Raw genomic sequence first — 113512 nt, 5'->3', positions numbered from 1 at the left:
CGACGACTGAGACGGTCCGTCGTGACTGTCGTACCGTTCGATTCACGGCGGCGTGCGGTCGGTGCCGGAACGACCGACAGCGCGTTCCCGTGACGCCCGGGCGGACCGTCGACCGTGCGTCGTGACTAATGCATATAATCGAATTAGAGGACGGTTATCGACATTATAACAACAGCTATTATTCTGGGTAGCAGCATCAGAGCAAGCGCGGAACCGGGCCACGAACGATGGACGAAGAGAACGACGAACGAGCGTGGCGGAAGCCACCGTTCGAAGACGAGAATGACTGACTGGAAACCAACGACGTGTATGCGGTGTGCGGTCGGCTGTGGCTATCTCCAGCGAGGGGCGGCCGAAGAGCGCGGCGTCGCGGACGTGTGTGGCAACGCCGAACACCCGACGAACGAGGGGCTCAAGTGTCGACGCGGCGTCCGAGAGACGGTCGCTCCCGACGGCAATCGCCTGACCGAACCGCTGATACGCCGTGGAGAGACGCTCCAGCCGACGGACTGGGACACGGCACTCGGCGTCGTGACCACGCGGCTCATCGAGGCGCTCCGCAAGGGAAACGACAGCGTCGCGGTGCTGGGAAGCGGCCAGCAGACGAACGAGGCCGCTTACGCCCTCGGCAAGGTCGCTCGCGGCGGGTTCGGCACCCGCTACTACGACGCGAACACGACGCTGTGTATGGCGTCGGCAGTCACCGCCTACTACCAGGCGTTCGGCAGCGACGCGCCCCCGCCGACGTACGACGACATCCCCGGCGCCGACACCCACGTCGTGTGGGGCGCGAACCCGGCGGCCGCCCACCCCGTGATGCACCGATGGATCACGGACAGCGCGGGCGACGAGAGCGGTCGACTGGTGGTCGTCGACCCCGTCGAGACCATGACGGCCTCGGCCGCCGACTGTCACGTCCAGCCCGAACCCGGCACCGACCTCGCGCTGGCGCGGGCCGTCCTCGCGGCGGTCGTCGACGCCGGAGCCGTCGACGAGGCGTTCGTCGACGCACACACCGACGGTTTCGAGGAGATGGTCGAGTCCCTGCCGTCGATGGAGGCGGCGGCCGCGACGGCGGGGGTACCTGTCGAGCAGGTCGAAGAACTGGCCGCGGCGCTCGCCGACCCGACGATACTGTACTGGGGGATGGGCGTCAACCAGAGCATTCAGGGCACTGCAACGGCGCGTGCGCTCATCGACCTCTGTCTGGCGACGGGCAATCTCGGACCCGGCACCGGCCCGTTCTCGCTGACGGGGCAGGCCAACTCGATGGGGAACCGCGTGTGCGCCTCGAAAGGGACCTGGCCCGGTCACCGGGAGTTCACCGAGATGGCGAACCGGGAGGCGGTCGCGGCGGCGTGGGACGTGCCACTGGGTCGCCTCCCGGAGTCTCCGGGACCCGGCTTCGTCCGCATCGTCGACGAACTCGCCCGGGGCAACATCGACGTCTGTTGGACGGTCGCAACGAACCCCGTCGCCGGGATGCCCGACGCCAGTCACGTCAAGAGCGCGCTCGACGACACGTTCCTCGTCGTCCAGGACGCGTTCCACTCGGACACCGTCGCGTCCGCCGACGTCGTCCTCCCGGCGGCGACCTGGGGTGAGTCTGAGGGCACAGCGACGAACATGGAGCGCCGGGTCTCCCGGGTCACGGCTGCGACGGACCCGCCCGCGGCCGTCCGGCAGGACGTCGATATCATCGCGGCCATCGGGAACCGGATCGACCCCGGCCTGTTCGACGCGCCGCCCGTGTCTCCCGAATCGATCTTCGACGAGATACGCGAACTCACCGCCGGGACGACGGCGGACCTCTCCGGCATCACGTACGACCGACTGGCCGACGAACTCGCAGTCCGCTGGCCGGCACCGGACGCGGAGAGCGAGGGCGGCTACCGGTACTACGACGACGGGGAGTGGTCGTTCTCCACCGACTCGGGGCGGGCACGGTTCTCCACAGTCACCCACAGCAGCGTCCCCGAACCGATCGACGACGAGTACCCGCTCACGCTGACGACCGGTCGACTCTCCAACGTGTACAACACGGGCGTCCGGACACGCGACAGCGAGGACGGGGACGAACACCCACCGACCGCGCGGATGCATCCGGAGACCATCGCGAACCACCTGGACGTGCTCGACCGCGGCCAGACCGTGATCGAGTCCCGCCGATCCAGCGTGACGGTCGACGTCGCACCCAACGACGGCGTTCCGCCCGGCGTCATCTGGCTGCCGATTCACAACGCGGCGGCCAACGAACTGACGCTCGCGGAGGTCGACCCCGAGTCGGCCGAACCGAACCTCAAACAGTGCGCCGTCGGACTCCGGGCGCCGAAGGAGTCACGCACAGAAACCGAGCGACTCGTTCTGTCGAAATCGTAAGCCCGGACGGAGACGTTCGCGCGGACCGTCCGCTCGCACGAACCGCCCCGGAACCGTTCGATGACCGAGCGATGGCCGCTTCAGTCCGCGAAATCGTAATAATTGTTAGTTAGAGAGAACGACCGAACGTGTTCGTCCACCACGAACATGAAATGCACCGTGATATTTTATTTCTCCTACCAAACAAAGAAACTAACCGCGTCAAACCGGACTCTGCACACAAGACAAGTAATACGCCCAAATCTACATATTTGTCAATCGTATATCTTATTAACTACCCATCTATATCTCAGAACCGTGTTGAAGTGCAAAAACGGAATAATCGAAGCGCGCATCGTGCAGGAAACGAAACGTCGGCCGGCCGGCGGCCGTTCGAACCGGAACTTCTCGGCCGGTTCGGACGACGATCACGACGTCGCGGCCCGTCCACAGGATGAGAGCCGACGGGCGGGGGGTGTCCAGGGATGAAGAGCCCCATCGAGATGACGAAGTATCGGACGCTGCTGCTCGCGACGGTCGGGTTCAACTTCTCGTTCCTGATCTGGTTCTCCTTCGCTCCCTTCACCGGGCCGATGGCCGAGGAGTTCGGCCTCTCGCTCGCGGAGATCGGGATTCTGGCGAGCGCGGCCATCTGGCTCGCGCCGTTCGGTCGCATCCTGACCGGGTGGCTCTCCGACAAGTTCGGCGCGCCGGTGGTCTTCGCCATCGTGCTCACGTACGTCGGCGTCTTCTCCATCTGGAGCGCCTTCGCCGAGTCGTACACCGTCTTCTTCGTGACGCGGCTCATCGTCGCCACGGCGGGCATCACGTTCGTCATCGGCATCCAGCACGTCTCCGAGTGGTTCGAGGAGGAGGAACTCGGGACCGCCGAGGGCATCTACGCCGGCATCGGGAACGCGGGCGCGGCGGGCGGCGCGCTCATCCTGCCCCGGGTGTTCGGCACGGGGTGGAGCGGGCCGCTGTTCGAGACGAACTGGCGGGCCGCCTTCTTCTACACCGGCGTCGTCGCCATCGGCCTGGCGGTCGTCTACTACGTCTTCGGCGAGGCGGCCAAAGACGAGAAGAAACGCCAGGCGACCGCGGACAACGCGAGCCTCTCGGACTGGCTCCACACCGCGACGAGATACGGCACGGTCGTCCTCGCGTTGGCGTACGTGATGACCTTCGGGCTGGAACTGTCGATGAACGGCTGGCTCGCGACCTACTACCGCGAAGGGTTCAACACGCAGAACCTCGTGTTGGCCTCGACGTTCGCGGCGACGTTCTCGGTGGCCGCCGGCCTCCTGCGGCCGATCGGCGGCTACATGAGCGACCGACTCGCGCGGAAGGAGAAGGACATTCTACCCTTCTTCACCGGCCGGTACCGCGAGCAGTGGACGTTCGTCTCGCTGTGCTTCGTCGTCCTGACGATGTTCGGGATGACTCTCGCGGGACTGAGCGGTCAGGTGATGCTCGCGGTCGCCGCTGGATTCCTCGTCGGGATGGGCTGTGCGTTCGCCGAGGGGGCGATTTTCGCGCAGGTGCCCGCGATGTTCCCGAACAGTTCCGGGGCGGTCGCCGGCGTCGTCGGCGGTATCGGAACCGTCGGGGGCATCGTCTACCCGCTCGTGTACGCCGCGCCGTTTCTGGCGAACCTCCACATCGGCTACTCGGTGGTCGCCGCCTCGATGATTCCCATCCTCGTCTTAGCCGCGTGGGTGTTCCAGCCACACATCGCCGAACGGGCGACCGACGACGGGTTCGTCTCGGGGACGAACACGGCGGTGGTCACCGACGACTGAGGCTCGCTCCGCGAGAGAGCGACGCGCGACGGACCTTTCCGTTCTCCCGACCGTCGTCGACCCCTGACCGGGTCGACGGCCCCAACCTATATCTTTACTCTCGTTCGAGTGAATAGCATGGCCACCACTCGAACCCGCGGAAAGGTCGCCGTCGTCGGCGTCGGAAGCGTCGGGGCCGCGACGGCGTTCTCGTTGATGAGCAGCGGGGTTGCGAGCGAACTCGTCCTCGTCGACATCGACGAGGAGAAGGCGGAGGGCGAGCGGATGGACCTCAGCCACGGGGCGTACTTCACGCCGCCCGTCGACATCTCGACCGGCGGGTACGAGGACTGCTGGGACGCCGACGTCGTCGTCGTCACGGCGGGGACGAACCAGCGCCCCGGCGAGTCCCGACTCGACCTGCTGGAGCGGAACGCGGGCATCTTCGAGGAGATGATTCCCCAGATAACGGAGGGACTCGCGGACGACAGCGTCCTCCTCGTCGTCACCAACCCGGTGGACGTCCTCTCGTACGTCTCCTGGGAGGTGTCTGACCTGCCCGAAGAGCGGGTCATCGGGTCGGGAACCGTCCTCGACACGTCGCGGTTCAGACACGTCCTGAGCAGGGAGTGCGACGTCGACCCGAAGAACGTCCACGGCTACGTCGTCGGCGAACACGGCGACAGCGAGGTGATGCTGTGGAGTTCGACGAACGTCGCCGGCGTCCCCTACGAGACCTACGCCGCCAGACACTGTGGGGGAGTCTCCGAGGAGGCGAAAGAAGAGGTCGAACGCGAGGTCCGCGAGGCCGCCTACGAGATTATCGAGCGGAAGGGCGCGACGAACTACGCCATCGCGCTGGCCACCACCGAAATCGTCGAGGCCGTCCTCCGCGACGAGAACTCCATCCTCACCGTCTCCACCCTCCTCGGAGGGGAGTACGGCATCGACGACGTGTACGCGAGCGTCCCGTGCGTGGTCAACCGCGACGGGGTCCGGAACGTCGTCGAACACGACCTCCCTGCGGAGGAACGGGAGGCGCTCGAAGACTCCGCGGGCGTCCTCGCCGAGAGCCTCGCTGACCTCGACTACCGCTGAGATCGACTCCCGTTCAGAGACTCACTCCGCGCGGAGGACGAGGACGTGCTGGTGGACCATCGAGGGGACGAACGCGAAGGGGTAGCCGTAGACGTGCAACGACTTCGTCGGGTCGTACCAGATGAGGTCGGCCTTCAGGGTGAGCCCCGTCGACTGGAGCGCCCGGGCGAGGTCCGCCGAGAGGAAGTGAAACGACGACTCGCGGTACATGTCGCCGATGAACACGAGGACGTACGCCCCCGCACGGAGCACCCGCGAGAACGAGTCGAACGACGCGGCCATCTCGGAGAGCCACTCCGCTTTCGACTGTGGGGCGTCGTCGCCGTCGAGGTCGAACCGACCGAGTTTACTCGCTCTCGTTCGGTCGGGGTTGCGCGTCTGTGAGACGGCGTCCATCGACCAGTACGGGACGTCGGTGAGGAGGAGGTCGACGCTCTCGGAGGAGAGGTCACGGACGAGTCGCGAGCAGTCGCCGTGGCGCATCTCCCCCGCCGCTAACGGTCCCTCCCCGCGCGCCGCGCGGTCGGCGTTCTCCCGGTCGAGGACCGTGTGATAGAGGTCGACCCACCGCTGTACCCGCTCGAACCCGACCGCCTCCCGACGGCCGGTGCCCTCGTACTCGGCGAGGCTCGCCCCGAAGAGCGTGCCGCCGACGCCGGCGAAGGGGTCGAACACCAGGTCGCCGGCCTTGCTGAACCGTTCGACGAGGTCCAGGCAGAGCCGAGGCGGCTTCTGTCCCCCGTGTTCGGAACGCAAGTCGTGCTGGAAGTCCGGAGGGTACGACTCGGTGATGACCGACTTGGTGGCGAACTTCCACTCGCGGCCGGTGAGGTCGTTGAGGCGGTTGCGCTCGTCGTAGACGCCGCGGCCGTCGACGACCCGCTGGTGTGGCTTCAGGTCGTCCCGCTCGGCCGGGTCGTCCGTCATTCGCTAGCCTACGACGTGAGGGGGATTAAGCACCACGGGCGGGCCGTTCCTTCGAAGGAACACTTACCGTCTCCGACTCGGAACGGGAGGTATGAGTGATGTGGGAGCGGGGGTGTATCGGTGCCTCCAGCGACACCCGGGAGAGCCGATGACGGCGACCGAGGTGGCGACGACCGTCGGCTGTGTGCGCCGAACGGCACACAAACACCTCTCCCGGTTGGCCGACGAGGCCGACGTCGAGACCAAGAAGGTCGGGTCGCGCGCCCGCGTCTGGTGGCTGTCGCCACCGGACGCCGAGGTGTACGAGCGAATCACGGACGCGTTCTTCGCCGTCGACACCGACTGGCGGTTCACCCACCTCAACGACCAGGCGGAGCGTCTCCTCGGCCGGACGGCGGACGAACTCCGCGGGCGACCCATCTGGGAGACGTTCCCCGAGGCGGTCGGGTCCACCTTCGAGAGAGAGTACCGTCGAGCGATGGAGACGCAGGAGTCGGTGTCCTTCGAAGAGCACTACCCGCCGTTGGACACCACCTTCGCCGTCGAGGCGTACCCCTCGGAGACGGGGCTGTCGGTCTACTTCCGGGACGTCACCGAACGCGTCCGCCGCGAGCGGGAGGTCCGCGCGCACGTCCGTCAACAGCACGTCGTCGCGCGACTCGGACAGCGTGCGCTGGCCGCCACCGACATCGACGAGTTCATGCACCACGTCTGTGAGACGGTCGTGGACACGCTCGACGTCGCCTGCTGCAAGGTGCTCGACCTGCACGACGAGGAGAGCGAACTGCACCTCCGGTCGGGCGTCGGGTGGGACCCCGGTGTCGTCGGCACGGCGACCGTCCCGGCGGACACGAACTCGCAGGCCGGCTACACGCTCCAGCAGCGCGAACCGGTTCGCGTCGAGGAACTGTCGACCGAGACCCGGTTCACCGATCCGCCGCTCCTCGCCGACCACGGCGTCGAGAGCGGGATCAGCGCCGTCATCGGCTCGCTGGAGGAGCCGTGGGGGATACTGGGAGCGCACGACACCACGAGCCGGTCGTTCTCCGGACAGGACGCCGACTTCGTCAGGAGCGTCGCCGCCCTGCTCGCGAGCGCGGTCGACCGCCACGAGCGCGAGCGCGAACTCGAACGGTACGAGACGGTGTTCGAGACGCTGAGCGACGGCGTGTACACCGTCGACCCGGAGGGACGGTTCACGCTCGTGAACGAGGCGTACGTCGAGATGACGGGGTGGCCACGCGCGGAGCTGCTCGGGTCGCACGCGTCCACAGTCGTCGACGACGACGTCCGCACGACGGCGAAGGAACTGGAGAGCGCACTCGTCGAGGGACGACGCCAGCAGGCCACGCTGGAGGCGAGGCTCGAAACCAGAGCGGGCGAGTCGTTTCCGGCGGAAGCGACGTTCTCGCTGCTCGAAACGAGCGACGGATACGAGCGAATCGGCGTCGTCCGGGACATCTCGGCCCGCAAGCGGCGTGAGAACGCCCTCAGAGAGCACCGCGAGCGGGTCGAACGGCTCAACCGTCTCGCGCTCCGCGTCTTCGACGCCATCCACGGCGCGATGCGCGCGGAGACACGCGACGGCATCTACCGACTGGTCTGCGAGCGGCTCGTCGACGACGACACGTACCAAGAAGCGGCCATCGGCACCCAGCGCTGGACGGGCGACCCGATCACGACGGGCAGCGGCGAACCGTGGCACGAGACGGGATGGCGGGCGGCGGTTCCGTCGCTGGTCGCCGAGGCGACGGACGCGGCCGGGCGCGTGGTGACCGACGGCGACGCCGCCGCGCTCTCGCTTCGGTACGACGACCGGACGTTCGGCGTGCTCGCCCTCCGGTCCGGCCGGGAGGGGTTCGACCCGAACGAGCGCGCGTTGCTCGCCGAACTCGGCACGGCGGTCGGGCTCGCGGTCAGCGCGCTCGAACGGAAGAACGTCCTGGTCAACGACAGCGTCGCCAGCCTCGAGTTCACCTCGAACGCCCTCGCGACGCCGTTCACCGAACGGCTCGGCCCCGAAGCCTCGTTCGAGTTCGTCGTCGACCGAATCGTCCCGGTCGGCGACGACACCTACGTCGCGCACTACAGCGTCAGCGGTGTCGAACCGACACAGTTCGCCGCCGCCTGCGAGGCGTTCGAGACCGTCAGGGGGACGAGGGTTATCGACACCGACGGGACGGGACCGCGCGTCCAACTCCGGACCACGGGTGCGGCGCTCGTCTCGCAGTTCAGGCGGTTCGACAGCCGGATGCGTTCGGCGCGCGTCGAGGGGGGTGAGTTGTCGCTGACGGTCGAGGTACCCGCCACGAACGTCCGCGAGGCGGTCGACGTGATCACCGAGACGTACCCCGACCTCGATCTGCAAGCGCAGCGGACGACGACCCGGTCGGCGCGGACGCCCGCGGCGTTCCGATCGGTCGTGAACGACCGACTCACGGAGCGGCAGTCGACCGCACTCGAACTCGCGTGTTTCAGCGGCTACTTCGACTGGCCTCGAACGACCGACGGCGCGGCGCTCGCGGAGACGATGGACATCACCCCGCCGACGTTCCACAAGCACCTCCGACTCGCACAGCGTCGCGTGTTCGAAGCGCTCTACGAGTCGAAGAACCTAATCAGTTAGCCCAATTTCTCATACCGGTTGAGGAGAGAACGTAGACGAGGTGATCGTACCGACATGCCCTCCCCACCCACGACAGTAGACGCCCATCTACCCACGGCAGAGACCGGACTCACCGCTGACGAACTGTTCGGTGTGATCACCACAGAGCGGCGGCGACACGTGCTCTCCGTCCTTCGTCGTCACGGCGGGAGCGTGCCGTTCGACTCGCTCTCGGCGATGCTCGAAGACGACGACACGAACCAGTGGAGCACACCGTCCGTCACGCTACACCACCTCGTCCTCCCGGAACTCGAACGAACCGACCTCGTCGACCGCGACGGCGACGCAGTCGTCCTCACGGACAGCGGCACGTCCGTCGCGGCGTGGCTCGAACTCGTCGCGACCTGCTGACGCGCTCTTCTGTCGCCCCGTCGCTGGCGTCCCCGCTGGCGTCCTCGGTTCCCGCGAACGGAACGTGACCCGGAGCCGTGCCGATTCGAAGTCCTTAACAGCGCGACGGGGAAAGTTCGGGTAACTCGCTGGCCCGCGGGCACGCCAGTGGGCACCCGTGAGCCCCTCCGGGGATACGGGACGAAATGTGACACGGGAGACACGACGTCTCCGGGAGGCGAGAGCCGACGTTGAATCGCAAGCGCCCGCGGTGTAAATCATGGCACGAAGCTTCTACTCACACATCAAGGAAGCCTGGCGAAACCCCAAGGAGGGGAAACTCGCCGAGCTGCAGTGGCAACGAAAGCAGGAGTGGCGCGACCAGGGCGCTATCGTCCGCATCGACCGACCCACGCGGCTGGACAAGGCGCGCGAACTCGGCTACAAGGCCAAGCAGGGCATTACGGTCGTTCGCGTCTCCGTCCGCAAGGGGAACGCCCGCAAGCAGCGGCACAAGGCCGGTCGCCGCTCGAAGCGTCAGGGCGTCAACCGCATCGGTCGTCGCAAGAACATCCAGCGCATCGCCGAGGAGCGCGCCGCACGGAAGCACCCGAACATGCGCGTGCTCAACTCCTACTGGGTCGGCGAGGACGGCTCCCAGAAGTGGCACGAGGTCATCCTCGTGGACCCCGTCCATCCCGCCATCCAGAGCGACTCGGAGCTCAACTGGATCTGTGACGACAACCACACCGGGCGCGCGTTCCGCGGACTGACCAACGCCGGCAAGGCGAACCGCGGTCTCAACAACCGTGGCAAGGGGACGGAACACATCCGCCCGAGCCAGGGTTCGAGCCGCCGCCGCGGCAAGTAGAACCCCCTCCGTTCTCACGCCGTTCGCTCGTCACGCGGAGTCGTGGCTCCGTCGCGTCTCGAACCGAGACACGGCTCCGACGACGGCCGCGTGTACGTGCCTTCTTAACCGACGACGACTTGCACACCGATATGGCACTGGAGACACGGCTCGTGAGCCCACGGCGGGTCGGCCCGCCGTTCGCGGTCGGGGTGTTAGCCGTGCTCGGAACCATCCCGTTCGTCACGGCGCTGGAGCCGCTGGCGGACGTCCCGCGGTGGCTGGCGCTGGTCGTCATCATCGTCAGCGGCGTCGGGGGCGTCGGCCTCGCGGCGTTCGTCGGTGCCGCGCTCGCCCCGGACGTGGGGCTGCGGACCCTCGCTCCCGACCGTCTCCCCGGCGACGGCGTCCGCGCCTACCGGCTCCCGGCGCTGGTCGGCGTGGGGGTGACGCTCCTCACGCTCGGCCTCCACGGTGTCGTGGCCGCGGCGGGTGGTGACCCGGCCCTCCTCGACCGGTGGGTCGACGGCGGGGCGCTCGCCGTCCTCGCGAGCGTCGCGGGCGGCGTCGTCACCGAACTCGTCCTCCGGTTCGGCGTCATGACGTTCGTCGTCTGGGTCGCGTGGACGACGCGCCCGGCCACCGACGGCGGGGTGACGCGGACGAGCGTGTGGGCGGGCATCCTCGCGGCGGCGACACTGGGCGGCGCCGCGGCGGTTCCTGCCGCGGCAGTCGGCGGTGTCGACCTCCTCGCAATCGGGGCCGCTGCCGTCGGCCCGTTCGTCGGCGGCGTCGTGTTCGGCTCCCTCTACTGGCGGTACGACCTCGCCGCGGCCGTCGTGGCCCACGCCGTCGCGAGTCTGGTCCGGGCACTCCTGGCCGCGGCGTTGTTCTGAGGCCAGTGAGCAGCGGGGACTGGCGAAGGAACGAGAGGGGGGACGGAGCTTATACGCGCGCGTCTCGAATCCGGGGGTATGAGCCTCTCTCTGGACGCGACACAGCTGGACAGATACTCGCGGCACATCATCATGGACGAGGTCGGACCGGAGGGACAGAAGCGCCTGCTCGACGGGAGCGCCCTCGTCGTCGGTGCCGGTGGGCTGGGCTCGCCGGTCATCCAGTACCTCGCCGCGGCCGGCGTCGGCCGCCTCGGCGTCGTCGACGACGACGTGGTCGAGCGGTCGAACCTCCAGCGGCAGGTCATCCACGCCGACGCCGACGTCGGCGTCCCGAAGACCGAGAGCGCGCGGTCGTTCGTCGAGCGGCTCAACCCCGACGTCGAGGTGGAGACGTACGAGACCCGGCTCGACCGGTCCGGGGTGGACGTCGTCGACGACTACGCGGTCGTCGTCGACGCCTCGGACAACTTCCCGACGCGCTACCTCCTGAACGACTACTGCCAGCTCACAGACACGCCGCTGGCACACGGCGCCATCTACAAGTTCGAGGGACAGGTGACGACCATCCACCCCGGTGGCCCGTGCTACCGGTGTCTGTTCCCCGAAGCGCCCGAACCGGGAACGGTCCCCGACTGCGCGACGACCGGAGTGCTGGGGGTACTCCCCGGCACGGTCGGGTGTATCCAGGCGACCGAGGCGGTGAAGCTCCTTTTGGACGCCGGTGAGACGCTGGCGGGGAGGCTCCTCTTCTACGACGCGATGGACATGACGTTCGAGACCGTCCCCTACCGGCAGAACCCCGACTGTCCCGTCTGCGGCGACGACCCGATCGAGAGCGTGGCGAACGTCGAGTACAGCGGCGGCTGTACGGTGAGTCACTGATACGCGCGAGCAGCCCCGGCGAGTCCCCGTGGACGGGACAGAATCGGACGCCGAGAGCGGGTGAACGACTGAGCGAGCGGGTGTGAGTCGTGCAGCGCCGTGGGAGTGGCGGAGGCGACAGCGGTCCCGCGAGACACGGGCGCGGTGAGGCCACGTCCGCTGTCTGCCCCGAGGAGAGGAGTCGAGAACGTCGACGAACCGGTCGGAACGGAGCAGCGGACGAACCCAGAAGAAGCCGTGTCAGCGGTCGAAGTCGAACCCGGACTGCTCGGGGCGACCACCGTCGGAGCGCGCCATTTGGGCGTCCTCGGAGACGTCCATCGTCGAGTCGGTTCGGCCGCAGAGTTCGTCGACCTGCGCCTGGAGGTCGTCGATAGCGACGGACTGGTGGCTCGTCGCGTCGGTGATGTCGTTGCTGGCGTCCTCCGTCTCGTGGGCGCGCTCGCGGATCGTCTGGATGGTCGTCGTCACCTCCTCGATGTTCGTCGCCTGGCCGTCGGTCGCGCGGGCGACCTCCTGAACGCCGTTCGCCGCGGCGTCGGCGGCCTCGGCGATGTCCTCGAGCGAGTCGAGAACGTCCTCGATCTCCCCGGAGGCGACCTCGACCTGTTCGTGGGAGGCCTCGCTCGCCTCGACCGTCTTGTCGGCCTGCGACTGGAGCTTCTCGATGCTCGTCGCGATCTCCTCGGTGTGTTCGTGCGTCTGATTCGCCAACTGTTTGACCTCGTCGGCGACGACGGAGAAGCCGTCACCGGCCTCGCCCGCCCGCGCGGCCTCGATGTTGGCGTTCAGCGCGAGGAGGTTGGTCCGGTCCGCGACCTCGGCGATGACCTCGACGACCTCCTCGATGGCGCCCATCCGCTTTTGCAGTTCGGTGACGCTCGCGAGGAGTTCGTCGGAGATGCCGATGACGTTGTCGGTGGCCGCCCGGACGCTCTCGCCGGCGTGCTGTCCGTCCTCTGCCGCCGTCTGAACCTGCTCGGCCGCCGAGGCGACCTCGTCGGAGGTGGCGGCGATCTCCTCCATCGACGCCGAGAGGTCCTGCATCTCGTCGGCACCCTTCTCGAGGAGTTCGTTCTGGTCGTGGACCTGCGACTCGATTTCGCTCGCGGCGTCGGCCGCGCGGTGAATCGCGTCGCTCAGTGTGTGTGTCGTCCCGTCGACCTCGGCGGTGAGCGTCTCGAACCGCTCGGCCATCTCGTTGAACTCGTCGAGCACGACGAGCAGGTCGTCGGAGAGGACGCCCTTGTCGTCGACGAACGACGCACGGGCGTCGAGGTTTCCGTCGCCGACCGAGCGGATAGTCCGGCCGAGTTCGTCGACGAGCGCCTGCGTCTGCTGGCTCTTTTCGACCTCGTCGGTCCGGTCGTGGACCACCTCGACCACGCCGGTCAGTTCGTCCCCGTCGTAGATCGGCATCGCGTTGAAGCTGATGTGGCGGTCGACGCCGTGGCGGTCGGTCATGACGCTGGAGTCGGTGTACAGGCGCGTGTCCGCCTCCATCCGGTCGAGACCGAACTCGCGGTCGGCGTCCTCGGGGTGTTCGAGGACCTTGTCGGCGAGCGTCTGCGCGCGGCGACCGTCGGGGTAGAACGCCTCACTCACGTGGCTGATGCCGAGGGCGTCCTCGGCGGGAACGCCGGTGAGATCCTCGATTCCCGAGTTCCAGATGACGACGCGCCCCTCCGCGTCGAGTGCGAACAGGGGGGCCCCCACCCCGTCGAGTAGCTGGTCGAGTTCGAACTCGCGTGCGCTCGCGGCGAGCGTCCCCGTCTCGTTCAGTCGTATGCCGCCGTCCGCCTCGGCGTCGGGCTGGCGTTCCCCCAGAGACGCGAGCCAGCCTCGCAATGCGTCGAACATACAGTGGCTCACCGTCGAGAGTCTGATAAGTCCTCGCCACTGGTTTTCAAAATTGAGATTCGAATCCCGTGAGAACGGTTCGCCGAGGAGACGAGCGCGAGCACGCGAGTGCGATTATCGAGAGCGACGCTGGCTTCCGTTCCAACAGACATATACCGGAGAGCCGCTTGTGTTGTCGAGGTCACAGATGGATGTCAGAGAGGGACTCTCGTACGGCGACGTACTGGTCGTACCGAAGCGGTCGCCGGTCGACAGCCGGAGCGACGTCGACCTGACGACGAGCCTCACCCCGAACGTCGAACTGACCGCGCCGGTGCTGTCGGCGCCGATGGACACGGTCACCGAGACGGAAACGGCAGTCGCCCTCGACGCCGTCGGTGGACTCGGCGTCGTCCACCGCTTTTTGACCGTCGACGAGCAGGCCGACGCGGTGCGTCGGGCGAGCGACGCGGGCGCACAGGTCGGCGCGGCGGTCGGCATCGACGAGAACTACCGCGCCCGAGCGGCAGCGGTGGTCGACGCCGGTGTCGACGTGGTCGTCGTCGACGTCGCCCACGGACACATGGAGCGCTGTCTCGACGCCGTCGCCGAACTCGACGAGGCGTTCGACGTCGACCTCGTCGCCGGTAACGTCGTCACGGCCGCGGGCGTCGAGGACCTCGCCGCCGCGGGCGCGGACGCCGTGAAGGTCGGCGTCGGCCCGGGGTCACACTGCACCACGCGACAGGTGACGGGCGCGGGGATGCCCCAGTTGACAGCGGTCGACGACTGCGCCGAGGCCGCGGCCGACCTCGACGTCGGTATCGTCGCCGACGGCGGCATCCGCACCTCGGGCGACGCGGTGAAGGCGCTCGTGGCCGGGGCCGACGCCGTGATGCTGGGGAGCTTCTTCGCCGGCACCGACGAGGCACCCGGCGAGGTCGTCACGGCCGACGGCCAGCGGTTCAAACGGACGCGCGGCATGTCGACGACCGCCGCGAACGAGGCCCGCAGCGACAAGACGGACAACGGCCCGGGCGTCGACGAGGGCGTCGAGGGACTGACGCCGTACGCGGGGGCGCTCGAACCGAAGACGACCGAGTTCCTCTGGGGGTCCGTTCGGGGGTGTCGTACTGCGGCGGTCACACGCTGGCGGAGGCGCGCGCGAACGCCGAGTTCGTCCGCGTCTCCCCCAGTGCCGCCGAACGCGAGGGAGCACACGGCGTCCGCCTGACGTCCGGGGCCGCGAACCGAGGCCGCGAACACGACGGGGGTCACGGGTCGGCGGAGAACGCGCCGGTCGGCGCTGACGACGACACCGCCGGACGGACCAACGGCCGGCAGACACCCCCCCAGTAGCCGAAACCGGCGCGGCCAGCGGCGTCCGTTCGGAGACCGGGACGGAGCCCCCACACGTAATGTCTCTGCACCCATAGCCCGGCGCATGCAGTCGAGATTCGCGGGCGCGCTCGTCGACATGGACGGTACGCTGTACCGTGGTGACACACCCATCGAGGGAGCCAGAGAAGCCATCGACACGCTCCGTGAGGCCGGCGTCGCCGTCCAGTTTCTCACCAACAACCCGACGAAGTCGCCCGAGAACTACGTGAAGAAGTTGGCCGGGATGGGCATCGACGCCTCCCCCGCGGACATCGTCACCGCGGGCGTCGTCACCGCCGACTACCTTCGACGCGAACACCGAGAGGAGAACCTGTTCGTCGTCGGCGAACCCGACCTGAAGCAGGTGCTCTCGGAGGCGGGGCTCTCTCTCACCGACGACCCCGCGGCGACGGACGTGGTCGTCCTCTCGCTCGACACCGGCCTCGACCACGACCTCTTCACCCGGGTGCTCCGCGCCGTCACGCCCGGGACACCCATCGTCGCGACGAACCCCGACCGGACCAAGCCCGGCACGGACGGCATCCTCCCCAGCGCGGGGGTCGTCATCGGGGCCGTCGAGGGGATGACCGGCCGCGGACCCGACGTCGTCGCGGGCAAACCGAGCGAGGTGGCCGCCCGGTTCGCGCTCGACCGACTCGGCGTCCCGAGCGAGCGGTGTCTCCTCGTCGGCGACCGCCTCGACACGGACATCGAGATGGGTTCGAAGACGGGGATGACGACCGTCCTCGTCCGAACCGGCGTGACGGACGACGCGGCGCTCTCCGGGTCGGAGGTCGATCCGGACTACGTCCTCGACTCCATCGCCGACATCGAACGGGTACTCGACGACGCGAGCGGGTGAGTCGGGCGCGCGGACGGGCGCGCGAGCGACCCGACCATCGGTGGGTATTTACTCGAACGTGCTGGACGAGAACACATGACAGGGATCACCTACGAGGACTTCCTCGACCTCTCGTACGAGCCGTCGGACGCCGACCTCGTCTGTGAGTTCCACGTCGAGCCGGCGGCCGACATGGAGATAGAGGCCGCCGCCTCCCGAGTCGCGTCCGAGAGTTCGAACGGGACGTGGGCCGAACTCCAGGTCGAGGAATGCGTCGACCTGAGCGCGACGGCCTGCGACATCGACGGCTCCCGGGTGACCGTCGCCTACCCCGACGCGCTGTTCGAGCCGGGGAACATGCCGCAGGTGCTCTCTTGCATCGCGGGGAACATCATGGGGATGAAGGCAGTCGAGCGAATCCGGTTGCTCGACTGTCGGTGGCCCGAAGGGCTCGCCACCTCGTTCCCGGGGCCGCAGTTCGGGTCGCGCGTGCGGGACGAAATCTTCGACGCGGGCGACCGGCCCATCCTCGCGACGGTGCCGAAGCCGAAGGTCGGCCTGCCCACGAAGGAACACGTCCGCGTCGGCCGCGAGGCGTGGCTGGGCGGTATCGACCTGCTGAAGGACGACGAGAACCTCACCGACCAGTCGTTCAACCCCTACGAAGACCGCCTGACGGAGTCGCTGGCGGCGCGCGACGAGGCAGAAGAAGCGACGGGCGAGTCGAAGTCCTATCTGGTCAACGTCACGGGACCGACCCACGACATGCTCGAACGGGTCGACAGGGCGGCCGAGGAGGGCTGTGAGTACGTGATGGTCGACGTGGTGACGACGGGGTGGGGCGCGGTCCAGACGGTTCGGGACGCCTGCGAGAGCCACGGGGTCGCCATCCACGCCCACCGCGCGATGCACGCCGCGTTCGACCGAATCGAGACTCACGGGGTGTCGATGCGCGTCATCGCCCAGCTAGCACGGTTGTGCGGTGTCGACCAGATCCACACCGGTACCGCCGACTTAGGCAAACTGGCGAACGAGGACACCGTCGGCATCAACGAGTGGCTGTACTCCGACCTGTACGGGCTACGCGACGTGCTCCCCGTGGCCTCCGGCGGGTTGCATCCGGGGCTCGTCCCCGAACTCGTCTCCCGGGTGGGGACGAACGTCTGTATCCAGGCCGGCGGCGGCATCCACGGCCACCCCGGCGGGACTCACGACGGCGCGAAGGCGCTCCGGCAGGCGACGGACGCGACGGTCGCCGGGGTGTCGCTCGAAGAGTATGCGACGGACTACCCTGAACTCGCCGTCGCGATGGAGAAGTGGGGGACGGAGACGCCGCGATAAGCCCGTGTCGTCGCGACTGCCACTCCGTCGGTCGGGAGATCAGGCCGCTCAGCGGAGCCTCAGAAGCTCGTTCGCCCCCCTCTGGAACTCGAACGAAGTAGGCTCGATGGTTACGGAGCGCCCCTCGTCTCGGAACGTCTCGGCCACCGTCTCGACGACCGACGAGCGCGAGCCGTCGAGGTTGTGGAGGGGAAAGACGCGGAGTTCGCGGCCGACGCGGAGCAGTTCCCGAACCGAATCGACGTGAAACGTCGTCGACAGCCGGTCGTCGTACAGGAACAGGAAGTGCGCGGAGAGGACCACGTCGAACGCGTCGTCGGCGAACGGGAGGTGCGGAAGCGACGCCTCGACGTATCGCTCACCGTGGTGGGCGTAGTCGTGCAGGAACGCCGAGGCGGCCGCCTCGCGGTACGTCCGGAGGTCCGACACGTCGTCGTAAAATTCCCAGACGAACCGGTCTTCGACGCCGGCGAACGCCGCACTCGTCCGCGCGATGTCCCGAGCGGCCGTCCGGGCTAACGACGCGGGAGTGCGGTCGTACAGTCGGTCGACGCCGGTGACGTCCACCCCACGCGCACACGCCTCGGCGACGAACGAACACGTGCCCGACGGACAGTCCAGAACGGTCTGCCCGCGGAGCGACTTCGGATCCAGATTCAGCATCCGCCGGTACTCGGGGAGCGTCCGCCCGATGAACGCGAAGTCCTCGATTTCGTAGGAAGAATCAGAGACCATTTATATTCATTAATAACCAAAACGGTGCATCAATGAATATAGTTATTCATCGAGTCGATGGCGACCGAAGAGAGGCAGGCCGGCGAGTTCGCGCTCCACCCCGTGTCGCAAGTAGGCTCAGACGCCTTCGACCAGTCGTTCGAGGTGCTCGGGCGGGACGGCACCGCGGGCGGCGTAGCCGTCGTACGCGAACGTCGGGACGCCGGTGACGCCCACCTGCTGGGCCTCGGTGAACCGCTCGCGGACCTCCGCTCTCAACGCGTCGTCCGCGAGCGCCGACCGGACCTCGTCGCCGTCGACTCCCGCCTCCTCGGCGAGTTCGACGAGCACCTCGGTGTCGCCGATGTCTCTTCCCTCTCGCCACAGCGCCGCGAAGACCGACTCGTCGAAGTCGAGCCACGTCTCGTACGGGTAGTGTTCTTTCACGTAGTACGAGGCGACCTGTGCCGGGAGTGAATCGATATCGGTCGCCAGTTCGAGGTTCATCTCGACGTCGTACTTCTCCTGCAGTCGACGAACGTTCTGTTTCGCCTGTTCGTAGTACGCGTCGTCCTTCCCGTCGTCGACCGAGTGGTCGATGCTGCCGTCAGGGTTGCGCTTCCCACTCCGGAGGTCGAACGGGTGCCAGTCGATTTCCAACTCGTCCTCGCGCGTATCCTGGTACCGACTGAGGGATTCGCGACCGAGATAGCAAAACGGACAGACGTAGTCCGAGTAGACGGTGATGGTCGGCGTCTCGGCGTCCGCGTCGGCGTCGACGTCAGTGCTCATACACGGCTGTGAGGGACGCACCCGCAAGAGCGTTGTCCGTTCGGACGGCGGGCGCACAGCAGCCCCGAGCCACGGGCCGTTCCGACCAGAACCGAGAGACTACAGTCGGTTGAGGGGAAATGCGCGAGGCGGTGTGTTTATTCCATCCGCCAAGAATCGGGCACACGTCCCCGATGAGCGTCACCCGGTCGAGTTCAAAACTGTTCGTCGTCAACGTGGCGAACGCGGGTATCGGCTTCCTCGCCGTCACCGTGTTCGCCCGCGAACTCGGCCCGGCGGGCATCGGCGCGTTCTTCCTCTTCCAGGCGCTCTTTCGCGTGCTCGAGTCCGGCATCGACCTCGGACTGAACACCGCCATCGAGAAACGGCTCAGCGAGGGAGCGTCCCGGGAGACGATACTCGGCAGCGGTATCGTCCTGAAGTTCGCCGGCTTCCTGGGCGTCGTGGCGCTCCTCCTCGCGTTCCGCGGGCCCGTGAACAGCTACGTGGGCGAACCCGTCGCGGGCCTGTTGATACTCACCGTCGGGGCCTCACAGCTGGCGACCATCGCGACGACCACCCTGCGCGGGGAGCTTCGCGTCGGCGAGACGGCCGTGTTGTTCCTCGCGAACCAGGTCGTCTACGCCCTGCTCGGCGCGGTCTTCGTCCTCGGCTTCGGGATGGGACCGATCGGCCTCATCTACGGCGTCATCGTCGGGAGTGTCGTCTCGTTCCTCTGGGGAATCGCCAAACTCGACACCCGACCGGCGCGGCCGTCGATGGCGTCGGTTCGCTCGCTGCTGTCGTACACGAAGTACAACATCATCCCGGCGCTCGGCGTTCAGGTACACAGCTGGACGGACGTCCTCATCATCGGGCTCATCCTCACACAGGCCGACGTCGGCGCCTACGAGGTCGCCTGGCGGGTCGCGGCCATCACCCTCCTGTTTCCGAACGCGCTCGGCGTCTCGCTCCTCCCACAGGCGAGCGCGTTCAGCACCAGCGGGAACCGCGAGCGCGTCGGTCGGCTCATCAGCAACGCCCTCCTGCCGTCGGTCGCGCTCGTCATCCCGGCCGTGTTCGGGACGCTCGTCTTCGCAAGGGAGATTCTCGGTCTCCTGTTCGGTCCGGAGTACGCCGCGGCGAGCCTCGTTCTGGTCGTTCTCATCGCGGGGAAGGTCCCCGAGGCAGTCCAGACCGTCGTCGGGCGCGTCCTCCTCGGCATCGACCGCCCGGACCTCGTCGCCCGCGCGACGGTCGTCTCGACGGTCCTCAACATCGTGCTCAACGTGGCACTCATCCCTCGCTACGGTCTCATCGGGGCCGCGGTGGCGACGACGTTCGCCTTCACCGTCGGGATGGTCCAGCGGGCGTGGTACCTCCGGACCGAGATTGCCTACCGACTCCCCGTCGGGAACGTCCTGCGCGTGACTGCCGTCTCCGCCGTCATGGGCGGCGTCCTCGTCGGCGTCCAGTCGGTCGTCACCGTTTCCGACGTTCCGGGCCTCGTCGGCGTCGTTCTCGTCGGGGTGGTGACGTTCGTCGCGGGCATCCTCGCCGTGCCGACCCTCCGGGCGCTGGCGCTCGACTACGTCCGGACGTACCGACGCGGCTGAACGCGTCCGCGGTCACACCGACGCGGACCGTGGACGAGAGCAGCGGTCGACCCACAGTGTTTTACCAGCCGAGCGCCGGAGGTATCCACAATGCCGCAAGGGATCGTCGGCGAGTTTCTCTCGCTGAAGGAGGAGACGGACGCGGACCTGTTGGCGATGCAGTGCGGCGACTTCTACGAGTTCTTCGCCGACGACGCCGAGACCGTGGGTCGGGAACTGGATCTGAAGGTCTCACAGAAGTCCTCTCACGGGTCGTCGTATCCGATGGCCGGCGTCCCGCTCGACGACCTCACGCCCTACCTGAAGGCGCTCGTCGAGCGCGGGTACCGGGTCGCCGTCGCGGAGCAGTACGAGACCGACGGCGGTCACGCCCGCGAGGTGACGCGCGTCGTCACGCCCGGGACCCTGCTGGAAACCTCTCGGGAGGACGCCCAGTACCTCGCGAGCGTCGTCCGCGAGGGCGACCGCTACGGGCTGGCGTTCGCGGACGTCACGACCGGCCAGTTCCTCGTGACGAGCGTCGAGGGTGCCGACGCGGCGGGGTCGGAGCTGTACCGCTTCGACCCCGTCGAACTCCTCCCCGGACCCGAGGTCAGAAGCGACGACGCGTTCCTCCGGCGCGTCCGCGACCAGGGAGTGAAGCTCACCACGTTCGAGACGGAGGCGTTCGCCCCCGGGCGGGCGCGACACGCCCTCCGCGAACAGTTCGGCGACGCCGCCGAGAGCGTCGGTCTCGGCGAGGGGGTGACCGTGAGGGCCGCCGGGGCCGTGCTCGCGTACGTCACCGAGACGAACGCGGGCGTGACGGCGTCGATGACGCGCCTTCGAACCTACGAACCGACCGACCACCTGACGCTCGACGCGACGACGCAGCGGAACCTCGAACTCACGGAGACGATGCACGGCGACCGCTCGGGGTCGCTCGTCGACGCCATCGACCACACCGTGACGAGCGCCGGGGGTCGCCTCCTGCGAGAGTGGGTGACGCGCCCGCGGCGGGACAGAGACGAAATCGAGCGACGGCTGGACTGCGTCGAGGCGCTCGCCACCCACGCGCTGGCCCGCGAGCGTCTCAGAGACACGCTCGACGGCGCCTACGACCTCGAACGGCTGGCCTCCCGTGCCGCGGGCGGGCGAGCCGACGCGTCGGACCTCCTCTCGATCCGCGACACGCTCGCGTTGCTCCCCTCGCTCGCGGAGGCCATCGAGGAGTCGGCGCTCGCGAACTCCCCGCTCGCCGAGGTCGTCGGGCGTCCCGACCGCGAGGCCGCCCGCGACCTCCACGGCGAGTTGGACGCGGCGCTCGCCGACGACCCGCCGAAGACGGTGACGCAGGGTGAACTCCTCCGGAAGGGGTACGACGACGAACTGGACGAACTCATCGAGCGGCACGCCGAGATCCGAGAGTGGCTCGACTCGCTCGCCGCCCGGGAGAAACGCGAACACGGCCTCAGTCACGTCACCGTCGACCGGAACCGCACCGACGGGTACTACATCCAGGTCGGGAAGTCGGTGGCCGACCAGGTGCCGGAGCACTACCGGGAGATCAAGACGCTGAAGAACTCGAAGCGGTTCGTCACCGACGAGCTAGAGGAGAGAGAGCGGGAGGTCCTCCGAATCGAGGAGGCTCGCGCCGACCTGGAGTACGAACTGTTCTGCGAGCTTCGAACCCGCATCGGGGAGCGCGCCGAGTTGCTGCAGGACGTCGGGCGCGTGCTGGCGGAGGTGGACGCGCTCGTCTCGCTGGCGACTCACGCCGCCGGACAGGACTGGACGCGACCGACCCTCACCGAGCCTGGGCCCATCGAAATCGAGGCGGGACGACACCCGGTCGTCGAGCAGACGACGGAGTTCGTCCCGAACGACCTCTACATGGGCGGAGGGGTCGCCGCCAGCCGAGAGCGGGCGGGCGGGCACGCGAACGAGGAACGGGACTTCCTCATCGTCACCGGCCCGAACATGTCGGGCAAGTCGACGTACATGCGGCAGGCGGCGCTCATCACGCTGCTCGCACAGGTCGGGAGTTTCGTTCCGGCCCGGTCGGCACGGGTCGGCGTCGTCGACGGCATCTTCACCAGAGTGGGCGCGCTCGACGAACTCGCGCAGGGCCGGTCGACGTTCATGGTGGAGATGCAGGAGCTCTCGAACATCCTACACTCCGCGACCGACGAGTCGCTCGTCATCCTCGACGAGGTGGGGAGGGGGACGGCGACGTACGACGGTATCTCCATCGCCTGGGCCGCCACCGAGTACCTCCACAACGAGATCAGGTGTAAAACGCTGTTCGCGACCCACTACCACGAACTCACTTCTCTAGCTGAGCACCTCCCGCGGGTGGCGAACGTCCACGTCGCCGCCGAGGAGCGCGACGGCGACGTGACGTTCCTCCGAACCGTCGAGGAGGGTGCGACCGACCGCTCGTACGGGATTCACGTCGCCGACCTCGCCGGTGTCCCGCAGCCAGTGGTCGCCAGAGCGTCGGAGGTACTCGACCGTCTCCGCGAGGAGAAAGCCATCGAGGCGAAGGGCGGGTCGAGTGGAGCGCCGGTCCAGGCGGTGTTCGACCTCGGGAGCGGCCAGTTCGCCGCCGAAGGCGGGTCGGGGAGGACGACGGAGACGACAGAGGCGACGGCGACGGAGGAAGCCGCCAGCGACGGCGGGGGGCTCGACCCCGAACTCGAGGCCGTGCTCGACGAGTTGCGCGGAACGGACGTGAACGACACGTCACCGCTGGAACTCATGGGGAGAGTACAGGAGTGGCAGCGGCGGCTCGACACCGAGTGAGGTCCGACGCCTGCCGCCACTCGATACCCGGTGGCTGCGACGTCCGGGTCGTCGTCCCTACGTGGGTGACGGTTGCCCCCGGTCGGACCGGTCGGGGTCCCCCCGTCCGTCGAGCGGGTCCTCCAGTTCTCCCATCACCGCCTCGAAGGCGTCGGTCGCCGTGAGGAGTCCGACGACCTCCCCCTCCGAGAGAACCACCGCCAGTTCCTGCCGTTCGGCCTGGAACCGGTCGATAGCGTCGCTGATCGTCGTGTCCGCCGAAACCGTCATCGGCGGCGCCGCGAGTTCTTCGAACGTCACCGTCCCGGCTTTCAGGTCCTCGGTCCGGTCGACGACGCTCGGGATGTAGACGATTCCTTCGACCTCCTCGACGCTCGAACCGATGAGCGGGTAGCGAGTGTGCGGCGTCTGTGAGATCCGTCGGAGGTTCTCTTCGACCGACGACTCGGTCGAGAGGAAGACGATGTCCCGCTCGTCGACCATCACCTCTCTGACTTCGGTGGTGCCGGCTTCGAGCGCGCCCACCACCTCGTCGTGCCGTTCGTCGGATATCTCCCCCCGCTCCAGCAGAGAGCTCAGTCGATTGCGGAGTTGCGCTCGGGACTCGATGGCGTCCTCCTCGGCTTCGAGCCACGCCCCGGTCATCTCGACGCCGAACAGTCGGAGCGTCCACTTCGCCACCCAGTCACCGAGCGTGATCAGCGGCGAGATGACGACGTAGAACCAGTGAAGCGGTGCCGCGCCGTACCGACACACCATCCGCGAACGCTCGACGCCCAGATAGGTCGGGGTCTGCTCGCCGTGGGTGAGGTGGACGAGATTGATGATCAGATACGCGATGAGGGCACCGGCACCGACCGTCGCGAGCGTCGTTCCGGCGAAGAAAGGCTCGAAGAGCGCCGCCAGCGCCGGTTCGGCGACGATACCCACCGCGATACTCGACGCGGTGATACCGACCTGACAGGTCGTGAGGTAGAGCTCTAGCTCCTGTGTCATCTTCCACGCGCGTTCGAGTTTGGGGTTGCCGTCCACGAACTCGTCCTCGGTGAACTGCCGGGCGCGCGTCAACGCGAACTCGATGGCGACGAAGAAGCCGTTCGTCAGAATGAGCGCGAGGCCGGCGACGAGACGCAGACTAATCTCTACTGGGTTCATCGATTATCGGTACCCATGCGTTCCCGCTCGACGCGTTATAATGCTGTGGTTGTTTTTGCAAGTATATACCCTGTTGCGAATCTGATTACGAAACCCGCCTCAGCTGAGAAACCGACAATATCACACCCAAAGTTAACCGTGGGCACGGCACGGTATGAGGTGTGCCGACTCTGGAACTGGACCATCTCGACAAACAGATACTGTACAGACTGCAGCAGGACGCGCGCCGCACGTCGTCGAACGACATCTCGGAGACGCTCGACGTGTCGGCGAGCACCGTTCGGAACCGAACCCGGCGGCTGGAGGCGAACGGGATACTACGTGGCTACCACGCGGACGTCGACTACGAAGCGGCGGGGTATCAGCTGTTCACGCTCATCGTCTGTACGGCCCCGATCCCCGAGCGTGAGAACCTCGCCGAGGCGGCCGCAGACGTCCCCGGTGTCGTGGAAGTACTGGAGGTGATGACCGGGGAAGGGAACGTCCTGGTTCAGGCGGTCGGGGCCGACGGCGACGACCTGAGCAGAATCGGTGAAGAGTTGGACGACCTGGGGCTTCGCGTCTCGGACGAGGACCTGATTCGGAACACACACCGCCGACCGTACGCTCGATTCGAGCGTGCCGACGGAGCGTAGCTGCGACGGCGGGAGACGTCGGCTCTCGAAGGCCGCGTCCCTCGCTGGGTCGTCACGTCGACAGTCGGCACGGCCCGGGTGCCCGTCGAGTCCCCTCGCCGTCGTGCTCGTCTTGTTCCAGAGGAACCCGTCTCCTCGGCGCGACGAGGTTGCTGGGACGGGTCGCTCGACGCCGGACGACCGACGCGTGGCGATTGCAGGCCCAACGTCTTTTTGAAGGGTGTTCGTAGAATTGTGTATGTCAAACAACAGTGCTGTCGACGCGCCGGCCAAGATCAGTCCGGAGACCGTCGCGGAGCGTCGGGAGGACCTGTTCGTCCTCGACGTTCGGAACGAGGACGAGTACGAGGAGTGGTCGATAGAGGGCAGTCACAACGTGCCCATCTACGACGAACTCCTGGATCATGAGTTCGCGGAACTGGACGACGCGACGGACGAACTGCCGATGGACGAGGAGTTCGCCGTCGTCTGTGTCGCCGGTATCACGTCGGCCCGGGCGGCGCAGTTCCTCCGCGACCGTGGCTACGAGGCGCGGACGGTGACGGACGGAATGGAGGGGTGGGGATCGGTTCACCGCCGGTTCGACGTCGACGGTGCCGACGGCGTCACACAGGTGATCCGACCGGGGACGGGGTGTGTCTCCTACCTGGTCCACGACCGAGGTGAGGCGGTCGCGGTCGACCCCAGCCTCTACGCCGACGAGTACGTCGACCTGGCCGACGACCTGGGCGTCGAAATCGTCGGGGCCATCGATACGCACGCCCACGCGGACCACGTGAGCGGCGCGCCGGTCCTCGCCGACCGACTCGACGTCCCCTACTACCTTCACGAGGCCGACAGCGGTGAACTGACCGAGTACACCCCGCTGTCCGACGGCGAGACGGTGTCCGTCGGCGGCCGCGAGGTCGAGGTGCTCCACACGCCCGGTCACACGCCGGGGAGCGTCGCGCTCCACGTGGGCACCGCGCTGCTGTCGGGTGACACGCTCTTCCACCGCAGCGTCGGTCGACCGGACCTCGAAGGAGACGACGAGGACGCCGTCCGCGACGCCGCGCGTGAACTCTACGAGAGCGTCCAGCGACTCCGCGAACTCCCCGACGACACGCTCGTCCTGCCCGGACACATGAGCGACGAGGAACTCCGACCGCTCGCGACGACCCTCTACGGCCTCGTGCGGAACACCGACGTCGTCGCCATCGACGACGAGAGCGACTTCGTCGACGCCATCGTCGACAGCCTCGGCTCGACCCCCTCGAACTACGAGGAGATCAAGGCGATCAACTGGGGCGAGGAACCGCTCACCGACGAGGCCGCGGAACTGGAACTCGGCCCGAACAACTGTTCGGCAAGTTGAACTGTTCGAGGACGAGAGTTCACGCGGACGGGTGGGGTAGGGCCTTCGGTCGGGGTGAGAGAGCCACGGGATTGATACGTGACTCGCCCGTCCCATCGGGCAATGAACGCGACTCGGTCCTCATCCCGGCTCCAGTTTCCGCCTCGGTCCCGGTCGGCGGCGCAGTCCCCACGGCCCCGGGAGGGTCGATGATGGGCAAGAACATGTGGGCGCGGGTCGTCCAGCGCGGCATCCTCACGCGGGCGCGGGACGGGGAGGAACACCGGGAGGCGCTCGTCCTCCGCAACCCCGACGGGACGTGGGAACTCCCCGGGGGGAAGGTCGAGTACAGCGAGACGGCGTTCGAGAGCCTCGAACGGGAGGTTCTCGAAGAGACGGGGCTCTCGATTACGACGGCCGATCCGGTCGAAACCGCGGTTCGGAAGCTGAAGCCGAAGAAGAAACGCGGCAAGTTCGCCGTCGTCTACCGGTGTGCGTTCGAGGGCGACGGAGTCGAACTCAGCGACGAACACGTCGCGTTCGCGTGGCGGGACTTCTCTGAAGTCGGGGCGACCACCCTCAAACAGGTCGACGAGTACCGGAGCCTCCGCCGGGTGCTCGCGGAGTCGGTCGACGAACCCCGGTGGGAGCGGACGGCCGTTCACGCGACTGGAACCGACAGGAGCAGCGAGTCGCTGACGAACGGAGAGGGCGCGAGAGGCGGAGACGGGGACGACGAGCGATGAGCGACGGGGGAGACGCTGGCGGGGATGAGCAAGCGCCCGACCACGACATCCGCGCGCTCGACGCGGGGACGGTCCAGCGCATCGCCGCCGGTGAGGTGGTCGAGCGACCCGCCTCGGTCGTGAAAGAACTCGTCGAGAACAGCCTCGACGCCGACGCCTCGCGCGTCTCGGTCGCCGTCGAGGGCGACGGGACGCGCGAGTTGCGGGTCAGAGACGACGGCGTCGGGATGACGGAGTCGGCGCTTCGAACCGCGGTCGAGGAGCACACCACCTCCAAGATACGAGACATCGACGACCTGGAGGCCGGCGTCGGCACGCTGGGGTTCCGCGGCGAGGCGCTCCACACCATCGGCGCCGTCTCGCGGATGACCATCCGTTCGAAGCCGCGCGGCGGCGCTCGGGGAACCGAACTCGTCTACGAGGGCGGCGCGGTCGAGTCGGTGAGCCCCGCCGGTTGTCCGGAGGGCACCGTCGTCGAGGTGCGCGACCTCTTCTTCAACACGCCCGCCCGGCGCAAGTTCCTGAAGACCGAGGCGACCGAGTTCGACCACATAAACACCGTCGTCACGCAGTACGCGCTCGCCAACCCCGACGTCGCGGTGTCGCTCGAACACGACGACCGCGAGGTGTTCGCCACCGAGGGTCGGGGGAGCCGCGAGGCGGCGGTGCTCTCGGTGTACGGGAGGGAAGTCGCCGAGTCGATGACGCGCGTCGACGGCGGGACCGACGGGGTGAGCGTCGAGGGCCTCGTCTCCGACCCCGAGACCACACGAAGCACGCGGGAGTACCTCTCGACGTTCGTCAACGGGCGGTACGTGACGAGCCCGGTCCTCAGAGAAGCGGTGTTGGACGCCTACGGCGGGCAGTTGGCCCCGGACCGCTACCCCTTCGCGGTGCTCTTCGTCGAGGTTCCACCCGAAACGGTCGACGTGAACGTCCACCCCCGGAAGATGGAGGTGCGGTTCGACGACGAACAGGGCGTACGGCGCGCCGTTCGCGAGGGCGTCGAGTCCGCGCTCATCGAATCGGGGTTGATCCGTTCGGCGGCGCCGCGCGGTCGGTCGAAGGCCGCAGAGACCGAGATCAGACCCGAGCCACCGGATTCGGAAGCCGTCGGGGAACCGGAACGCCGCGGCGGACGGACGGACGGCCGCCGCCCGGAACGGGCGTCACGGGCCGATTCGCGACCGGCGTCGACGGGAACTGAACGCGAGGAGTCGACGTCGGAGGGGACGTCGTCGACAGCCGACGAGGAGGAGTCGACATCGTCGACCGCAACCGACGCGACGCCACCGGAACCCGAAGCGGAAGCCGCTGGCGCCGACGGCGAACGGGAGGTCGAACCGGCCGACGACGGCGGCGACGCCGACGAGCAGTCGGGGACGGGAGCGTGGCACCGCCGGGAACCGGTGACAGACCCCCACGCGCCGGACGACGCGGAGGAAACAGCCGACGCAACCGACGAGAGGGAACAGACGGCTCTGTCCGCGTCGGCCCACTCGGCGGGGACGCCGGCGGGGGACGCGAGGGACGCAGCGGACGGCGTCGACAGCGACCGTGACAGCGACAGCGACGACGAGGCAACGGCGCAAGCAGCGTCGCCGTCGGCAGACGCACAGGCGGGGCCCGTCGTCGGGCCCGCGACACAGCGGACGCTCGCGGGAAGCGCGGTCGACCTCGACCGGACGTTCGACCGACTGCCGCGCCTTCGGGTCCTCGGTCAGCTACACGAGACGTACATCGTCGCCGCGAGCGAGGAGGGACTCGTGCTCGTCGACCAGCACGCGGCGGACGAGCGGGTGAACTACGAGCGGCTGAAAGCCGAGTTGGAAGGCGAGACGCCGACGCAGGCGCTGGCGACGCCGGTCGAACTCGAACTCACCGCGCGGGAGGCGGCGCTGTTCGACCGGTACCAGGAGGCGCTCGCGCGGGTCGGCTTCCACGCCGGACGCGTCGACGAGCGGGTCGTGGAGGTGCGGACGGTGCCGGCGGTCTTCGACGCGACGCTGGACCCCGACCGGCTTCGAGACGCCCTCACCGGGTTCGTGACCGACGAGGACGGCGGGGGGCGAGAGACGGTCGACGCGGCCGCCGAGGAACTCATCGCCGACCTCGCGTGCTATCCCTCCGTCACCGGCAACACCTCGCTCACCGAGGGGAGCGTCGTCGACCTCCTGGAGGCGCTCGACGCCTGCGACAACCCCTACGCCTGCCCGCACGGCCGGCCGACGATCATCAGAGTCGACCGCGACGAGATCGAAGACCGGTTCGAGCGGGACTACCCGGGACACGCGGGACGGCGGCGCGAGGAGTAGCGACGGCGCACGGGAGCCAGTATCAGCGGGGCGCGGTGTCGGCGTGAGACGCGGCGGGTAAGCGCGTCTGGCATCTGAACAGTTAAGCCCCCGAGTTCGCTAGAGCGCGTGTGGACACCCCCTTCGACGTTCTCCAGGTCGATCCGGACGCGAGCGACGAGGTGATCGACAGGGCGTATCGGCGACGAGTGCTGGAGACGCATCCCGACCAGGGCGGGTCCGCGGAGGAGTTTCAACGCGTCAGGCGGGCGTACGAACGGATCAAGTCGGGCGAGAAGCGCGCGATGCTCGAAGAGGGGTGGGAGTCGCCGACGCCCGACCCGGAGGCGGCCACGAACGGCGAGGCGAAGACGGAGAGCGCCGACACGGACGACGGCGACGAGGACAACGGCGATGACGAGCGCGACGAGCCCGAAGCGGGAGTGGACGGCAAGCGGGTCGAGTTCCTCAACTACGACGTGCTGTCGGACCACGGCTGGTCGCTCGACGACGACGACCTCTTCGAGAAGGCGTCGGAGGCCGACCTCGCGCCCGAGGACTACGGGCGCGTCCTGGTCAAGCCCCGGGAATCGCTGCTCGAAGCCGCAGAGGAACGCGGCTTCACGTGGCCGTACTCGTGTCGCGGCGGGGCCTGCGCGAACTGCGCCGTCGCGGTCGTCGAAGGCGAGATGGAGATGCCGGCGGGACAGATTCTCACGCCCGAATTCATCGACCAGGGTATCCGCCTGTCGTGTATCAGCGCGCCGACCACCGACGAGGCAAAGGTCGTCTTCAACGTCAAGCACCTGCCCGGCCTCGACGAACTTCGGCTCCCGCCGCGGCAGTTCGACGGGCCGCAGGCGAACGACTGAACGGGGGCGAACCGGAGCGAACCGGACCGTAATCGCCCGAATTTTTGTACGGGAGCGTCGAATCCGGGGGTATGACAGACCTCGTGACCTTCGGCGAGACGATGTTGCGGCTCTCGCCCCCGCGCGGCGACCGACTCGAACGGACCCGTTCGTTCGACGTGCAGGCGGGCGGGGCCGAGAGCAACGTCGCCGTCGCGGCCTCCCTCCTCGGCCTCGACGCCGTGTGGCTCTCGAAGCTCCCCGACTCCCCGCTCGGACGGCGAATCGTCCGCGAACTCCGCGGACACGGCGTCCGGACGGGCGTCGCGTGGGACACGTCCGACGAGAAGCGTCTCGGCACGTACTACCTCGAACACGGCGGTGCCCCGCGTGGGGTCGAGGTCGTCTACGACCGGGCCGACTCGTCCGTGACGACCGTCACGCCCGAGGAACTGGCGACGGGGGTCGTCGCGGACGCCGACACGTTCTACACGAGCGGCATCACCCCGGCGCTCTCGGAGACCGTCCGGAAGACGACGGGCACGCTGTTCGAGGTAGCGAAACAAAGCGGGACGACGACGACGTTCGACCTGAACTACCGGTCGAAGCTCTGGTCGCCCGCCGAGGCGAGAGAGACGTACGAGGCGCTCTTGCCCCACGTCGACCTGCTGTTCGCCGCCGAGCGCGACGTCCGCGAGGTGCTCGACCGCGACGGCGACGCGGTCCAACTCGCTCACGGGTTGGCGACCGACTTCGACTCCGACACCGTGGTCCTCACCCGCGGGGACAAGGGAGCAGTGGGCATCCGCGAGGGCGAGGTGTTCGAGCGGCCGGTGTTCGAGGCCGACACCTTCGACGCCATCGGGACGGGCGACGCGTTCGTCGGCGGCTTCCTCACCGCCCGCGCCGACGGCGGCGACATCGAGCGGTGTCTCACCTACGGGGCGGCGACGGCCTCGCTCAAGCGGACCATCGACGGCGACCTCGCCGTGGTGACGCCCGCGGAGGTCGAAGCCGTCATCGCCGAAGAGAGCGGCGAGATTTCGCGGTGACGACGGCTCGCATCGGGAGACGCGGCGAGCGGTCGCGGGGCGGCACGTGTGACCGAAGCGCACGACCGCCGTAACCGCTTTCGTGTTCCCCGGAGGAGGCCGGGTATGCACGTCGCGCTCATCGGTGCGTACGGGAGTGCCGGAACCGCCGTCGCCGGTCGCCTCGTCGAGCACCTCGGCGAGGAACTCACGCAGTTGACGCTCATCGACGACGGCGAGCCCGGCGGGGGGCTCTGCATCCTCAGAGGGTGTATGCCGTCGAAAGAGGTCATCTCGGCGGCGGGCCACCGCTACCAGACCCGTCACGACGACCGACTGATCGGCACGCCCGAGATGGACCTCGACCGAGTGGTCGAAACGAAGGACGGTCACATCGAGAACTTCGCGCGCCACCGCCGAGCGGCGGTCCACGACATGGCCGAGCGCGAGGGGGCGGAGTTCCGCCACGAGCGGGCGACGTTCGTCGACGACCACACCCTGCGACTCCACCCGAGCGGCGACGAACTCACGGCCGACTACGTCGTCGTCGCCACCGGTTCGGTGGTGAACGTTCCCGACCTTCCAGGAATCGACGCGGTCGAACCGGTCACGAGCGCGGACGTCCTCGACGCGACGGACCTCCCCGAGTCGGGCATCGTGATGGGGTTCGGCTACGTCGGACTCGAACTCGTGCCGTATCTCGCGGAGGCCGGCGTCGACCTCACGGTGGTCGAACACGACGCGCGCCCGCTGGACGAGGCCGACCCGGACTTCGGCGACGAACTCCTGGACATCTACCGCGAGGAGTTCGGCGTCGAGATTCTCACCAACACGTACGAGAAGCGGGTGGAACCGGCAGGGGAGGGTGTCCGAATGCACCTCGACCACGACGGGGAGGCGGTGACGAGAGAGGCCGAGGCGCTCTTTCTGTTCACGGGCCGACGGCCGGACCTCGCGGGGCTCGGCATAGAGAACACCGCCCTCGACACCGATGGCGAGTGGGTCCACGACACGATGCAGGCCCGCGACCTCGCACACACGTTCGTCGTCGGCGACGTCAACGGGAAGGAGCCAATCCTCCACGTCGCAAAGGAACAGGGGTTCGTCGCCGCCGACAACATCCTCGCGCACGCGGCGGGCGAGAAGCTGGTGGAGTACGAGAACGTCCACCACCACGTCGTCTTCTCGGCGGGGGGCGTCTACCCCTACGCCCGGGTGGGCCACTCGGTGGCGTCGGCCGTCGAGGCGGGACTCGACCACGTCGCGGTCACCCGGCGCGCCAGCGACGACGGGGTGTTCAAGACGAAGGCGACTCCGAGAGGGCTGGCGACGCTCGTCGTGGGGACGGACGGGACCGTCCTGGGGTATCAGGGGCTGCACTACCACGCGGACGTGATGGCGAAGACGATGCAGATGGCGGTGGAGATGGAACTGGACGTCCACGAGATACCCGACCGGGCGTACCACCCGACGACGCCGGAGATTCTGGACGGGCTGTTTCGGCAGGCGAAGGCTGAACTGCGAGAGTCGTGATGGGTCGACTCGTCGGGGCGTGAGCGTCGAGGCCAAGTGTGTGCAGCGGCGAACGCGTGAGGAGTCGTCGCCCAGACGGTCGATGAGTTCTGGAAGGCGGTATGGCACACGGACGCGGTGGAGCCCAGCCTCACCCACCGAAGCGACTTCGTCGCTTCGAGCCTGCACTTGGTCCCCTCGATGAAGACCTCGTGCGTTCACTCGCTCGCTCTTTCCGCGTGTCTCGACGTCAGTCCAGTCACGTCCCCCTCGTTCGAGCCGTCCGCACACCGAACGCGCAATCCGGGCTCAATCGACCTCGGGTTCGAGGGGGTCGAGGTCGACGCGGCGGACGACGAGGAACGCCGCGATGAGGACGGCGAGCAGGAGCGCGAACGACCCCGCCGCGACGAACGCGTCGTCGACGGAGGCGTACTCGTCGGGGCGGTAGCTGATGACCTTCCGCGCGATGGCGATGAGCGCGGCGTTGATGACGATCCGAATCACCGGTTCGTTCCGGCTGAACGCGACGACCGTCTGGAACACCTCGACGATGATGAGCAAGAGGAGGACGGTGTCGATGAGGTCGATGACGGCGTTGGGGTCGGTGAATCGTCCCGAGACGAGCAGTTCGTACAGCGACAGTCCCAGGTCGAAGACGCCGATGGCGAAGAGCGCCACGAGGAAGTACGCGGCACCCATCTCCAGCCACCGCATCACGCGCTCCGAGTGGGCGGCGAGCGACTCGATTTCGAGCGACACGAGGTGAGCGAAGGACCGAACCGTCAAACGGGTTGTGGCAGCCCGGGCCCCGACCCGCGTGTCGTTAGCGCTCGTCGGACTCGGGGTCCGTCTCCGCGTCCACGTCCGTGGTGGAGTCCACGTGAGCGTCGTCACCGTCGTCGTCAGCTCTCGAACTGTGGTCGTCGTCGGCTCCCGAGCCCGAGCCGTGGTCGGGCTCTCCGGGTGCGTCCTCGTCGACAGCCATCGCCTCCGCTTCGCCCTCGGACGACTCCCCGACCATCGGACGGACGCGAACCCGTCGGATGCGGTGGCCGTCGACGCGCTCGACGTCGAGGGCGACGTCGGCGACGACGACGCGGTCGCCCACGTCGCCGATGCGACCGAGTTCGGCGTTGATGAGGCCGGCGACGGTCTCGAACTCCCCTTCGGTGGTGAGGTCGACGCCGAGCGCGTCGTTCACCTCCCCCACAGTCACCTCGCCTTTGACCACGAGGCCGTCGGTCGTGGGACGGATGAACCGTTCCTCGCCGACCTCGAATATCTCGCCGACGATCTCTTCGAGGATGTCCTCGACGGTGAGGATGCCCTCGGTCTCGCCGAACTCGTCGCGGACGATGACCATCGTGACGCGCTCGGCTTGCATCTCGGCGAGGAGGTCGTCGATCTCTCTCCCCTCGGGGACCTGAAGGCTGGGGAGGAGGACGTCGTCGAGCGTCTTCCCCTCGCGGATGGCGCGTTCGACGTCGCGGATGTCGGCGATGCCGACGACGTGGTCGAGCGTGCCCTGGTAGACGGGGACGCGGGTGAGCCGGTTCGTCGCACACACTTCGATGACCTCGTCGAGGGGGTCTCGACGTCGACCGCGATGAGGTTGACGCGCGGGACCATCACCTCCCGTGCCGTGGTCGAACTGAGTTCGAAGACGCCCTCGACCATCTCGTGTTCGGCCTCGTCGATGGCGCCGACGCGTTCGCCGGTCTTGAGGAGCGCCTCGATCTCCTCGCGGGTGACGTAGGGGCGTTCGATGTCGTTTCCCCCTCCGGTGAGTCGATTGAGACCGCGGGAGGCGACCTCGAAGCAGAAGACGAGCGGGAAGAGCACGCGCTCGACGATTCGGATGGGACCAGCCACCCGCAGCGCGAGGCGTTCGGCGTTGGCGACACCGTACGATTTGGGCGTTATCTCGCCGAAGAGGAGGACGAGCGCGCTCATGCCGAGCGTCGTCGCGACGATGGCTAACTCGGGTGAGAGCGTCGCCGCCAGGAGGACGGAGGCGATGCTCGCCATCGCGATGTTCACCATGTTGTTCCCGACGAGGATAGTGACGAGAAGGCGGTGGGGGTCCTCGCGGAGGCGCTGGAGCACCACGGCGCGCGGGTCGACGTCCTCGTCGGTCTCTAAGAGAGCCGAGAGCTGGTGGCGCTCCAGCGAGAAGATGGCGATTTCGCTCCCGGAGAAGAAGGCGCTCACGCCGAGCAGGACGACGATGACGACGGCACCGAGGACGACCGTGAGAGGGGTGATGACGCTGTCGTTCGCCGTCTGTGCGGGGAACGCCGCTCGTGTGATCAGGCTCGCCGCCCGTGTCAGCGAGGTCATCGTCAACAGACCGGCCATCGCCGCGGGGACGACGCCCGTCATCGGCAGATCACCCGATCAGGTGGTCGGAGCGGTCGGTGGCGCCGGAGCGTCGCGGGGGGCCGAGTGAACTCCGACGAGCGGTCGTGTGGTCCGAGGAGAGTCATAGCCGTGGATGGTCGGACGAGCGGTTAGTTCCTGTGGATGGAGACGGTCGAACCGCGGCACGACGGGCGGGGAACGGTCGATAGAATGCTAATCCTTAATATTCACAAGGGACTGGTTTAATACATGACCGTTGTCAGCGTCTCGATGCCCGAGGAGCTACTCGAACGAATCGACAGCTTCGCCGACGAACACGGCTACACCGGGCGGAGCGAGGTCATCCGCGAGGCGTCACGGAACCTGCTCGGCGAGTTCGAGGACCGACGACTCGAGGACCGCGAACTGATGGCCGTCGTGACGGTCATCTTCGACTACGAGACGACGAGCGTCGAAGAGCGGATGATGCACATCCGCCACGAGTACGAGGGACTGGTCGCCTCGAACATCCACAGCCACGTCGGTGGCCACTTCTGTATGGAACTGTTCGTCCTCGAAGGGCGGTTGGACGAGATCTCGACGTTCGTCGGCCGTATCCGGGCGACGAAGGACACCCTAAGCGTCGACTACTCGGTGATGCCCGTCGACGAGTTCGTCTCGGTTCCCGACCCTGACCACGACCACTGAGCGCGGCTCACCGGTACTCGTCGAGTGAGAGGTACGACCCTTCCTGTGCGGTCAGCCATGCCGTCGTCCGCGGGAGTTCCTCGGAGGCGACCCGCGGGAAGATAGTGTACTCGTCCGGGGCGTCGTCGTACTCTTCGAGGTGCCCACAGACGTGTGTCTCGGCGTCCGCGTCGGGTTCGGGCCCGAGATCGAGACCGAACGGGGCTGCGTCCCGACCTTTCCCCACGGCGTCGGTGTCGCAGTCGTTCGTGTCAGTCATGTGTAGATTCCTCGGGTCGGATGTTACTCATGGTCGTTGATGTACTTTTCTATCGACGGACCGAATCCCGGACGGGAGCACGTGACGGAGTACCAGCGCACACGGGCGCGACGGGGGTCGAGGGAGGCAGGGAGGCAGCGCCCGCACGGCGAAACGGATTAAGTGAGCCCGTGTGGAAGAGAGAGTCATGCCGTCAGACGCTGACGACCCCGCGGGGACCGGACGGCCGACCCTGTTCGACGTCACCGTGCGCGAAGTGATGCGGCGGGACGTCGAAACCGTCACACCGTCGGCGTCGGCGCGGACGGTGGTCCGCCGTCTCCACGAGGCCGACGTCGGCTCGGTTCTCGTCGTCGACGAGGCGGGGACGCCGGTCGGTATCGTCACGGACTCGGACGTCCTCGCGCTGGTCGTCGCCGGCCGATCGCTGGAGGGGACGACGGTTGCCGACTGCCTGTCCGCGCCGGTCGTCACTGTGGACGCCGATGACGGCATCGAGACGGCCGCGAAAGCGCTCCGCGAACAGGGCATCGACCAGGCACCCGTCCTCGACGACGGCGCGCTGGTCGGCGTCGTCTCCGTGCGCGAACTGTCGTACTACCTGCCGGGGCTGTCGCTGTCGGACGTGACGACGCGGAGCAGCGGGGAGTACGCGTACGAGGACCGCGCCACGCCCGGCATCGACGTCGGCGACGTCGTTCGGTTCTCGAAGCGACTCGACGACGGTGACGTCCGGGCCTTCGCCCGCGCATCGGGCGACGAGAACCCGCTGCACCTCGACGACGACTACGCGGGAACGACGCGGTTCGGCACCCGTATCGCCCACGGCGTCCTCACGCTCGGCGTCGTGAGCGCGGCGCTCGCTCGTCTCCCCGGCCTCGTCATCTATCTCTCACAGAGCGTCCGGTTCGTCGGTCCCGTGGAGGTCGGCGAGCGCGTGACTGCCGTCTGTGAAGTCGTCGACGCGCTCGGCGGCGGCCGGTTCCGCCTCCGGACGGTCGTGAACGGGGACGACGGCGAACCCGTCGTCGAGGGCGAAGCCGTCGTGCTGGTCGACGGGAGCGACGAGACCGAGCGGGAGTGACAGGGTCCGGTCGCACACGGCCCAACCATTTATCCCGTCCCCTCCCTCTCCTGGATGTATGTCAGTCACGTATGACTTCGAGGGGCAGGCAGTACTGGTGACCGGCGCGGGCGGGGCGCTCGGTGGCGGCGTCGTCGAGGCGTTCGTCGACGGCGGAGCGACCGTCGCCGCCGCGGACATCGTAGACCCCGACGACGTCGACCTGCCCGACGGGGTGACGTACTACCAGGGGGACTTCACCGACGAGGACGACGTCGCCGAAACGGTCGAGGCGGTCGTCGAAACCCACGGCGGCGTCGACGCGCTCGTCAACATCGCCGGGACCTGGCAGGGCGGGACGCCGGTCGACGAGACCGACGTCGAGACGTTCGACTTCCTCTTCGACGTCAACCTCAAGACGATGTTCCTCGCGTCGAAGCACGCGCTCCCGCACCTGCGAGAGTCGGCAGCGGGCGCGGTCGTCTCCGTCTCCGCGCGGTCGTCGCTCGAAGGAGGAGAGGGCGACAGCGTCTACCGCGCGTCGAAGGCGGGCGTCCGCCTCATCACCGAGAGCATCGCCGAGGAGAATCGTGGTGAGGTCCGTGCGAACGCGATCATGCCGAGCGTCATCGACACGCCGGCGAACCGCGAGATGATGCCCGACGCCGACCACGACTCGTGGCCGACGCCACAGGAAATCGCCGAAGTCATCTGCTTCCTCTGTAGCGACGCCTCGGGGGTAACGAGCGGGGCGGCGGTGCCGGTGTACGGCGAGGCCTGAACGGACGAGGGGTTCCGACCCACGAGTTCTTGGTCCCCGCCGCACTCACATCGGTCATGACACTCGACCGTCAGAGCGGCGTCTTCTGTCACGTCGCCTCGCTTCCGGGACCGCAGGGCATCGGGAGCCTCGGGGCGCCCGCGAGACGGTTCGTCGACTTCCTCGCTCGCGCCGACCAGTCGCTGTGGCAGTTCTGTCCCATCGGGCCCACGACCGTCGACTACGGCAACTCGCCGTACTCGGCGCTGTCGGCCGTCGCGGGTAACCCGCTGTTCGTCGACCTCGCTGACCTCCGCGAGCGGGGGTGGCTCGAGAGGGTAGAAGGAGAACCGTTCGACGACGAATGCGTCGAGTACGAACGGGTCACGGACCACGTCGAGACGCACCTCCGTCGTGCCCACGACGGCTTCGAGGAGCGGGCGACGGCCGTGGAACGGAAGGCGTTCACGACCTTCCGCGAGTCGAACGACTGGCTGGACGACTACGCACTGTTCCGGGCGCTCAAACGCGACCACGACAGCGCTGCATGGACCGAGTGGCCACGGGGCGAGCGGGACCGCGATCCGGACGCGCTCGGGGCGGCCCGCGGACGACTGTCCGGCGAAATCGCCTTCCGCGAGTTCTGTCAGTTCTGTTTCGACCAGCAGTGGTCGGCGCTCCGATCCTACGCAACCCAGCACGACGTGTCTCTCGTCGGCGACGTTCCCATCTACGTCGCGGGAGACAGCGCGGACGTGTGGGCCAACCGGGACGTGTTCCAACTCGACGAGGAGGGACAGCCGACGGCGGTCGCCGGGGTCCCCGACGCGCCCGACGAGGTGTTCTCGGCTCAGCGGTGGGGGATGCCGTTGTTCGACTGGGAAGCGCTAGAGCGGACGGGGTTCGCGTGGTGGCGCTCGCGACTCGAACGGCTGTTCGCGCAGTGTGACATCGTCCGAATCGACCACTTCCGGGGATTAGAGCGGTACTGGGCGATTCCCGCCGACGAGTCGGACCCGAACGTGGGCGAGTGGCGCGACGTGCCGAGCGAGGCGTTCTTCGATGCGCTCAGCCGCGAGTTCGGCGACCTCTCGGCGCGCGCGTTCGCCGAGGACATCGGCCACCCGACCGACGCGGTCGACGACCTTCGAACCCGGTACGGACTGGCGTCGCTGAAGCTCCTCCCGTTCGTCGACTGGTGCGAGGAGGACCACCCGCACAAGCCGCACCGGTACACGGCGGACACCGTCGCCTACACCTCGACGCACGACTCCGAGACCGCCCGTGGAGCGTACGAGTCGCTGTCCGACGAGCAGCGGGCGTGCTTCGAGGCGTACTTCGATGGGCCCGTCGCTGCCGAGACGGTCCACGAGACGTGTATCGAGGCGGTGTGGGGTTCGGAGGCGAACCTCGCGCTGGCGCAGATACAGGACGTGCTCGGACGCGGGAACGAGGCGCGGTTCAACGTTCCCGGGACGACGGCGGGCAACTGGGCGTGGCGCGTCCGGGAGGAGCAGTTGACCGACGCTGCCGCCGGCTGGCTGGCCGAGGCGACACGCGACGCGAACCGCTGACAGCAGAAACCCGGGAAGGACCGAAAGGGGCGAACAGCCGGCACGCTCGCGCCACACGGCGTCGTGCCGGACGGCCGCGTCCCACCGTGTGCTGGCGGTCAGGTCACGCCGCGGAGTGGCATCCTGTTCGTATTTGAGCGTTCGCCCGAGACCGAGCTATGAGAGTGTGTGTACGGAGCGGCAGTTCGGTGCGTCCTCATCCGCGAGACGGCCGGATTCCACGGCCGCGCGAGACGCGACGCGGTCGCGGTCTGATTCTCACTCGATGGCCGCCCCTTTACACACATCCCATCGCTCGGTACGGCCACGCGTCGAACGCGAAACGGAGAACCCACAACCGTTTTGTCACGTCTGGGTAACGTAGGGGCTATGAGCGAACTCACCGACGTGGAGGCAACGACGCTCACACACCGCGTGGTCCTGCTCGGGGTCGCCGAACTGGGTGGCCGCGACGAGGTGCCCGCACACGCGGGCGAGATCGTGAGCGTCTGTATCGACAACCTCGCGGACGTCGACGGCGACGTCGTCGGGAGTCTCTCGGAGGCCGACGTCGCCCGCGCGCTCAACGAACTCGAGGACGCCGGCCTCGTCGAACGGGGCGACGTCGGCGACACCTCCGCGGTCGGGAAGGGCCGCCCCGCGTACGTCCTCCCGATGGGGGGCGACGCGCTGTGTGAGACGCTCGAAGACGACGACCGGCTGACGACGCTCGTCGAGCGCGTCGAGGCCACCCACGGCTAACCGATACGGCGTCGGGACACACCGACCCGTCGGACGAACGTCACGGTTTTTAGGCTCACCGAAAAACCGAAAGGGGTTTCAACGTTTAGGCGAGCCAAAAAGGCATGACGAACGGTTCGAACCCTCCACGTCCGACACGCCGAACGCTTCTCACGACCGGTGCGGCGCTCGTCACCGGCGCGCTCGCCGGCTGTAGCGGGGACACCGGAACGAACACGTCGTCGACGGACGCGCAGTCGACCGCGACCGCGACCGCGACGTCGACGGCAACGACGACCGCTCAGTCCACGACCGAGAACACCACGTACGCGGTGGAGATGGCGCCCGTCGGCCGCGTCGAGTTCGAGGCCGTTCCCGAGACGTGGGTCGCGAACAACGGGAGCTGGGCGGACATGGGTGTCGCGCTGGGTCTCGAACCGCCGAAGGGCGTCTGGCTCCCGAGCCGGTACCACACGCGGTACTACGACGAGATACCGGGCGTGAGCGTCGACGCGAGCGGGATTCGCGAGCTGTGGGGTGAGGGTGGCGTCGGCAAGGAACAGTTCTACGAACTCGACGCCGACGTCCACGTGGCGGACCCGAACTTCCTCCTGAACCGAGGACAGTGGGCGGAGTCGGACATCGACGAGATCGCCGAGCAGGTCGGGCCGTTCTTCGGGAACAGCATCTTCTCGCGCGGCTACGCCTGGCACGACTACGAGTACTACACGCTGTACGAGGCGTTCGGGAAGCTCGCACAGGTGTTCCAGCGGGAGGACAGATACGAGGCGTTCGCGTCGCTCCACGAGGAGTTCCAGACCAGCCTCGCGTCCGCCGTTCCCGCCGAGGGCGAGCGCCCGTCGGCGGCGGTCGTCTGGGCCGGCGGCGACGAGCCCGAGGAGTTCTACCCGTACGTCATCGACGAGGGAACGAGCTTCAAGCACCTCCGGGACCTGAAGGTGAACGACGCGCTCGCGGCGACCGACGTCAAGGACTTCTACAGCAACCGCGGCGCCATCGACTACGAGACGCTCCTGGAGGTCGACCCCGAGACGCTGCTCATCCGCGGCCAGGAGGCGAAGACGCGGGCCGAGTTCGAGGAAACGGTCGTCGCGTACATGGAGGACCACGGCGTCGCGAGCGAACTCACCGCCGTCCAGAACGGGGACGTCTACCGCGCCGGCCCGCTGTACCAGGGTCCGATCACGAACCTCGTCGGCACGGAGCGACTCGCCCGAGAACTGTACGACGTCGAGGAGGACCTGTTCGACCGCGAACGCGTCGCGGCCGTCGTCGCCGGGGAGGTCTGAGGATGAGAGACGGGGCCACGTCCGACGTCCGGACCGAAACCGAGTACGACGTGGTCGTCGTCGGTGGTGGCCCGGCGGGCTGTTCTACCGCCGTCTTCACCGCCCGGTACGGACTCGACACCGTCGTCTTCGACCGGGGACGCTCGTCCATCCAGCGGTGTGCCCACCTGGAGAACTACCTCGGGTTCCCCGCCGGCATCGACGTCGAGACGCTGTACGGCCTGATGCACGACCACGTCCGGGAAGCCGGCGGCGAACTCGTTTCAGACCTCGTCGACGCGGTGTCGCGCTCGGACAGGGGGTTCGTCGTCGAAACCGAGGAAGGGAGGCGCGTCACGACCCGCCGCGTCGTCGCGGCGACCCGGTACGACGGCGAGTACCTCCGACCGCTCGGCGACGAGGAGATGTTCGAGACGAGCGGCGGCGGGACGAACGAACGGTTCGACCGCACCTATCCCGAGTCAGACGGGACGACGCCGTTCGAGGGGCTGTACGTCGCCTCTCCGTCCGAGGAGACCGACCGACAGGCCATCGTGGCCGCCGGCCGCGGGGCGCGCGTCGGCCTCGCCGTCGTCCGCGACGTCCGTCGCACACGGGGCGTCCCCGACGCCGTCGCGCCCCACTACGACTGGCTGCGTCGGGAGGCCACGCTCGACAGCGAGTGGGACGACCGCGACCGGTGGCGCGAGTGGTACGACGCCAAGCGACCGGACGGCGTCGACGACGACCGGTGGGAGGCGGTCCGCGAGCGCGACATCGACCGACGACGCGGGATGTACCTCTCGAGCGCCCGGATCGACCGACGACGAGAGCGCGGTCAGCGCCGACTGCTCGACCACGTCGACGACGACCTCGTCGTTCAGCGGGCACGGGAAATCGAGTCCGGCGGCGGAGACGAGAACGCGAGCGGCGGGGTCGAAAGCGGCGTACCGGCCAACGGGACGAGCGAACACGCGGACGGACACACGGGAGCGAGCCGCTGACATGGCCGGCGAGCCCACGACGGGGACGGCGACGGGGTCGTCTCGCGAAGGCTGGTTCGGCTGGCTCGACGGCTCGCTTCTCACGCTGTGCGTCGGGAGCCTCGCCGTCGTCGTTCTCGGCGGACTCGTACAGGTGAGCTTCGGCGCGTTCTCCATGACGGTCGTCGAGGCGTGGCAGGCGGTGGTGAACCCGGAGGTCGTCCTGAACCCGCAGGCGTGGGAGGCGTTCCTGTTCGGCGGGGGAGTTCCGGAAATGAACAGACGGAGCCTCATCGTCTGGAACATCCGCCTCCCGCGCGTGCTCGTCGCCGTGCTCGTGGGGATGAACCTCGCTGTTTCGGGAGCGATCTTCCAAGCCGTCACGCGGAACGAACTCGCCAGCCCGTTCATCCTCGGCGTCTCGTCGGGTGCCGGGTTGATGATTCTCCTCACGCTCGTGGTGTTCTCGGGGCTGTCGGCGTTCCTCCCGCTGATCGCCTCCATCGGTGGGGCCATCGCCTTCCTGGTCGTCTACGCCATCGCCTGGAAGAACGGCACCTCGCCCGTCAGACTCGTCCTCGCCGGCGTGATCGTCGGGACCGTCTTCGGCAGCCTCCAGACGGCGCTGTTCTTCTTCGCCGACGACATCGGCGTCGTCCAGAGCGCCATCGCGTGGACGACCGGATCGCTGACGGGGACCGACTGGGAGCAGGTCCGGATGGCGCTCCCGTGGACGGCCGTCGCGATGCTGCTCGCGCTCGTCAGTTCGCGGCAGTTGAACGTGCTTCTGCTCGGTGAGAACACGGCGAAGTCGCTCGGGATGAGCGTCGAGAAGGTCCGGTTCGCCCTCTCGGGCGTGGCGGTCCTCGCCGCGGCCGCGAGTATCGCCGTCGCGGGCATCGTCGGTTTCGTCGGCCTCATCGTCCCGCACATGGTCCGCAACATCGTCGGCAGCGACTACAGAAAGCTCGTCGTCGGCTGCGTGTTCGCCGGGCCGGCGCTCATGGTCGCCGCCGACGTCGGCGCCCGCCTCGCGTTGAGTCCCGTCCAGATTCCGGTCGGCATCGTCACCGGGCTCGTGGGGGGGCCGTACTTCCTCTACCTGATGCGCAAGCAGGACAAGATGGGTGAGATCTGATGACCGACGAGCGGACGACACGACCGGACGGCGGAGCCGGGTCGGCGGTCGAACGGGAGCGGGCGGCCCGAGACGACCGTCGGCCGACCGAGGACACCGACAGCTCCGCGAGCGAGTTCGTGGGCGAGGAGCTCGTCATCAGCTACCCGTCGACGTCCGCGCCGGTGATCGACGGCGAGTCGCTCCGGGTGCCGCCGGGGGCGGTGACCGCGCTCGTCGGGCCCAACGGGAGCGGGAAGAGCACGCTGTTGAAGGGACTCGCCGACCAGCTCGGACTCGACGCGGGGACGGTCCGCCTCGACGGCACGGACATCAGTACGCTCGGAGCGAAGAAAATCGCCCGAAAGCTCGGGCTCCTCTCCCAGGAGAACACCTCCCCCGGGAGTATCTCCGTCGAGAAACTGGTCGAACACGGCCGCTACCCCCACCGCGGGTTCTTCGACGGGCTCTCCGAGACCGACCGCGAGGCCATCGACCGGGCGATATCGCTCGCGGGCGTCGAGCACCTCCGTGACCGCGAAGTCGGGAGTCTCAGCGGGGGACAGAAACAGCTGGTGTGGATCGCGATGGCACTGGCACAGGAGACCGACGTTCTGCTGCTCGACGAACCGACGACGTTCCTCGACCTCCATCACCAGCTCGAAGTGATGGACATCGTCGAGACGCTGCGCGACGAGAGCGACATCACGGTCGTCCTCGTCCTGCACGACATCGACCAGGCCGCACGGTACGCCGACCACATGGTCGCACTCAAGGACGGGACGATTCACGCCCGGGGGGCGCCGGAGGAGGTCGTGACCCAGGAGTTGCTCGCGGAGGTGTTCGAGATCGACGCCGAGGTGGAACACACCGACCGGGGGCCGCGGATCGAACCGCTCCGCGCCCGACACGACGACGATTCCAGGGGAGCCGGAGACGAGGAGTGACCGACACCGACGAGTTCGAGACGGCGCTGGACGTCTACCGCGACCGCGTCTCACACCCGCTGTTCCGGCTTTTTCGCGCGTACGGTCGCGGTGAGTGGAAGTGGCTCGTCGTCGGTCTCGTGACGAGCGTGCTCGCGTACGGGACGGTTCTCGTGACGCCAATCGTGCTCGGAACGACCATCGACGCCCTGTTCACGGGTGAAGGTGCGTACGCGCTGCCGCTCGTTCCGACCGCGTGGCTGCCGACCGGACCGACCGCACAGTTCTGGTTCTCGGCAGCGGTCGTCGGTGGGGCACTCCTCGGCGGGGCACTCCTGCAGTGGATCCGTGGGGTGTCGATGAACTTCTTCGCTCACGGCGTGATGTACACGATCCGGGTCGACGCCTACGAGAAGATGCAGCGTCTGGACATGACCTTCTTCGACAACAAGGAGACGGGCGAGATCATCTCCATCCTGAACAACGACACGGGAAATCTCGAAGTCCTCTTCGACAACGCGCTGGGCGACAGCGTCCGTATCGGCGTCATCCTCTTCGGTGTCACGGGTGCGCTGTTGTACACGAACCGGCAACTCGCGCTGGTGACGCTCGGGGCAGTGCCACTGTTGGTCGGGTTCACGTGGTGGTTCATGCGGGTGATCGAACCCCGCTACACGCATCAGCGCGAGACGGTCGGCGACCTGAACACCCGGATCGAGAACGGGCTGAGCGGCATCGAACTGGTCAAGACGACCGGCACCGAGGAGTACGAGAACGAGCGCGTTCGCGGCGTCTCTCGGGACGTCTTCGACGCCCAGATGGACGTGTTGAAGCTGAGCTACTTCTACCGGCCCGGGATGGAACTCGTCACCGGTGCGGCGCTGGTAGCGACGTTCGTTCTCGGAGGGCTCTGGGTGTTATCGGGACCGCCGCTGTTCTTCTCGGGCGAACTCACCACCGGGGACTTCGTCGTCTTCATGCTGTTGACCCAGCAACTGACCGGACCGATGGCGCAGTTGGCGAACATCGTCGACTGGTACCAAAACGCGCGGGCCTCCGGCAAGCGCATCTGCGGGCTGATGGACGTGCCCGTCCGAATCGAGGACGCCCCCAACCCGGTCGCGCTCGACGACATCGACGGCCGGGTCGAGTACGACGACGTGACGTTCGGATACGATGGCGGGGCGACGGTCCTCGACGGCGTCGACTTCGCCGTCGACGCGGGCGAGACAGTCGCCCTGGTCGGCCCCACGGGCGCGGGGAAGTCCACCGTGGCGAAGCTCCTCCTCCGCCTGTACGACGTGACCGACGGTGCGGTTCGAGTCGACGGCCACGACGTGCGCGAGGTCCGACTGTCGGCCCTCAGAGGGTCCGTCGGCTACGTGAGCCAGGACACGTTCCTGTTCGACGGGACCGTCGCGGAGAACATCCGCTACGGTCGGTTCGACGCGAACGATGAGGCGGTGCGCGAGGCCGCCGAAGCGGCCGAGGCTCACGAGTTCATCGAACGCCTCTCGGACGGCTACGGGACGCGAGTCGGCGAGCGCGGCGTCAAACTCTCCGGCGGCCAGCGTCAACGGGTCGCACTCGCCAGGGTGATCCTCCGTGACCCGTCGATCGTCCTGTTGGACGAGGCGACCGCGAGCGTCGACACCGAAACCGAATACCTCATCCAGCGCTCGCTCGACCGGCTGACAGCCGAGCGAACGACGATCGCCATCGCTCATCGGCTGTCGACGATCAGGGACGCCGACACCATCCTCGTCTTGGAAGGTGGACGGATCGTCGAGCGCGGGACGCACGACGAACTGCTCGCGGCTGACGGACTGTACGCGAACCTCTGGGGCGTGCAAGCGGGCGAAGTCGACGACCTCCCGGACGAGTTCGTCGAGCGCGCGTCCCATCGACCGACGAGAGATTTTTAGGCCGGCCTAATAATCGGAGCGTTTATATTGTTTTAGGTGAGCCTAAAACCATGTCGAAAGACGACTCGGCGCGCGACGCGTCGACGCGGCGCGACTGCGTCAAGTACGGAGGCGCGGTCATCGGCGGCGGACTGCTGGCCGGATGCACCGGCGGCAGCGACTCCGGCGAGGGTACGAACAGTCCGACCAGCGCCTCCGAGGAGAGGACACCGACTCGCACCCCGGAGGACGGTACCACGACCACCGACGGAGACGAGACGTACTCGGTGACGATGGCGCCGATGGGGACAGTCGAGTTCGAGTCCGTCCCCGAGGACGTGGTCATCTACGACGCGCAGTGGGCGGACCATCTGGTCGCGCTCGGACAGCAAGAGCGAATCGTCTCGCTCGGCTGGCCGGACAACTACTACACGGGTTACTACGACGAACTCTCGGGTGTCTCGTTCGACACAGGCGCTCTCCCGGGGATGTGGGACGGCGGGCTCGACAAGGAACAGTTCTACGAACTGGACGCCGACGTTCACCACATCGACCCGTGTCGGTTCACCTCGTTCGACTCCGGGATGGACCGGGCGGACTTCGACGAGTTAGAGAAGAACGTCGGACCGTTCTTCGCCAATCGGTTCAGTCGGGCCCACAGCGAGCCACCAGAAGAGTGTCGTGAGTCGTACGAGTACTACACGCTGTGGGAACTCCTCGACAAGTTCGCGCAGGTGTACCGGGTTCAGAGCCGGAGTCAGGCGCTCAAACGAGTGCGCGACGAGATGCTCGAGTCGGTTTACGCCGAACTGCCGCCGCAGGAAGACCGCCCTTCCGTCGCCCTGGTCGTGTACGTCCCCGATACGGAGGCGTTCGGGCCGTACCAGCTGAACGGACCCGGTTTCGGGAAGGCCCACACCCGTCCGCTCCGGGCGAACGACGCGCTCGCGCAGGGGGACAGGACCTACGCCAACGATGCGGGCGACTACGACATGGAGGCGATGCTCGGATTCGACCCCGACGTCATCCTCCACAACTTCGACTGGACCAACCCCAGGGAGCGAACGGAGGCGTTCTTCGCGCTCGACGAGCATCCGGTTGCGAGTGAACTGACTGCGGTCGAGAACGGTCGCCTCTACGCGACCGGGTCGGCGCTGCAAGGCCCGCTGATGAACCTCTTCCAGCTCGAACTCTCGGCGAAACAGATCTACCCCGAACTGTTCGGCCAGCCGCCAGAGCCCGGAGAGTCAGTGCCCGAAGGCGAACGGCTGTTCGACCGCGAGCGGGTCGCGGACATCATCAACGGGGACATCTGACCATGAGCGACGACACCAGCACGACCGAGACACCGACACGACGCGAGTACGTCAAGTACGGTGGCGCGGTCCTCGGCGGCGGACTGCTGGCCGGGTGCGCGGGCGATACCGGGTCCGGCACCTCCCCCGAACCGACGGAAACGACCACGACGACGACCGAGACGGAGGTGAGAGACGGGACTGCGACGCCGGCGGACGAGTCCTACTCGGTACGGATGGCTCCGATGGGGACAGTCGAGTTCGAGACGGTCCCCGAGCGAATCTTCACCCGATTGACCCATCTGGCCGGGATGGCGTTCGCCCTCGGGCGCGGCGACGACGTCAACGCGATGCACGCCCCCGACTACTACCACGCGCTCTGGAACCAGTTCACGCCCCGCCTCGACGGCGTCTCGGTGGACTGGAAGGGGCTGTACTCCTCGTGGACGCCGAGCAAGGAGAAGCTCTACGAGCTAGACAGCGACGTCCACCTCGCCGACCCGGCGGGGATATTCGCGCTCGACAAGTGGGACATGGGCGACGTTCGAGAGGTGGACGAGAACCTCGGCCCCTGGTTCGGGAACTGCTACAGCGACACGCACCAGGAACCACCCGCAGAGTGGGCGGAGGCGTACGAGTACTACGACCTCTGGGAGATGTTCGAGCGGGTGGCCAGCGTGTTCCGGGAGGAAGCCCGCTACGAGGCGCTCGCGGCGGTTCGCGCGGACGTCCTCGCGACCATCGAAGCCGACCTACCCGACGCGGGGGAACGCCCCACCGCCCTGATGGCGGGCGCGAGCGATATCACGAACCCCTGGGTGTACAAGACCGAGAGTCCCGGGTTCCTGAACGCGCACATCAGGCCACTGGGGGCCAGAGAGGCGCTCGGCTCCGACGTCGACTCGGGTGTCAAGATCGACATGGAGGCGATGCTGGAGGCGGACCCGGACGTGATTTTCGTGCTGGGTGGCATGTCGCCGTCGATGGACGTGACGGCAGTCAGAGAGACCCTCGAAGACCACTCCGTCGGGAGCCGACTGTCGGCGGTCCGGAACGGCCGGGTGTACGCGCAGGGAGCGCGCTACCAGGGACCGATCCTCAACCTGTTCCAGTTGGAGATGACGGCCAAACAGCTCTACCCCGAGCGGTTCGGCGAGTGGCCGACCTACGAGGGGGGACCGTATCCGGAGCTACCCGAGGACGAACGGCTGTTCGAGCGCGAACGGGTCGCGGATGTCATCAACGGGATGGTCTGACCCTCCCAGGAGAGGCCCCTCCCTGTCCGTCTATTTAGGCCCGCCTAAAATTCGAAGCAGCTATAACGGTTTAGGCGAGCCTAAATCGTATGAGAGACGAAACGGACGACACCACAGCCTCGACGCGACGGGACTACCTCCGGTACGGTGCCGTGGTCGGAGGCGGCCTCCTCGCCGGATGTGTGGGGAGCGGCGACGCAGAGTCGGCCGGGGAAGCCACGACGACGCGAGCGCCGACGGAGACGACGCCGGAACCGACAGCGTCGGCGACCGAGACGGAGACCCAAAACACCTCCTACTCGGTGTCGATGGCGCCGATGGGAGCAGTCGAGTTCGACGCGGTGCCCGAGCGGTGGGTCGCCTACGACGGCGGCTACGCCGACATGGGCGTCGCGCTCGGCAAGGGCGACGGCATGACGGGTATCGGCAGCGCCGGTCGCTACTACACCTCCGTCTACGACGAGTTGCCGGGCGTAGACGTCGACCGTGACATCCTCGAATCGAACGACCTGGGGAACGCGGACATGTCGAAGGAGGTGTTCTACGAACTCGACAACGACGTCCACGTCATGGACCCCCGGATGCTCGTCAACTGGTTCGACTGGAGCGAGGAGGACGTCGCGGAGATCGCGACGAACGTCGGCCCGTTCTTCGGGAACCTCATCTTCCGCCGCGAGGACGCGTGGCACGACTACCGCTACTACACGCTGTACGAGGCGTTCGAGAAGGTCGCGGCGGTGTTCGACGAAACCGAACGCTACCGGGCGTTCGAATCGCTCCACGACGAGTTCATCGCCTCGGTCCAGACACGGTTGCCGCCCGCGGACGAACGCCCGAACGTCCTCTTGGTCTACGAGGGGAGCGACGAACCGGAGGAGTTCTCGCCGTACCGTCTCAACGACCAGGGGACGAGCAAGAAGCAGTGGCGCGACCTCGGCGTGAGCGACGCGCTCGCGGGAACCGGCGTCGAAGGCTTGAGCACCACCGACAGGGGTCGAATCGACTACGAGACGATGCTGGAAGTCGACCCCGACGTGATCATGCTCCGGGCGCACGAGCGCAAGTCCGCGACCGAGTTCCGCGAGACGGTGCTTCGGTACATGCGAGAACACCCGGTCGCGAGCGAACTGACGGCCGTGGAGAACGGCCGGGTCTACCGCGGTGGCTACCTCTTTCAGGGACCGATTCAGAACCTGTTCTTGACCGAGCGTGGCGCACAGCAACTGTACCCCGAGGTGTTCGGAGAGGTAACGAGTGACGAGCGGTTGTTCGACCGTCGACGGGTTGCGGACATCGTCACGGGGGAGTTCTGACGATGCGCGACGAGGACCCCACATCCCGAACGCGCGGCGGTCGAGAGCAACCGACGCGGTCGAATCGTCGCTCGAAGCGCGACACGGCGTCCCGGATGGGGGCTCGGAGGTGGGCCATCGCCTCGCTCTATCACGACCCCGAGGAGTACGGCATCCCAACGGTCCCCGAGTGGACGGTGCGCCGGACGGACACCGGGGTGGCCTTCGCCGAAAGCGAGGGGACCGAACCGTTCATCAGCGCCGAGTCGCCGGTGCGAGTACGTCGCTGAGTGTAGGCCACCGAAACACCGGTGGACTCGTTAATTGTTAGACCGGCTTCGAACCGAGGCACCCGAGCAGACGCGACCTGGTGGCGACCGGCGCGATGGCGCTCGCAACCGGACTCGTCGGGACGTCCAGCGGCGGGTTCCGGGGCCGACGACGGGAAGCGCGATTCGGAGCACCAGGGCGGCCCGAGCGTCGTCGAGTAGTGGGCCGTCCCATCCACGGAGGAGACGCTACGCGGTCCGCCGCTTGGCGGGGGCGTCCTCGCCGTCTCGAACGAACTGCGTACCGCTGTCACGGGGGGAATCAGCCCACCTGTCGTTGGTCGGTGAGCGTCAGCGTCCGGTCGGCGGTCCGGACGGTCGTCTGGACCGTCACCCACCCGCCGTTCTGCTGGATCGCGATGGCGTCGGTGAAGGAGAGTTCGACGCGCCTGGTCGCGGTGTAGGACGCACCGGCGTCGAGCGTCCCGACGCGCTCTCGCCCCTCCCAGATCACGCCCCCATCGGTTCCTCTGCCGGCGTAGACACGCGTGTAGACGGTGACGTCCTCGGCGGTCGTCTCCTGCTGGTTCGTCACCGTCGACGTCACGTCGCGACAGGTGCGGCCGCACTCTTCGGTCCCGTCGACGGTGAAGGCGAACGGTGGCAGCGGTGTCGCCGTGGCCGTCGCGTCCGACGCTGATCCGCCCTGCTCGCCGCTGGGCGTTCGGTCCGGCGTCTCCGTCGGGAACGACCCGGTGTCGTCGCTGTCGGCGGCAGGTGCCGGGCCGAACCCGCCCAGGAGGAGACCGACGCATCCGACGAGCACGAGCGCTACGGCTCCGAGGACGAGTGTTTTCGTGTTCATGCGTTGGCTGGCGTCCCCGTCGACGGCGACACGGCCGGTCTCGTCATCGAGCGTTCCGCTCGGTCCGTCGAGAGGGGACTGGCGACTCGCCTCACGAACGTGCGAGGCGAGGTCCGGGGCGGGGAGTCACCGAACGGGGCGACTGCCCGAGAACCGCCGGCAGTCGTGGTCAGCGAGGTCGCAGTCGTCGCCGAAGCGGTCAGCACTCCCGCGGGAACGCCGCTCATGCGCGAGGGTCTTGGTGTCGTCGGCCTTTGCCCGTTCCGCTTCCGGCTGTATGGACCTTCGAACCGCGCCGCGGTACAGATTTCACCGCTCGCTGACGTTCGCAGGAATCATGGGCCCTATGGGGACAGGCCGATACGATTCTCTCTCCGTACGGTAGTCCGTCATCGGTGTCATAGGAACTGCTGGCGCTGAATAGCTCTCTGTCGAGCGTTTCTCCGGTCGTAATGCTTGTCCAAGACGTCCTCACTCGCGTCGAGACGGTCACCAACGACGCGGCGGGGAACGTTGTCGCTCCGATAGGCCGTCACACGACCCGACCGGAAATCGTGGGGAGATCGACTCGACGGACACTCACTCGCCTTTCGGACAGTCGTCGCCTCACACGTCTCGGGGTCGCGGTCGTGTGGGCACTCCTCGCCGTACCAGCACGGGCGAGTGACCACGTACGCGTCGGTGCGAAGAGTGCCCTTGTGGACACGGCCGTGTTTGGTCGTGAAGAGCGGGTGACGGTCGTACTCGTCTTTTACTCGAGGTCTCGGCCCATCGATCCAATCGGACAAGACCGACGCCATACGTCGAGAAATCACGTTCACGCGCTCGCCACTAGTCCCGTTCTTCAGCGACGTCCCGGTGTCCGGTCGGTGGACGAACTCGATAGTCGGTGTCTCACCCTCGAGGGAGAGGTCACGGAGATCGAGCGCGCGAAGCCCCGAGATGCGACACCCGGTGTGCCACGCCAATAGGATTTCCGCATGTCGACGACTCGCGTAGTGATACCGACCCAGGTAGTCCAGAATCGGTTCGGCACGTGCTGGATGGAGCGTCGAGTCACTCACGTCGTCACCATCTGAAACGGTCGGGAGTGGAACGTCATCAGCGAGTCCAGCCGGAACCGCGTCGATAGTCGCGCAAAATCGGAGGAATGCCCGAAGCGTGGCCAACTGCCCTCTCAGCGTCGAAGGCGCTAGGGGCTCCGGGTCTTCGTCTTCATCTGCCGCGTAATTTCCTTCGCGTCGCCAGATTCGATACGCGTAGAGATCCCGTCCACGGAGTTCACCAAGATTCTCTATTTCGTTTTCCTCACACCACGCGACGAACGCAGCGAGTCGGTAGCTCTGGCCCTCGATCGTCTCGGCAGCTAGCTCGTCCTGCTTCGCGTCAAGATACATCCGACGTCCCTCTGCGGGTGCCAGTGGAACGAGATCGCCGCTCATCTGTAGCCCTCTTCGCGAGTGAACCGCTGATCGTCGATTCGACCGTGGAGCCCACGGTACGACGGAACGCGACTACGTTTCTCGTCTGGGTGTGCGTGCTCGTCGGCGTTCACGGCCACCTGGTGTACCGCGTGCGCGAGTTCAGCGAGCACCGCGTTCTGGTGCTCCATCTCGTCAGTGAGTCGCTCTAGCGCGTCTGCCTGCCGTTCGAGGGCGGCGAGTCCTTCGAAGTCGAGCCCACCGTCCGCGCGGAGTCGCGCGCATTGTCGACAGACGTGCTTTCGTGTTTGTGCGTTGAAGCCGACGGCGTTGCGGTCACTACAGGCTTCACAAGAGGCTGGTCCGGGGTTCTTTTGAGAGAGCGCTACGTCCGACTCTGTGCGGGGCCCAAGCCCCGTGCTAGTAGTTTCGCTCATCGTTCTGGGCGGGACCACCCGCGGACGTCGGTACCAGCGACGCCCGCGGGACCTACGATATCAACAGTAGCCGACGGTATCTCACTCGGTCCCGTAATCACACCGATACACTGTCTTTGCATAAATGCTGTGGTCAAGCTAAATAAGTTGTGAATGGTGCATGGACACAACAACCAGTACAAATAGGAGATGGTGATGCACAGATGCAATAACGATGAGGAGATCCGGGTCCTGGATGACGATTTGGGATGACCGAATCCTCGAATTTATCGAGGAGAACGGGTCAGGGAGCCCAGGTGAATTGGAAAAGTCAGGGTTCTTTCAGATATCTCGATCCCAAATTTCTCGACGCCTAAGGCGGCTGAAAGAGAAAGGAATGCTACAGCACCTTGGAAACGGAGTCTACGTCATTACCCCAACCGGCGAGGAATATCTCACAGGTGATTTGAACGCAGAAGAGTTGTCCGACACGGAAGAAGAAAACGGGGCTGCTTCAGCGTAATATAGATGGGAAAGATACGACGGACAGGCCAGTGGATGCAACTGCTCGACGACCGAATTCTTGAGAAGCTCGCTCGGGAGGGTCTCTCGTGGCCGTCACAGATGGCTCGGGATCTTCGTGTGGGTGGCTCGGAGGCTCGGATTCACGAGCGGTGTCGGGTATTGTGTGAAGCTGGGCTGATTGAGCCGTTCCTCGACGAACCCGGCGTGGAGATGTTCGAGATCTCGGTGTGGGGAATGCTGTATTTAGAAGGAGAGGTTGACGCCAATCTCGACAGGCCAACGCCGGGAACGCGGCCACCCGATAAGGTGAGGCCGGGTTGGTGGGTGGGCTTTGGAATATAGGAACTCAATAGATTTGTATTGAGGTTGTGGCTCTGCTCGCGACCAATCCAATCTGGATTTTATGACTTTAAGTAAATACGGGTAGAAGTGAGTACCCTACTGATTACGGAGAGTATCTCTCGACAAAGTTATTCAATTGATAAATAGATAGCCCATTAATATTTGAGTATTCCCTACTGACGTGCTGGTTGATATTCTGTTGTAACGATATCGGATCAGATGTTAATTCTTCAAGAGTAGCTGGAAGGCCACCAGTTGAGGTAGTATCCTCGTCAGTAGGTTCAGCCTCGTCCCCGAAATCATTTTTGTCAGAAGTTACAAAAGCGTCATCGCCCCCAGTTGCATACCATTTCGCGGCTTGTGCAAGCAACTTGCAATCAGATGTGTTACTAATATCCATCTGAAGTGCTCGGTAGAGGTTAACGTCATAGTTAATATTCAGTCTCTCAACCAGTGGCTCACTGTTAGCGTTTCCAAACAACCGGTCGACCCCGCTCTCGTACTGGCGTAAACGCTCACGAACTAGCCGGAGAGCCTCGATATCACCATGTTCTTGAACAAGTTGTCTTTGAAAGTCATTCAACGATCTTCTGTCGTTAGAGGTGAGATTTGAGGGAGTATCGAACTGGTAGTCACCGATAGAACTGTTTCCGTCAGAAACACTTTCTTCCCATGCAGCATATGCTTTTGCTCTCCGCTGAGCGACTCGCTTGTATTCACGATATCCAAAATCACTTGTGTATTTCTTGAGGTTAGTGTACTCGTCAAAGAAAATCGCTGCCTCTTCTGTTTCATCTTTCGAATAATCGTAGAGTACAGAAGTGTCCGTGAAGGTCGCACTCACGTTTATCGGTGATGCTGCTTCACTCATCAGTGTCAGGGGAGTCGATGATATTCATCATTTCATCTATATCTTGAGAGTTCTCATGACTTTCTGATGGGAAGTCACTAGGTCGTGGGAGCAAATTGTACGATGCACATTCTCGTCGAATTTGATCAATCTCTTCCTCAAACTTACCGGGGTCATCGTCATTGCGCCCGCTGAGAATCGTGTTGTAATTAGCATCGGCAATTTGTTTTAAAACCTCTTTGTGCGGCCCTTCTGCGGTATGCTCGGACATTTCATAAGCAGGAAGTAGCCATACAGTAGAGTCATAGAAGTCGCTCAGTTCTTGTACGATGCGTGAATGTGGAGGCACTATTTCCGTCGGAGGAAGCATCTGTAGTTGCATCAGTACATTTTCGATCAAATCAGTACACTCCGACACTGGACCAATTGAGGCGTCAAAGAGTTCCTCGTGTTTACGCATGGCGAGTCGAAGCTGAACAGCTGCTTGACCAGCCCGCTCATAGTACTGTTTTTCTTTTAGGTTCGGTACAGCGTGATGTCCCTCAGTATAGAGCGTCGCTCTGTTTTCATGTATCTCTTTGAGATCATCTCGAGCATCTCGGAGAACTTGCCGTAGTTCTACATTTGCAAGATAAAGTTCTTTCAGTCCCGGAGGAGCATTCTCTTCGTAATACTCTTTCAAGAACTCCAAGTCCTTCATTTCCCAGTGTACCCGGTCTAGTGGAGGTGCATCTGCTCGGTCAATAAAGAACATCATGAAGTCATTTTCGGAGACTTCAAAGATCGGGTCCTTTCGTGGAGATCCTTGACTAGATACTTCTGATCGATCAGGTTTTGTTTCTGGGTGAGCTTCTTCACCATCATCATAATCATCGAGAGTCGGACCAGAGAGTGATTCAGGTGTTTCGGGCTCGGGAAAGTCAAGGCGGTCCGAACCAGATGGTGCTTGAGATTGTGTTCCCCCGTATTTGAACCAACTCCGAGTAACTGGTGCTTCGTAGGTATCGTCGTCAGATGAAAAGTGCTCTATAGCCTGCTCAGTGTACTTTTGTCGCTTGATACGTGTTGCCTTACTCCAATTTAGATTGAGTGACTTTACAGCGTCCTCAAGCGCCTCATCAATGCGCTGAAGTAGGCGCTGTTCTTCAGACATAGTCAATCCTCAATGGACTACTCCTATTCATTTGTAAACGCTCATACATTGTAACTATTACTCTTCCTCGCTCTCTCCGGCCACCAGTTCAGTTAGTTTACCTAAGACTTTGCGACTGAGATCTTCGGGCAGAGACGCTGCACTATGTGCTAAGACGAGCGGAATAAGTGCGTCAGGGTACTGGATTGTTCTTAACTGTTCGATTATCGTTACTGTTCGAGCTAACTCGGGATATGCTTCAGGGTTCTGAACAATGTCTCCATTTTTGACACCGGCCTCATATCGGCGGGGTATCAGGAACGGGATGCAGTGCCCACTATCAGTCCCCTTTGCTGATTTGAAGAGAAAATTCTTGCCGTAGTACGTCTTGTATCCGTAGTCCTTGCTTCTATCCCCCGGCATCACGTATTCGTATATTGACTCATTATTGAAGGGAAGCACGCAAGGTCCACCAAGATCATCGCGTATCCCTTGTCCGAATGCGACGAACTCTCCTGTTTTGTGGATTCCAGCATATACGAGAGGTGCTCTTTCAGCCTGTGACAGAAACGTTTGAACATCATTGATGACGTGAAGAATGGGTTCGTGAATCCAAGCAGCGGTGTCGAACTGGGCTAGAGGACCGTCTTTGATGAATGCGGTTGTCTCGAGGCGCTCAGGTTCAGTCTCATAGAGGTACTGACAAGCCCGAAGAAGTACCATGTGTTCAATGATTCCCATGAGGACATTGAGCGCGGCAACATTCGACTGCGAACCAGTAACGCGTTCGTGCACGCGAAGAGCATCCGTAGGGTATGTAACCGTGCCACATTCAGGACAGCTATCTGGACGTGTTGAATTGACGAACAACTGCTCATGGGTGCAATCTTGAGCCGGACAGATTTCTAATCTAAGTCGGTTGTTCCTACTGAGACGACCGGAACGCTCCAAAAGTGTGTAGTACATATCGAACAATGATTGACCAAGTAGAGCGGTCTGGCGGAAGTTTCGATAGGTCATTCGCCTCCAACTTTCGTGAGTCGTTCCACACTCAAATAGCGTATTACTGCTCGGAAGTACCATCCGGATATGGCGATTCTTTCCTAGATGTTCTACCTCTACAGGGTTCACATAGGCGCGTTTTTCTTGTCCCTGTAGAGCAGTCATGTCTAACTCGCTCAGAGCAATATTGATGAATCCGACTCGCTTGTTCCGTCTTCTGTCACCAACAAGGACCTCAACACGAGAACCATCTACACTGAAAACCGTCTCAAACGGAGGGCCTAAATCAGATGCCCCTGGAAGATTCCCCATTGAAAGTGTTTCCCAAGATAACAGTTCTTCGTCTGATGGGGGATTAAACCTAAGTTCGCTTAGTTGCTGAGCTATATCTGAGTCCTTCGCTACGTCAACCTGCCCAATACTGTTAGGTGGTTCATCATCGTATGCCATTATTCGCTCCCGGACTCCACATCGTCATCACCTTCCTCTCTCTTTTGAATGCTGTAAGCTGTGTTTGTTGTGATCCACTCACGGTCAAATAAGTCAACCTGCAATGGGACAATATACTCACCAGAGGAGGTCTTGAGCCGAACAAACCCTTTTTCTTCTACATTTTTCAGCGATGATTTGAAATCTTCAAAGTTATAATATTCTGCAAGTCGTTTGATTTCCCGATCGCTGTTGAGATGGGTCACAATCCAGTTGGATGTATTTGAGAGCACTCGTCGATCAATACTGGAGACTTCTTGAGTTGCGTAAGTCATACCAATATTGAACTTTGCACCCTCTTTCGCAAGCTCAACGTACGGGCTCATTGACTCACCGTCGCGATATTCTTCCTTCTCGAAGTGGCGGTGGGCTTCTTCAAGATATATCTGAATTTCTGGAAGTGTTCGGTCTTCTTTTTCAGTGCTTCTAAATCGTTCACGCGATTTAGACCGTACGTGATTGACAATTCTAGTCGTCTCCCTTTCCACAAGATCTTCACGGCCGTTGGAGATGTCAACGACGACCATCTCCCCCTGATCAAGTTTCTCGTATATCTCTGCAGCAACATCTTCTTCTGAGTCCGGATTATGGAAGTGCCTAAGTTCAGTCAGTTTGCCATAACCAGACTGTGAGCCATCTGTATTGAACATCTCCAACACATTGGCTAAGTCGTCGTCTACCCAATCTTTATTATTTCCTTCATCTCTATATGCCTTGTTTATATCGTCTTGGCGTTTTTCGACAGCCTCCCAAAAGTCAACAATCTGGTTCTCCCCGTTCCATTTTCCCAGTGGAAGACTCCCTTTGATTTTTGTATGCTCAAGATCCGCAGCCTCATTAACTAGAGAGATGATATTATCATTGACCTTGATCCAGAAAGGCTCGAAGTTATCTGGGAGACGATCTTCGCCGATCGCTTTGGACAGAACAGCGTAGTACGCACTCTGCAGCCACTTGGCTCGATTTCTCTCCCCCCCTTCGAGATCGTCAATCTCGTTTTCGGTTGGTATTTTTGTACTAAGGAACTTGCCAACATAGTCTGCAGTCTCACCCACCAGAAGACTCCTCACGTAGGACTGTACAATCTGCTGATTGTTTCGGTCTAAAAGATTGCTTCGAAGGGGTTTGTAATCGTCTTCTCCTTCAGCAGGATTGAACTTATAAACGGTAGATATCGACACACCACCGTCGTACAATTCACCAAGTGCACACTCGTCTTGGTCATTCTCGTACGCGTACTCGCCACTTGGGTCGAAAACAAGTTGTCCAACGGATGCCTCTCCGGCTGCGATCGCCGCCGCAAGGATTTTCATCGTGTTAGACTTCCCCTTTCGAGTCATCCCAAAGACTGCTGTCTTTGATCCAATGAAATCCTCTATATCAATATAGACCGGAGAGGGCGTCCTGTCATCATAAATCCGAGTACTGGTGTATTTGACTTCGCCCAGTTTTATCGGGGAGTCGCTATCCGAAGTCGGATAGCTAGCAATCCAAGCCAGTGCTTCTGGAGCAGGCTTGTGAACTACATAATGTCCCGCTGAAAAAAAGGTCTGAACGTCACTACCAAACGTTAGTTCTCGATTCCCGTCCTCGTTCTCCGTGTAGTAGAATGTACCTAGAACGTTCGCTCTGATACCGGAATACTGCAGTTCACGGCGAGTTAGTACATCTACGAAATCATCGTCTGTCGGCTCTCCATCTTTTTCTGCGGTAATCGCTTGACGAATAGCATCATGACGGTTCGAGGTCAACCGTCCCTCATCAGGAAGGTCCGCAGGGCCTTTCACACGTAGTAAGAGTGCATGAGAAGCTTCGTTACTCGACCGAGACTCGTCTTCAGAATCGGTAGATTTCGAGGGAAGTCGGTGCCCAGTGTGCACTTCGTCATCATCAACTAGCCTACTCCCTTCCAACAGCGGCTTAGCAACTAGTAATGAATGTTTAGGCAGCCCGCCTGCTTCTTGTGTCCACCAATCGTTGGTTAGAACGTCACACTCATCGTAGCCAGTCGAGAAGACACCACCCACTTTTAATCCATCCGCAAGAAGATTTTCAACGGACATATTTTCCAGCGAGATTAAACTTGCGGGGACGCCTGTCATACCGGAGTCAAGTAAATCACCCAACTTAAAGTATTGTGTTGGAACTACCTCTACGGTATCCTTTTCAATCCATCGCGACTGGATAAGAACATGACCCAGAATTACGCTGCTGACCGTGAAGCGGTAGGTGATTTCGAGTCAATCGATACAGAGAGTTTACCAGGAACCTGGAGAGAAGCCCCTCGGACATGGGGAAACCCACTTCATAAACTCGCACCGTATGTTGGAGGATTCCCACCTGCATTAGCACACTATTTTATTGATCGATACTCTGAGCCCGGCGACACCGTTCTTGATCCCTTCTGTGGGGGGGCACAACGCCGCTTGAAGCGAGTTTGATGAATCGCCGAGCATTAGCTAGCGACTCTTTTGTTTACGCAAAGACCCTCACAGCAGCCAAGTGTAATCCACTATCCGAGGAAGAGTTTGAAGTTGCTGTTGACGATGTGCTCACTGAAGCCGAGGCTTTAACCCAAATCGATATTCAAGATGTTGATGACGATGTGGCTCTTTTCTTTCACAAAAAAACGCTTCAAGAGATATTACCTGTGCGAGAGATTCTAAAAAAACGTGGAGGTACCGAGGCTAATTTTCTTAATGCTTTAACCTGTGGTGTTCTCCATGGTCCTTCTGAGATGTTCTTATCTCTCCAGACAAAGGACACATTCTCTGGAAGTGCAAACTATGTCCGCAAATATATTGATAAAAACGATATACATCCAGAATATAGGAACATCGAAAAATCATGGAACACTAAGTTCAATACATTAGATAGTTCTCGGTATCCAAAGCAGAAAGTGAAGGTAGAACAAGGGGACTCAACAGATCTCCCATTTGCAGAAGGTGAGGCGGACCTGCTTCTTACATCCCCACCCTACATGCATATGCTTGATTACTCTTGGAATAACTGGTTGCGTCTCTGGTGGCTGGATGCGGATAGAAAAGCCGAACGTGATGATATGAATCTCACCTCCGCACTTGATAATTATCGGTCATTTATACAAGATACGCTTAATGAAGTAGACCACGTGCTATCAGATGACAGCTGGGCCATTATCGTGATTGGTGACGTTCGAAGACATCGGTCTGAAGGGTCACAAATCGTGTACCCGTCGTTCATGATCGCCGCAGAAGCAGAAAAGCGTGGCTTCGAGCTTGAGCGTGTAATTGATGACGCTTATAATATAGATAAACGCTCTTACTCTCGGTTTAATGACCTCCGTTACGAGGTTACTAAAGAAAGTGAAGATGGTGAAGAACTACTCGATCGAATACTGATATTAAAAAAGGGAAATCCCGAATCTGAAAGGACATCCTCCATGCCCTGGAGTTAACACAGACACATTCGATTGAATAAGATGGTGTAGTCATGCAACTTGCGAAACCAGCGGTTGAATACCTGAATCAGTCGTAATCATCGCCACCGGCTCTCAATACTCGTCCGATACCGAAGCCCGAGAACGGACGTATTACAACAGTTCTTCACCTCCTGCGGCGGGTAACGATCTCGAACCTCCACCAGATTCTCATGGGACTCCACCAGGTGCGTGAGCGCGGCGTCGAGCACAACCGACATCGGTGGATCGTCGTCAGGTCCGTTGGCTACAATCTCGGTCGCACGATCCAATAGCAGCTGCCGATTGTCGGTGAGTTTGAGGCTTGTTCGCTTAGTCATGTGAATGAAGGTATGCACCGGGGGTGTGAATGCGTCGTTCTGAGCTGACTGAACGTCGATTCTTCATATACTCGGCCCATACCCACGGCACGGCCGTGCCGGTCACCCTGGACTCTGGCCCCGATTCTATGCACCCGACCGCTCGACTGGAACCGAGAGGGTGCATACATCGAGGATGCTGCATACATCTGAGTCGCACCCCACCGGGTCAGACCGAAAGTCCGCTCTCTCCACGATTCACCAGTCATCTCAGTCAGTGAGGTCGGGAAACCGCCGTTCGTCGATTCGTGAGATATGCCACTCGCCATCTCCTTCGTACTCAACCCGAAGATACGGCTGCTGAACCAACTCTCCCTCTTCGCCGATCAGTCCCTCGAGGCGAAGCGTGTCTTTCGGGAGGCTGATTCCGCCGTTATCTCCCGCGGAGTTCTGTCCTAATTTTCTGAGTTTCAACAATTCAGCCATATTTGCTGAATGTGCTGGCCACCCCGTAGTGCAAAAAGATTACTCCCGTCAATACGCCCGGACGCTTCGACCCAAGCCGTTCCACAGCTACTTCGAGGCGGCTGTGAACGACCGTCGTATCCGGGATTCCCCGGACAACCCCCCTACCCGCATCCGGGTCGGGAGGAGATCGCTATGCCTGGCGAACAGGAAACAGAGGGCTCAGACGAGCCAAACGGCGGTTCTGAGGTACAGACAGCAATCAGATGGCAAGACTACAGCGAGACTCGGGAGGGACGATGCGGGCGCGACTGATCGCGTCGCTTCTCGCGCTGCTCGTCGTCGCGAGCGGCGTCGGCGCTGCGGCTGGCGGCGGTGTCGCGTGGGGGAGTGATCCCGCGCCGAACATCGAAAACTCGTACACGGTGACGAAGGCGGTTCACGACATGAGCTGGGGCGCGTCGATGGAAGACGCGCGGAAGTTCGAAGCGAACGACGGGGAGATCGAGACGATCGAGGCGGGCGTGAACGAGTCCGCTGACAACCCGTTCTCGACTGTCCCGACGGACTGGAACGTGACGGACTGGAGCGCGTTCCCCCACGCGAAGGACAACGTCAGCGCGCTCGATTCGAGCGGGTGGACGACCGACGCGAGCGGATCGGCGGGTTCGATCTCGACGAGCGACGTCGAGACAGCGCCGGGTGTCGACGCGGTGAAGATCTCGACGAGCGGTCAGACGTCGGGTGACACGGCGACAGCGACGTTCTCGAACTTCTCGGTGACGTCGGACGAGTCGAAGCGACACCTGTTCGTCGCGCTCGACGTGAAGTCGATCGACGCGGGGACTGTCGTCGAGTTCAACGTCGTCGACTCGAACGGCGACGTGAAGACCGCCGAGATCAACACGTCCCGCAGCTCGGGCGAAGACTTCGTGACGAACGCTTCGGGCGACGGAGTCGTGTACCAGCGGGCGCTCGGGGACATGGCGACGGACTCGACGAACGGGGACGGTTCCTGGAACGATATCGAGTCTGTCGAGATCGCGGTTCACGACGGGGACGCTGATCTGGAGATCGCCGGGTTGAACGTCGAGAAGATGTCGACGTACGATCTCGGGTCCGCGAAGAAGAACACCGACAGCGACGAAGACGATCTGGAGACTGTCGAGTACGCCGAGAAGAAGACGGGCGGGGCGATGATGCTGTACTCGCTCGAAACGCTGGGGAGCGCGTTCGACTCTGCCGAGCTTCACAACCTGGAGATCGACATGGTCGGTTCTCCCGAGCACCTTCCCGACGACGACGTGATGATCGAGCTGGAGAAGACCGACAAGTTCCCCGGTTACCACGGGATCGCGACGATCTACGTCGACATGGGTCTTCAGGACAGCTACGATCTGTCATACTCGAACGCGGTGCGGACGGACGAGCAGTCGGTGACGTCGGATCGGATCCTGTCTGTCGAGTACGCGGAGGGTGTCAGCGACGACACCGACTTCGCTGATATCGAAGACTCGGCGTTCACGGACAAGACGTCGCTGTACTCCAGCGAGGGAACGAACGTCACCGTCGACGACACGCTTCAGACGGGATCTCACGACGTCGTGAAGTTCCGGATGAAGCTCGACGAGCAGCAGTACAACGCGATCGAGTCGACCGGCGGCTTCGGTGGCGGGGGGCGAAGAGCGGCGGCCTGTCGAACCTGCCAATCATCGGCGGGATCGTCGTGGTTCTGCTCGGATTCCTTCGGAAGCTCGGGAGCTGATCTCGCGTGGCTGGAATCAGCGGCAGAGATCCGTTCGCGATCCTCTCGCGAACCCAGGGGATCATCCAGGACATGGGCTGGACCGGACTCGGTCAGTCAGCGATCGGAACGCTGGCGCTGGCGGTGATCTTCGGCGGGATCGATCTGTTCAACGCGGTTCTCTCGATTCCGATCACTGCGTTCCAGGCGATCGCGGGACTGATCGTCGATATCAACGACGCTACCTTCGGGGGACTCGCGGAGTTCCTGGGTGCGGCGTTCGGTGCTGGAGCTGCGTCGTTCGGAACAGGGTGGCTTCAGTTCCTGGGTATCTTCCAGACGCCGCTCGGGATCGGCGTCGGGCTGCTGGTGCTGTGGGAAGTACTGTACTTCCTCGATATCACCGACAGCGACGTGCTCGGGTTCGTGATCGATCTCCCGGATATCATCGCGAACAACGACGACAGCGGGATCGCGGACGAGGACGAGTGATCGTGATGTGTCGGGACTCGGCTTCAGCGGGGGTGACTCATGCCGGGTGACGACACCCGCGCCTTCAGCGGCGGATCGGGAAGCTCGTCGAGCTGGAGCGGATCGATCTCTGCGGGCGATTTTGTCGGTGGGACGTCGGTTCGATGGGGCGCGCTCGCGACGACGATCACGGGCGGGTTCTTTCTGATCGCGACGCTCGGGGCGACGGCGCTGGTGAACGCGGTCAGCGCGGCGTACGTCGCGCTCTTCGGCGGTGTCGCTGGGTTCGTGTCGGACGTGCTCGAATCACTCGCTGCGATTCCGATCCAAGCGGCTGACGCTGCCTGGAACGCGGCGCTGACGTTCCTGTACGGCTTCGGAGTCGGATCCCCGCTGTTGGGTGTTCTGATCGGACTCGTCGCGCTGTACGTGCTGATGGAGGCGTTGTATGGCTGACTTCGATCCGCCGATGTGGATCATGTCGCTCCCGTACTCGGATCAGATCGTCGCGTTCCTGAAGGATCCGAGGACGTGGGTCGTGGGGATCGTGTACGAGCTGCTGGTCGGTGGTGTACTCGATCTCGCGGCGGGCGTGCTGGGGAACCTCCAGACGGTCTTCGGACTCGTGACGGGGATCCCGCTTGACGTCGCTGGGATCGTGATCTCGGGGTTCGGCGCTGCGGGTGACGCCGTACTCGGGATGATCGAGATTGTCGCGGACGTCGTGACGTCGCTAATCATCTCGACGGGACCGTTCGCGCCGGTCGTGCTGGCGCTCGTCGTGCTGGTGATCGCGGAGATCGTCCGGCAGGTGGGGCCGCTCGTCGTCGAGACGATATCGCCCCGTGTGGCGGCGCTGCTGGCGTTCGTGATTCCTGGAGGTGAGTAGACGATGGACTGGAAAGAAGCGGTCACGCACCCACTGACGGCGCTGGGGGCGGTGCTTGCGTACACGGCGGGGATGATCGATCCGATCTTCACGCTCGTCGGTCAGACGGCGGGGATCTGGTTCCCGCTGCTCGGAGTGATCGATTCGATCGGCGGAGCGGTCCCGTCGATCCCGGCGGCGCTGACGTCGAAGCTCTTCGTCGGCGCGGCGCTGGTGTACGCGGCGTACCTGTCGTTCCAGCTGCTGGGGCGCGTGACGACGTTTTTCGAGAGAGACGAGACATGAAACAGAGTAAGACAGCGGACAGATCGATGAACAGCGGACGTCGTGGGGGTCGGTCCCGGTGACGCTCCTGGAGAATACCACCCCCGGATGCGGGTGGCCTTAGCGGTCGGTGGACTCGCGGTCGTGTGGATCGGGTTCCAGCTCGGGGCGCTCGACGCGATCATGTCGCTCGTCGGTGGTGCTGGCGAGCTGGCGATCGGGCTGGGTGTGCTCGCGATCTTGGGATTCTTCGCGATCAGCGAGGCGGAGGAAGACGACAGCGCGGGCGACGTCGTCGGGAAGACAGCAGATCGACTCGACGACGCGACCGACGGTCTGCTCGACGGTATGTCGGCGCTGGTGCTGGGACTCGTCGCGATCGTGCTGACGATCGGGGGGCAGGCGATCGATTTGCTCGGTGGACTCGCGGATCTCGCGGGACAGTCACCGCTCGTCGCGGGACAGCTCGCGACGATCGGCGTCGGAGCGCTAGGCGCCCTGGGTCAGCTGTCGGTGACGGGCGTCGTCGTCGGTGGTGTCGCGCTGCTCCTGGTGGGACTCGTCTGGAGGCGACGATGACGGCGAATCCGTTCGTCGTCGACGTGAGTATGTGGCTGCTGTCGGGATCCGCAGCGACGGCGGTGACGTTCCCGCTGACGGGATCGCTCGTCGCGGGTGTCGCGTCGGTGATCCTGCTCGTGGATCACACGCTCGTCGAAGATGGACTGATCGACGGTCAGGAGGTTCGCGGATAGATGAGTCGGCGCTTCCTGACGGTTCTCGTCGTCGTTCTCGCGCTGTCGTCGGCGCTCCCCGCCATCGTGGGGAGCGCGCAAGAGACGGGCGGGGATTACTCGCTCGACGAGCTGAAACAGCGCGGTCAGCAGATCCAGGGAACCGATCCGTCGACGCGGTATCTCGGTTCGGAAGGGTCTGTTTTCGTTTCATACGACGAGACGAACTTTATCAAAGAGCTGGGTCCGACGGAACCCGAGTGGGCTGTCGACAAGGTAGTGTCACCGGGAGAAGTCGTCGACACGAACGAAGTCACGTTCCACACGACGCGGACGAAGGGCGCGGAGTCCGAGACGGTTCACGTTCACGTCGTCACCTGGGAGCAGAAGACGCGGACGATCGAGACTGAAAACGGATCGACGACGCGCGAGCAGTACGCCGCGAACGTGACTGAGACGGTGAAGGAAGTCGAGTTGACGGGCGCGGCGGATCGAATTGAGGTCGGTCTGCCGACGGCTGAAGATCCGCGCATGGTGACGATGTGGATCGAGGAGTACCCTGAAGCTCGGTGGGTGTTCGAGCAGCACACCGTCGCGACAGCGTCACAGACGCCCTTCGGGAACACGTGGGGATCGTTCCTGCCGTGGTTCCTGAAGATGTTTTTCGGCGTCGTCGTGATCGGTGTTCCCGTCGCGATCGGCGCGGCGGTGAAGACGCTGAAGAAGACGGGGCGGGGTCCCGGGAAGGGTGCCATGTGGTACGTGATCGTCGGGGGACTCGTGATGTACTTCGCGGGGTACTTCGCGCTCGGGAAGATGGCGGAGATAATCGTGACGCTCCCGATCGTGCTGGGGTTGATCCCTGTCGTGCTGGCGTTCTTCGCGGCTGTCGAGTACTTCGATCCGTCGCGGAAGGTGCGGGTCGAGCAGCTGCTGACCGAGAAGGTAGAGAACGCGCTGGGGAAGACGGTTCACGATATCGAGTACGAGCGGGGTCGGACGTACAACATGGTCGAGCGTGACGACGGAACGACGGCGATCCTGCCGTCGGGGTCGCTTCGTCACTGGTTGATCGTGCTGCTGGGTGCGAAGCCCCCGACGATTCCGACGAGCGAGCTACAGACGCGCGTCGAGTACCGTGGGGACGCTGAAGACGAGAAGTTGTACGTCGATGAGATGATCTCGATAGAGTGGCCGGCGCTGGAGATCTCGACGTCGTCGCTGCGGAAGACGGTCGAGCACTCGCCCGCGACGGCGGACGGCGTCGAGACAGACGGCGGGGAAGTCGTCGAAGTCGAGACGTGGGATCGGGATCGGATCTCGAAGGCGATCCTCTTCTTCGGAGTCGGGTCGCTCGTCGCGACGTCGCTCGTTGGTGATCTGATCACGGGGATCGCGATCGGGACGGTCCCGCTGCTGGTGTCGCTCGCGCAGCTCGACGACGGGAGCGCGACGTTCGTCCCGTCGGCGGTTCACACGACGCCCGCGAAGGCGTCGAGAATCACCGAGACGCGCGAGCACACGGTAGCAACGACATTCGGACAGCTGGAAGAAGCGATCGCGGATCTCGAAGCGGACGCTGCGGAGCGGGGGCTGGATATCGCGGAAGCGTACATCAGCCAATCGCGCGAGCGCATAGACCGGCTGCTGTCGGGGGGCGGGGACGATCCGTCACCGATCGGATCTCAGGACGGACAGAAGAGCGACTGGAAGGCGCTGCGAGGTGACGGCGGTGACTGATCCAGTCCCGGCGCTCGACACGCTGGCGGCGGATCAGCGCGTGTTGTACGAGGATCTGGAAGCGGGGTTCTCGTCGCGCGTCGACGTCGTTCTGTGGTGTCACAAAGCTCACGTTCGGACGCTGGGTCAGCTCCCCGACTCGTGGTCCCGGGAGCTGCTGGGGGATCGGTATCGAGTCGCGGCGCTGCTCGACGACGATTGCGAGCGCGGTCGGGCGACGAAGTACGCCCCGGACGATCAGCGCGCTCGTCGCGAGAGACAGATGATCGGGGACGATCAGCTGCTGACGGCGTGTCGTGACGCGATGCAGCTGCTGGGGGAGTTCGCACAAGAGCACCCCGACGACGAGTCGATCGACGGACCCCAGCGGTATCTCGCAATGCGCCCGGCGCTCGACGATCTGGTTCGTCGACAGCGAGGGTCGCTGAAGCGGGTGCTCGGTCGGGACGGGAACCCGGGCGGGCTTCAGTCACACGACGAGATCTCGTCGTGGGTACGCGGAGTGATCCGCTCGACGAAGGGCGTCGACGGCGGGATCTCGCGATCCGCGATGTGGGATCTGTTCTGGAGGTCGGCGTTGCTGGGAGATCCGTCGAGTCCGTCGCTTCACCTGCTGCTGGCGGAAGACGTGATCTCGGTGATGAACCGCTCGATCAGAGAGACGGCGACAGCGTCCCGTGAGGCTGTCGAGGAGGACAGGGTGACTCACGGACCACTGGATACATGAGCCAAGCACAAAGCCAACAGACGGGTGAAGAGCGCGTTCGTCAGCTGCTCGCTGACGACTTCGCCCCGTGGGAGAAGTCCCGACAGGCGGTCTATCACGCGCGTAATGGGAGACAGTCGTTCGACTCGATCAACCGTCACGACGACGGTCAGCGGATCTACAAGGACTTCAGCATGAAGCCGTTCTGGAAGGTGCTGGAGCGCGCCGAGCGCGACGAGCACCCGGCGTACAAGTTCCCGGCGTCGTACCTGAACGCGGTGATCCATGTCGACGACGCGGAGATCTACGCGCTGGAACGCGGGGATCTCGGCTACTTCGACGACGCACCCCGGAATCGTCGGAAGGTGATGGAGTGGTTGGCGAAGGACGGGAACGAGCGTATCTTGGAGCTGCTGTCGGACGGCGGGCGCGAGATCCACGCACACGCGAAGCCGGGGAAGGGAAAGACGTCGTTCGCGAACGTCGTCGGGACGATCAGGAACGCGGAAGTGAACAACGACACGGTGATCTGGTGTCTGACGCTCGACGAGCTGGAGGTTCTTCCGGTCGCACCCTGGATGACGGCGTGTGTCCCAGAAGGCGTGAAGATCGATGTCACGGCGAAGCCGAAAGACTACGCGCTGCCGTCGATCTCGATCGCGCTCGACGACGTCTTCCGCGACGTGATCCGTTACTCGGATCCTGTCGATCTGTTCGAGAAGGTGGTTCCTGGTGGGATCTACGGCGTCTTCCCGGATCCGAAGTTTCGCGAGTGTGAGAAGTTGACGCTATCGGCGTTTAACACGGCGTGGGAAGCGGACGAACCGGCGGACGTCACTCCGCTGCGGGACTTCACTCACGCGCTGCTGGAGGTTCGTGCTCGACGCGACGTCTTCCTTCACCCGACGACGCTGGTGATCGACGAGTTCGGTGACCTATGTCCGAAGAATCCAGAGGCGGACGCTTCCGACACGCACCGGAAGGTGACCGAGTATCCGAAGCGACTCGGGAAGATGAGGAAGAAGAACGGGTCGGTGATCCAGCTGTCGCACTCGCTGAAGCGGGTTCACGAGGACGTGCTGGAGAAGACGCGCTGGTTCGCGACGATGCCGCAGACGCCCACCCCGTCTTCGGGGCTGTCGGGAATCGGTGACGTCCCGCTCCCCGAGTCGTACACGCGGACCATGTCGAAGGGACAGGCGGCGGTCTGGAACGCGACGAACTACTGTCCGATCAGCTGGGCGAACCCCTACCGACGGTATCAGTTCGTGGGGGAGATCGCGGTCAGCTACCCGGAGATGGAGGGGGCGCTGGATGCACTGTAATCGGGGTGGGTCCGCTGGTGCTCCTCGAGTTCGAAGCGGCGCGTCGAGTCGGCGGATCGATTTTCTCTCGATTCCCCGAGATATCGACCGGCGCGAAAATCCCGACCCGTTCCACGCGCGCGCATACGTAAGGTCAGGTGAGGGGGGGACCCCCCTTTCACTCATGATCGCGCTCGCTCGGAGGTGCGCGTATGTCTGACGCGCGATATAATTACGCGAGCGTGATCGCGGCGCTGCTCGTGCTCGCGAGCGCGGTCGTGTTGCCGGTCGCACCTGCGGGCGCGATTCCGGCGGGACTCGTGACGGTCCCGGACTCGAACGTGTCGGACGACTTCGCGATCGGGTCGGATCCGCAGCTGCGGGCGTCGGATCTCCAAGGGTCGGTTATGACGTCGTCACACGCCGAGACGACGGAAGTGATCGTGACGACGCCGGATCGAGCGGACGAGTACCTGGAAAACGGGTCGGTTGTGGGATCGGGTGATCTCGCGATCGTGATCCGTGACGACGTGAACGCGGGCGGGCGGACGGTCGCGCTCGACGCGAAGTCGATGAAGCGGGCGCTCGGATACGCGCCCCAGCGTGTGTACGGGACACACGACGACGGGAGCGAGTGGACGTCTGAAGTCGAGAACACGGGCGGGTTGCTGTCGTTTGACGTCCCGCACTTCTCGACGAACACGGTAACGTTCTCTGGCGACGTCGAGATCAGATCGACGGGCGTGACGAGCGGGACCGAGTTCACTTATGGTGTCGATGATCTCGACTCGGTATCGAACGGGTCGGTGAATCTGACGGGAGACGTGACGACCGTTCGGGACGATCTGTCTGGATCAGTGGTAACGGGTGGATCGGAGTCGGTGTCGATAGGTGGGAACGTTCACCCGCAAGCTCCGGGTGGGGGAGAGACGTACATCGAAGTGACGGGTCGTGTGGAACAGGTCGGTCATTCGCTGTCGTATGATAATGGGGACAGCAATGATTTCGAAAAGAGTTGGGACGTAGAATATGAGTTTAGTAATCCTCCTGGGACGGTGGATAAATTAGAGATTGATTTCTACAACTCGGGTGGTGCGGTGAATACGGACAACAACGACTTTGTATATGACGTATACGCTGTCGACGAAGGTGCGGATGGCACCTATGGTGAAGGAACGTTGGTGGCTGATAATGTCGGTATCGTCGTCGACAGAGGGTCTGAGACGGTCGACATTTCAGACTACCAGACGAGCGGGACGACGACGTTCGAATTCATCTATCAGGATGGTGGCGGATCAGGAACACGGGTTGATGCGTCTGTTGATGCGGTCGGTCCTGCTCCGTCTAACGTCGACGTCAGCGCAAACGGTGACACGACGACGATCGGGACGCTCTCCGATGGTGAGACAGTGTCGAGAACTCTGGACGTGTCGGAGGGATCGAACACGCTGGATTTCGGCGGGTCGGGCGGATCGTTAGATTGGACGCTTCGGGTAGAGGAACGATATCAGACGGCTGATCCGGCGGTGTCTGTAAACGGTGAGGCTGTCGCGACACATGCGGGATTGCTGGGTGATGGAACGACAAAGAGCTTCGATCTCCCGGCCCACATCATCGAGAACGGGACGAATAGTGTGACTGTGACGACGTCGGGCGGATCTGTCGATATGAATTACACGCACACCGCGTCGTCTGATCAGTCGGTGGCGTACGAGGGTTCGAAGTGGACTCAGTCGTACAACGTTTCGAAGACGTTCGCAGGGGATCGGGCGTCGACGTCGGTGACGATTCCGTTCGATGAGGGTGTCGTCGAGATCGAGTCGATCGAGACGCGGGTGAATGGTGGTTCGTGGTCTTCGGTCAGCTCGTCGAACTACGCGCTCGACAACACGACGCTGACGGTCGACACGGGATCGGTGTCGGCTGGCGACGACGTCGCGGTGAGAACGACGGGACAGAAGGTCGTGACGGTGAACGGATCGATCACTGTTCTGGAACCGACGACGTCGGGGAACCGACTCGACTCGCGGGTTCGCTTCGATTCGTGGGCGTCGGACTCGTATCTGTCTCTCGGAGGAACGCCCGACGAGCAGCGGATTCACTACCTGTATAATGAAACGTGGTCTGACGCGGATCCGTACTCGGAGGTCACGTCGGACGGATACAACCGGCTTCACGTTCCGAACGCGGACAGCGGGTCGGAAGCGCGGGTGTCGACGATCCCGGTACGGGTGAACGCAAAGACGGGCGACGTCGAGCTGAGGGTTCGGGAGCCGAGCCAGACGGAACCCGAGTTCATTGTGAATCCGGGATCGACGTCGGGTGACGAAGTCGAGTACACGTACTTGTCGGCGTCAACGGGATCGAACTATATCCTCTGGAGCCACACTGAGGCGATCGTTCGCGACAGCGGGGAAGCGAACAGTCCGGTGACGCTCGTCGACGACGACAGCGACGAGATCCTTCAGATCCAGCTCGACGACGACGGAAGCTCGTCGAGCGGCGGGGATCCGGCGTCGACGTTCACGGGCGTCGTCGGGGGCGGGGCGAAGGCGACTCCAGGGAACGCGCTGTTTATCGCGTTCGCAGCGGCGTTGCTCGCTGCTGTGTGGTTCCTCTCACGAGAGTTCGGGAGTGACGGGGCGATCATCTCGCTGCGGACGCTCTTCATTGCTGAAGTCGGTCTGGTGGGTCTGCTGGCGATCGAGACGCTGTCGCCCGCGTCGTTCGTCGCGGGGATCGCGCAAGCACTCGTGTCGTTCGCGGGTGAGGCGGGCGCGGGTGTCGCGACGGCTATGCCGCTCGCGCTCTTGGTCGTGGGCGCGGTCGTGATCTACTGGCTGCGGGCGCGGTCGCGCCCGTCTAAAATCGTGAACTTCCGACTCGGCGGGGGGCGGGAGTGACATGGTCTTCACCGAGCTGCTGTCGTTCGTCTTCAGCGGTGTCGAAGGGATCGCGTCGATCGCGCTGCTGATCGTAGTGGGGAACTACGCGCGGAAGGGGGCGCGCGTTGGCGACGTCTTGTCGACGGCGGGGATCTTCGCGATAGTACTTGGTGTACTGGCGCTGTCCGGCGTCGTGTCGATCGACATCAGGGTGATCGTGTCGACTGTCAAGGCAACGCTCGAAATATTATCCGGATTACTCCGTTTCTAACAGGAGCTTCGTCATTTCAACACGTAAGAGACACATCAGTCATCTCAGTTAAGCTCATCTCGATATTTTAGGACGAATTCTGAAATTAAATACTGAGAAACATCATCTTCAAAGTGTTTTGAACGTCCTCGGAATACTTCTCCGAGAACCAAAGACAGGACAATCATGGGAACCAAAAATAGGTAGCTGAAGTTGCTTAACGAGTTAATCTCGGGGATAAGGAAAGGGATATAGTAAAGTGCGAGAAGAAACGAAGATAGACTCAATCCCCTTGCAGAGAGGTGTAATGCCTGCAACCTCAGAGTACGGTTTTTAGAACTGTCTTCAAGATCGGAGAGGAGTAGTTTAAATAACCAACCCCAGTTTTTGAATCTCTGATTTTCATTTGTCAAGTTCTTAATCTTGAGCTCAGAGTCACATAGTGCGACGAAGTGTTGATTAATCACCGATTCTCCCTCGTGGGCTGCGTCACCATTCTGGATTCGGTCCATCCTTCTCTCAAACGCTGTTTTTCGACCGTAGAGGTCAGCAGCAAGCGCTTGAATGGCAGAGCCTAAAATAAATGCAAGAATCAAAGAGATGAGTAAATGGAGTACTGTGACACCGCCTAATTCAAGGGAAGGTGGCGCAAATGGTAGTGCAATTCCCAGAAGTAGGTAAGCGCCTGGTAGAAAATTCGAAAAAACATCGTATAAATTAAATTTCCAATAGTTGGGAGAAGTAGCGGTCGAACTCATATCGGACTCAAGGTTGTATCATACTACGATATATTATTAGTTGAATCTTACCACACAAGACAATTAATCACAGCTCCAGAGGATAGTTTCGACTGCATCATCTGGAATAGCGGGACGGGGCGGTGTATTTTGGTAGTTTGTACCCTTAGGTACACTCTCTAAGGGGATGCTCCCGGCGGATAGGAGCGACCCGCAGCTGATCGGCGTCAAGACGGCGATCTCGCGAAAACACGGTTCCACCCGAAAACAGGGTTAGGGGCGGAATAGGGGGAGTAGACGGAAAGAATTACCGGGAGAAGAGTCGGTCGACAGCGTTGCCACTCACGACGCCGTCGCGTCAGCCGATCATGTCGTCGACGCGGGCGGTGTGAGTCCCGTCGTTCACGTCGTACTCGACGAACGCGGGGAAGTCGGTGATCTTCCGACCGGCGTCTCTCCAGGCGATCCGCCCCCACTCCAGAACCTCGGGGAGATACGGAACGGGGTCGGACTTCATGTCGGACATGAGCTGACGGATCCGCACCTTCCCCCGTCCGTTCGAGAAGTCAACGTCGATATCTGCTCCGTAGCGATTCAGCCAGTTTTGCCACGCGCGCCCCTTCCGTTCGAGATCGCGCGGATCGACGGACAGGACGTCTTCAATCGCGCGGGCGCTGGCGTCGACGACTCGATCCACCTGCTCGACGACGTCGCGGACTCTCTCCGCGATCTTTGAGGAGACGAAGGAGACGTTCCCGTTATCGTTCTCCAGGAGTCCACCGAGTCGCTTCAGTACTCGATAGATCGTCGATGATCCCCAACCGGTCGCTCCCTCCAGCTCGTCGACGTGAACCCCGCCGTCGGTTCGGGGGATTCGGTCAGCGACTTCCTGGAGAACGTCGCGGTCGCTCTCCTGGAGGCGGGACATGGTCCGCAAGATCACGCTGTCTTGCTCCTGCTCGATCTCGGGGGTCGGATCGTCGAAGAAGGCGACGTCACGGTCTGACGCGACGGGTTTGAAGTGATCGTCTTCGACGAACCATCCGCCCGGCTGGGTAGGGACGTCGGACCACTCTAAGAAATTAACCAGATTCTCTTCGATCTGCTGCTGAAGATCGTCGAGCTTCCCCCAGGGAATGGCGGTGTCGTCGTTCCAGCCCTTCTTGAAGAGAAAGCCGATCTTCGGGTGGGCGAGCGGATCGTCGTCGGATCGATCCCCGACGTGCTCGGGGTGATAGTGTTTGAGCTGTCCGCCGGTTCTCCAGCCGGGGAAGAGCTGACTGATCGCTTTGGTGTCGAGTCGGATCTGGTGGTTGTGTCCGACGATCCCGCGATTATCAGCGGAGTACACCGCCTTGCTCCCGACGTCGTCAGCAACGAGCGTGAAGAGACGATGGAAGACCCCACCGGAACGAACCATCTTGTGTGCCTGATCGCGCTCGACGCGAACGTACCGCTCCAGCTGAGTGACCGTCGAGTAGTCGTGAACCTGACCCATGAAGAAACCACGATTCCAGCCGACACCCAGCTCGTCGAAGACTCCCTGGAAGAGATAGGGAACCAGCTGGCGGGTGCGCTGGGGTTCGACGTTCACGGCGATATCGACGCGGACGTTCACGGCTTTCCCGAGCGACTTCGGAACGCTCTTCGGTCGGTTCTCGTCGTTCTCCCAGCCGAGTCGGGGCTGGATCAGTAGCCGGATCTTCCGGTGACCTTCACCGTTCGCGTTGAGACGGTATTCATACAGCTGATCGACGTCGTCGGACTCGCGAGGGTTGACACCGCTCTTCTGGAACGACAGCGAGACGGACCACTCTTCACCGTCGATCACGACGGGAACGGACTTCGCCCCGCCGTCGATCTCGTGGGAGTAGATCGAGCGTAGCGCCCAGTAGGGGCGATCCTGACTGTCGGTGAAGAGTAGGTGGCTGCTCCACTCGTGAACCTGGGAACGGACGTGACTCACCGATGCTCACCTCCATCGGTCGCGGCGCGTCGGCGCTGTCGACTCGTCGAGCGGCTGTACGTCGGCGTTCGCTGTCCGCCGTCGCGATCGGACCAGACAGCCACGGATTCGGTGGACTCGATCTCGTCGTGAGGAATCGCTGTCGCGAGCTGATCGTCTCGGTCTCCGTGCTCGATGATCTCGTGGTTCCGTTCCTGGATCCACTCAATCACGTCTTCACGAGGGCCGCGCTCCAGCTCACGCTCGACGCGAAGCCACTCGACGATTACCTCTTGTCTATCGATTCCACGAATCCGCGCTCGAGCGAGTCGAAGGTCTTCGGGATCCTGGTAGTCGAGAAAGCGAGCGGGATCTTCCCCAATCTTCTCGCGAACAGCGGGGAAACGTTCTCGGTCGCGGAAGTACCCGCCGTTCACTGTTCCTCACCGTCGGGATACGACCAATTGAACGGCTGTGGCTCGCGTCTCTCGACGTCGTAGAGTCGCGACGCACGGACGAACGTCACGCGGGCTCACCCCCGTGTCGGCCCTCACTGACTTCCGGGTCGGGAACGTCGACATCGAGTCCAGCTGCGGACCCTTTCGAGATGCGAACGTGGGTGTCACACTGAGTGCAACGGTGAACTCGTCGCTGTTCGTCACCGAAGACTCGACAGAATCGACTCGTGACGTGAGTGCCGCAGTGGAGACACCGACCGTCCGGCGTCTCGAACGAGAGCGGAATCACGTACGGACACCCCCTTCGGTCACACCAACCGATCGACGTCGAAGGGCTGCGTGTAGTGACGTGATGGGCTCACCTGAGAGAGTGAGATTCTGAAGTAGAAATTCGACCGAAAACGGATTCTTTGAACCCTCTACAGTGCCGTTGGGGTTCGACTCAGAAACGGGTGTGTTCTGGATGGGCCCTATGGGGTTCGAACCCATGACCACCCGGTTATGAGCCGAGCGCTCTGACCACTGAGCTAAGGGCCCCTGTCTCGGGAGAACAGGTCCCCCGTCTTAGAAGTAGCGACTCACAGGGCGAAAGAGACGCCGCGAGCGCGACGTACGACTCCCGGGACGAGAAGGCGTGAGAAGCGCCATCGCCAGGACTCGAACCTGGGACCACCTCGTTAACAGCGAGGCGCTCTACCAGCTGAGCTACGATGGCTCGCGTCGGATGCGACGCACTCTCTCGTACTGGAGATGATTTGATAGGGCTTTCGTTTTCACCCGCCCGCGCCACGACGGCGCACAGTGTCGAACGGGAGAGACCGGACCGACACGCTTTCGCGCGGGGGCCGACAAGCGACTCCGATGACCGAACTCGAGGCCGTCGTCGCCGCCGTCGACGAGGACGTTCGGCCCGGCGCGGCCGAGCGCGAGCGGCTAGCCGCGGCGGTCGACGAACTCCGAGCGCGGGTCGACCGCGCCGTCGAGGACGAACTCCCCCCGGCGGTCGCCGCCGAGACCGACGTCCTCCAGGTCGGGTCGACCGCACGCGGGACGTGGCTGTCGGGCGACCGCGACATCGACCTGTTCGTCCGCTTTCCGACGACCCTCGACCGTGCAGAGCTCGAAGAGTACGGGCTCGTCGTCGGTCGGAAGGTGCTCCCCGAAGGCCACGAGGAGTACGCCGAGCACCCGTACGTCACCGGTACGGTCGACGGATTCGACGTCGACCTGGTGCCGTGTTACGACGTCGAGGACGCCGCTTCGACGCGGTCGGCGGTCGACCGGACGCCCTTTCACAACGCCTACCTGCGAGCGCGTATCACCGACGACCTCGCGGGCGACGTCCGCGTGTTCAAACGCTTCCTCAAAGCCATCGGCGCGTACGGGTCGAACCTTCGAACCAGAGGGTTCTCGGGGTATCTCACGGAACTGCTCGTGCTGGAGTACGGCGGCGTCGTCCCCCTTCTGGAAGCGACCGGCGACTGGCACCCCCCGTGAAGTTCGACCCCGAAGGACACGGGAACCGCGACCACGACGACCCGCTCGTGGTCGTCGACCCGACCGACCCGGCGCGGAACGTCGCCGCCGTCTGCTCGGCCGCGAACGTCGCACGTCTCCAGCACTACGCCCGCCTGGTCGTCGACGACCCGCGAGTGGAGCGGTTCGTCGAAGAGGAGTCCGCCCCGCTCTCCGAGCGCGCGGTTCGCGAGCACCTCCGGCGGCGGGAGACGACCCCGCTCGCCCTCCGCTTCGACGCGCCGGAGCTCGTCGACGACCAGCTCTACCCGCAGCTGGAGAAGTCGCTGGGGGGGCTCGAAGGCGAACTCGACCGGCTCGGCTTCGGCGTCCTCCGGGCGGAGGCGTTCGCGGACGAGCACGCGGTCCTCCTGTTCGAGGTCGAAACCGGGACGCTCCCGGCCGTCGAGCGCCACGAGGGACCACCGGTCCACGTCCGAGCACACGCGGAGGGCTTCTTCGAGGCGTACGCCGACGACGAGGCGGTGTACGGCCCGTTCATCGGAGGGGAGAGGTACGTGGTCGAGCGGCCGAGAGAGTGGACTGACGTCCGGGCGTTCCTGGCTAGCGACGCGGTGTTCGACGTCGCCCTCGGTAAACACGTCGAGTCGACGCTCAGAGAGGGGTACGAGGTCCTCGTCGACGACGAGGTGGCGGAACTGGCCGCGACGTTCGGCGAGGAACTGGCGCGGTACTTCGAGCCCAGCCCCTAGCGGAAAATCAGAGTCCGAAGGCGTCGCGGACGTCCTCGACGAGGAGTTCGGTCTTCTCGTTCGGTCCCTCGTCGGGGTCGATGGGGCGGCGGCCGTCGAACGTCTCGTGGACAGTGGCCACGCCATCGGAGAGCGTGTCGAGACCGTAGCCGCCTTCGAGAACGAACGAGAGGCCCGCGTTCGACCGCTGGGCGATGTCGCGGACGCGGTCGGTGAGGAGCGCGTACCCCTCGGTCGAGACGCGCATCCGCGAGATGGGGTCGTGGCGGTGGGCGTCGAACCCGGCGCTGATGACGAGGAGGTCGGGGTCGAACTGGTCGAGGGCGGGCGCGAGCGTTTCGTCGAGGGCGTAGAGGTAGTCGCCGTCGCCGGCACCCGCAGCCAGGGGGACGTTGAGGTTCGTCCCCTCTCCTTCCCCCTCGCCCGTCTCGGAGACTTTCCCGGTGCCGGGGTAGAGACCGTCCTCGTGGAACGAGGCGTAGAAGACGTCGCCGCGGTCGTAGAAGATGTCCTGCGTCCCGTTGCCGTGGTGGACGTCCCAGTCGAAGATGGCGACCCGTTCGACCTCGCCGTCGTCGAGGAGCGCCTGGGCGGCGACCGCGGCGTTGTTGACGAAGCAGAAGCCCATCGCGTCGTCCTCGACGGCGTGGTGTCCCGGCGGGCGGCCGAGGGAGAAGGGCGTCTCGCGGCCGTCGGCACCGGAAACCGCCTCGCGGGCGGCCCACTCGGCGAGGCCGGCGCTGGCGAGCGTCGCGTCCCACGTCGCCGCGCTGGCGACCGTGTCGGGGTCCCAGTTGCCGCCGCCGTCCGCACAGAACCGTTTCACCTCCGCGACGTACTCGGGGTCGTGGACCGCCTCGACGCGCGCCTGCTCGACGGGGTCGGACTCGACGTAGTCGACGCCGTGGCGCTTCGCGAGCGCGCGGCGGATGGCGCGCAGGCGGTCCGGCGTCTCGGGGTGTCGCGAGCCAGTGTCGTGTTCGAGACAGGTCTCGCTGTAGCCGAACTGCATGGCTACGTGAAGAGGGCGAAGTACGTCTCGATGTCCTCCGCCTGGATGGTTCGGCGGTCGGCGTGGCGAGCGAGGATGGCCGCTGCCGCCGCGACGTTGTCGGCGTAGTCCTCGAGCACGTCGGCCAGGGCGATGCGTGCCTCCATCGACACCCGATAGCGGTCGTCGATGTGGAGACGGGCGATGCGGTCGACCGGGGCGACGGGGAGTTCGAGCGTCTCCCGGTCGACGACCTGCTCGACGTCGAAGTCCGCCGCCATCAACGTCTTCCGGCCGTCCGTCGTCGCGCGTTCGGCCGCGTCGACGGCCAGCGTCGCCCCGTGGTCTTGGATACGCCGAGCCAGTTCCTCCGCGGCGTCGGCGCTCACCCGAAGCTCACCCGCGTTGCGTCGGATGATAGAGTCGACCGGGGCGAACGGGAGCTCGACACTCATACACAATTATCCAGGTTACCCGCCGTATAATCCTTTCCGTCGCCAGCGAACGAGCGGCTCAGAAGACGTCTTCGGCGTCGATGCGCCCGTCACGGACGCGTCCGCGGACGGTCACCTCCTCGCCGAGCCGGAGGCTGGCGTCGGTGTCGATGCTGTACGTCTCGGTGCCGTCGTCCAGCACGACGGGGCTACCGGCCTGAACGACCGTGCCCGTGAACTCGATCTCTTCGGGTGCGTCCGCGTTCGCGTCGTCGGCCGGACCGGTGGCCGCGGCGGCGCCGGCAGACGACGAAGCGGACGAAGACGACGAGGACGACGAAGACGAAGTGGAGGACGAACCGGCCGAGGAGTCGAACGAGCTGAGGCTCCCCTGTCCCTCGGCGCTACCGCCGGACGTCGCGGTCGCGGCGGCGGGTGCGTCGTGTGTCGGGGCGTCGTCGGGTCGCTCGTCGAGCACCGAGACCGTCGAGCGCCAGTTGACCGAACACTCCAAGTCGTCCTGCCAACCCTCTTTGACCTGAACGTCGGTGAAGACGGCGTACTGCCCGAGGTCCATCTCCGTGTCGGCTTTGTCGCCCCAGAGCGCGACGCGGATGTCTCCGGTGTCGTCTTTGATCCGCACGTTTCTCACTTGGCCCTGCGAACCGTCGTCGCGGTCGAACGTCCGCTTCTCGTCGAGTTCGATGACGCCCCCGGCGACGTCGACGGTCTGACCGATCTCCAGTCCGGCGATGGGGTCCGTCTCGGGGACGTACTCGACGTCCTCGTCGATCGGTTCGACGCCCCCGCGGTTGCCGACGTGGAGTTCGAGGTCGCCGTCGCGCTCGCGGACGTAGCCGTCGACCACCTCGACGGACTCGCCGACCGCGAACTCGGTCGCGAGGTCCGCGCGCTCGTCCCAGAGCGTGACCCGCACGCGACCGGTGGGGTCGCCGAGAACGAGGTTGGCGACCTTCCCCTCGGAGCCGTCGTCGCGGTCGAACGTCCGGACCGAGTCCGTCGCGAGCACTCGCCCCGAGAGGTTCACGTCCGAGAGTCCGAGCGAGAGGTCCTCCACCCGGTAGGTGTCGAGCACCTGCACGTCGACCGCTGTCTCCGAATCGGGTTCGACACGGTCGACGTTCACCTCGACGCCGTTGTACCCGTCCTTCGGACGGCCCGCGATGCGGAGCACCTGACCGACTTCGAGTTCGTCGACGGCCGCCTCGGCGGCGTCGTCCCACAGCGCGGCGCGGATGCGGCCGGTCTCGTCCGCGACTTCGACGTTGACGACCTTTCCGTCTTCGTCCTCGCCGTCGCGCTCGAACGTCTTGATTTCGCCAATGCTGACCACTTTGGCGACGAACTTCACCTCGTCCATGCCGGGTTCGATGTCGGCGATGCCCGACACCTCGCCGCCGGCGTCCTCCAGCTCGTGGGCGACGAGCATCGCGGCCGTCTCCTCGTCCGCGAGCCCCCCCATCTGTTCGACCTTCTCCTGGACTGCGGCCTCGAACTCCTCGAAGTCGACGTCCGGGGAGACGTCCTCGTAGACATCCTCGATGACACCCATAATCCGTTCAGCACCAGGGTAGAGTCGCGCTTAAGGCTTGTCTTTGTGCGCGTAGAACGGGTTCGATAGCCCTCACGTCCCTCGATTTCGACTGATTCACTCGACACGGCATCGAGCGAAGGTAGCGGCGGCTTCGTACTTGAACCTACGCCCCGTCGCGGGTGCCGCGAACGACCTCGCGCCGCCCGTCGACGTCGTCGTGGACGACGCTGACCGTCCCGGGAACCGCCCCGTCCATCACGACACGGGCCTCGTAGCCGAGAGGGAGGAGCGCCTCGGTGCAGGCTTCGTCCTCGTCGCGCCGAACCTCGCTGGCGATGACGACGGTGAGGTGGTCTTCGGCGGGGGTGTAAGAGACGTCCGCGAGAACGGGGACGGCGCAGCCGTTCCGACCGTGTGCGCAGCCGGTGACGGTGACGGCCTCGTCGCCGAAGGCGACGCTCGCCGTCCCCGGACGCTCACACTGACCCGTGCTCGTGAGCGAGGTTTCGGTGAACCGCGGGTGGGTGCCGCCACCCGCGGCCCCGCCCGAGCCGTCTTCCGGTGAGCCGTCTCCGTCACCGGCGGTGGGGACACCGCCGAGACAGCCCGCGAGCGTGGTCGGAAGCGTGAGACCGAGCGTAGAGAGGAGGGCCCGTCTCTGCATGGGAGGAGTATCGACCGCCAGAGGGATAGTCGTTGGTGAGACGCGACGCCCGCGTCGTGTCACGGGCGTGGTGTGCGACGACCTGCCGTCGACCGACGGAACCGTAACCGTCTTATGCCGGACGGGCCTCTCACGAGATGAGTCCTGGTAGGGTAGTGGACTATCCTCTTGGCTTGCGGAGCCAGGGACCGGAGTTCAAATCTCCGTCAGGACGTCATTCTTCCGAGGCAACACGACGAGTGATATTCGTGTCACTCGCCTCTGCCGAGGGTGCTGACGCAACACGGAGAGTTGAGCAGACGAGTCGCAGCCCGCACGGCGGACGCAGTGAGCGAGCAGGACCGCCTCGGCGAGTTCAACGCTCCGTCAGGACGCTCACTTTGTCACCGGGAGCGAAGCTCTCGATTGCTCGCGGGTTCGTCGGTCCCGCGCCGTTCACGACCTGACGAGGTGACCTGGGGTCGACTGGTGGAACCGTTCGGTGGTGAGAAGGCTTATTAGATACCAGAAGACTACCAACTCGCAGGGAGAGGGAGTCTTCCCACTGGGTACGATGCAGGCGCGATGTAAAAACTGCGGACGGAGACAGGACCTCTCGGTGTTCGTCCCGGAGCCTGTGTGTGACAACTGCGGCGGGACAGCCTTCGAGCCTGTCGACGACTGAGACAGCCGTTCAACCCCGACCTGTCGAACGTCCTCCGGACGAACTGGAAACGGTGGCTGGGCGGAAATCCGATCGAACCGAATTCTCGCAACGTCGTTCGTTCGGGTCGATCGAGCATCGGAAGCGGAACCGCTTCTCACCGGACAGAGGGCCGTCCAAGGGAGAGGAGTGACGGGGTGGTTGACGGCCCCACCGACGTTTTTAAGTCTCGATCGTTTAAGACCTTTTTCTGACATTTCTGTACTGTTATTACATACGCAAATTGTACGAAGGAGAACGGTCCGCGCCTCCACACCCGCGCGCTCGTCCGATCGGAGGAGAGACTGGGTGGGACTCGCGTCTGCTTCGCTCGCGAGACACCACCGTGGGGCGTCACGTTCTCCGGAGTCGGTCGCCGTCTCGCGTGCCACGCCGAACGGGGCGTCCGCTCCGGGTGATCACGACGGGCGGGGACCGTCCGTTCACGCCGTGCCGTACGGGTCGTCGGGGTCGATCGGGTCGTCGTCCCGTTCGTCCGTTTCAGAGGGCGACGGACTGACGCGGGCTGGACTCCGGGCCGTGGGAGGGTCGTCCCGTTGGCGGGCGACCCACGTCTCGTGACAGTCCGGGCAGTAGTTGCCCTTGTACGTGTTCGTGAACAGGTAGCGGGTCCCGCAGTCGATGCAGACGCAACCGGTGGTCGTGTGCCGACCGGCGCGCCGGATGTGACGTGCTACCACAACTCATCAAAGAGACGCACATACATAAGTATATCAACGATAAAAATCGAGGTGATAATAAGTAACACGATGCCGAGTATGCGAGCGTCCCTAACCGCCGGCATCACGGTCTACAACGCCGGCGAGCACCACGCGGCCCACGACGCCTGGGAGGCGACGTGGCTCGAACTCGAGTCCGGAACGGACGACGAGCGGTTCCTCCACGGCCTCATCCAGTTCACCGCCGTCGTCTACCACGGGCGACGGCGGAACTGGAGCGGGGCGCGAAAGCTCGCGCGGTCGGCAGGCGAGTACCTCGACGGGTTAGCAGCCGACTACCGCGAGGTTGATCTCACGACCGTCCGGACGTATCTCGCCCGCATCGCGGCCGACCCCGAGTACGCGGAACGCGCGCGGCCGCCGGCGCTCCACCACGCGGGGAGAGAGCCCACCGCCGCGGACCTCTCGCTCGACGCACTCGGCGTCGCGGCGGACGTCGTCGCGGAGGAGTACGGCTTCGACGAGGACGTCCTCGCGCGGGCGGTCGGGTACGCCCGCGAGGAAGAACGGACGGCCCGGTCGCAGTTCCGGGCGCTCGTCGTCGACTTCGTCCGGGAGGCCGAGCGGCGTGGACTCGTCTACGACCGCCTCCGCGACCACGTCCAGCGGCGGCGACGAGAAGAGACGGACGTCGAAGGGTTGTTCGAGTGAGGCGCGCGAGCGGTTACTCCGCGATGTGTTCTTTCGGCGTGCCGTCGGCGTGGTAATCGGCGGAGTTGTCCTGCGGGTCGTACCCCAACGCGTCCCGCGCACGGTCGATGGAGTAGTACTTTCGGTCGTTGTCGGAGATACCGTAGACGACCTCGTACTCGTAGTCGGCCTGCAGACAGCGGTCGAACAGGTGCGCACAGTCGCGGTAGGAGAGCCACATCGCCTGGCCGCGCTCGTAGTTCCGCGGCGGGTGACCGCGGGTGAGATTGCCGATGCGGACGCAGACGACGCTCATCCCCGACTCGTCGTGGTAGTAACGCCCCAGCGTCTCGCCGGCGGCCTTCGAGACGCCGTACAGGTTGCCGGGACGGGGGAGTTCGGAGCCGTCGAGACGGAACTGGTCGTCGGTCCGGTACATCTGTGGGGTTCGGTCTTCCGTCTCGTACGCGCCCACAGCGTGGTTCGAGGAGGCGAACGCGAACTTCTCGACCCCGACGTTGGCCGCCTCCTCGAGCATCGTCTGCGTCCCGTCGATGTTGTTCCGGAGGACGGAGTCCCACGGGGCCTCGGGACGTGGGTCACCCGCGAGATGGACGACCGCACCGACGCCGTCGATCGCGTTCCGGACGGCGTAGTCGTCGGTGACGTCGGCGACGAACACGTCGGCGTCCGACACGGTTTCGGGGATTTTGTCGCTCGACAGGGGCTCGCGGTCGAGAAGTCGCCAGTGGTAGCGGTCGCCGAGGTGGCCGAGAATGGCCTGCCCGACACGACCGCCCGCCCCCGTCAAGAGAACCGGCTTGTCCATTCGAGTTGTCGTTGTGCATGGGGGGCGTAAGTAAGGTGCGGTTCGAACGGGGGTGAACGCGTGACGCGTCCGGAAGACCGAGGACCGAAGACCCCTGCACTCATTGGGCACGGGCGCGCAGTACCCGCATGGCTACCGACGCGGAGCAGGCGTGTTTCGAGGCCGGAATTAAGTTCGGGTCGCTCTACCACCAGTTCGCCGGAACGCCCGTCTCCCCTCGAAGCATCGAGAGTCTCGAACGGGCGATGGAGGAGGCCATCGAGAACCAGCCGTACTGTGTCTCCGTCTCGGTCGACATCCACGAGGAGCGGGTCGCCGCCGCCATCGACCACGAGAACGGTTACACCGAACTCACGGGGAGCCTGATGGACGTCGAGATGCGCATCGAGTACGAGGAACGGGTGGTGCGGACCCGGATGGAGATGGAGGGAGGGTATCCGCTGATGAGAATCGTCTCCGTCGAGTAGCGTGGATCGAACGACCGCAGTGGGCGTAGACCGTCGATACCGGCGCGCTCGCGGCGCTGTTCACTTTCACTTCGCGGCAGGCGTTTAACTCGAACGGGGTCGAACGATGGGGCATGAGTAGCCAGGCCCAACTCGGTGACGACGACCTGTTCGGCGAGGCCGCAGCTGAAATGCGCGAAGACGTCGAGGAACACCTCGACGCGGCCCGCGCGGAACTCCCCTCTGCGGACGACGTCTGGGAGACGGACGCGGACAACGTGCTCGGCGTCCTCAACGGACTGAAATCCTCGCTCGACATCGGCGACGTCGCCGAGGAACTCCGGCAGGCGAAGAAGTGGTACGTCATCGGCTCCCGCGCCGAGGCGTTCGACGACGCCGAGGATCTGGAGGAGGAGATCGAGGAACTGGAGGAACTGGTCGAGACGATCACCGAGGCGCGAGAGCAGGTCGGCGAACTGACCGGCGTGATGCCCCAGTTGCGCGGTGCCCTGCAGGACGCGGCCGACGCTGAAGACGAGGACGAAGAGGAAGAAGAAGAGGAGTGACCGGGCCGCAGGGAGCCGTGTAGTCGGGTCGGGTGCAGCGCATTGCGACGCGGCACCGACAGGTCGGGGAGGCTCTCCTCGCTCGTTCGAGAACGCCCACAGCGGACCCGGTCGCCGATCAGTCGTCGTTGTCGACTTCCACGCGAGCGCCCCGCCCCCGTGCGCGCTCGACGAACTCCTCGGGGAGGTCGTCTATCTCGCCGGCCTGCACGCCCCAGAGATGCGCGTACAGGCCGTTCTCTTCCAGAAGCTCCTCGTGCGTGCCGCGCTCGACGACGCCGCCGTCCTCGACCACGACGATCTGGTCGGCGTCCTTGATAGTCGACAGCCGATGAGCGATGGCGAACGTCGTTCGGTTCTCGGTCAGGTTGTCGAGCGAGCGCTGGATGAGCATCTCCGTCTCCGTGTCGACGTCGGAGGTGGCCTCGTCCAGCACGAGGACCTCCGGGTCGCGGAGGACGGCCCGGGCGATGGCGACGCGCTGGCGCTGCCCGCCGGAGAGTTTGACCCCGCGCTCGCCCACCATCGTGTCGTACTCGTCGGGGAGGTTCTGGATGAACTCGTGCGCCTCGGCGGCCTTCGCGGCCGCGACGATATCCTCGTCGCTCGCGTCGAAGCTGCCGTACGCGATGTTCTCCTTCACGGTGCCGTGAAAGAGGAACGTCTCCTGGCTGACGTAGCCCATCGCCCGTCTGAGGCTCGACACCGAGACGTCGCGGACGTCCTGGCCGTCGATTTCGATGGAGCCCTCGTCGACGTCGTACAGGCGGAGCAGGAGTCGGAGGAGCGTCGACTTGCCCGCGCCGGTGGGACCGACGAGCGCGACGGTGTCGCCGCCCTCGACGGTGAAGGAGACGTCCTCGACGACGCGCTCGTCGCTCGTCTCGTAGCCGAACGAGACGCCGTCGTACTCGACTCTCCCCTGAGTCACGACGAGGTCGGGCGCGTCCGGCCGTTCGGGGATGCGGGCGGGTTCGTCCATGAGGCCGAAGACGCGCTCGGTGCTGGCGTACGCGCGCTGATACATGTTGATTATCTGTCCGAACTGCGCGAGCGGCCAGACGAACCGCTGGGTGAAGAGGACGAAGACGACGAAGTCACCGGGCGAGAGCGTCCCCGTGAATATCCACGGTCCTTCGCCCTGGAAGACCCAGAGTCCCCCAACGGTGAAGGTGAGGAGGAAGCCGATTCCGGCGAGGACGCGAAGGGCGGGGAAGAAGACGATGCGCGTCTCGATGGCGTCCCAGTTGGCGTCGTAGTAATCCAGGGAGACGTCCTCGACGCGGTCGGACTCGTACGTCTCGGTGTTGGCGGCCTTGATGACCGAGATGCCGCCGAGGTTGTTCTCCAGCCGGGAGTTCACCTTGCCGACGGCCGAACGGACGGTGGCGTACTTCGGCTGGATGGTCTTGATGAACAGGTAGGTGAAGACGGCGATGAGCGGCACCGGGAGGAGCGCGACGACGGCGAGTTGCGAATTGAGCCAGAACAGCACGCCGGCGATGCCGAGGACCATGATGCCCAACCGAAAGGCCGAGTTCATCCCGTCGTTGAGGAAGCTCTCCAGCCGATTGACGTCGTTCGAGAGGATGGACATCATCTCGCCGGTCTGCTTGTCGGCGAAGAAGGCCATGTTGAGCCGCTGCATCGACTCGTAGGTGTCGACCCGGACCGCGTGCTGGACGTGCTGAGCGAAGCGGTTCCACCCCCAGTTGCGGACGTAGTGCAGGCCAGCACCGCCGAAGAACGCGAGTCCGACGAGGCCGATGGTGAGCCAGAACTGCGCTTCGTCGTCGGTGGGCAGCCACGCCGCCGGAACGAGCGGCAGGTCGTACGGCTTGTTGTCGGAGAAGATCGCGTCGATAGCGACACCGAGGAGCAGCGGGGGGAGGAGGTCGAGAAGGCGGGCGCCGACGCTGGCGCTGAGGCCGAGCGTGAACGAACCCGCCCGCTCGCGCCCGTAGGTGAGGAACAGGCGACGCATCGGGTTCTGCACGTTGTCGCGCTGTTCCTCGAACGGGTCGTCATCGTCGAGACCGACGTCCATTACCGCCCGTCAGTGGTCCGCGAGTAAAAGGGTTTCAGCGCCGGGAACGGGACTCAGACGACGCGCGACTCGACCGCCGGGTCGACCCCCGCCTCGTCGAGGTCCTGGCGGACCCGCTCTCGCAGCGGGTCGGGAACCGTTTCGCGGCCGACGGGCACCGCCACCTCGCCGTTTCCCTTCACTTTCCAGTAGAGGACGCAGTCGGAGGGGGCGTAGTACTCGACGCTGTAGTGGTCGTCCGCCCCGCGGTAGTGAACCCGTGCCGCGAACCCCTCGGCGTGCCACCCCTCCTGTGTGCCGAGAGCGTCGACGACGTCCGTCCCCGCGTCGGCGTCGCTCGCCGTTCTCGCGTCCGTGTCCGGGCTCGGGTCGGAGTCGACGTCGGTCATGACAGTCTCGGCTACGGCCGCCAGCACCAGAGGGTTTCGGTTGGACTGTAGAACCGAGGGGGAGTCACCCGACCGAATCGGGGATAGCGACGCGGTCACCCGCGTCGAGTCCGGTCTCGTTCGCGGTCCCCTGCGGGAGTTCGAGCACGTAGCGACCGGTGCCCCGGTAGCGGGTGAGTTCGGCGTTGCTCGTACCCTCTGGCGGGAGCGGCGCGTGGTGGACGGTCGTCACCGTACCGTTCGGGGCGATGAAGACGATGTCGAGCGGGAACGACATGTCGCGCATCACGTAGGCGTACTGCCCCTCCGACTCGTGGACGAACAGCATTCCCTCGCGGGGAGCGAGCGACTCGGTGTCGGAGAGCCCGAGATAGCGTTTCTCGGACGTGTCGGCGATGCGGACGTCGATTTCGGCGAGCCGCTCGCCCGAATCGCTGACGAGGGTGACCGTCGCTCGGTCGTACTCGCCGTCGTCGGGCGGGTCGACGGTCGCGAGGAGGCCCGACTGAACCACGACGACGCCGGCCGTCAGGAGGGCGAACGCGACGGCGACGCCGAGGAGCCGTCGGGTGTCGAGGGCCATGTGCAGGGGCAGGCGTGGGAGGTGGGTAAGCGTTCCGTCGGTGTGGGTACGAAGAGAATCAGAAACCGTTATTCGGACGAAGCGTGTCCGTCGTGATGCGGGCTCGTGGTCTAGTTGGTTATGACGCGGCCTTTACAAGGCCGAAATCGGTGGTTCGAATCCGCCCGAGCCCACTAATTCTGTGCGAGCGATAGCGAGCACGAATTCGTGACGAGAGGGTGGTTCGAACCAGACCAGTCGCGCACAGCGAACGGAGTGAGCGAGCACGTCTGGGCGAGGTTCGAATCCGCCCGAGCCCCAGACACTCACTCCCCCAACGACCCCTCCGCGGGCGCGAAGAAGACCAGCACCTCCAGGTCCTCCTCGATGTCGACGAACCGGTGGTCGACCTCGCGCTCGACGAAGATCACGTCACCCGGTTCGACGGGTGACACCTCGTCGGCGACGACGATGCTGGCGCGGCCCGAGACGACGTAGTAGACCTCGTCTTCCGTGTGGGGCTCCTGCGGGTCGACGCCGCCCGCGGGGAGGCGGTAGCGGCCGACGCTGAGCGAGTCGCGGCGCAGGAACTCGTGATACGGCTCGGCGTCGTCAGGGAGGTCCGGGAGGGACGTGACGTCCATACGGGTCGCTCGGCGGCCGAGGAGATAGCGCTGTGGGAGCGCGAGAAAACCGGCGAAAACGGTCGGTTCAATCCGAAATCCTTTTTTCTCCCATCGGCTTCGTTCGAGGTGCGCCGCCTTAGCTCAGACTGGGAGAGCACTCGACTGAAGATCGAGCTGTCCCCGGTTCAAATCCGGGAGGCGGCACTTCTCTGAACCCGACCGCCGAGCGAAGCGAGCGCGGCGGGTTCTGTGAGTGCGACCCGACCGGATTTGAACTAGACCGAGGTTCTGCGCGGAGCGCAGGGTCTCGGACGTAGTTCACAATCCGGGAGGCGACCGACACCACCCGACTCGTGAGCCCGTCTCCACCGTCGTCGACCACCTATTGTAAACGAACGATTATGTGAGACACGGACGCAGGGGAGGTATGGGATACGCCGACGTCGAACGGGCGACGAGAGACCGAATGCGGGACCTCCAGTCGGAACGACTCCGTGAGACAGTAACTCACGCGTACGAGCACGTCGACTTCTACAGGCGACGGTTCGACGAGGCCGGAGTCTCACCCGGGGACGTCGAGACCGTCGCGGACATCGAGCGCCTCCCGTTCACGACGAAGGAAGACTTCAGGGACGAGTACCCCGACGGGTTGTTCGGCGTCCCGCGGAGCGAGATCAGACGGGTCCACGCCTCGTCGGGCACGACAGGAACGCCGAAGGTCGTCGCGTACACCGAGAACGACCTCGGGGTGTGGCGGGAGGTGATGGCGCGGACGCTGTACGCCGCGGGGGTCCGACCGGGCGACATGGTGCAGAACGCCTACGGCTACGGCCTGTTCACCGGCGGGCTGGGGTTCCACGACGGCATCGAAGAACTCGGGGCCGCGGTCATCCCGACGGGAGGCGGGAACACCCAGCGTCAACTGGACATGTTACGGGACCTGGAACCAACGGCGCTCTGCTGTACGCCCTCGTACTGTCTGTACCTGGCCGACGCCGCGGCCGACCGTGGGGTGGACCTGCGCGACCTCCCCGTCGCACGAGTACTCATCGGGGCCGAACCGTTCACCGACCCGATGCGCGAGGAGATAGAGCGGGAACTGGGAGTGAAGGCGGTCGACGTCTACGGCCTCTCGGAACTCGTCGGCCCGGGCGTCTCCGTCGAGTGCGAGGAGGCACAGGACGGACTGCACGTCTGGGAAGACCACTTCTACCCCGAGGTCGTCGACCCCGAGACCGGCGAGGTGCTCCCCGAGGGGGAGTCGGGCGAACTCGTGCTCACGAACCTGACGGCGGAGGCGCTGCCCGCAGTCCGCTACCGGACCGGCGACGTCACCTCGCTCACGTCCGCGGCGTGTGCGTGCGGACGGACGACGGTGCGGATGGACAACGTCACCGGCCGGGCGGACGACCTGCTCATCGTCCGCGGGGTGAACGTCTACGTCAGTCAGATCGAGGAGGTCGTCGTCGGCATCGACGGGATGAGCGGCCACTACCGGATCGACCTCCACCGGGAAGGAGGGTTAGACACCGTCCACGTCACCGCCGAACGGCGTGAAGACGCCGGGCACTCCAACGAGGAGCTTCGAGATCGCATCGCAACCCGGCTGGAGGCGGTGCTCGACGTCTCGCCGGACGAGGTGACAGTCGTCGACCCCGAGACAATCGAACGGACCGCGGTCGGCAAGGTGAAGCGGGTGTACGACCACCGGTGACGGCGGTCGGTTCCGTTCTGGAGACGGCCTCGGTTCTCGTGTCTCGCCTCTCGCGGTCGTTATCGCCGCGCGGTCCACACCGCGGACGTGGTCGGAAACCGGAGTCGTCGTCTGGGTCGAACGGCAGGCTCCCCGTCAGTACCCCTCGAACGTCTCGTCCACGCCGGAAGCCTCGACGAGCACGTCCGCGTTCTCCTCGAACACCTTCACGACGGCACAGGCGTCCTCCTCGCCGTACCCCTTCGCGCTCGCCTCCGTGTAGAACGCGTGGACCAGGCTGGCGAGCGACATCGGGTAGTCGATTTCGTCGGCCGTCGTCAGCGCGAGTCGGAGGTCCTTCCGGGAGAGGTCCACAGTGAAGGTCGGCTCGAAGTTCCGGTTCAGAACCCGGGGAACGCGCTTCTCGAACTGGTTCGAAGAGCCGCTGGAGGTCGAGATGACCTCGAACAGGAGGCGAGGGTCGACGCCGTGTGCCGTCCCCAGCGCCATCGCCTCCATCGCGAGGACGCGATGACCCGTCGTCAGGACGTTGTTCACGAGCTTCGTCGTGTTGCCCGCTCCCACCTCCCCGAGATAGAACACGTTCTCCCCGAGAGTGTTCAGGACGTCGACGGCGAGCCTATCGAGGGCGGACTCGTCGGCACCGACCATGAGCGTCAGCGTGCCGTTCCGGGCACCGGAGGTCCCGCCGCTGACGGGCGCGTCGACCACCCGGAGACCCTCCCCGGCCCCGACGTCCGCGAGCGCCCGCGTCGTCTCGGGCGTACTCGTACTCAGTTCCAGCACGGTGAGGTCGCCGCAGTCGGCGGCGAGGAGTCCGTCTTCGGCACAGAACACGTCTTCGACGATTTCGGGGGTCGGGAGGCTCGTCAGGACGATGTCGGCCCCCTCGGCGGCGGCGGTAATCGACGTCGCGCCTTCGCCGCCCGCCGCGCGAAGTCGTTCGACCGGCTCCTCGCGTACATCGTAGCCGAGCAGGTCGAACCCGCTCTCGAGCAGATGTTCGCTCATTCGACTCCCCATGCGGCCCAGTCCGACCACGCCGATTGTCGACATACGTTGAAGTCTGTCGCGTACACGGTGATAGCCGTTTCTGAGAGGACGACGACATCGGAGTCGCGGACGGAGGCTACGGACTCGACACCGCTGTTCGCTCTGCTCGTCCCGTCACCGCTGGTCCATCGCCTCGGAGTCGGGTTCGGGGGCGTCCGTGACGAGTCGCGCGGTCAGTTCGGACGGCCCCCCGTGGATGCGGAGGCGGGGTCGGCCGACGTCGAGCGGTTCGAGGTCGAACGTGTGCCGCCCTTCGAACAGCCACGAACGATTCCGCTTCAGCACCGCACGACGAACTCGCGCAGTTCCCGGTTGAACCGCTCGGGAGCCTCCCAGAAGGGGGAGTGACCGACCCCCTCGTACAGCGAGCGCTCCGCGTCGGGCACCAGCGCGGCGTGGTTCTCCGTGGCGGTCGGTAACACGACCCGGTCCGCCGTCCCGTGCGTGAGCAGGACCGGGACGTCGAGGGTGCGGAGGGTGTCTTCGTGGTCGGCGCGCCGGGACTGGAGCGCTTCGCGGACGCGGGGCGGACAGGCGGCGTTGAACCCGAGCATGAAGTAGCGGTCGTGAGCCGAGAGCGGCCCGGCGACGCAGATGTCGAGGAAGTCGCCGAGGGCAGCGACGCTCGCCTCCGCGTCCCGCGTTTCGAGGTCCGAGAGCATCGCGGCGAACGCGTCGCCGGCGACCGCCGCTGCGGTGTCGGTCCCTTTCTCGCTGATGGCGCCGACGAGGTTCACGCCCGCGACGTCGTCAGTCCCCTCCACGGAGAGGTAGTCCGAGAGGATGAGCCCGCCGTAGGACCAGCCGACGAACACCGCCCTGTCGCGGGCGAACTCGTCGACGACCGCCTGCACGTCCGCGGCCCACAGCGTCGGATCGTGGTAGGCGTCGGTCCCGTCGGGCTTCTCGGAGTCGCCGTGTCCGCGCAGGTCGGGGGCGACGAGGCGGAACTCCTCGGTCAGGTCGCTGTCGAACTGCTTGTACCACGAGAGCCGCGACTGGGAGTAGCCGTGAACGAGGACGACTGGCGGTGCATCGTCCGGACCGGCCACGTCGACGTGCAGTTCCGTGTCGTCGCCGCCGGAGACGGTGTGAGTGTCCATGGCTCCCGCACGAAACCCGACGGAATAACTCTGTTCGCTGGCGAATTCGGTCCCGAGAGGCAGTCGAGGTGCGGCCGGAATCGACACCTGTTAACACGTTCGACAGGCGGTCATATCACCCCGTTCACCGTCCCTTTTCACCGTCCGAACCGACTATCGAACGATGGTAGCAGAATCCGACACCGCACCGACGTTCACCGCGACGCTGGCGAACGGCGACGTCGAGGCGTTCGACCTGGAGGAGTCTCTCGGCGACGGCCCGGTCGTCCTCGCGTTCTTCCCGGGCGCGTTCACGCCGCCGTGCTCCAACGAGATGGTCGCCCTGCAGGAACACCTCGACGACTTCGAGGCCGCGGGCGCGACCGTTCTCGGCGTCAGCGCCGACTCGGCGTTCTCGCTCAACGCCTTCCGCGAGGAGCACGACCTCGGATTCGACCTCGTCAGCGACATGGACCGAGACGCCATCGAGGCGTACGGACTGCGCATCGACATCGAGGACCTCGGCCTCCTCGGCGTCGCGAACCGCGCCGTCTACGTCGTCGACAGCGACGGCGAGGTCAGCTACGTGTGGACCACCGACGACCCGACCGTCGAACCGGACTACGAGGAACTGCTCGACGCCGTCGAAGCCGCCGAGTAACCGAACCGGCGGACCGACTCCGTCCCGACCGTCACGCACTTTTCGCATCCGTCGCGTCGACGAGCGGCGCGACCGATGGAGGAATCGCGCGCCGCCGCCGTGTGACTGTGGGTAGTGCTGACCATCAAGCATATACCAGTCCCCCCGAAAGTCCGGTCCACAGTCATGCGACGACGCCGATTCCTCCAGGCGTCCGGTGCCGCGGCGCTCTGTGCCGCCGCCGGGTGTCTCGGCGACGACACCCCTCCACCCCGCAAATCGAACGCCCTCTCCGACGTCGAACTCCGTTCGTCGGGTGAAGAGCCCGCACTCGAAGTCGACCTGGCCGACGACCCCTGGGTCGTCTCCCGGTACGACAGCGGGTCCTCGTCCCTCGCTGCCCCGCTCGCCCTGCTCGCCGACCTCAGTCCCGTCGGGGTAGCCCGCGGTGCGAAAGGCGGCGGTGGGAGCGGCGGACGCGGAGCCACCGGCCGCGGGACCGGCGGGTACTCCTCGGCCCCGCGGACCGGCAACGGCTACGCGTGGTACCACGGGACCCACGACGACGACGACTGGTACGACAACCACTCCGACGAGGTGACGCGGTACGCCGCCGCCGTCGGCACCGTCGGCTTCGCGTACCTCGGCCGGAACGCGACGTACGTCGACGACCCGCCGGACCCGGGGCCAGTTTCGTGGGACCGGACCGTCGACGACCCCTCCGACGAGGCTTCCTTCCAGGCCTCGAACGAAGGCTGGTACCGAACCGGCGCGGAACTCGTCGGCGAGCGGGTCGACCACTCGTTCGGCTGGGCCAGCGTCGACGTCCTCGTCGAGGATGACCTCGGCGGCGAGATGGCCATCGAAGAGGAGTGGAAGGTCTCCCCGCGCGTCTGACCGCCCGCTTCGCCCGTCCCCCCGTCCCCCTTCGCTCACACCCGATGTCACGCACCGCCCGCACGGAAGTGCTCGCCCTGCTCGCGCTGACGTTCGTCGTCTCCTTCTGTAGCTTCGCGTACGAGTTCGTCTACTCGGAGCTACTGACCGTGATGTACGGCGGAACCGTCACGCAGTACGTCATCACCATCGGGCTGTACTTCGTCAGCCTCGGCGTCGGGTCGGCGCTCTCGGACGACCTCTCCGACGAGAAGGCGTCGAACCTCTTCCGGACCGAGGTGTACCTCGCGCTCGTCGCGCCCGCCGGCTTCCTGCTCGTCGTCGGCCTCAACAGCGTCCGTATCCCCCAGGCCGTCCCCGCGGAACTCGTCTGGGTCGCCGCCCGCACACCGGTCGTCGTCGTCGGCCTCCTCTCGGGCTTCGAACTCCCCCTCCTCACGCGGATGGTCGACGAGACAGGCGACGGCTCGGCGGTTCTCCCACCCACGGCGACCCGGGTCGCCGAGGCCGTTCACCGGGGAATCGTCGGCCTGCTCTCTCTGGGCTGGCACACCGAGCGGGCCTCGAACGAGCGCAGCGGCCTGTCGCTCGTCCTGGCGATGGACTACCTGGGCGGACTCGTCGGCGCCGTCGTCTACGCCCGGGTGCTCTATCCCGGACTAGGGCTCATCCCGACGGTGTTCGTCCTCGCCTTCCTGAACGGCCTCGCGGCGCTCGCCGTCCTGGGCGGGTACAGTTCCCGGTGGCGGCTCGGCGGCACGCGGGCACGCGACCGACTGGTGAGCCGCGAGTCGGCCGCGCTGGTCGTCGTCTGTCTCCTCGTCACCGCCTCCTGCGGCGTCGCCGTCGCGAACTCCTCGACCCTCGACCGGGAACTCTCGGAGCTCTACCTCGAACAGCAGGTGGAGAACGAGTATCCGCCGGGCGCGATGTCGGTGGACGTGCTCGACCAGCGGACCACCCCCTACCAGCACGTCGTCGCGTACGAGCGGACCTGGACCGGCGCGGGGCCGAACCCTCACTTCGCCGGGGAGACGGAGCGGTGTCTCCGCCTCGGCGACGCCGTCCAACTGTGTGAGTCGTGGGCCGACTCCTACCACCAGGGGCTGGTCGACGTGCCGATGTCGCGCTTTGCCCGCTCGCCCGACACGAACGTGCTGGTCGTCGGCGGCGGCGACTTCGTCGCCGTCGACTACCTCCGTGAGTACGGCGTCAGCGTCGACCAGGTCGACCTCGACGCGGCGTTCATGGCCTACGCGAAAGAGGACCCGTTCCTCTCGCGGTGGCACGACGGTTCATACAGGTACGACCGGCTGAACACGACCGTCGGTGACGGCTACGCGTACCTCTCGGAGACCGACGAGAAGTACGACCTCGTCCTCCTCGACGTCCCTGGCGCGACGGACGACGACCTGCTTTCGCTCTACTCGACCGAGTTCTACCGGTCGATCAAGGACAACCTCACCCCCGAGGGAGTCGTCGCCGTCTGGGTCTACGACGAGAACGCCTACGCCCAGCACAACAAGGCGTTCGTCAACACCGTCGGCGACGCCGGCTTCACTCGGTACGCCCCCTACTGGGCGTGGGAAGACGTCGACAGGGACGGCACCGAGGAACGCGTCGAACGCTTCTACCTCCTCGCGCCGGGCGAGCGGTCCGGCTTCGACGTCGAGCGAGGAACGCCGTACGTCCGCGCGCACCGCGACCGCTACCGGGACCTCCGGTGGCGCGAACTCCCCCGGTACAACGGCGTCGAGGTGAACTCCATCTTCGACCCGAACTACGACGTCCTCGTCGACACGTAACATGACACCCGAATCCACGTCACCCGACACGGCCGAACTCCCCGATACGACCGAACTGCACGTCGCCTACCCACGGAAACCGCCCGACTTCGAGCGGTTCGACGTGAAGGCGCTCACGCCCGGGACGCTCCTCGGCGAACCCTGCACCGTCGCCGTCGTCGGCCAGTCACACGTCGTCACCGCGCCGGCGCTCGACTACCACGAGGTCTGTTCGTGCGCCCCCCAGACGGCCGCGGCGAGCGAGACGGTCGCACTCGACCCCGGCGTCGCGGCGCGGGTCGACACCGCCGGGGAGCACAGCGCGGTGGTGGCGACGACTGACCTCGCCGTCCGGTCGCTCTCGTCGTTCCCCGGCCCCGACGAGGCGACCATCGCGCACCGATTCGGCTCCGAGGCGTGGACCACCGTCGACCTCGCCGACGACGGGACGGCGTACGAGACGTACCACACCTACCCCGAGCGCGACGTCGCGGTTCAGACGGTAACGCGTCTGGCGCGGGAGAGCGCGAACGCGAACGGAGAGTCCGCCGAAGCCGTCCGGGGGGTCGACCGATGACCGCCGACCGAAACGTCTCCTCGGCGGGCGACCTGACGCTCGCCGGGTCGGAGGCGCCGCCCGTCTCGGTCACCGAAACCGAGGACGTGTTCCTCCGCTCGGACGGCGTCGCGGGCGACGTCCACGTGACCGACGCGGAGTACGTCTTCACCCACCAGTCGCTCGGACAGAGCGAGGAACCGCCCGACCCACGGACCCGAATCGCTGGCGACGAGGACGCCTACGTCGAACCCGGCGGGGTCGACGGCGACCTGACGCTCGCGAACGTCGCGGACGTGTTCGTCCCCCGCGAGGCCGCCGCGGGCACCCTCTCGGTGCTGGGGTCGGAGAACGTCTACTCGGCCCCCGACCCCGAAATCGGCCTCGACGCGTGCGACGTGGTCAGCCACGGCTGGCAGCAGCGTGCGGAGGGGTCGGACCCCGACACCGGCGTCTACGTCACCGGCGCGGGCCACGCGGTCACGGTCGACAGGGTGCGCGAGGACGTCGACGTCTACGTCGTCGGCTGGGGACACGAGGTCGAACTCGACGGGCGGGGGAGCGACGTGTCGGTCCACTTCTGCGGCTACGACAACACCGTCAGGCTCGGTCCCTACCTCTCGGGGAGCGTCGAGTCGGACGCCGGCTTCGACAACGCCGTCGACGAGGAACCGTTCCCGGTCGAGGACCTCGTCGAGCAGTCGAAGCGGGAGGCGTGCAAGACGGCGGGGTTCGGCCGGCACAAGGTCATCTACCAGGAACCCGCGAGCGAGGAGTGGTGCGGGAACTGCGGCGAACCCGCCGACGCCGTCGTCGAGCGCCACCAGATGGAGGCGTTCTTCCTCTTCTCCTACCCGGTGTGGGTGTACGAGCGGAGCACGAACCCGGCGATGGAGTGCGAGCACTGCTCGCCCAACGCCCACGACGCGTCGTTGACGGCCGACGAACGGCGCGACGTCCTCCAGTAGTGACGCCGATGGCCTCCAGACGCGCGTTCCTGACGACGGTCGGTGCGGGCGCGGCCGGCGTGAGCCTCGCTGGAACCGACCCTGTCCGCGCACAGACCCCGGACTCCGCCCCGCCCTCGGCCGCGTGGAGCAGACGATACGCGACCGGGCACTCGTCACGACTCCTGACGCTCGTCCCGGTCGACGACGGGTACGTCCTCGGCGGCGTCGCGGGGAGACACGACGACCTGCGCGGCCTCGCCGTCCGCACGGACGCGCGGGGCCGCACCCGCTGGCGGCGTACGTACGGCACGGTGAAGTCCGGCGTCGCTGCCGGCGCGCCCCACCCCGACGGCGGGTTCGTCCTCGGCGGGGCGACCAACCTCGACGACTCCAGTCCGTTCACCGAGCCGTCGCTGTCGGCCGATCCCTGGGTTCTCCGGGTCGACGCGGCCGGCGACGTGGTGTGGACGCGAACGCTCCAGCCGGCGGCCGCGACCGGCCGAATCGAGACGCTCGTCCGCGCCGGCGACGGCTACCTCGTCGGCGGCCGTCGACGGGAGAGCCGGGAGACCCGCCCCCGACCGTGGGTCGCTCGGCTCTCGCCGGCCGGTCACCGACGCTGGGCGACCACGCTGGGGGACACCGAAGCACAGGGAGCCGTGAACGCCACGAGCGCCGACGGCGACGCCTGGTACGTCGGCGGGTCGACCGCGCCAGCCGAGGGTGAACAGGCCGGGGAGAGCGAGACGGCGACCGTGACGCGACTCGACTCCGATGGGACCGTGCAGTGGCGGTACCGGGTCGACGCGCCGAAGGGGAGCCGAATCGAGGGACTCCACGCGGACGGTGAGGGCGTCGTGTGCGTCGGCAACCGGGGCTTCGCCACCGACGACGACGGGCAGGGCTGGCACCTGCGGCTCGATGCCGCCGGGGAACGGGCGTGGCAGCGGACCCACTCGACCGGGCCGTGGAACTGGCTGAACGGCCTCGTCTCCCTCGAAGACGGCTACCTGCTCGTCGGGACGCGCGAGGAAACCCCCGAAGGCGACGAGTCGAACGGTCCCCGCGGCGCGTGGGTCGTCCGGACGGGGCCACGGGGTCGCACCCGGTGGGAAACGACCTACTTCGACGACGGGTGGAGCGGCGGAAACGCGCTCCACCCGGTCGACGGCGACGGGAGCGAGTTCCTCGTCGCCGGCTGGACGGAGGTCGAAAACGGGGAGTCGGCGTGGCTCCTGAACGCCGGCGGGGAGACGGTCGATACCGGTTCCGAGATAACCCATCGGATTTCGAACCTCGCCGCCGCCGTTCCACCCGACGCGGACGCGGTCGGCCTGGGCGTCCTCCTCGGCGCTGGTGCGGTCACGCTGCGTCGGCGGCTCCGAGGTGGTGAGTGACGTGAACGCGCCGTCGAACCCGGTTGACGGAAACGACCCGACCGACGCAACCGATGCGAACCCGGAGTTTGATGTACCGTGCGACTGAACTGTCGTGAGATTCAACCGTTCGCGCGAACGTGAGACGAGAGGCCCTCCACCCATGTCACAGCAGCCGACCGAGAAGAACGGACGCGTCGAGCAGACCGAACAGTGCAGCTACACGTTCGACCCCGCGCGGACGGACGCCAGCCTGCGGACGACGTGGGAGTGCCCCCACCCCGCCCACGAGGGGAGCGACCACTGCGTCTTCCACATGTCCGACGACGAGCGGGCCGGCCACGACGTCGATCCGACGGACGTGGTCGAACGGCTCCTCGCCAACCTCGCTATCGACGACCCGCGGCGCAACGAGTACGTCGGGGCGACCCTGCCGCATCTCTCTCTCACCTACCGGCAGGTCGACGGCGACACGAACCACGTCCTCAACTTCCAGCACGCCGAGGTCGAGGGTATCGATCTGACCCACGGGCGACTCGACCAGGGATTGAACCTCCGGGAGGCGAGTATCGGGAGGCTGACGTTCGAGGACGCGACGGTGACGGGCGACGTCGACGCCAGCGACGCGGTCGTCGAGCGGTTCGAGGCGGCGGAGGCGACGTTCCGCGAGGACGTCGACTTCGCCGGGACGACGTTCATCGAGAGGGTCGACTGCACCGAAGCGGTGTTCGAGGAGGGCGCGTCGTTCGAGGAAAGCGCGTTCGAGGACGTCGCCGACTTCCGAAACCTCACCGCGAGGGGCGACAGCCACGTCCTCGACGACCACCTCACGTTCGCGGAGGCGACGTTCCGCGCCGACGCGAAGTTCAGACAGGCCGGGTTCGGTTACGTCAGCTTCGCCGGGGCGACGTTCGAGGCGGGCACGGACTTCGAGCACACCGACTTCGAGGGAGACACGACGTTCGACGGCGCGACGTTCGAGCGCATCGCGGACTTCGACGAGGCGCGCTTCGACCACGACGCCAGCTTCGTCGAGGTGCGGTTCAGACGGCTCGCGGAGTTCCGGGGCGCCAGCTTCGACGGCGGGAGCCGAACCGCCAGCGACGACGTGACGTTCGAGAGTGCCGTCTTCGAGGGGGAGGCGGACTTCAAACTCGCGACGTTTCGGTTCGCCGACTTCAAGCGGGCCGACTGCCGCGGGGAGTTGAACTTCGACCGGGCGACGTTCCGGGCACGGGCGGACTGTCACGACCTCTCGGTCGCCGGCGTGACGACCCTCGCGGACGCGACGTTCGAGGCTCCGGTCGTGTTCGACGGGTCGGCGTTCGCCGGCCGCGTGCTCGCGCGCGAGACGACGTTCGAGGGCGACGCCGACTTCCGCGAGGTGACGTTCGCGCGCCGGGCGACGTTCGACGAGGCGCGCTTCCGCGCCGACGCCGACTTCGGCGGGGCGACGTTCGAGACGAGCGTCTCCTTCTGCGGCGCGGCGTTCGAGGGCGAGGCGAACCACGTCGAGCAGAACGCCTCGTTCGACGGCGTGGCGTTCGAGGGCGACGCCGACTTCCGCGACGCGCGCTTCACGCGGGGGTCGTTCCAGGGGACGACGTTCCACGGCACCTGCGACTTCCGGGCCGTGACGTTCCGCGAGGCCGCGACGTTCGAACTCGTCCCCGGCGGGTCGGACTCGTACGTCGACCTGACCGACGCCGTCGTCAACGGCGGGACGATCGTCGAGGGGGGCGCGCCCGTGCCGTACGACCTGACGCGCGCCACGCTCGGGAACGTCCGCCTCGAAGGCTCCAGCGACGGCCACGAACTCCTCGACCACTTCCGCTTCTGTCTCACCGAGTTCGACGAGTTCGACTTCAGCGACCACCACGCGTACCTAGAGCGGAACGACTGGACGATTCACGACTTCGTCGAGAACGACGCCACCGGGTCGTACGCGGTGGCGCTGACGAACGAGACCATCGAGGAGACCTACCGGAAGGCTCAGGACAGCGCCTCGGCCGTCGGCGACACGCCCGCGAGCCGGGAGTTCGAGTTCAAACGCTACTACTACAACCGACAGAAGAACACGGACATCCTCCGCAACGAGTACTCGCTCAACGCGTGGGGGCGGGTGAAAAAGACGGCGAGCATCGGGCTGAACTACTTCATGCAGGTGACCTGCGGGTACGGCAACCGTCTCCCGCGCATCGCCGCGTGGACTTTCTTACTCCCCGCGCTGTTCGGCGTGGTGTACGTCCTCGGCGGGCCGTTTCTCACCCAGGCGGGGTCGGTGTTCGCGTCTACTGGTGAGACGACGTCGAGCGAGGTACTGTTCAACGGTCTCTACTACAGCTACATCAGCTTCAGCACCATCGGCTACGGCGACATCGGGCCGGTCGGGTGGGCGGCGAAAGTACTCGCCGCGAGCCAGGGGATGCTGAACGGCCTGTTCTTCACCCTCCTGACGTTCACCCTGTTCAAGCGCGTCCTCGGCGGGAGTTAGGCCTCCGAGGCGGCCTCCGCCTCGGCGAGCCACTCGGGGTCGTCGACGGTGGTCGAGCCCACCTTCGTCAGCGAGTACTCCCACTCGCCGCTGATGGTCTCGCCGTCGTCGGTCTCGCCCTCGTACGACCACGACTCGTACCGCGAGAGGCCGTCCTCGTCGACGAGAACGGTGTAGTGGAAGTCCGTGACCTCGACGTTCCCGGAGCCGGTGCCGGCGTCGACCGCAGAGCCGGCCTGGATGAGCTGGGAGCTGGCTTCGGAGAGTTCGTACCGCTCGACCGAAACGCCATCGTACGTTTCGGTACCCTCGAACGAGAGGTCGTCGTTGGCCTCGTACACCCGAGCCTGCGAGAAGCCGAGGGCGCTCGCCAGCGGGTCGCTCGTCTGCTGTTCGTACGAGAAGTACGTCGGCGAGTCCGCGGGCCCCGACTGGACGTAGGTGACGCCGTCGGCGAAGAACTGCTGCATGGAGCCGCCGTCGGACTGTCCGTCGCGGGTCGACGAGAGGACCGTGAGCGAGCGCTCCCCGTCGAGGTCCACGTAGAACTCGTGTCTCACCTCGCTCTCGACGCCGCGCTCGTCGACGCCGCGGTACGTCCAGCTGGCGGTGAAGCTCCCCGCGTCGCGGAGCGTCTGCTCCGCGTCGGTCAGTTCCAACTCGTCGCCCGAACTCGCACCGGCGTCGCCGTCACCCGACTGGCTCGCCGCGCCGTCACCGCCGTCGGCCCCGCCGCTTGCGCCGTCGGCCGCGTCCGATCCGCCGCCACCGCCGCCGAGACAGCCGGCGGAGAGCATCAAGAGCGCGACGACGACGACGAGGAGTCGATTCGTGAACATGAGACTGATACTCTCCGCGATAATATAAAATACCGTATAGATTCGTGCGCGCACGGGACGCACAGCAGGAGTCGGATAGCGCACAGCAGGAGTCGAGTGGTACGCTCGGGCTACGACTCCAGCAGCGCGGTCTCCGCGCGGTACCACAGCCGCATCGGGAGACCGGTCGCGTCACGCGGCGGGTCCGACGGGAGCGAGCGAAGACGGTCCGAGGCGGGGCGGGCGGTGTACGCGAGAACGACCGCGTCGAGGACGTCCGACACATCGATGGCGGCGCCGTCGGTCGATTCGGCGACCTGCTGGACCGTCACGGGGCCGTCGGGGTCGTACTCGGCGAGGATTCGGAGGCGTTCGGCGTACCCCGCGGCGACGTCGCGCGGATAGTCGAGCGGGCGGCCGGCGAACGCGCGGAAGCAGACCTCCGGGTGGGCCGCTCCGACGACGTCGCGGGCCTCGGGGAGTTCCTGGAGGAGTTCGTCGACGGCGGCGATAGCCTCGCGCGCCTCGAACGCGCGCTGTGAGAGGTCCCGGCCCGTCTTCCGTTCGTGGGTCCGGCTGGCGGCGGGGAACCGGCGCTTGCGGGTGGCTTCGCGGGCGGGCGGGTCGAAGACCGCGTCGCGGCGGGGGCCGAGGACGTCGCGGGCGAGCGCGTCGCACCGCCGGCGGTCGGTCTCGCCGTCGACCAGGCCGACGGGGACGTCGACGAGGATGCGGGTCGCCCGCTCCTCGTAGCGCAACCAGACGTCGCCGATGCCGTCGAAGGTCGCCGCGTGGTCGAACGTCGTCCCGTCGAAGACGACGGCGAGCCACGGCCCGGAGCACCAGACGGTCCCGACGAACAGCCCATCCTCCGTCATCGAACGAAGGTCGGCGGCCAGAGAACAAAAGGGTTCAGTGAGGAGCGGAAGTGTGCTGTACGTTGGTGTACGTATCTCTCGACCCATCTCACGCAGGGTCGAATCCGACGACCCACGGACGGGTGTCGACGAACGCCCGCGATGCCCCCAGGTATTTGTCCCCGTCCGTGAACACACCGGCATGCGCTTCGGCATCATCAGCACGGCCGACATCGGTCTCAAATCCCTCCTCCCCGCAATCCAGAAGAGCGAACACACGGCGTTCGCGCTCGCGTCCCGGGACACCTCGCACGCGGAGCGGGTCGCCCGCGAGTACGAGATTCCCCGCGCGTACGGGAGTTACGAGGAACTCCTCGCGGACGACGACGTGGACGCGGTGTACAACCCCCTGCCGAACGCGCTCCACGCCGAGTGGACGAAGCGCGCCGCCGACCACGGCAAGGACGTCCTCTGTGAGAAGCCACTGACGGGGGACGCCGCCGAGGCCGCGGAACTGTTCGACTACGTGCGAGAGCGGGACGTGACGCTGATGGAGGCGTTCATGTACCGGTTCCATCCGCGAACCGAGCGCGCGGTCGAAATCGTCGAGCGCGAACTCGGAGCCGTCCGGAGCGTCGACGCCGCCTTCTCCTTCTCTCTCGACGACGACGAGGACATCCGCCTCGACCCCCACCTCGCCGGCGGCAGCGTCATGGACGTCGGCTGTTACGCGGTCAACGCGGCGCGGCTGTTCCTCGGCGAACCGGAGCGGGTGTCGGCGCGGACCGCCGACGACCGGGGCGCGGGCGTCGACACGTCGATGGCCGCGGTGTTCGAGTACGACGACGCGACGGCGCGGGTCGCGTCGGGCTTCGACCGGGCACAGAGCCAGTACTACCGCGTCGAAACCGCGGACGGCTGGCTCCAGGCCGACCCGGCGTTCGGAACCGACGCCGACGAGTCGGTCACCCTGGAGTGGCACGTGGCGGGTAGAACCGTCGTCGAGGAGTTCGAACCCGTCGACCACTACCAGTTGCAGGTCGAGGCGTTCGCCGACGCCGTCGATGGGGGAAGCGCGCCGCGGATCACCCGCGAGGAGACGCTCGGGAACATGCGAGCCATCGACGCCATCTACGAGAGCGCGGCCTCCGGAGCAGTCGTCGACGTCGATAGCGGGCGCGACTGAGGGTGCGGGCGACTGACGCACCGGGGAATCAGTCCCCGTCGGCGTGACCGGGGTCGTGTGTGGAGTCGTGGCCACGTTCGACCTCGCGGAGCGTGTCGCGGAGTCGTCGGCTGACCGTCGGACCCAAGAGCAGGTAGGCGGTCCCGGTCGAGGAGACGCGGAGGAACCAGCGTGCGGCGGTCCGGCGGACGCCGAACCGGGAGTCGGAAAGGGCGACCGCGGCCCACCAGGCGGCGTCGCGGCCCTCCGCGAGCGCGAGGAACGACAGCGCCTCGTCGAGGCGGCCGAGAGACTCGTCGACGTCGGAGAGACCGGGAGCGTACCGGTCGGCGAGTCGGTCCTGGACCTCGTCGACGAGACGGCGGAGGACCGCGTTGACGGCGCAGTGGTCGGCGTACTTGTCCTCTCGACTGGGGCTGACGCCGACGGTCGCGAGCGCGAGCGCCAAGTCGTAGTTGACGTGGGCGTTGATGCCGAGGACGGCGTCCTGTGCCACGAGGTTGTCCCCCGCTCGGGCGGACTCGAACGCCACCTGCCACGGGTCGGCGAGCGCCTCGATGTCGCCCGTCTCGAAGCGAAAGAGCGCCTGCCGGTAGAGGTCGGCGAACGCGACGAGGTACGACTCGACCCACGCGGGGTCGGCGAACGAGTCGGCTTCGATTTCGCGGCCGACCTCGCGGGTGACGCGGCTGTAGATGGCGAGGAACGGGCCGCGGCGGTCGTCGCGCTCGTAGAAGAGGCGTTCGAGGGCGGAGAGCCGTCCGTGGGCGTCGTCGACGCTCTCGAAGGGGTCGGCGACGAGGTCGAGGACGGCCGGGTCGGGGTCGGACGGACTGTCGGAGGGGTCGGGCGGGCGGCCACGGCGGAGTCCCACCAGGGCACGCCGAAGGTGTGTGCGGGGAGCGTCCGGTGACGGCGACATTACGTCGAACCGGTACGTCACGTCGGGTCAAATACGTTGGCAGCGGGACGTTCACGCCATCGACGCTTGATGAATCAGGCCGGCCCCGGCCTTCGGCGGAAACCGTGCCGCAAATGTTATATTCCCGCGTCGTCTCCCGGTAGATGCAATGGCGACCGGTAAGGTTGATTTCTTCAACGACACTGGCGGTTACGGTTTCATTTCCACCGAGGACTCGGATGAGGACGTGTTCTTCCACATGGAAGACGTCGGCGGTCCGGATCTGGAGGAAGGTCAAGAGGTCGAGTTCGAGATCGAGCAGGCTCCCAAGGGCCCGCGCGCGAAGAACCTGACCCGACTGTAACCCCGGCGGTACACGCGATCCGAGGCATCGGCGTTCGACAGCCATTTTCGACCCATTTCGACGACCGGCGAGCGACGGCTTCGAGCGAGAGAGTCGTCGAACGAGTGTCACGCGCGAGAACGGCCACGCAGGTCACCGTCCGCCGTTCGGGAGCGAGGGCGAGCGCACTCGTGTTCGGTCGTTCGTGACTGTCCCGCGTTCCGAACAAAGATATCATTCTGGATAATCGCCGCACAACGCTTACGTACGGTTCAGCCAAGTCTCGACCAATGCAGCGCGGTTCGCTCGTCCGTGTCGTCCTCGTCGCCCTCCTCGTCCTCGTCGGAACCGTACCGGCGACGGTGGTGGCAGCGGAGCCGACGGTCGACCTCGCGGTGGACGGGACGTCGATGGACCCTGGAGACCGACTCGTGGTCCCCGAGAACCCCGTCCTGTCCGTGGAGGCGAGCGCGCGGACGACCGTCGAGCGCGTCGTCGTCCGCGTCGACGGCCGGACGGTTCAGACGTGGGTCCCCGGGACGCAGACGATGTCGGAGTCGATGCGACTCGACCTGCCGAACGAACCGCAGGTGATACAGGTCGTCGTCACCGGGTCGGACGGGAGCGTCGCGGCGAGTCAGATCACGGTCGTGAAGGACGAGGTCGCGCCGTTTATCGGGTTCGACGAGCCGTTCGAGAGCGACCCCCGCGGACGGCCGCCGGCGGACGTGAGCCTTTCGGAGTCGCGCGTGACGCTCTCGGGGACGCTCACGGACGCGTCGAACGTCGAATTCGTCCGCATCACTCGGGAGCACCGCGCACAGACCGCCGTCGACTTCGAGGTCGTGAGCCAGACCCACGTCATCCGCGACCCCGGCGAGGAGTTCTCGCAGGAACTGTTCTTGGGTCCCGGCGACAACACGGTGCGCGTGGTCGTCCAGGACGAGTTCGGCAACAGCCGGACGTACGACCTCTCGTTCTCCATCGCCGACACCACCGACCCGACGCTGTCGTTCGACGGCGTCCCCGAGGAGACCTCCTCGTCGACCGTCTTCGTCAACGGGACCGCGGCGGACAACGTCCAGGTGAACGACGTCTCGTACGCCGTCTTCGGCGAGGTGAGCCGTCGGTCGGTCGTCGTCGGGCAGGGCCCGGCGGCGGACCCCGCTCGGGAGCGGGTCCGGTTCAGCCGCGAGGTCGAACTCGTGCCCGGCCCGAACCGCATCACCGTCTGGGCGACCGACACGAGCGGGAACGAGGTGCAGGAACTCGTCGTCGTGAACTACGTCCGGAACGTCGTTCCCACACTCGCCGTCGACGAGACGCGGACCCACCTCGTCGCGGGCGAGGAGGTCCACGTCTACGGTGCCGCCCGCGACGGCCGCGTCAGTTCCCTCTCGGTCGAGACGGTCGACGAGAGCGGGACCGTCGTCGACTTCGCACAGGTGTACGACGGCGGTGACGTGTGGAACGACATCGAGTTCGAGGAGGAACTCGGTCTCGCGTCCGGGGGGGACACGACGGTCGTGGTGCGCGCAGTCGACGCCGACGGCACCGAACACGTCACGCGGTACGCGGTGCCGACGGCGGCGTCCGCCGACGGTGAGGGGTCGAGCGACGACGCGGGGGCGCTGACCACCGAGGTGCCGGCGGAGGGAGGCGCGCCGGCCGACGAACCCAGCGGCGAGAGCGAGGGCAGCGAGGCCACGAACACGGCGACGGCGGTCGAAGACGGCGGGTTCGGCGTGTTCGCCGTCGGAGCGCTCCTGCTCGTCGTGCTCTCGGTCGCCCGTCTGCGGAACGTGACGGTCGACGTGCCCATCGAGAAGTACGTCGACATGGAGGACACGAGCGTGTCGTTGCCGTCGCTCTCGTCGTTACCGTCGTTCCCCCGGATCCGCCGCTGAACGACGCGGCGCGTTCGAGGCTCGTTATCTGGTTGCGCGGCTGTGCATCCCGCTTATCTCGTCGACGTCGAGCGCCCAGCCGAGGATGTCCCGCATCGGCTCCGACTCCGAAAACAGCGTCGGGAACCACGCGTTGTCCTCCAGGGCGTCGCGGACGGCGGGCCACTCGTCGTCGACGACACGGAGCGTCCCCGCCACGATGACCGTCCGCCACTCCTCGCGGGAGGGGACGTCGAACGTCAGGAACGAGGCGCGCTCGGTCGCCTCGCTGAACCGCTCCTTCTTGCTCTCCTCGCCCGGTCGGAGGAAGACGAAGTAGAGCCGTTCGGTCTCGGCGTCGTAGCCGTACGTGATGGGAATGCCGTACGCCTCACCCTCGGCGGCGAGCGAGAGGACGCCGAAGCCCTGCTCCGTGAGGAACTGTCGGGCGGTCTCGTCGTCCATCTGATTGCCCTGAATTCGTGGGAACGTTGCCATACCATGGGATACGGTATCGAGAGACATAAGCGAATCTGACAGTTCTTCCGACGTGAGAAGGGCCGGTCACCCCCGGCCGCCGGCGAGTTTGCGTGCCTCGGGGCGGCCACGGAGGCGAAGCATGGCGAGCGTGCCGAGCGCGGGGCCGACGGCGAGCGGCGCGAAGGCCCACTGCCAGCCGACAACCGCGACGAGTCGGGGGACGAGCTGGATGGAGACGGTGGTGAGGAGGAAGCCGAGTGCGGTCTGGAGCGTGAGCGCGCTGCCGACGTAGCTCCCCTCGGCGAGTTCGGTCACGGCGGCGGAGAACTGCGCGGAGTCGGCGACGATGACGAACCCCCACACGAGGACGAACGGGGCGAGCACGACGAGCGAGGAGCCGAAGACGAGTCCAGCGAGGAGGCAGGCGGTGCCGCTGACGAGCATCGACGCGCTGGTGACGGTGGTGCGGCCGAACCGGTCGGCGCCGACGCCGGCGACGAACGCACCGAGGCCGCCGACGGCGATGGTTCCGAAGGCGAGGACGGCGGCGACCTGAGGGGTCGCGAGCGGGTCCGCGGAGAGGGCGAACGACGCCGCGAGGAACGCCGGAATCCACGTCCAGACGGCATAGAGCTCCCACATGTGGCCGAAGTAGCCCAGGTTGGCGAGGAGCGTTCCCCTGTCGGCGAGAATGCGCCTGACTGCGCGGGGGTCGAACGGAGCGGCCGGGGCCTGGTGTGGTCCGGGGCGGACGAAGAGCACGAGGACGCCGCCGAGCGCGGCGAGGCCGGCGGCGGTGTAGAGCACGAGCGTCGGGCGACCGATACCGCCGACGCCGCGGACGAGATGCGGGAGGGCCGATCCGACGGAGAGTGCGCCGATGAGCGTCCCGATGGCGAGCCCCCGGCCCTCGCGGAACCACCCGGCCACGACCTTCATGCCCGGCGGATAGACGCCCGCCAGGGCGACACCGGTGAGAAAGCGGAGGACGATGGCGGGGAACGCGCTGTCGACGACGCTCGCGAGGACGACGGTGCACCCCGCACCGGCGAACGCCGACGCCGTGAAGAGATAGCGGGGCTGAACCGTGTCCGAGAGCGTCAGCACGGCCGAGAGGAGCGCCCCGACGACGAAGCCGACCTGGACGGCGCTGGTCAGGAGGCCGGTCTGGGTCGGCGAGAGCCCCCACGCCGACGCGAGTTCGGGCGCGACGGCGGACGCCGAGAACCACAGCGACATCGCGAACAGTTCGGCGACGGCGAGGACAGCGAGCGCCTGCCACTTCGTGGTCGCCGCGAAGCGCGTCGTCGACCCCCCGACGGTGACGCCGTCTCTCATCCCTCGAGAGGACGCGAGCGTGCGGCATAAACCGATGCACGGTCGTGCGGCAGCGATACACCGCAGCGCGCAGGAATCGAACGGACGCGTGGTTTTTCTTCGCCGCCTCGCAAGGGAGGGTGTGAGCGTCGAGACACTCCACCGGCCGGCCCACCGCGACGCGCTCGTCGCGCTGGAGGGGGCGTTCGACCGGGGCGACATGGTCGTCGTCTTCGGCCGCTGTACCGTCGAGTACGACGGCCGGGCGTCGAGTTCGCTCGGCCCGGGCGACCGGCTTCTCCTCTTGAAACCGGACGGGTCGGCGCTCGTCCACACCGACGAGAAGCGGACGCCCGTCAACTGGCAGCCGCCGGGGAGCGAACACCGTGCGAGCGTCCGCGACGGTCGTTTGCGGGTGCAATCGCGTCGCACCACCCCCGAAGAGGTCCTCGACGTCCGGTTCGAACGGGTCGACCAGCTCTCGGCCTTTTCGGTGGCGGAGCGCGCGGAACTCGCGCTGACCGGGAGCGAGGAGGACCTCCGGAACAGAATCCTCGACGACCCGGCTCTCGTGGAGGAGGGGTTCGAGCCGCTGGAGACGGAGCGGGAGACGATGGCCGGCCCAGTCGACGTGTTCGGGCGCGACGGCGAGGGCCGGGCGGTCGTCGTGGAGTTGAAACGCCGGCGGGTCGGGCCGGGAGCGGTCAGACAGCTTCAGGGGTACGTCGACGCGGTGGGTCGGGAGACGGGCGACGAGACGGTGAGAGGTGTGCTCGTAGCCCCCTCCGTGACTGACCGCGCGGCCGCACTGCTCGACGAGCGAGGGTTCGGGTTCGTCGCGCTGGGGCCGGACGAGGGAGAGAACGGAGACGAGTCCGAAGACGTGGACCCGGACAGGGAGCGAGATTCGGCGGACGACTGAGGCGGCAGGCCGAACGGCCCAGCGACGGGTCAGTCGTCGCTATCGACCCCCGCGAGTCGGAGGAAGTTCTCGACGGTGCGGGTGGCCGTGACGTCACCGAAGTCTCGGGCGCCCTCCCAGCCGAAGTCGCGTTCGATTCTGGAGAGGAAATCGCCGGTGAACTCCGGGTGGTACTGGGTCGTCCAGACGGGCGCGTCGACGTGTCGGCTCGCCAGCAGGGGGTAGTAGTCGGCGCTGGCGATAGCTTCCATGCCCTCGCCGAGGTCGGTGACGTGGTCGCCGTGGACCATCGGGAACGTGGGTTCGACCCCGGCGAACAGCGGGTCGTCGGCGATGTCCGCGTCGACGAGGCGGGCGGTGAGCCCGCGGTGTTCGACGCGGCCGCCGAGTGCGTCGTTCACGAGTTGGTGACCGAAGCAGACGCCGAGCAACGGTATCTCGCGGTCGACCGTTCGACGGACGAACCGCTTCGCGTCGCGGATCCACGGCCGGTCGTCGGCCTCGTAGACGCCGGCGGTGCTCCCGGTGACGACGACGGCGTCGACGCCGTCGAGCGAGGGGCGTTCGCCGGAGGGGTAGTGGGAGTGTTCGTGGTCGGGGAGCAGCGCGCGCAGCGCCTGCGGGAGGTAGCCGTAGGCGTCGGGGTCGACCTCGGTGTCGCAGACGAGGAGCATTGCGTCTCTACGTGAGAGGAGGTTCGAGCGCGGGTAATAGCGCTTCGGTGTCCGACACGGAGAGCGTGCAGTCAGTGGGGCGTGAAAAACTGTTGACGAAGGCGAGGGACAGCGGGCAGGGCGCGCGGCACACGGGCGCAGTGAAGCCACCCCCTCCCCAGCCGATTCGGACACGTACGCACTGCGTCTGCGGCGCGGCCACGCCCGCGCCGCACGGCCAGCGGGACGCTTCGCGTCCCGCGCTGTTCGCGCGTGTCTTTCATCCCTCGCGCGTGAGAGCGGGCGACCGGCTGGGGGGGGTCCTCGTGAGAGAACCGAACGAACGGCTCGGCGCAACGGAGTTGCTCCGGTGGGCGAGGCTGCGGCCACACCGCGCCCGTGTACCGCAGGGGCGCCGTCTCGCCGATTCTCCTCTCGACGCTCACTCAACCACCCTCCCCGCTCACTTCGTCCAACACGCCCGTGACTTCAGCCCGACCGAGTACGTTCACCATACTCTGAATTTGGGAGTCGTTAACACGGTTATCACGAGCATAGCTAACCCATCAGAAATCGTGAGAGTGTTCTATGGCATGGAAACCAGTCGAACTCTCGTGTCCGTCCTGTGAGGCGACCGTCCGGACCGACCTCGACGCGGTGCTCCCGGACGGGGGAGGCGAACGGCTCCGCGGACGTGACCTCGCGTGTCGCGAGTGCGACCACGAGTTCGAGGTGTTCTACTTCTGAGCGCCGTCGGTTGACGGGACGCGTCCCCGTCCGCAGCGGTATCGCCAGGGGACTGCGAGCCGTGCCGAAAGAGAGCGGTGGCCGTCGGATGTGGGGGCGGGGGCCGTCCCAGGCCGTGAAACCGACTCACGGCGTGCGGGCGCTTCGAAGCCCTTTTAGCCCGCGTAGACGTTCGCCAACGCAAGTAACCATGGCAGACAAACCGGCCTCCATGTACCGGGAGATCGACACGTCCGCGTACACTCGACGGGAGTACATCACGGGCGTCCCCGGTTCGAAGATCGCACAGTTCAACATGGGCAACCTCCAGACCGGTCCCGACGACTACCCGGTCCACATCAGCCTCCGCGTCGAGGAGGAGTGTCAGATCCGACACGGCTCGCTCGAATCGGCGCGGCTGTCGGCGAACCGCCGCATGTTGAAGCAGGTCGGCCAGGAGAACTACAAGATGATCCTCCACAAGCACCCCCACCACGTCATCCGCGAGAACAAGCAGGCGACGGGTGCGGGTGCGGACCGCGTTTCGGACGGGATGCGCCAGGCGTTCGGCAAGCCCGTCGGCACCGCCGCGCGCGTCATGAACGGCGATGTCGTCTTCAGCATCTACTGCCGGCCCGAACACGCCGACATCGCGAAGGACGCGCTCCGCCGCTCGTACAACAAGATGTCGCCGCCGTGTCGCGTCGTCGTCGAGAAGGGCGAAGAACTGCTGGTCGCCTGAGGCTCGTCGCACGCGTCGAACGGTTTTTCTCCCGTCGCTCTCCCCGTAGTGTATGCTTCGGCTGGCGGTCGCCACACAGGAGGAGACGTTCGAGCGGATGCGCGACCCGCTCGCCGACCGCGGAATCGAGGTCGTCCCGCTCCAGGCGAAGGAACGGGCCATCGGTCTCACGGACGCGTCGCCCGACGTGCCCGACGTCGACGTCGGATTCGTCTTCCCCACCCGGCTGATGGAAGGGGGCGCGCTCGACGCGCTCCTCGGGGTCCCGTGGGTGAACGACCGCGAGGCCGTGGTGACCTCGCGGAACAAGGGCGGCGTCGTCGCGGCGCTCGCCCGGGCGGGAATCGCGGTTCCCGAGACGGTGATGCTGTCGAACCCCGTTTCGGAGGCGGAAGTGAGCGCGGCCGTCTCGGGGATGGCGTACCCGCTGGTCGTGAAACCGAACTCCGCGACCCGCGGGGTGGGCGTCACGAAGGTCGACGACGAGGACTCCCTGCTGGGGGTGGTCGACTACCTCGACCTGGTCCACGACTACCGCGCCACGGGCGACAAGTCGTACCTGATCCAGGAGTTCCTCCCGGACGCGCGCGACTACCGCGCGATGGTCGTCGACGGCGACTGCTACGGCGGGGTCGAGCGTCGACTGCCCGACCCGGCGCGGGAGGCCGGCCGGTGGAAGCACAACGTCCACCGCGGGGCCGAAGCCGAACGGGTGGACCTCTCCCCCGAATACAGACGGCTCGCCGAATCCGTCTCCGAGACGCTCGGCATCGACTACCTGGGCGTGGACCTCCTCGTGACGGAGTCGCGCGTGGTCGTCGGCGAGACGAACGCGCGCCCGACCATCGACCGCGCCGAGAAGTACGACGCGGGCTTCTACGACGCGCTCGCGGGCCTCATCGAGCGGACGGCCGAAAGAACGGAGAGGTGACCGCGACGCGTTCGGTTACTCGACGTCGATGGCG

Annotated in this window: 104 protein-coding genes, 5 tRNA genes and 4 pseudogenes (2 of these 113 cut by a window edge); 72 read left to right on the top strand and 41 right to left on the bottom strand. The window is 65.5% G+C overall.

From position 1 onward, the window contains the following. From nasA (C2R22_RS02725) to C2R22_RS02710, 4 genes are all read left to right on the top strand, one after another. Positions 1–10: the 3' end of an assimilatory nitrate reductase NasA gene (nasA, locus tag C2R22_RS02725; protein WP_103424324.1), read on the top strand. Its footprint begins 2105 nt before the window's first position; 10 of the gene's 2115 nt are visible here — the last part of the coding sequence; its start codon lies off the left edge, out of view; its stop codon occupies positions 8–10. A 272-nt stretch (positions 11–282) separates the two neighbouring features. Further along, positions 283–2379, top strand: a complete 2097-nt coding sequence (gene nasA, locus C2R22_RS02720; protein WP_103424322.1) for an assimilatory nitrate reductase NasA — start codon at positions 283–285, stop codon at positions 2377–2379. A 482-nt stretch (positions 2380–2861) separates the two neighbouring features. Continuing rightward, entirely contained in the window at positions 2862–4160 is a 1299-nt protein-coding gene (locus C2R22_RS02715; RefSeq protein WP_173862825.1) for an MFS transporter, read from the top strand. A 117-nt stretch (positions 4161–4277) separates the two neighbouring features. Then, positions 4278–5237, top strand: a complete 960-nt coding sequence (locus C2R22_RS02710) for an L-lactate dehydrogenase (RefSeq protein ID WP_103424318.1) — start codon at positions 4278–4280, stop codon at positions 5235–5237. 21 nt (positions 5238–5258) lie between these two features. On the opposite strand, the gene C2R22_RS02705 is transcribed toward C2R22_RS02710, so the two are convergent. Further along, positions 5259–6164 carry a DNA methyltransferase gene (locus C2R22_RS02705; RefSeq protein ID WP_103424316.1) on the bottom strand — a complete coding sequence of 302 codons (906 nt, stop codon included), beginning with the start codon at positions 6162–6164 and terminating at the stop codon, positions 5259–5261. A gap of 91 nt (positions 6165–6255) precedes the next feature. On the opposite strand from C2R22_RS02705, the gene C2R22_RS02700 reads away from it, so the two are divergent. The 5 genes from C2R22_RS02700 (at position 6256) to ubaA (ending at position 11790) form a co-directional block, all read left to right on the top strand. Beyond that, on the top strand, positions 6256–8790 hold the full coding sequence (locus C2R22_RS02700; RefSeq protein ID WP_103424314.1) for a PAS domain S-box protein: 2535 nt from the start codon (positions 6256–6258) through the stop codon (positions 8788–8790). Positions 8791–8844: 54 nt separating this feature from the next. Further along, positions 8845–9180: a hypothetical protein gene (locus C2R22_RS24805; protein WP_162562353.1), complete on the top strand. Its 336-nt coding sequence runs from the start codon at positions 8845–8847 to the stop codon at positions 9178–9180. Between the two features lie 259 nt (positions 9181–9439). Further along, positions 9440–10030, top strand: coding sequence for a 50S ribosomal protein L15e (locus tag C2R22_RS02690; RefSeq protein ID WP_103424310.1), 591 nt, complete (start codon positions 9440–9442; stop codon positions 10028–10030). A gap of 131 nt (positions 10031–10161) precedes the next feature. Continuing rightward, the gene (locus C2R22_RS02685; protein WP_103424308.1) at positions 10162–10905 is read left to right on the top strand and encodes a CPBP family intramembrane metalloprotease; all 744 of its coding nucleotides are present in this window, start codon (positions 10162–10164) and stop codon (positions 10903–10905) included. A 78-nt stretch (positions 10906–10983) separates the two neighbouring features. Continuing rightward, positions 10984–11790, top strand: a complete 807-nt coding sequence (ubaA, locus tag C2R22_RS02680) for an SAMP-activating enzyme E1 (RefSeq protein WP_103424306.1) — start codon at positions 10984–10986, stop codon at positions 11788–11790. 240 nt (positions 11791–12030) lie between these two features. Here ubaA and C2R22_RS02675 read toward each other — a convergent pair. Continuing rightward, a pseudogene (locus tag C2R22_RS02675) lies at positions 12031–13639 on the bottom strand (methyl-accepting chemotaxis protein). Positions 13640–13837: 198 nt separating this feature from the next. On the opposite strand from C2R22_RS02675, the pseudogene C2R22_RS02670 reads away from it, so the two are divergent. From C2R22_RS02670 to rbcL, 3 genes and pseudogenes are all read left to right on the top strand, one after another. Continuing rightward, positions 13838–14988 (top strand): annotated as a pseudogene (locus C2R22_RS02670) (guanosine monophosphate reductase). 85 nt (positions 14989–15073) lie between these two features. Beyond that, positions 15074–15871 (top strand): HAD-IIA family hydrolase, encoded by a 798-nt coding sequence (locus C2R22_RS02665; protein ID WP_103424302.1) that lies wholly within the window; start codon positions 15074–15076, stop codon positions 15869–15871. Positions 15872–15946: 75 nt separating this feature from the next. Continuing rightward, on the top strand, positions 15947–17191 hold the full coding sequence (gene rbcL, locus C2R22_RS02660; protein ID WP_103424300.1) for a type III ribulose-bisphosphate carboxylase: 1245 nt from the start codon (positions 15947–15949) through the stop codon (positions 17189–17191). A gap of 48 nt (positions 17192–17239) precedes the next feature. Here the strand turns inward: rbcL and C2R22_RS02655 are convergent, their stop codons facing one another. Both C2R22_RS02655 and C2R22_RS02650 read right to left on the bottom strand, forming a co-directional pair. Then, positions 17240–17926: a class I SAM-dependent methyltransferase gene (locus C2R22_RS02655; RefSeq protein WP_103424298.1), complete on the bottom strand. Its 687-nt coding sequence runs from the start codon at positions 17924–17926 to the stop codon at positions 17240–17242. Positions 17927–18043: 117 nt separating this feature from the next. Further along, positions 18044–18697, bottom strand: coding sequence for a DsbA family oxidoreductase (locus tag C2R22_RS02650; RefSeq protein ID WP_103424296.1), 654 nt, complete (start codon positions 18695–18697; stop codon positions 18044–18046). A 173-nt stretch (positions 18698–18870) separates the two neighbouring features. Between C2R22_RS02650 and C2R22_RS02645 the strand changes: the two genes are divergently transcribed. Both C2R22_RS02645 and mutS read left to right on the top strand, forming a co-directional pair. Beyond that, a complete protein-coding gene (locus tag C2R22_RS02645; protein ID WP_162562352.1) occupies positions 18871–20292 on the top strand; it encodes a flippase in 1422 nt (473 codons plus the stop codon). A 90-nt stretch (positions 20293–20382) separates the two neighbouring features. After that, a complete protein-coding gene (mutS, locus tag C2R22_RS02640; RefSeq protein WP_103424292.1) occupies positions 20383–23076 on the top strand; it encodes a DNA mismatch repair protein MutS in 2694 nt (897 codons plus the stop codon). Positions 23077–23133: 57 nt separating this feature from the next. On the opposite strand, the gene C2R22_RS02635 is transcribed toward mutS, so the two are convergent. Further along, entirely contained in the window at positions 23134–24231 is a 1098-nt protein-coding gene (locus C2R22_RS02635; RefSeq protein WP_103424290.1) for a hemolysin family protein, read from the bottom strand. Positions 24232–24392: 161 nt separating this feature from the next. Between C2R22_RS02635 and C2R22_RS02630 the strand changes: the two genes are divergently transcribed. The 7 genes from C2R22_RS02630 to C2R22_RS02600 all read left to right on the top strand — a co-directional run bounded on the left by C2R22_RS02630 (position 24393) and on the right by C2R22_RS02600 (position 32654). Next, entirely contained in the window at positions 24393–24866 is a 474-nt protein-coding gene (locus C2R22_RS02630; protein WP_103424288.1) for an Lrp/AsnC family transcriptional regulator, read from the top strand. 238 nt (positions 24867–25104) lie between these two features. After that, positions 25105–26220, top strand: coding sequence for an MBL fold metallo-hydrolase (locus tag C2R22_RS02625; protein ID WP_103424286.1), 1116 nt, complete (start codon positions 25105–25107; stop codon positions 26218–26220). Positions 26221–26408: 188 nt separating this feature from the next. Continuing rightward, positions 26409–26945, top strand: a complete 537-nt coding sequence (locus C2R22_RS02620; protein WP_103424284.1) for an NUDIX domain-containing protein — start codon at positions 26409–26411, stop codon at positions 26943–26945. Continuing rightward, a complete protein-coding gene (gene mutL / locus C2R22_RS02615; protein ID WP_103424282.1) occupies positions 26942–29260 on the top strand; it encodes a DNA mismatch repair endonuclease MutL in 2319 nt (772 codons plus the stop codon). Before C2R22_RS02620 ends, mutL begins: the two co-directional genes overlap by 4 nt. Before the next feature lie 110 nt (positions 29261–29370). Next, positions 29371–30111, top strand: coding sequence for a ferredoxin Fer (fer, locus tag C2R22_RS26825; protein ID WP_103424280.1), 741 nt, complete (start codon positions 29371–29373; stop codon positions 30109–30111). Between the two features lie 71 nt (positions 30112–30182). Further along, positions 30183–31142 (top strand): bifunctional 2-dehydro-3-deoxygluconokinase/2-dehydro-3-deoxygalactonokinase, encoded by a 960-nt coding sequence (kdgK1, locus tag C2R22_RS02605; RefSeq protein WP_103424278.1) that lies wholly within the window; start codon positions 30183–30185, stop codon positions 31140–31142. A 105-nt stretch (positions 31143–31247) separates the two neighbouring features. Then, a complete protein-coding gene (locus C2R22_RS02600; RefSeq protein WP_103424276.1) occupies positions 31248–32654 on the top strand; it encodes a dihydrolipoyl dehydrogenase family protein in 1407 nt (468 codons plus the stop codon). A gap of 288 nt (positions 32655–32942) precedes the next feature. On the opposite strand, the gene C2R22_RS02595 is transcribed toward C2R22_RS02600, so the two are convergent. The 3 genes and pseudogenes from C2R22_RS02595 to C2R22_RS27325 all read right to left on the bottom strand — a co-directional run. Next, positions 32943–33350: a phosphate-starvation-inducible PsiE family protein gene (locus C2R22_RS02595; RefSeq protein ID WP_103427541.1), complete on the bottom strand. Its 408-nt coding sequence runs from the start codon at positions 33348–33350 to the stop codon at positions 32943–32945. Between the two features lie 109 nt (positions 33351–33459). Further along, positions 33460–34203, bottom strand: coding sequence for a transporter associated domain-containing protein (locus C2R22_RS02590; RefSeq protein WP_245902860.1), 744 nt, complete (start codon positions 34201–34203; stop codon positions 33460–33462). Between the two features lie 176 nt (positions 34204–34379). Next, positions 34380–34976, bottom strand: a pseudogene (locus C2R22_RS27325) (CNNM domain-containing protein); the annotation flags it as partial. Positions 34977–35246: 270 nt separating this feature from the next. Here C2R22_RS27325 and C2R22_RS02580 point away from each other — a divergent pair. Then, positions 35247–35684 (top strand): CopG family ribbon-helix-helix protein, encoded by a 438-nt coding sequence (locus C2R22_RS02580; RefSeq protein WP_103424272.1) that lies wholly within the window; start codon positions 35247–35249, stop codon positions 35682–35684. Positions 35685–35691: 7 nt separating this feature from the next. Here C2R22_RS02580 and C2R22_RS02575 read toward each other — a convergent pair whose 3' ends face one another. Beyond that, complete coding sequence (locus C2R22_RS02575) at positions 35692–35943, bottom strand: DUF7511 domain-containing protein (RefSeq protein ID WP_103424270.1); 252 nt, start codon at positions 35941–35943, stop codon at positions 35692–35694. A 187-nt stretch (positions 35944–36130) separates the two neighbouring features. Between C2R22_RS02575 and C2R22_RS02570 the strand changes: the two genes are divergently transcribed. The 13 genes from C2R22_RS02570 to C2R22_RS02510 all read left to right on the top strand — a co-directional run bounded on the left by C2R22_RS02570 (position 36131) and on the right by C2R22_RS02510 (position 50412). Further along, positions 36131–37027, top strand: coding sequence for a CBS domain-containing protein (locus C2R22_RS02570; RefSeq protein WP_103424268.1), 897 nt, complete (start codon positions 36131–36133; stop codon positions 37025–37027). 58 nt (positions 37028–37085) lie between these two features. Next, positions 37086–37787 carry an SDR family oxidoreductase gene (locus C2R22_RS02565; RefSeq protein ID WP_103424267.1) on the top strand — a complete coding sequence of 234 codons (702 nt, stop codon included), beginning with the start codon at positions 37086–37088 and terminating at the stop codon, positions 37785–37787. Positions 37788–37843: 56 nt separating this feature from the next. Then, a complete protein-coding gene (gene malQ, locus C2R22_RS02560; RefSeq protein ID WP_103424265.1) occupies positions 37844–39340 on the top strand; it encodes a 4-alpha-glucanotransferase in 1497 nt (498 codons plus the stop codon). Between the two features lie 369 nt (positions 39341–39709). Then, complete coding sequence (locus C2R22_RS02555) at positions 39710–40081, top strand: Cdc6/Cdc18 family protein (RefSeq protein WP_103424263.1); 372 nt, start codon at positions 39710–39712, stop codon at positions 40079–40081. Between the two features lie 104 nt (positions 40082–40185). After that, entirely contained in the window at positions 40186–41370 is a 1185-nt protein-coding gene (locus tag C2R22_RS02550; RefSeq protein WP_103424261.1) for an ABC transporter substrate-binding protein, read from the top strand. Positions 41371–41372: 2 nt separating this feature from the next. Beyond that, positions 41373–42353 (top strand): FAD-dependent oxidoreductase, encoded by a 981-nt coding sequence (locus C2R22_RS02545; RefSeq protein ID WP_103424259.1) that lies wholly within the window; start codon positions 41373–41375, stop codon positions 42351–42353. Between the two features lies 1 nt (position 42354). After that, on the top strand, positions 42355–43470 hold the full coding sequence (locus C2R22_RS02540; protein ID WP_103424257.1) for a FecCD family ABC transporter permease: 1116 nt from the start codon (positions 42355–42357) through the stop codon (positions 43468–43470). Next, positions 43470–44396, top strand: a complete 927-nt coding sequence (locus C2R22_RS02535; RefSeq protein ID WP_103424255.1) for an ABC transporter ATP-binding protein — start codon at positions 43470–43472, stop codon at positions 44394–44396. The genes C2R22_RS02540 and C2R22_RS02535 overlap by 1 nt, the downstream gene beginning before the upstream one ends. Continuing rightward, positions 44393–46300, top strand: coding sequence for an ABC transporter ATP-binding protein (locus C2R22_RS02530; protein WP_103424253.1), 1908 nt, complete (start codon positions 44393–44395; stop codon positions 46298–46300). The genes C2R22_RS02535 and C2R22_RS02530 overlap by 4 nt, the downstream gene beginning before the upstream one ends. A 50-nt stretch (positions 46301–46350) precedes the next feature. Continuing rightward, positions 46351–47595: an ABC transporter substrate-binding protein gene (locus C2R22_RS02525; protein ID WP_103424251.1), complete on the top strand. Its 1245-nt coding sequence runs from the start codon at positions 46351–46353 to the stop codon at positions 47593–47595. Between the two features lie 2 nt (positions 47596–47597). After that, complete coding sequence (locus C2R22_RS02520; protein ID WP_103424249.1) at positions 47598–48830, top strand: ABC transporter substrate-binding protein; 1233 nt, start codon at positions 47598–47600, stop codon at positions 48828–48830. Between the two features lie 89 nt (positions 48831–48919). Continuing rightward, positions 48920–50143, top strand: a complete 1224-nt coding sequence (locus tag C2R22_RS02515; protein WP_103424247.1) for an ABC transporter substrate-binding protein — start codon at positions 48920–48922, stop codon at positions 50141–50143. 2 nt (positions 50144–50145) lie between these two features. Beyond that, positions 50146–50412, top strand: coding sequence for a hypothetical protein (locus C2R22_RS02510; protein WP_103424245.1), 267 nt, complete (start codon positions 50146–50148; stop codon positions 50410–50412). A gap of 301 nt (positions 50413–50713) precedes the next feature. On the opposite strand, the gene C2R22_RS02505 is transcribed toward C2R22_RS02510, so the two are convergent. Continuing rightward, positions 50714–51256 (bottom strand): hypothetical protein, encoded by a 543-nt coding sequence (locus C2R22_RS02505; RefSeq protein WP_103424243.1) that lies wholly within the window; start codon positions 51254–51256, stop codon positions 50714–50716. A gap of 2395 nt (positions 51257–53651) precedes the next feature. On the opposite strand from C2R22_RS02505, the gene C2R22_RS02490 reads away from it, so the two are divergent. Then, positions 53652–53960, top strand: a complete 309-nt coding sequence (locus tag C2R22_RS02490; RefSeq protein ID WP_245902859.1) for a helix-turn-helix domain-containing protein — start codon at positions 53652–53654, stop codon at positions 53958–53960. 103 nt (positions 53961–54063) lie between these two features. Here the strand turns inward: C2R22_RS02490 and C2R22_RS24800 are convergent, their stop codons facing one another. The 4 genes from C2R22_RS24800 to C2R22_RS02480 are packed head-to-tail and all read right to left on the bottom strand — an operon-like array spanning position 54064 to position 59535. Beyond that, entirely contained in the window at positions 54064–54831 is a 768-nt protein-coding gene (locus C2R22_RS24800; RefSeq protein WP_162562351.1) for a hypothetical protein, read from the bottom strand. Further along, a complete protein-coding gene (locus C2R22_RS24795) occupies positions 54824–55963 on the bottom strand; it encodes a hypothetical protein (protein WP_162562350.1) in 1140 nt (379 codons plus the stop codon). The genes C2R22_RS24800 and C2R22_RS24795 overlap by 8 nt, the downstream gene beginning before the upstream one ends. 57 nt (positions 55964–56020) lie before the next feature. Beyond that, a complete protein-coding gene (locus tag C2R22_RS02485; RefSeq protein WP_103424239.1) occupies positions 56021–57394 on the bottom strand; it encodes a hypothetical protein in 1374 nt (457 codons plus the stop codon). Continuing rightward, the gene (locus C2R22_RS02480) at positions 57394–59535 is read right to left on the bottom strand and encodes a helicase HerA domain-containing protein (protein WP_216824785.1); all 2142 of its coding nucleotides are present in this window, start codon (positions 59533–59535) and stop codon (positions 57394–57396) included. The genes C2R22_RS02485 and C2R22_RS02480 overlap by 1 nt, the downstream gene beginning before the upstream one ends. Positions 59536–59625: 90 nt before the next feature. On the opposite strand from C2R22_RS02480, the gene C2R22_RS27320 reads away from it, so the two are divergent. Continuing rightward, positions 59626–59874, top strand: a complete 249-nt coding sequence (locus tag C2R22_RS27320) for a DNA methyltransferase (RefSeq protein WP_216824784.1) — start codon at positions 59626–59628, stop codon at positions 59872–59874. Next, complete coding sequence (locus tag C2R22_RS02475) at positions 59874–60869, top strand: hypothetical protein (protein ID WP_216824783.1); 996 nt, start codon at positions 59874–59876, stop codon at positions 60867–60869. Before C2R22_RS27320 ends, C2R22_RS02475 begins: the two co-directional genes overlap by 1 nt. A gap of 80 nt (positions 60870–60949) precedes the next feature. Here the strand turns inward: C2R22_RS02475 and C2R22_RS27315 are convergent, their stop codons facing one another. Continuing rightward, positions 60950–61210, bottom strand: coding sequence for a DUF7386 family protein (locus tag C2R22_RS27315; RefSeq protein ID WP_103424237.1), 261 nt, complete (start codon positions 61208–61210; stop codon positions 60950–60952). Between the two features lie 249 nt (positions 61211–61459). Further along, a complete protein-coding gene (locus C2R22_RS02465; protein ID WP_103424235.1) occupies positions 61460–61675 on the bottom strand; it encodes a hypothetical protein in 216 nt (71 codons plus the stop codon). Between the two features lie 278 nt (positions 61676–61953). Here C2R22_RS02465 and C2R22_RS02460 point away from each other — a divergent pair, with 278 nt between their 5' ends. The 12 genes from C2R22_RS02460 to C2R22_RS02400 all read left to right on the top strand — a co-directional run bounded on the left by C2R22_RS02460 (position 61954) and on the right by C2R22_RS02400 (position 72662). Beyond that, positions 61954–63546, top strand: a complete 1593-nt coding sequence (locus C2R22_RS02460; protein ID WP_103424233.1) for a hypothetical protein — start codon at positions 61954–61956, stop codon at positions 63544–63546. After that, the gene (locus C2R22_RS02455; RefSeq protein ID WP_103424231.1) at positions 63492–63890 is read left to right on the top strand and encodes a hypothetical protein; all 399 of its coding nucleotides are present in this window, start codon (positions 63492–63494) and stop codon (positions 63888–63890) included. Before C2R22_RS02460 ends, C2R22_RS02455 begins: the two co-directional genes overlap by 55 nt. Before the next feature lie 39 nt (positions 63891–63929). Next, a complete protein-coding gene (locus C2R22_RS02450) occupies positions 63930–64325 on the top strand; it encodes a hypothetical protein (protein ID WP_103424229.1) in 396 nt (131 codons plus the stop codon). Continuing rightward, entirely contained in the window at positions 64318–64758 is a 441-nt protein-coding gene (locus C2R22_RS02445; protein WP_103424227.1) for a hypothetical protein, read from the top strand. The genes C2R22_RS02450 and C2R22_RS02445 overlap by 8 nt, the downstream gene beginning before the upstream one ends. Positions 64759–64761: 3 nt before the next feature. Continuing rightward, the gene (locus tag C2R22_RS02440; RefSeq protein WP_103424225.1) at positions 64762–65043 is read left to right on the top strand and encodes a hypothetical protein; all 282 of its coding nucleotides are present in this window, start codon (positions 64762–64764) and stop codon (positions 65041–65043) included. Between the two features lie 87 nt (positions 65044–65130). Beyond that, positions 65131–65601: a hypothetical protein gene (locus C2R22_RS02435; RefSeq protein ID WP_103424223.1), complete on the top strand. Its 471-nt coding sequence runs from the start codon at positions 65131–65133 to the stop codon at positions 65599–65601. Continuing rightward, the gene (locus C2R22_RS02430) at positions 65598–65777 is read left to right on the top strand and encodes a hypothetical protein (protein ID WP_103424221.1); all 180 of its coding nucleotides are present in this window, start codon (positions 65598–65600) and stop codon (positions 65775–65777) included. The genes C2R22_RS02435 and C2R22_RS02430 overlap by 4 nt, the downstream gene beginning before the upstream one ends. Next, positions 65778–67496: a hypothetical protein gene (locus tag C2R22_RS02425; RefSeq protein ID WP_103424219.1), complete on the top strand. Its 1719-nt coding sequence runs from the start codon at positions 65778–65780 to the stop codon at positions 67494–67496. Then, positions 67489–68223, top strand: a complete 735-nt coding sequence (locus C2R22_RS02420; RefSeq protein ID WP_162562349.1) for a hypothetical protein — start codon at positions 67489–67491, stop codon at positions 68221–68223. The genes C2R22_RS02425 and C2R22_RS02420 overlap by 8 nt, the downstream gene beginning before the upstream one ends. Next, positions 68220–69527, top strand: a complete 1308-nt coding sequence (locus C2R22_RS02415; RefSeq protein WP_103424215.1) for a hypothetical protein — start codon at positions 68220–68222, stop codon at positions 69525–69527. The genes C2R22_RS02420 and C2R22_RS02415 overlap by 4 nt, the downstream gene beginning before the upstream one ends. Positions 69528–69718: 191 nt before the next feature. After that, positions 69719–72409 (top strand): autotransporter outer membrane beta-barrel domain-containing protein, encoded by a 2691-nt coding sequence (locus C2R22_RS24790; RefSeq protein ID WP_162562348.1) that lies wholly within the window; start codon positions 69719–69721, stop codon positions 72407–72409. Position 72410: 1 nt separating this feature from the next. Further along, positions 72411–72662 carry a hypothetical protein gene (locus C2R22_RS02400; protein ID WP_103424210.1) on the top strand — a complete coding sequence of 84 codons (252 nt, stop codon included), beginning with the start codon at positions 72411–72413 and terminating at the stop codon, positions 72660–72662. A 44-nt stretch (positions 72663–72706) separates the two neighbouring features. Here C2R22_RS02400 and C2R22_RS24785 read toward each other — a convergent pair whose 3' ends face one another. The 5 genes from C2R22_RS24785 to C2R22_RS02375 form a co-directional block, all read right to left on the bottom strand. Next, positions 72707–73399 (bottom strand): hypothetical protein, encoded by a 693-nt coding sequence (locus C2R22_RS24785; protein ID WP_162562347.1) that lies wholly within the window; start codon positions 73397–73399, stop codon positions 72707–72709. 337 nt (positions 73400–73736) lie between these two features. Next, complete coding sequence (locus tag C2R22_RS02395; RefSeq protein WP_103424208.1) at positions 73737–75344, bottom strand: DUF7845 domain-containing protein; 1608 nt, start codon at positions 75342–75344, stop codon at positions 73737–73739. A gap of 501 nt (positions 75345–75845) precedes the next feature. Next, positions 75846–76070, bottom strand: coding sequence for a DUF7563 family protein (locus C2R22_RS27650; protein WP_103424204.1), 225 nt, complete (start codon positions 76068–76070; stop codon positions 75846–75848). Between the two features lie 175 nt (positions 76071–76245). After that, positions 76246–76318, bottom strand: a tRNA-Ile gene (locus tag C2R22_RS02380). 105 nt (positions 76319–76423) lie between these two features. Then, positions 76424–76496 (bottom strand) — tRNA-Asn (locus tag C2R22_RS02375). Positions 76497–76642: 146 nt separating this feature from the next. On the opposite strand from C2R22_RS02375, the pseudogene cca reads away from it, so the two are divergent. Continuing rightward, a pseudogene (gene cca / locus C2R22_RS02370) lies at positions 76643–78009 on the top strand (CCA tRNA nucleotidyltransferase). 7 nt (positions 78010–78016) lie between these two features. On the opposite strand, the gene C2R22_RS02365 reads toward cca, so the two are convergent. From C2R22_RS02365 to C2R22_RS02350, 4 genes are all read right to left on the bottom strand, one after another. Continuing rightward, complete coding sequence (locus C2R22_RS02365; RefSeq protein WP_103424202.1) at positions 78017–79021, bottom strand: histone deacetylase family protein; 1005 nt, start codon at positions 79019–79021, stop codon at positions 78017–78019. 2 nt (positions 79022–79023) lie between these two features. Continuing rightward, complete coding sequence (locus C2R22_RS02360; RefSeq protein ID WP_103424200.1) at positions 79024–79455, bottom strand: histone family protein; 432 nt, start codon at positions 79453–79455, stop codon at positions 79024–79026. Between the two features lie 58 nt (positions 79456–79513). After that, the gene (locus C2R22_RS02355) at positions 79514–81007 is read right to left on the bottom strand and encodes a single-stranded DNA binding protein (RefSeq protein ID WP_103424198.1); all 1494 of its coding nucleotides are present in this window, start codon (positions 81005–81007) and stop codon (positions 79514–79516) included. Between the two features lie 145 nt (positions 81008–81152). After that, complete coding sequence (locus C2R22_RS02350; RefSeq protein ID WP_103424196.1) at positions 81153–81653, bottom strand: hypothetical protein; 501 nt, start codon at positions 81651–81653, stop codon at positions 81153–81155. 141 nt (positions 81654–81794) lie between these two features. Here C2R22_RS02350 and C2R22_RS02345 point away from each other — a divergent pair. Continuing rightward, positions 81795–81867 (top strand) — tRNA-Arg (locus tag C2R22_RS02345). Positions 81868–82778: 911 nt separating this feature from the next. Here the strand turns inward: C2R22_RS02345 and C2R22_RS02340 are convergent. Continuing rightward, positions 82779–83036 carry a DUF7564 family protein gene (locus C2R22_RS02340; protein WP_245902858.1) on the bottom strand — a complete coding sequence of 86 codons (258 nt, stop codon included), beginning with the start codon at positions 83034–83036 and terminating at the stop codon, positions 82779–82781. Between the two features lie 78 nt (positions 83037–83114). Between C2R22_RS02340 and C2R22_RS02335 the strand changes: the two genes are divergently transcribed. Next, positions 83115–83726 (top strand): DUF309 domain-containing protein, encoded by a 612-nt coding sequence (locus tag C2R22_RS02335; protein WP_103427536.1) that lies wholly within the window; start codon positions 83115–83117, stop codon positions 83724–83726. A gap of 13 nt (positions 83727–83739) precedes the next feature. Here the strand turns inward: C2R22_RS02335 and azf are convergent, their stop codons facing one another. After that, a complete protein-coding gene (azf, locus tag C2R22_RS02330; protein ID WP_103424195.1) occupies positions 83740–84534 on the bottom strand; it encodes an NAD-dependent glucose-6-phosphate dehydrogenase Azf in 795 nt (264 codons plus the stop codon). Between the two features lie 128 nt (positions 84535–84662). Between azf and C2R22_RS02325 the strand changes: the two genes are divergently transcribed. Next, positions 84663–85001, top strand: coding sequence for a dihydroneopterin aldolase family protein (locus tag C2R22_RS02325; protein WP_103424193.1), 339 nt, complete (start codon positions 84663–84665; stop codon positions 84999–85001). 113 nt (positions 85002–85114) lie between these two features. Continuing rightward, positions 85115–85546: a DUF5790 family protein gene (locus C2R22_RS02320; RefSeq protein WP_103424191.1), complete on the top strand. Its 432-nt coding sequence runs from the start codon at positions 85115–85117 to the stop codon at positions 85544–85546. A 118-nt stretch (positions 85547–85664) separates the two neighbouring features. On the opposite strand, the gene C2R22_RS02315 is transcribed toward C2R22_RS02320, so the two are convergent. From C2R22_RS02315 to C2R22_RS02305, 3 genes are all read right to left on the bottom strand, one after another. Further along, complete coding sequence (locus C2R22_RS02315; protein WP_103424189.1) at positions 85665–87593, bottom strand: ABC transporter ATP-binding protein; 1929 nt, start codon at positions 87591–87593, stop codon at positions 85665–85667. A 53-nt stretch (positions 87594–87646) separates the two neighbouring features. Continuing rightward, positions 87647–87982 carry a DUF7538 family protein gene (locus C2R22_RS02310; RefSeq protein WP_216824782.1) on the bottom strand — a complete coding sequence of 112 codons (336 nt, stop codon included), beginning with the start codon at positions 87980–87982 and terminating at the stop codon, positions 87647–87649. Positions 87983–88046: 64 nt separating this feature from the next. After that, positions 88047–88565 carry a DUF192 domain-containing protein gene (locus tag C2R22_RS02305; RefSeq protein WP_103424187.1) on the bottom strand — a complete coding sequence of 173 codons (519 nt, stop codon included), beginning with the start codon at positions 88563–88565 and terminating at the stop codon, positions 88047–88049. Between the two features lie 99 nt (positions 88566–88664). Here C2R22_RS02305 and C2R22_RS02300 point away from each other — a divergent pair. Then, a tRNA-Val gene (locus tag C2R22_RS02300) sits at positions 88665–88738 on the top strand. Positions 88739–88870: 132 nt separating this feature from the next. On the opposite strand, the gene C2R22_RS02295 is transcribed toward C2R22_RS02300, so the two are convergent. Beyond that, positions 88871–89188 (bottom strand): cupin domain-containing protein, encoded by a 318-nt coding sequence (locus tag C2R22_RS02295; RefSeq protein WP_103424186.1) that lies wholly within the window; start codon positions 89186–89188, stop codon positions 88871–88873. A gap of 112 nt (positions 89189–89300) precedes the next feature. Between C2R22_RS02295 and C2R22_RS02290 the strand changes: the two genes are divergently transcribed. Both C2R22_RS02290 and paaK read left to right on the top strand, forming a co-directional pair. Continuing rightward, a tRNA-Phe gene (locus C2R22_RS02290) sits at positions 89301–89374 on the top strand. Positions 89375–89597: 223 nt separating this feature from the next. Then, the gene (paaK, locus tag C2R22_RS02285; protein WP_103424184.1) at positions 89598–90884 is read left to right on the top strand and encodes a phenylacetate--CoA ligase PaaK; all 1287 of its coding nucleotides are present in this window, start codon (positions 89598–89600) and stop codon (positions 90882–90884) included. 135 nt (positions 90885–91019) lie between these two features. Here the strand turns inward: paaK and C2R22_RS02280 are convergent, their stop codons facing one another. From C2R22_RS02280 to C2R22_RS02275, 3 genes are all read right to left on the bottom strand, one after another. After that, the gene (locus C2R22_RS02280; RefSeq protein WP_103424183.1) at positions 91020–91940 is read right to left on the bottom strand and encodes an NAD(P)-dependent oxidoreductase; all 921 of its coding nucleotides are present in this window, start codon (positions 91938–91940) and stop codon (positions 91020–91022) included. Positions 91941–92051: 111 nt separating this feature from the next. Continuing rightward, the gene (locus C2R22_RS24780; RefSeq protein WP_162562346.1) at positions 92052–92222 is read right to left on the bottom strand and encodes a hypothetical protein; all 171 of its coding nucleotides are present in this window, start codon (positions 92220–92222) and stop codon (positions 92052–92054) included. After that, on the bottom strand, positions 92216–93040 hold the full coding sequence (locus tag C2R22_RS02275; RefSeq protein ID WP_103424181.1) for an alpha/beta fold hydrolase: 825 nt from the start codon (positions 93038–93040) through the stop codon (positions 92216–92218). Before C2R22_RS02275 ends, C2R22_RS24780 begins: the two co-directional genes overlap by 7 nt. Positions 93041–93203: 163 nt before the next feature. Here C2R22_RS02275 and C2R22_RS02270 point away from each other — a divergent pair, with 163 nt between their 5' ends. From C2R22_RS02270 to C2R22_RS02240, 7 genes are all read left to right on the top strand, one after another. Beyond that, complete coding sequence (locus C2R22_RS02270; protein WP_103424179.1) at positions 93204–93680, top strand: redoxin domain-containing protein; 477 nt, start codon at positions 93204–93206, stop codon at positions 93678–93680. 165 nt (positions 93681–93845) lie between these two features. After that, positions 93846–94556, top strand: coding sequence for a twin-arginine translocation signal domain-containing protein (locus C2R22_RS02265; protein WP_103424178.1), 711 nt, complete (start codon positions 93846–93848; stop codon positions 94554–94556). Positions 94557–94600: 44 nt separating this feature from the next. After that, positions 94601–96361, top strand: coding sequence for a spermidine synthase (locus C2R22_RS02260; protein ID WP_103424176.1), 1761 nt, complete (start codon positions 94601–94603; stop codon positions 96359–96361). Between the two features lies 1 nt (position 96362). Beyond that, positions 96363–96917 (top strand): DUF2617 family protein, encoded by a 555-nt coding sequence (locus C2R22_RS02255; protein ID WP_103424173.1) that lies wholly within the window; start codon positions 96363–96365, stop codon positions 96915–96917. After that, positions 96914–97864, top strand: a complete 951-nt coding sequence (locus tag C2R22_RS02250) for a hypothetical protein (RefSeq protein ID WP_103424171.1) — start codon at positions 96914–96916, stop codon at positions 97862–97864. Before C2R22_RS02255 ends, C2R22_RS02250 begins: the two co-directional genes overlap by 4 nt. An 8-nt stretch (positions 97865–97872) precedes the next feature. Next, a complete protein-coding gene (locus tag C2R22_RS02245) occupies positions 97873–99243 on the top strand; it encodes a hypothetical protein (RefSeq protein ID WP_162562345.1) in 1371 nt (456 codons plus the stop codon). A 142-nt stretch (positions 99244–99385) separates the two neighbouring features. Then, positions 99386–101716: a pentapeptide repeat-containing protein gene (locus tag C2R22_RS02240; RefSeq protein WP_103424167.1), complete on the top strand. Its 2331-nt coding sequence runs from the start codon at positions 99386–99388 to the stop codon at positions 101714–101716. Here C2R22_RS02240 and C2R22_RS02235 read toward each other — a convergent pair. Together C2R22_RS02235 and C2R22_RS02230 are read right to left on the bottom strand one after the other, a co-directional pair. Next, positions 101713–102555, bottom strand: a complete 843-nt coding sequence (locus C2R22_RS02235; RefSeq protein ID WP_103424165.1) for a DUF7537 family lipoprotein — start codon at positions 102553–102555, stop codon at positions 101713–101715. The two genes, C2R22_RS02240 and C2R22_RS02235, sit on opposite strands and share 4 nt — an antisense overlap. Positions 102556–102665: 110 nt before the next feature. Continuing rightward, positions 102666–103412 (bottom strand): DUF429 domain-containing protein, encoded by a 747-nt coding sequence (locus C2R22_RS02230; protein WP_103424163.1) that lies wholly within the window; start codon positions 103410–103412, stop codon positions 102666–102668. Positions 103413–103593: 181 nt separating this feature from the next. Here C2R22_RS02230 and C2R22_RS02225 point away from each other — a divergent pair, with 181 nt between their 5' ends. Continuing rightward, positions 103594–104577 carry a Gfo/Idh/MocA family protein gene (locus tag C2R22_RS02225; RefSeq protein WP_103424161.1) on the top strand — a complete coding sequence of 328 codons (984 nt, stop codon included), beginning with the start codon at positions 103594–103596 and terminating at the stop codon, positions 104575–104577. A 28-nt stretch (positions 104578–104605) separates the two neighbouring features. Here C2R22_RS02225 and C2R22_RS02220 read toward each other — a convergent pair whose 3' ends face one another. After that, complete coding sequence (locus tag C2R22_RS02220) at positions 104606–105499, bottom strand: DUF5995 family protein (protein WP_162562344.1); 894 nt, start codon at positions 105497–105499, stop codon at positions 104606–104608. Positions 105500–105647: 148 nt separating this feature from the next. On the opposite strand from C2R22_RS02220, the gene C2R22_RS02215 reads away from it, so the two are divergent. Both C2R22_RS02215 and C2R22_RS02210 read left to right on the top strand, forming a co-directional pair. Beyond that, positions 105648–105842, top strand: a complete 195-nt coding sequence (locus C2R22_RS02215; RefSeq protein WP_103424157.1) for a cold-shock protein — start codon at positions 105648–105650, stop codon at positions 105840–105842. A 269-nt stretch (positions 105843–106111) separates the two neighbouring features. Continuing rightward, positions 106112–107728 carry a hypothetical protein gene (locus C2R22_RS02210; protein WP_103424155.1) on the top strand — a complete coding sequence of 539 codons (1617 nt, stop codon included), beginning with the start codon at positions 106112–106114 and terminating at the stop codon, positions 107726–107728. A gap of 24 nt (positions 107729–107752) precedes the next feature. On the opposite strand, the gene C2R22_RS02205 is transcribed toward C2R22_RS02210, so the two are convergent. Together C2R22_RS02205 and C2R22_RS02200 are read right to left on the bottom strand one after the other, a co-directional pair. Continuing rightward, positions 107753–108205 (bottom strand): pyridoxamine 5'-phosphate oxidase family protein, encoded by a 453-nt coding sequence (locus C2R22_RS02205; RefSeq protein WP_245902857.1) that lies wholly within the window; start codon positions 108203–108205, stop codon positions 107753–107755. Positions 108206–108271: 66 nt separating this feature from the next. Beyond that, on the bottom strand, positions 108272–109525 hold the full coding sequence (locus C2R22_RS02200) for an MFS transporter (RefSeq protein WP_245902856.1): 1254 nt from the start codon (positions 109523–109525) through the stop codon (positions 108272–108274). 121 nt (positions 109526–109646) lie between these two features. On the opposite strand from C2R22_RS02200, the gene nucS reads away from it, so the two are divergent. Next, positions 109647–110426 carry an endonuclease NucS gene (nucS, locus tag C2R22_RS02195; protein WP_173862764.1) on the top strand — a complete coding sequence of 260 codons (780 nt, stop codon included), beginning with the start codon at positions 109647–109649 and terminating at the stop codon, positions 110424–110426. Between the two features lie 29 nt (positions 110427–110455). Here the strand turns inward: nucS and C2R22_RS02190 are convergent, their stop codons facing one another. Further along, positions 110456–111100, bottom strand: coding sequence for a type 1 glutamine amidotransferase (locus C2R22_RS02190; RefSeq protein WP_103424151.1), 645 nt, complete (start codon positions 111098–111100; stop codon positions 110456–110458). A gap of 567 nt (positions 111101–111667) precedes the next feature. Here C2R22_RS02190 and C2R22_RS24775 point away from each other — a divergent pair. The 3 genes from C2R22_RS24775 to C2R22_RS02180 all read left to right on the top strand — a co-directional run bounded on the left by C2R22_RS24775 (position 111668) and on the right by C2R22_RS02180 (position 113478). Next, complete coding sequence (locus C2R22_RS24775; RefSeq protein WP_162562343.1) at positions 111668–111826, top strand: hypothetical protein; 159 nt, start codon at positions 111668–111670, stop codon at positions 111824–111826. Positions 111827–112016: 190 nt separating this feature from the next. After that, complete coding sequence (locus C2R22_RS02185) at positions 112017–112547, top strand: 50S ribosomal protein L16 (protein ID WP_103424149.1); 531 nt, start codon at positions 112017–112019, stop codon at positions 112545–112547. A 52-nt stretch (positions 112548–112599) separates the two neighbouring features. Further along, a complete protein-coding gene (locus C2R22_RS02180) occupies positions 112600–113478 on the top strand; it encodes an ATP-grasp domain-containing protein (RefSeq protein ID WP_103424147.1) in 879 nt (292 codons plus the stop codon). 15 nt (positions 113479–113493) lie between these two features. Here the strand turns inward: C2R22_RS02180 and C2R22_RS02175 are convergent, their stop codons facing one another. After that, positions 113494–113512, bottom strand: the 3' end of a protein-coding gene (locus C2R22_RS02175; RefSeq protein WP_103424145.1) for an Hsp20/alpha crystallin family protein. Its footprint extends 347 nt past the window's final position; the window shows 19 of its 366 coding nt (coding positions 348–366); its start codon lies off the right edge, out of view; its stop codon occupies positions 113494–113496.

The organism is Salinigranum rubrum (assembly GCF_002906575.1).
GTDB lineage: Archaea > Halobacteriota > Halobacteria > Halobacteriales > Haloferacaceae > Salinigranum > Salinigranum rubrum.
This window is presented reverse-complemented; position numbering and strand designations above follow the sequence as displayed.

What these genes read in the sequence shown, in the direction of transcription:
- C2R22_RS02595 (WP_103427541.1), bottom strand. Translation starts at nt 33,350, where the DNA reads ATGCGGTGGCTGGAGATGGGTGCCGCGTACTTCCTCGTGGCGCTCTTC.
- C2R22_RS02435 (WP_103424223.1), top strand. Translation starts at nt 65,131, where the DNA reads ATGCGGGTGGCCTTAGCGGTCGGTGGACTCGCGGTCGTGTGGATCGGG.
- C2R22_RS02415 (WP_103424215.1), top strand. Translation starts at nt 68,220, where the DNA reads ATGAGCCAAGCACAAAGCCAACAGACGGGTGAAGAGCGCGTTCGTCAG.
- C2R22_RS02550 (WP_103424261.1), top strand. Translation starts at nt 40,186, where the DNA reads ATGACGAACGGTTCGAACCCTCCACGTCCGACACGCCGAACGCTTCTC.
- C2R22_RS02425 (WP_103424219.1), top strand. Translation starts at nt 65,778, where the DNA reads ATGAGTCGGCGCTTCCTGACGGTTCTCGTCGTCGTTCTCGCGCTGTCG.
- C2R22_RS02220 (WP_162562344.1), bottom strand. Translation starts at nt 105,499, where the DNA reads ATGTCGCCGTCACCGGACGCTCCCCGCACACACCTTCGGCGTGCCCTG.
- C2R22_RS02315 (WP_103424189.1), bottom strand. Translation starts at nt 87,593, where the DNA reads ATGGACGTCGGTCTCGACGATGACGACCCGTTCGAGGAACAGCGCGAC.
- C2R22_RS02580 (WP_103424272.1), top strand. Translation starts at nt 35,247, where the DNA reads ATGACCGTTGTCAGCGTCTCGATGCCCGAGGAGCTACTCGAACGAATC.
- C2R22_RS24785 (WP_162562347.1), bottom strand. Translation starts at nt 73,399, where the DNA reads ATGAGTTCGACCGCTACTTCTCCCAACTATTGGAAATTTAATTTATAC.
- C2R22_RS02185 (WP_103424149.1), top strand. Translation starts at nt 112,017, where the DNA reads ATGGCAGACAAACCGGCCTCCATGTACCGGGAGATCGACACGTCCGCG.
- C2R22_RS02180 (WP_103424147.1), top strand. Translation starts at nt 112,600, where the DNA reads ATGCTTCGGCTGGCGGTCGCCACACAGGAGGAGACGTTCGAGCGGATG.
- C2R22_RS02200 (WP_245902856.1), bottom strand. Translation starts at nt 109,525, where the DNA reads ATGAGAGACGGCGTCACCGTCGGGGGGTCGACGACGCGCTTCGCGGCG.
- C2R22_RS02250 (WP_103424171.1), top strand. Translation starts at nt 96,914, where the DNA reads ATGACCGCCGACCGAAACGTCTCCTCGGCGGGCGACCTGACGCTCGCC.
- C2R22_RS02265 (WP_103424178.1), top strand. Translation starts at nt 93,846, where the DNA reads ATGCGACGACGCCGATTCCTCCAGGCGTCCGGTGCCGCGGCGCTCTGT.
- C2R22_RS02665 (WP_103424302.1), top strand. Translation starts at nt 15,074, where the DNA reads ATGCAGTCGAGATTCGCGGGCGCGCTCGTCGACATGGACGGTACGCTG.
- C2R22_RS02600 (WP_103424276.1), top strand. Translation starts at nt 31,248, where the DNA reads ATGCACGTCGCGCTCATCGGTGCGTACGGGAGTGCCGGAACCGCCGTC.
- C2R22_RS02625 (WP_103424286.1), top strand. Translation starts at nt 25,105, where the DNA reads ATGTCAAACAACAGTGCTGTCGACGCGCCGGCCAAGATCAGTCCGGAG.
- kdgK1 (WP_103424278.1), top strand. Translation starts at nt 30,183, where the DNA reads ATGACAGACCTCGTGACCTTCGGCGAGACGATGTTGCGGCTCTCGCCC.
- C2R22_RS02455 (WP_103424231.1), top strand. Translation starts at nt 63,492, where the DNA reads ATGGGCTGGACCGGACTCGGTCAGTCAGCGATCGGAACGCTGGCGCTG.
- C2R22_RS02440 (WP_103424225.1), top strand. Translation starts at nt 64,762, where the DNA reads ATGGACTGGAAAGAAGCGGTCACGCACCCACTGACGGCGCTGGGGGCG.
- C2R22_RS02655 (WP_103424298.1), bottom strand. Translation starts at nt 17,926, where the DNA reads ATGGTCTCTGATTCTTCCTACGAAATCGAGGACTTCGCGTTCATCGGG.
- C2R22_RS02620 (WP_103424284.1), top strand. Translation starts at nt 26,409, where the DNA reads ATGATGGGCAAGAACATGTGGGCGCGGGTCGTCCAGCGCGGCATCCTC.
- mutL (WP_103424282.1), top strand. Translation starts at nt 26,942, where the DNA reads ATGAGCGACGGGGGAGACGCTGGCGGGGATGAGCAAGCGCCCGACCAC.
- C2R22_RS02225 (WP_103424161.1), top strand. Translation starts at nt 103,594, where the DNA reads ATGCGCTTCGGCATCATCAGCACGGCCGACATCGGTCTCAAATCCCTC.
- C2R22_RS02565 (WP_103424267.1), top strand. Translation starts at nt 37,086, where the DNA reads ATGTCAGTCACGTATGACTTCGAGGGGCAGGCAGTACTGGTGACCGGC.
- C2R22_RS02525 (WP_103424251.1), top strand. Translation starts at nt 46,351, where the DNA reads ATGTCGAAAGACGACTCGGCGCGCGACGCGTCGACGCGGCGCGACTGC.
- C2R22_RS02280 (WP_103424183.1), bottom strand. Translation starts at nt 91,940, where the DNA reads ATGTCGACAATCGGCGTGGTCGGACTGGGCCGCATGGGGAGTCGAATG.
- C2R22_RS02335 (WP_103427536.1), top strand. Translation starts at nt 83,115, where the DNA reads ATGCGAGCGTCCCTAACCGCCGGCATCACGGTCTACAACGCCGGCGAG.
- C2R22_RS02715 (WP_173862825.1), top strand. Translation starts at nt 2,862, where the DNA reads ATGACGAAGTATCGGACGCTGCTGCTCGCGACGGTCGGGTTCAACTTC.
- azf (WP_103424195.1), bottom strand. Translation starts at nt 84,534, where the DNA reads ATGGACAAGCCGGTTCTCTTGACGGGGGCGGGCGGTCGTGTCGGGCAG.
- C2R22_RS02235 (WP_103424165.1), bottom strand. Translation starts at nt 102,555, where the DNA reads ATGTTCACGAATCGACTCCTCGTCGTCGTCGTCGCGCTCTTGATGCTC.
- C2R22_RS02545 (WP_103424259.1), top strand. Translation starts at nt 41,373, where the DNA reads ATGAGAGACGGGGCCACGTCCGACGTCCGGACCGAAACCGAGTACGAC.
- C2R22_RS02245 (WP_162562345.1), top strand. Translation starts at nt 97,873, where the DNA reads ATGGCCTCCAGACGCGCGTTCCTGACGACGGTCGGTGCGGGCGCGGCC.
- ubaA (WP_103424306.1), top strand. Translation starts at nt 10,984, where the DNA reads ATGAGCCTCTCTCTGGACGCGACACAGCTGGACAGATACTCGCGGCAC.
- C2R22_RS02645 (WP_162562352.1), top strand. Translation starts at nt 18,871, where the DNA reads ATGAGCGTCACCCGGTCGAGTTCAAAACTGTTCGTCGTCAACGTGGCG.
- C2R22_RS02460 (WP_103424233.1), top strand. Translation starts at nt 61,954, where the DNA reads ATGCGGGCGCGACTGATCGCGTCGCTTCTCGCGCTGCTCGTCGTCGCG.
- nasA (WP_103424322.1), top strand. Translation starts at nt 283, where the DNA reads ATGACTGACTGGAAACCAACGACGTGTATGCGGTGTGCGGTCGGCTGT.
- C2R22_RS02490 (WP_245902859.1), top strand. Translation starts at nt 53,652, where the DNA reads ATGCAACTGCTCGACGACCGAATTCTTGAGAAGCTCGCTCGGGAGGGT.
- C2R22_RS02515 (WP_103424247.1), top strand. Translation starts at nt 48,920, where the DNA reads ATGAGAGACGAAACGGACGACACCACAGCCTCGACGCGACGGGACTAC.
- C2R22_RS02540 (WP_103424257.1), top strand. Translation starts at nt 42,355, where the DNA reads ATGGCCGGCGAGCCCACGACGGGGACGGCGACGGGGTCGTCTCGCGAA.
- C2R22_RS27320 (WP_216824784.1), top strand. Translation starts at nt 59,626, where the DNA reads ATGACCCAGAATTACGCTGCTGACCGTGAAGCGGTAGGTGATTTCGAG.
- C2R22_RS02535 (WP_103424255.1), top strand. Translation starts at nt 43,470, where the DNA reads ATGACCGACGAGCGGACGACACGACCGGACGGCGGAGCCGGGTCGGCG.
- C2R22_RS02635 (WP_103424290.1), bottom strand. Translation starts at nt 24,231, where the DNA reads ATGAACCCAGTAGAGATTAGTCTGCGTCTCGTCGCCGGCCTCGCGCTC.
- C2R22_RS02570 (WP_103424268.1), top strand. Translation starts at nt 36,131, where the DNA reads ATGCCGTCAGACGCTGACGACCCCGCGGGGACCGGACGGCCGACCCTG.
- rbcL (WP_103424300.1), top strand. Translation starts at nt 15,947, where the DNA reads ATGACAGGGATCACCTACGAGGACTTCCTCGACCTCTCGTACGAGCCG.
- mutS (WP_103424292.1), top strand. Translation starts at nt 20,383, where the DNA reads ATGCCGCAAGGGATCGTCGGCGAGTTTCTCTCGCTGAAGGAGGAGACG.
- C2R22_RS02480 (WP_216824785.1), bottom strand. Translation starts at nt 59,535, where the DNA reads ATGACAGGCGTCCCCGCAAGTTTAATCTCGCTGGAAAATATGTCCGTT.
- C2R22_RS02475 (WP_216824783.1), top strand. Translation starts at nt 59,874, where the DNA reads ATGAATCGCCGAGCATTAGCTAGCGACTCTTTTGTTTACGCAAAGACC.
- C2R22_RS02650 (WP_103424296.1), bottom strand. Translation starts at nt 18,697, where the DNA reads ATGAGCACTGACGTCGACGCCGACGCGGACGCCGAGACGCCGACCATC.
- C2R22_RS02710 (WP_103424318.1), top strand. Translation starts at nt 4,278, where the DNA reads ATGGCCACCACTCGAACCCGCGGAAAGGTCGCCGTCGTCGGCGTCGGA.
- C2R22_RS02350 (WP_103424196.1), bottom strand. Translation starts at nt 81,653, where the DNA reads ATGCAGAGACGGGCCCTCCTCTCTACGCTCGGTCTCACGCTTCCGACC.
- C2R22_RS24795 (WP_162562350.1), bottom strand. Translation starts at nt 55,963, where the DNA reads ATGTCTGAAGAACAGCGCCTACTTCAGCGCATTGATGAGGCGCTTGAG.
- paaK (WP_103424184.1), top strand. Translation starts at nt 89,598, where the DNA reads ATGGGATACGCCGACGTCGAACGGGCGACGAGAGACCGAATGCGGGAC.
- C2R22_RS24805 (WP_162562353.1), top strand. Translation starts at nt 8,845, where the DNA reads ATGCCCTCCCCACCCACGACAGTAGACGCCCATCTACCCACGGCAGAG.
- C2R22_RS02320 (WP_103424191.1), top strand. Translation starts at nt 85,115, where the DNA reads ATGAGTAGCCAGGCCCAACTCGGTGACGACGACCTGTTCGGCGAGGCC.
- C2R22_RS02700 (WP_103424314.1), top strand. Translation starts at nt 6,256, where the DNA reads ATGAGTGATGTGGGAGCGGGGGTGTATCGGTGCCTCCAGCGACACCCG.
- C2R22_RS02555 (WP_103424263.1), top strand. Translation starts at nt 39,710, where the DNA reads ATGAGCGAACTCACCGACGTGGAGGCAACGACGCTCACACACCGCGTG.
- C2R22_RS02485 (WP_103424239.1), bottom strand. Translation starts at nt 57,394, where the DNA reads ATGGCATACGATGATGAACCACCTAACAGTATTGGGCAGGTTGACGTA.
- C2R22_RS02255 (WP_103424173.1), top strand. Translation starts at nt 96,363, where the DNA reads ATGACACCCGAATCCACGTCACCCGACACGGCCGAACTCCCCGATACG.
- C2R22_RS02215 (WP_103424157.1), top strand. Translation starts at nt 105,648, where the DNA reads ATGGCGACCGGTAAGGTTGATTTCTTCAACGACACTGGCGGTTACGGT.
- C2R22_RS02450 (WP_103424229.1), top strand. Translation starts at nt 63,930, where the DNA reads ATGCCGGGTGACGACACCCGCGCCTTCAGCGGCGGATCGGGAAGCTCG.
- C2R22_RS02305 (WP_103424187.1), bottom strand. Translation starts at nt 88,565, where the DNA reads ATGGCCCTCGACACCCGACGGCTCCTCGGCGTCGCCGTCGCGTTCGCC.
- C2R22_RS02445 (WP_103424227.1), top strand. Translation starts at nt 64,318, where the DNA reads ATGGCTGACTTCGATCCGCCGATGTGGATCATGTCGCTCCCGTACTCG.
- C2R22_RS02520 (WP_103424249.1), top strand. Translation starts at nt 47,598, where the DNA reads ATGAGCGACGACACCAGCACGACCGAGACACCGACACGACGCGAGTAC.
- C2R22_RS02510 (WP_103424245.1), top strand. Translation starts at nt 50,146, where the DNA reads ATGCGCGACGAGGACCCCACATCCCGAACGCGCGGCGGTCGAGAGCAA.
- C2R22_RS02260 (WP_103424176.1), top strand. Translation starts at nt 94,601, where the DNA reads ATGTCACGCACCGCCCGCACGGAAGTGCTCGCCCTGCTCGCGCTGACG.
- C2R22_RS02360 (WP_103424200.1), bottom strand. Translation starts at nt 79,455, where the DNA reads ATGAGTGTCGAGCTCCCGTTCGCCCCGGTCGACTCTATCATCCGACGC.
- C2R22_RS02275 (WP_103424181.1), bottom strand. Translation starts at nt 93,040, where the DNA reads ATGGACACTCACACCGTCTCCGGCGGCGACGACACGGAACTGCACGTC.
- C2R22_RS02295 (WP_103424186.1), bottom strand. Translation starts at nt 89,188, where the DNA reads ATGGACGTCACGTCCCTCCCGGACCTCCCTGACGACGCCGAGCCGTAT.
- C2R22_RS24790 (WP_162562348.1), top strand. Translation starts at nt 69,719, where the DNA reads ATGTCTGACGCGCGATATAATTACGCGAGCGTGATCGCGGCGCTGCTC.
- C2R22_RS02430 (WP_103424221.1), top strand. Translation starts at nt 65,598, where the DNA reads ATGACGGCGAATCCGTTCGTCGTCGACGTGAGTATGTGGCTGCTGTCG.
- C2R22_RS02270 (WP_103424179.1), top strand. Translation starts at nt 93,204, where the DNA reads ATGGTAGCAGAATCCGACACCGCACCGACGTTCACCGCGACGCTGGCG.
- malQ (WP_103424265.1), top strand. Translation starts at nt 37,844, where the DNA reads ATGACACTCGACCGTCAGAGCGGCGTCTTCTGTCACGTCGCCTCGCTT.
- C2R22_RS02205 (WP_245902857.1), bottom strand. Translation starts at nt 108,205, where the DNA reads ATGGCAACGTTCCCACGAATTCAGGGCAATCAGATGGACGACGAGACC.
- C2R22_RS02685 (WP_103424308.1), top strand. Translation starts at nt 10,162, where the DNA reads ATGGCACTGGAGACACGGCTCGTGAGCCCACGGCGGGTCGGCCCGCCG.
- C2R22_RS02505 (WP_103424243.1), bottom strand. Translation starts at nt 51,256, where the DNA reads ATGAACACGAAAACACTCGTCCTCGGAGCCGTAGCGCTCGTGCTCGTC.
- C2R22_RS02575 (WP_103424270.1), bottom strand. Translation starts at nt 35,943, where the DNA reads ATGACTGACACGAACGACTGCGACACCGACGCCGTGGGGAAAGGTCGG.
- C2R22_RS02240 (WP_103424167.1), top strand. Translation starts at nt 99,386, where the DNA reads ATGTCACAGCAGCCGACCGAGAAGAACGGACGCGTCGAGCAGACCGAA.
- C2R22_RS02325 (WP_103424193.1), top strand. Translation starts at nt 84,663, where the DNA reads ATGGCTACCGACGCGGAGCAGGCGTGTTTCGAGGCCGGAATTAAGTTC.
- C2R22_RS02310 (WP_216824782.1), bottom strand. Translation starts at nt 87,982, where the DNA reads ATGACCGACGTCGACTCCGACCCGAGCCCGGACACGGACGCGAGAACG.
- C2R22_RS02690 (WP_103424310.1), top strand. Translation starts at nt 9,440, where the DNA reads ATGGCACGAAGCTTCTACTCACACATCAAGGAAGCCTGGCGAAACCCC.
- C2R22_RS24800 (WP_162562351.1), bottom strand. Translation starts at nt 54,831, where the DNA reads ATGAGTGAAGCAGCATCACCGATAAACGTGAGTGCGACCTTCACGGAC.
- C2R22_RS27315 (WP_103424237.1), bottom strand. Translation starts at nt 61,210, where the DNA reads ATGACTAAGCGAACAAGCCTCAAACTCACCGACAATCGGCAGCTGCTA.
- C2R22_RS02210 (WP_103424155.1), top strand. Translation starts at nt 106,112, where the DNA reads ATGCAGCGCGGTTCGCTCGTCCGTGTCGTCCTCGTCGCCCTCCTCGTC.
- C2R22_RS02355 (WP_103424198.1), bottom strand. Translation starts at nt 81,007, where the DNA reads ATGGGTGTCATCGAGGATGTCTACGAGGACGTCTCCCCGGACGTCGAC.
- C2R22_RS02400 (WP_103424210.1), top strand. Translation starts at nt 72,411, where the DNA reads ATGGTCTTCACCGAGCTGCTGTCGTTCGTCTTCAGCGGTGTCGAAGGG.
- C2R22_RS24775 (WP_162562343.1), top strand. Translation starts at nt 111,668, where the DNA reads ATGGCATGGAAACCAGTCGAACTCTCGTGTCCGTCCTGTGAGGCGACC.
- C2R22_RS02465 (WP_103424235.1), bottom strand. Translation starts at nt 61,675, where the DNA reads ATGGCTGAATTGTTGAAACTCAGAAAATTAGGACAGAACTCCGCGGGA.
- C2R22_RS02705 (WP_103424316.1), bottom strand. Translation starts at nt 6,164, where the DNA reads ATGACGGACGACCCGGCCGAGCGGGACGACCTGAAGCCACACCAGCGG.
- C2R22_RS02365 (WP_103424202.1), bottom strand. Translation starts at nt 79,021, where the DNA reads ATGCAGTTCGGCTACAGCGAGACCTGTCTCGAACACGACACTGGCTCG.
- C2R22_RS02230 (WP_103424163.1), bottom strand. Translation starts at nt 103,412, where the DNA reads ATGACGGAGGATGGGCTGTTCGTCGGGACCGTCTGGTGCTCCGGGCCG.
- C2R22_RS02190 (WP_103424151.1), bottom strand. Translation starts at nt 111,100, where the DNA reads ATGCTCCTCGTCTGCGACACCGAGGTCGACCCCGACGCCTACGGCTAC.